General features: G+C 42.3%; 101 protein-coding genes, 1 tRNA gene and 2 pseudogenes (1 of these 104 cut by a window edge). 12 read left to right on the forward strand and 92 right to left on the reverse strand.

What is annotated here, in order from left to right; all coding sequences use genetic code 11:
- Positions 1–86 precede the first annotated feature (86 nt).
- From BXY41_RS11450 to BXY41_RS11560, 24 genes and pseudogenes are all read right to left on the reverse strand, one after another.
- On the reverse strand, positions 87–1,868 hold the full coding sequence (locus BXY41_RS11450) for a BglG family transcription antiterminator (RefSeq protein WP_104436973.1): 1,782 nt from the start codon (positions 1,866–1,868) through the stop codon (positions 87–89).
- A 217-nt stretch (positions 1,869–2,085) separates the two neighbouring features.
- Positions 2,086–2,484 (reverse strand): ribosomal maturation YjgA family protein, encoded by a 399-nt coding sequence (locus tag BXY41_RS11455; protein WP_104436974.1) that lies wholly within the window; start codon positions 2,482–2,484, stop codon positions 2,086–2,088.
- Complete coding sequence (locus BXY41_RS11460; RefSeq protein WP_104436975.1) at positions 2,444–2,794, reverse strand: MmcQ/YjbR family DNA-binding protein; 351 nt, start codon at positions 2,792–2,794, stop codon at positions 2,444–2,446. The genes BXY41_RS11455 and BXY41_RS11460 overlap by 41 nt, the downstream gene beginning before the upstream one ends.
- A 38-nt stretch (positions 2,795–2,832) precedes the next feature.
- Positions 2,833–3,234 (reverse strand): (deoxy)nucleoside triphosphate pyrophosphohydrolase, encoded by a 402-nt coding sequence (locus tag BXY41_RS11465; RefSeq protein ID WP_104436976.1) that lies wholly within the window; start codon positions 3,232–3,234, stop codon positions 2,833–2,835.
- The gene (locus BXY41_RS11470) at positions 3,231–6,242 is read right to left on the reverse strand and encodes a DEAD/DEAH box helicase (RefSeq protein ID WP_104436977.1); all 3,012 of its coding nucleotides are present in this window, start codon (positions 6,240–6,242) and stop codon (positions 3,231–3,233) included. Before BXY41_RS11470 ends, BXY41_RS11465 begins: the two co-directional genes overlap by 4 nt.
- 15 nt (positions 6,243–6,257) lie before the next feature.
- Entirely contained in the window at positions 6,258–7,427 is a 1,170-nt protein-coding gene (locus BXY41_RS26955; protein ID WP_185140356.1) for an HNH endonuclease domain-containing protein, read from the reverse strand.
- A 52-nt stretch (positions 7,428–7,479) separates the two neighbouring features.
- Positions 7,480–7,821, reverse strand: coding sequence for a nucleotide pyrophosphohydrolase (locus tag BXY41_RS11480; protein ID WP_104436978.1), 342 nt, complete (start codon positions 7,819–7,821; stop codon positions 7,480–7,482).
- A gap of 29 nt (positions 7,822–7,850) precedes the next feature.
- The gene (locus tag BXY41_RS11485; RefSeq protein ID WP_104436979.1) at positions 7,851–8,561 is read right to left on the reverse strand and encodes an MBL fold metallo-hydrolase; all 711 of its coding nucleotides are present in this window, start codon (positions 8,559–8,561) and stop codon (positions 7,851–7,853) included.
- Positions 8,562–8,571: 10 nt separating this feature from the next.
- Positions 8,572–8,844: an HPr family phosphocarrier protein gene (locus tag BXY41_RS11490; RefSeq protein ID WP_104436980.1), complete on the reverse strand. Its 273-nt coding sequence runs from the start codon at positions 8,842–8,844 to the stop codon at positions 8,572–8,574.
- A gap of 244 nt (positions 8,845–9,088) precedes the next feature.
- A complete protein-coding gene (locus tag BXY41_RS11495; protein WP_104436981.1) occupies positions 9,089–9,502 on the reverse strand; it encodes a PD-(D/E)XK nuclease domain-containing protein in 414 nt (137 codons plus the stop codon).
- A 4-nt stretch (positions 9,503–9,506) separates the two neighbouring features.
- Positions 9,507–10,721: an AAA family ATPase gene (locus tag BXY41_RS11500; protein ID WP_104436982.1), complete on the reverse strand. Its 1,215-nt coding sequence runs from the start codon at positions 10,719–10,721 to the stop codon at positions 9,507–9,509.
- 281 nt (positions 10,722–11,002) lie between these two features.
- Positions 11,003–11,407: an SMI1/KNR4 family protein gene (locus BXY41_RS11505; protein WP_104436983.1), complete on the reverse strand. Its 405-nt coding sequence runs from the start codon at positions 11,405–11,407 to the stop codon at positions 11,003–11,005.
- Complete coding sequence (locus tag BXY41_RS11510) at positions 11,404–12,189, reverse strand: HNH/ENDO VII family nuclease (protein WP_207657068.1); 786 nt, start codon at positions 12,187–12,189, stop codon at positions 11,404–11,406. The genes BXY41_RS11505 and BXY41_RS11510 overlap by 4 nt, the downstream gene beginning before the upstream one ends.
- On the reverse strand, positions 12,180–15,431 hold the full coding sequence (locus tag BXY41_RS11515) for an ATP-binding protein (RefSeq protein ID WP_104436984.1): 3,252 nt from the start codon (positions 15,429–15,431) through the stop codon (positions 12,180–12,182). Before BXY41_RS11515 ends, BXY41_RS11510 begins: the two co-directional genes overlap by 10 nt.
- Positions 15,432–16,046: a hypothetical protein gene (locus BXY41_RS11520; RefSeq protein ID WP_104436985.1), complete on the reverse strand. Its 615-nt coding sequence runs from the start codon at positions 16,044–16,046 to the stop codon at positions 15,432–15,434. It abuts the gene before it with no gap.
- Positions 16,033–18,084: a dynamin family protein gene (locus BXY41_RS11525; protein ID WP_104436986.1), complete on the reverse strand. Its 2,052-nt coding sequence runs from the start codon at positions 18,082–18,084 to the stop codon at positions 16,033–16,035. The genes BXY41_RS11520 and BXY41_RS11525 overlap by 14 nt, the downstream gene beginning before the upstream one ends.
- Before the next feature lie 16 nt (positions 18,085–18,100).
- Entirely contained in the window at positions 18,101–19,048 is a 948-nt protein-coding gene (locus tag BXY41_RS11530) for a helix-turn-helix transcriptional regulator (protein WP_104436987.1), read from the reverse strand.
- A 57-nt stretch (positions 19,049–19,105) separates the two neighbouring features.
- A complete protein-coding gene (locus BXY41_RS11535) occupies positions 19,106–19,297 on the reverse strand; it encodes a MerR family transcriptional regulator (protein WP_104436988.1) in 192 nt (63 codons plus the stop codon).
- A gap of 417 nt (positions 19,298–19,714) precedes the next feature.
- The gene (locus BXY41_RS27490) at positions 19,715–19,861 is read right to left on the reverse strand and encodes a DUF6462 family protein (protein WP_432765512.1); all 147 of its coding nucleotides are present in this window, start codon (positions 19,859–19,861) and stop codon (positions 19,715–19,717) included.
- A gap of 249 nt (positions 19,862–20,110) precedes the next feature.
- A pseudogene (gene lysS / locus BXY41_RS11540) lies at positions 20,111–21,607 on the reverse strand (lysine--tRNA ligase); the annotation flags it as partial.
- A gap of 40 nt (positions 21,608–21,647) precedes the next feature.
- Complete coding sequence (greA, locus tag BXY41_RS11545) at positions 21,648–22,130, reverse strand: transcription elongation factor GreA (RefSeq protein ID WP_104436990.1); 483 nt, start codon at positions 22,128–22,130, stop codon at positions 21,648–21,650.
- A gap of 99 nt (positions 22,131–22,229) precedes the next feature.
- Positions 22,230–23,198, reverse strand: coding sequence for a tRNA dihydrouridine synthase DusB (gene dusB, locus BXY41_RS11550; RefSeq protein ID WP_104436991.1), 969 nt, complete (start codon positions 23,196–23,198; stop codon positions 22,230–22,232).
- Complete coding sequence (locus BXY41_RS11555; RefSeq protein WP_242980170.1) at positions 23,195–23,584, reverse strand: DUF6145 family protein; 390 nt, start codon at positions 23,582–23,584, stop codon at positions 23,195–23,197. Before BXY41_RS11555 ends, dusB begins: the two co-directional genes overlap by 4 nt.
- A gap of 102 nt (positions 23,585–23,686) precedes the next feature.
- Positions 23,687–24,694: a LacI family DNA-binding transcriptional regulator gene (locus BXY41_RS11560; RefSeq protein WP_104436992.1), complete on the reverse strand. Its 1,008-nt coding sequence runs from the start codon at positions 24,692–24,694 to the stop codon at positions 23,687–23,689.
- Between the two features lie 358 nt (positions 24,695–25,052).
- Here BXY41_RS11560 and BXY41_RS11565 point away from each other — a divergent pair, with 358 nt between their 5' ends.
- Complete coding sequence (locus BXY41_RS11565; protein WP_104436993.1) at positions 25,053–26,534, forward strand: UxaA family hydrolase; 1,482 nt, start codon at positions 25,053–25,055, stop codon at positions 26,532–26,534.
- Positions 26,535–26,568: 34 nt separating this feature from the next.
- Entirely contained in the window at positions 26,569–28,056 is a 1,488-nt protein-coding gene (locus BXY41_RS11570) for a tagaturonate reductase (protein WP_104436994.1), read from the forward strand.
- Positions 28,057–28,126: 70 nt separating this feature from the next.
- Here BXY41_RS11570 and BXY41_RS11575 read toward each other — a convergent pair whose 3' ends face one another.
- The 6 genes from BXY41_RS11575 to BXY41_RS11600 form a co-directional block, all read right to left on the reverse strand.
- A complete protein-coding gene (locus tag BXY41_RS11575) occupies positions 28,127–28,960 on the reverse strand; it encodes a sugar phosphate isomerase/epimerase family protein (protein WP_104436995.1) in 834 nt (277 codons plus the stop codon).
- 14 nt (positions 28,961–28,974) lie between these two features.
- Positions 28,975–30,528 (reverse strand): glycoside hydrolase family 28 protein, encoded by a 1,554-nt coding sequence (locus tag BXY41_RS11580; RefSeq protein WP_104436996.1) that lies wholly within the window; start codon positions 30,526–30,528, stop codon positions 28,975–28,977.
- Positions 30,529–30,621: 93 nt separating this feature from the next.
- Positions 30,622–31,473: a carbohydrate ABC transporter permease gene (locus tag BXY41_RS11585; protein ID WP_104436997.1), complete on the reverse strand. Its 852-nt coding sequence runs from the start codon at positions 31,471–31,473 to the stop codon at positions 30,622–30,624.
- 5 nt (positions 31,474–31,478) lie between these two features.
- Positions 31,479–32,378 carry a carbohydrate ABC transporter permease gene (locus BXY41_RS11590; protein WP_104436998.1) on the reverse strand — a complete coding sequence of 300 codons (900 nt, stop codon included), beginning with the start codon at positions 32,376–32,378 and terminating at the stop codon, positions 31,479–31,481.
- Between the two features lie 5 nt (positions 32,379–32,383).
- The gene (locus BXY41_RS11595; protein ID WP_104436999.1) at positions 32,384–33,052 is read right to left on the reverse strand and encodes a hypothetical protein; all 669 of its coding nucleotides are present in this window, start codon (positions 33,050–33,052) and stop codon (positions 32,384–32,386) included.
- A 91-nt stretch (positions 33,053–33,143) separates the two neighbouring features.
- Entirely contained in the window at positions 33,144–34,523 is a 1,380-nt protein-coding gene (locus BXY41_RS11600; protein WP_104437000.1) for an ABC transporter substrate-binding protein, read from the reverse strand.
- Between the two features lie 235 nt (positions 34,524–34,758).
- On the opposite strand from BXY41_RS11600, the gene BXY41_RS11605 reads away from it, so the two are divergent.
- The gene (locus tag BXY41_RS11605; RefSeq protein ID WP_104437001.1) at positions 34,759–35,625 is read left to right on the forward strand and encodes a helix-turn-helix domain-containing protein; all 867 of its coding nucleotides are present in this window, start codon (positions 34,759–34,761) and stop codon (positions 35,623–35,625) included.
- 38 nt (positions 35,626–35,663) lie between these two features.
- Here the strand turns inward: BXY41_RS11605 and BXY41_RS11610 are convergent, their stop codons facing one another.
- Complete coding sequence (locus BXY41_RS11610; RefSeq protein ID WP_104437002.1) at positions 35,664–36,800, reverse strand: glycoside hydrolase family 88/105 protein; 1,137 nt, start codon at positions 36,798–36,800, stop codon at positions 35,664–35,666.
- Positions 36,801–37,034: 234 nt separating this feature from the next.
- On the opposite strand from BXY41_RS11610, the gene BXY41_RS11615 reads away from it, so the two are divergent.
- Positions 37,035–37,871, forward strand: coding sequence for an alpha/beta hydrolase (locus tag BXY41_RS11615; RefSeq protein WP_104437003.1), 837 nt, complete (start codon positions 37,035–37,037; stop codon positions 37,869–37,871).
- A gap of 75 nt (positions 37,872–37,946) precedes the next feature.
- Here the strand turns inward: BXY41_RS11615 and pfkA are convergent, their stop codons facing one another.
- The 13 genes from pfkA to BXY41_RS11685 form a co-directional block, all read right to left on the reverse strand.
- Complete coding sequence (gene pfkA, locus BXY41_RS11620; protein WP_104437004.1) at positions 37,947–38,921, reverse strand: 6-phosphofructokinase; 975 nt, start codon at positions 38,919–38,921, stop codon at positions 37,947–37,949.
- Between the two features lie 65 nt (positions 38,922–38,986).
- Positions 38,987–42,469: a DNA polymerase III subunit alpha gene (locus BXY41_RS11625; protein ID WP_104437005.1), complete on the reverse strand. Its 3,483-nt coding sequence runs from the start codon at positions 42,467–42,469 to the stop codon at positions 38,987–38,989.
- Positions 42,470–42,992: 523 nt separating this feature from the next.
- Complete coding sequence (locus BXY41_RS11635) at positions 42,993–43,250, reverse strand: HPr family phosphocarrier protein (protein WP_104437007.1); 258 nt, start codon at positions 43,248–43,250, stop codon at positions 42,993–42,995.
- An 11-nt stretch (positions 43,251–43,261) separates the two neighbouring features.
- Complete coding sequence (whiA, locus tag BXY41_RS11640; protein WP_104437008.1) at positions 43,262–44,248, reverse strand: DNA-binding protein WhiA; 987 nt, start codon at positions 44,246–44,248, stop codon at positions 43,262–43,264.
- A gap of 2 nt (positions 44,249–44,250) precedes the next feature.
- Positions 44,251–45,132: an RNase adapter RapZ gene (gene rapZ, locus BXY41_RS11645; protein WP_104437009.1), complete on the reverse strand. Its 882-nt coding sequence runs from the start codon at positions 45,130–45,132 to the stop codon at positions 44,251–44,253.
- Positions 45,133–45,151: 19 nt separating this feature from the next.
- Positions 45,152–46,063, reverse strand: coding sequence for a UDP-N-acetylmuramate dehydrogenase (murB, locus tag BXY41_RS11650; RefSeq protein WP_104437010.1), 912 nt, complete (start codon positions 46,061–46,063; stop codon positions 45,152–45,154).
- An 8-nt stretch (positions 46,064–46,071) separates the two neighbouring features.
- Positions 46,072–47,004 (reverse strand): HPr(Ser) kinase/phosphatase, encoded by a 933-nt coding sequence (hprK, locus tag BXY41_RS11655; RefSeq protein ID WP_104437011.1) that lies wholly within the window; start codon positions 47,002–47,004, stop codon positions 46,072–46,074.
- A 70-nt stretch (positions 47,005–47,074) separates the two neighbouring features.
- Positions 47,075–48,946 carry an excinuclease ABC subunit UvrC gene (gene uvrC / locus BXY41_RS11660; protein ID WP_104437012.1) on the reverse strand — a complete coding sequence of 624 codons (1,872 nt, stop codon included), beginning with the start codon at positions 48,944–48,946 and terminating at the stop codon, positions 47,075–47,077.
- A 10-nt stretch (positions 48,947–48,956) separates the two neighbouring features.
- A complete protein-coding gene (locus BXY41_RS11665) occupies positions 48,957–49,478 on the reverse strand; it encodes a DUF1653 domain-containing protein (protein WP_104437013.1) in 522 nt (173 codons plus the stop codon).
- A gap of 8 nt (positions 49,479–49,486) precedes the next feature.
- Positions 49,487–50,935 carry a putative glycoside hydrolase gene (locus tag BXY41_RS11670; protein WP_104437110.1) on the reverse strand — a complete coding sequence of 483 codons (1,449 nt, stop codon included), beginning with the start codon at positions 50,933–50,935 and terminating at the stop codon, positions 49,487–49,489.
- A gap of 126 nt (positions 50,936–51,061) precedes the next feature.
- Entirely contained in the window at positions 51,062–51,832 is a 771-nt protein-coding gene (locus tag BXY41_RS11675; RefSeq protein ID WP_104437014.1) for a GNAT family N-acetyltransferase, read from the reverse strand.
- A gap of 14 nt (positions 51,833–51,846) precedes the next feature.
- Positions 51,847–52,404, reverse strand: a complete 558-nt coding sequence (locus tag BXY41_RS11680) for a DNA-3-methyladenine glycosylase I (RefSeq protein WP_104437015.1) — start codon at positions 52,402–52,404, stop codon at positions 51,847–51,849.
- Positions 52,404–53,276 carry a methionyl aminopeptidase gene (locus BXY41_RS11685; RefSeq protein WP_104437016.1) on the reverse strand — a complete coding sequence of 291 codons (873 nt, stop codon included), beginning with the start codon at positions 53,274–53,276 and terminating at the stop codon, positions 52,404–52,406. Before BXY41_RS11685 ends, BXY41_RS11680 begins: the two co-directional genes overlap by 1 nt.
- Positions 53,277–53,430: 154 nt before the next feature.
- On the opposite strand from BXY41_RS11685, the gene BXY41_RS11690 reads away from it, so the two are divergent.
- From BXY41_RS11690 to BXY41_RS11700, 3 genes are all read left to right on the forward strand, one after another.
- Positions 53,431–54,909, forward strand: coding sequence for a DUF1846 domain-containing protein (locus BXY41_RS11690; protein WP_104437017.1), 1,479 nt, complete (start codon positions 53,431–53,433; stop codon positions 54,907–54,909).
- Positions 54,910–55,043: 134 nt separating this feature from the next.
- Positions 55,044–55,532: a C-GCAxxG-C-C family protein gene (locus tag BXY41_RS11695; protein ID WP_104437018.1), complete on the forward strand. Its 489-nt coding sequence runs from the start codon at positions 55,044–55,046 to the stop codon at positions 55,530–55,532.
- A gap of 5 nt (positions 55,533–55,537) precedes the next feature.
- Complete coding sequence (locus tag BXY41_RS11700) at positions 55,538–56,485, forward strand: TDT family transporter (RefSeq protein ID WP_104437111.1); 948 nt, start codon at positions 55,538–55,540, stop codon at positions 56,483–56,485.
- A gap of 82 nt (positions 56,486–56,567) precedes the next feature.
- Here the strand turns inward: BXY41_RS11700 and BXY41_RS11705 are convergent, their stop codons facing one another.
- The 8 genes from BXY41_RS11705 to BXY41_RS11740 form a co-directional block, all read right to left on the reverse strand.
- A complete protein-coding gene (locus BXY41_RS11705) occupies positions 56,568–65,840 on the reverse strand; it encodes a doubled motif LPXTG anchor domain-containing protein (protein ID WP_104437019.1) in 9,273 nt (3,090 codons plus the stop codon).
- A 421-nt stretch (positions 65,841–66,261) separates the two neighbouring features.
- Entirely contained in the window at positions 66,262–66,780 is a 519-nt protein-coding gene (locus BXY41_RS11710) for a CarD family transcriptional regulator (RefSeq protein WP_242980172.1), read from the reverse strand.
- A gap of 248 nt (positions 66,781–67,028) precedes the next feature.
- Positions 67,029–67,679, reverse strand: coding sequence for a deoxyribose-phosphate aldolase (gene deoC, locus BXY41_RS11715; RefSeq protein ID WP_104437021.1), 651 nt, complete (start codon positions 67,677–67,679; stop codon positions 67,029–67,031).
- A 13-nt stretch (positions 67,680–67,692) separates the two neighbouring features.
- On the reverse strand, positions 67,693–69,021 hold the full coding sequence (locus tag BXY41_RS11720) for a pyrimidine-nucleoside phosphorylase (RefSeq protein ID WP_104437022.1): 1,329 nt from the start codon (positions 69,019–69,021) through the stop codon (positions 67,693–67,695).
- Between the two features lie 25 nt (positions 69,022–69,046).
- Positions 69,047–69,475 (reverse strand): cytidine deaminase, encoded by a 429-nt coding sequence (locus BXY41_RS11725; RefSeq protein ID WP_104437023.1) that lies wholly within the window; start codon positions 69,473–69,475, stop codon positions 69,047–69,049.
- 14 nt (positions 69,476–69,489) lie between these two features.
- Positions 69,490–70,665, reverse strand: coding sequence for a phosphopentomutase (locus tag BXY41_RS11730; protein ID WP_104437024.1), 1,176 nt, complete (start codon positions 70,663–70,665; stop codon positions 69,490–69,492).
- Positions 70,666–70,719: 54 nt separating this feature from the next.
- Complete coding sequence (locus BXY41_RS11735; RefSeq protein ID WP_104437025.1) at positions 70,720–71,055, reverse strand: cyclic-di-AMP receptor; 336 nt, start codon at positions 71,053–71,055, stop codon at positions 70,720–70,722.
- A gap of 114 nt (positions 71,056–71,169) precedes the next feature.
- Positions 71,170–71,748 carry an NUDIX hydrolase gene (locus BXY41_RS11740; protein WP_104437026.1) on the reverse strand — a complete coding sequence of 193 codons (579 nt, stop codon included), beginning with the start codon at positions 71,746–71,748 and terminating at the stop codon, positions 71,170–71,172.
- A gap of 95 nt (positions 71,749–71,843) precedes the next feature.
- On the opposite strand from BXY41_RS11740, the gene BXY41_RS11745 reads away from it, so the two are divergent.
- Entirely contained in the window at positions 71,844–72,437 is a 594-nt protein-coding gene (locus BXY41_RS11745) for a ferritin-like domain-containing protein (protein ID WP_104437027.1), read from the forward strand.
- Between the two features lie 2 nt (positions 72,438–72,439).
- Here BXY41_RS11745 and BXY41_RS11750 read toward each other — a convergent pair whose 3' ends face one another.
- From BXY41_RS11750 to BXY41_RS11880, 29 genes and pseudogenes are all read right to left on the reverse strand, one after another.
- Positions 72,440–74,368 (reverse strand): endonuclease MutS2, encoded by a 1,929-nt coding sequence (locus BXY41_RS11750; protein WP_104437028.1) that lies wholly within the window; start codon positions 74,366–74,368, stop codon positions 72,440–72,442.
- 294 nt (positions 74,369–74,662) lie between these two features.
- Positions 74,663–75,709, reverse strand: coding sequence for an NUDIX domain-containing protein (locus BXY41_RS11755; RefSeq protein ID WP_104437029.1), 1,047 nt, complete (start codon positions 75,707–75,709; stop codon positions 74,663–74,665).
- A 13-nt stretch (positions 75,710–75,722) separates the two neighbouring features.
- Entirely contained in the window at positions 75,723–76,118 is a 396-nt protein-coding gene (locus BXY41_RS11760; RefSeq protein WP_104437030.1) for a ty transcription activator TEC1, read from the reverse strand.
- Positions 76,119–76,379: 261 nt separating this feature from the next.
- Positions 76,380–77,129: a MerR family transcriptional regulator gene (locus BXY41_RS11765; RefSeq protein ID WP_104437031.1), complete on the reverse strand. Its 750-nt coding sequence runs from the start codon at positions 77,127–77,129 to the stop codon at positions 76,380–76,382.
- 161 nt (positions 77,130–77,290) lie between these two features.
- Positions 77,291–77,989: a GntR family transcriptional regulator gene (locus tag BXY41_RS11770; protein WP_104437032.1), complete on the reverse strand. Its 699-nt coding sequence runs from the start codon at positions 77,987–77,989 to the stop codon at positions 77,291–77,293.
- A gap of 76 nt (positions 77,990–78,065) precedes the next feature.
- Positions 78,066–78,971 (reverse strand): selenium metabolism-associated LysR family transcriptional regulator, encoded by a 906-nt coding sequence (locus BXY41_RS11775; RefSeq protein ID WP_104437033.1) that lies wholly within the window; start codon positions 78,969–78,971, stop codon positions 78,066–78,068.
- Positions 78,972–79,064: 93 nt separating this feature from the next.
- Positions 79,065–80,525: a glycine betaine uptake BCCT transporter gene (locus tag BXY41_RS11780; protein WP_104437034.1), complete on the reverse strand. Its 1,461-nt coding sequence runs from the start codon at positions 80,523–80,525 to the stop codon at positions 79,065–79,067.
- A gap of 104 nt (positions 80,526–80,629) precedes the next feature.
- The gene (gene grdH, locus BXY41_RS11785) at positions 80,630–81,949 is read right to left on the reverse strand and encodes a betaine reductase selenoprotein B (protein ID WP_104437035.1); all 1,320 of its coding nucleotides are present in this window, start codon (positions 81,947–81,949) and stop codon (positions 80,630–80,632) included.
- A gap of 13 nt (positions 81,950–81,962) precedes the next feature.
- Positions 81,963–83,288 (reverse strand): glycine/sarcosine/betaine reductase component B subunit, encoded by a 1,326-nt coding sequence (locus BXY41_RS11790; RefSeq protein ID WP_104437036.1) that lies wholly within the window; start codon positions 83,286–83,288, stop codon positions 81,963–81,965.
- Positions 83,285–84,688: an L-seryl-tRNA(Sec) selenium transferase gene (gene selA / locus BXY41_RS11795; protein ID WP_104437037.1), complete on the reverse strand. Its 1,404-nt coding sequence runs from the start codon at positions 84,686–84,688 to the stop codon at positions 83,285–83,287. The genes BXY41_RS11790 and selA overlap by 4 nt, the downstream gene beginning before the upstream one ends.
- A 54-nt stretch (positions 84,689–84,742) precedes the next feature.
- On the reverse strand, positions 84,743–85,903 hold the full coding sequence (gene grdD / locus BXY41_RS11800; RefSeq protein WP_104437038.1) for a glycine/sarcosine/betaine reductase complex component C subunit alpha: 1,161 nt from the start codon (positions 85,901–85,903) through the stop codon (positions 84,743–84,745).
- A 4-nt stretch (positions 85,904–85,907) separates the two neighbouring features.
- Positions 85,908–87,446, reverse strand: coding sequence for a glycine/sarcosine/betaine reductase complex component C subunit beta (grdC, locus tag BXY41_RS11805; RefSeq protein ID WP_104437039.1), 1,539 nt, complete (start codon positions 87,444–87,446; stop codon positions 85,908–85,910).
- 92 nt (positions 87,447–87,538) lie between these two features.
- A complete protein-coding gene (grdA, locus tag BXY41_RS11810; RefSeq protein WP_104437112.1) occupies positions 87,539–88,009 on the reverse strand; it encodes a glycine/sarcosine/betaine reductase complex selenoprotein A in 471 nt (156 codons plus the stop codon).
- 97 nt (positions 88,010–88,106) lie between these two features.
- Complete coding sequence (trxA, locus tag BXY41_RS11815; RefSeq protein ID WP_104437040.1) at positions 88,107–88,430, reverse strand: thioredoxin TrxA; 324 nt, start codon at positions 88,428–88,430, stop codon at positions 88,107–88,109.
- A 1-nt stretch (position 88,431) separates the two neighbouring features.
- A complete protein-coding gene (gene trxB / locus BXY41_RS11820; protein WP_104437041.1) occupies positions 88,432–89,373 on the reverse strand; it encodes a thioredoxin-disulfide reductase in 942 nt (313 codons plus the stop codon).
- Between the two features lie 13 nt (positions 89,374–89,386).
- Positions 89,387–91,261 (reverse strand): selenocysteine-specific translation elongation factor, encoded by a 1,875-nt coding sequence (gene selB, locus BXY41_RS11825; protein WP_104437042.1) that lies wholly within the window; start codon positions 91,259–91,261, stop codon positions 89,387–89,389.
- A gap of 73 nt (positions 91,262–91,334) precedes the next feature.
- Positions 91,335–91,428 (reverse strand) — tRNA-Sec (locus BXY41_RS26750).
- Between the two features lie 192 nt (positions 91,429–91,620).
- Entirely contained in the window at positions 91,621–92,097 is a 477-nt protein-coding gene (locus BXY41_RS11830) for an LURP-one-related/scramblase family protein (RefSeq protein ID WP_104437043.1), read from the reverse strand.
- Positions 92,098–92,128: 31 nt separating this feature from the next.
- On the reverse strand, positions 92,129–92,941 hold the full coding sequence (locus BXY41_RS11835) for an aminoglycoside phosphotransferase family protein (protein WP_170072322.1): 813 nt from the start codon (positions 92,939–92,941) through the stop codon (positions 92,129–92,131).
- Positions 92,925–93,281 (reverse strand): endonuclease III domain-containing protein, encoded by a 357-nt coding sequence (locus BXY41_RS27195; RefSeq protein ID WP_242980173.1) that lies wholly within the window; start codon positions 93,279–93,281, stop codon positions 92,925–92,927. Before BXY41_RS27195 ends, BXY41_RS11835 begins: the two co-directional genes overlap by 17 nt.
- Complete coding sequence (locus tag BXY41_RS27200) at positions 93,278–93,547, reverse strand: endonuclease III domain-containing protein (RefSeq protein WP_242980174.1); 270 nt, start codon at positions 93,545–93,547, stop codon at positions 93,278–93,280. Before BXY41_RS27200 ends, BXY41_RS27195 begins: the two co-directional genes overlap by 4 nt.
- 35 nt (positions 93,548–93,582) lie before the next feature.
- Positions 93,583–94,818, reverse strand: a pseudogene (locus BXY41_RS11845) (endonuclease Q family protein); the annotation flags it as partial.
- 101 nt (positions 94,819–94,919) lie between these two features.
- Entirely contained in the window at positions 94,920–95,336 is a 417-nt protein-coding gene (locus tag BXY41_RS11850; RefSeq protein ID WP_104437045.1) for a YjdF family protein, read from the reverse strand.
- Between the two features lie 153 nt (positions 95,337–95,489).
- Positions 95,490–95,885, reverse strand: a complete 396-nt coding sequence (gene lpdD, locus BXY41_RS11855; protein WP_104437046.1) for a prenylated flavin chaperone LpdD — start codon at positions 95,883–95,885, stop codon at positions 95,490–95,492.
- Positions 95,872–96,453 carry a UbiX family flavin prenyltransferase gene (locus tag BXY41_RS11860; protein ID WP_104437047.1) on the reverse strand — a complete coding sequence of 194 codons (582 nt, stop codon included), beginning with the start codon at positions 96,451–96,453 and terminating at the stop codon, positions 95,872–95,874. The genes lpdD and BXY41_RS11860 overlap by 14 nt, the downstream gene beginning before the upstream one ends.
- A 4-nt stretch (positions 96,454–96,457) precedes the next feature.
- A complete protein-coding gene (locus tag BXY41_RS11865; protein ID WP_104437048.1) occupies positions 96,458–97,186 on the reverse strand; it encodes a DUF554 domain-containing protein in 729 nt (242 codons plus the stop codon).
- Positions 97,187–97,226: 40 nt separating this feature from the next.
- Positions 97,227–98,705: a UbiD family decarboxylase gene (locus BXY41_RS11870; protein ID WP_104437049.1), complete on the reverse strand. Its 1,479-nt coding sequence runs from the start codon at positions 98,703–98,705 to the stop codon at positions 97,227–97,229.
- A 96-nt stretch (positions 98,706–98,801) separates the two neighbouring features.
- Positions 98,802–99,629: a MerR family transcriptional regulator gene (locus BXY41_RS11875; RefSeq protein ID WP_170072324.1), complete on the reverse strand. Its 828-nt coding sequence runs from the start codon at positions 99,627–99,629 to the stop codon at positions 98,802–98,804.
- Between the two features lie 17 nt (positions 99,630–99,646).
- Positions 99,647–100,402 carry a hypothetical protein gene (locus BXY41_RS11880; RefSeq protein ID WP_104437051.1) on the reverse strand — a complete coding sequence of 252 codons (756 nt, stop codon included), beginning with the start codon at positions 100,400–100,402 and terminating at the stop codon, positions 99,647–99,649.
- A 326-nt stretch (positions 100,403–100,728) separates the two neighbouring features.
- On the opposite strand from BXY41_RS11880, the gene BXY41_RS11885 reads away from it, so the two are divergent.
- Together BXY41_RS11885 and BXY41_RS11890 are read left to right on the forward strand one after the other, a co-directional pair.
- Positions 100,729–100,956: a hypothetical protein gene (locus BXY41_RS11885; protein WP_104437052.1), complete on the forward strand. Its 228-nt coding sequence runs from the start codon at positions 100,729–100,731 to the stop codon at positions 100,954–100,956.
- 89 nt (positions 100,957–101,045) lie between these two features.
- A complete protein-coding gene (locus BXY41_RS11890; protein WP_104437053.1) occupies positions 101,046–102,056 on the forward strand; it encodes a hypothetical protein in 1,011 nt (336 codons plus the stop codon).
- Positions 102,057–102,101: 45 nt separating this feature from the next.
- Here the strand turns inward: BXY41_RS11890 and BXY41_RS11895 are convergent, their stop codons facing one another.
- The gene (locus BXY41_RS11895; protein WP_104437054.1) at positions 102,102–102,554 is read right to left on the reverse strand and encodes a GyrI-like domain-containing protein; all 453 of its coding nucleotides are present in this window, start codon (positions 102,552–102,554) and stop codon (positions 102,102–102,104) included.
- A 69-nt stretch (positions 102,555–102,623) separates the two neighbouring features.
- Positions 102,624–103,802, reverse strand: coding sequence for an MFS transporter (locus tag BXY41_RS11900; RefSeq protein ID WP_104437055.1), 1,179 nt, complete (start codon positions 103,800–103,802; stop codon positions 102,624–102,626).
- 116 nt (positions 103,803–103,918) lie between these two features.
- Between BXY41_RS11900 and BXY41_RS11905 the strand changes: the two genes are divergently transcribed.
- Entirely contained in the window at positions 103,919–104,929 is a 1,011-nt protein-coding gene (locus BXY41_RS11905; RefSeq protein WP_170072325.1) for an AraC family transcriptional regulator, read from the forward strand.
- A 171-nt stretch (positions 104,930–105,100) separates the two neighbouring features.
- On the opposite strand, the gene BXY41_RS11910 is transcribed toward BXY41_RS11905, so the two are convergent.
- Genes BXY41_RS11910 through BXY41_RS11920 form a run of 3 tightly spaced genes read right to left on the reverse strand, consistent with a single transcriptional unit; the run spans position 105,101 to position 106,976 of the window.
- Positions 105,101–105,754, reverse strand: a complete 654-nt coding sequence (locus BXY41_RS11910; protein ID WP_104437057.1) for an ABC-2 transporter permease — start codon at positions 105,752–105,754, stop codon at positions 105,101–105,103.
- A complete protein-coding gene (locus BXY41_RS11915; RefSeq protein ID WP_104437114.1) occupies positions 105,751–106,599 on the reverse strand; it encodes an ABC transporter ATP-binding protein in 849 nt (282 codons plus the stop codon). Before BXY41_RS11915 ends, BXY41_RS11910 begins: the two co-directional genes overlap by 4 nt.
- Positions 106,600–106,604: 5 nt before the next feature.
- Positions 106,605–106,976 (reverse strand): GntR family transcriptional regulator, encoded by a 372-nt coding sequence (locus BXY41_RS11920; RefSeq protein WP_104437058.1) that lies wholly within the window; start codon positions 106,974–106,976, stop codon positions 106,605–106,607.
- A 184-nt stretch (positions 106,977–107,160) separates the two neighbouring features.
- Between BXY41_RS11920 and BXY41_RS11925 the strand changes: the two genes are divergently transcribed.
- Positions 107,161–107,670: a GNAT family N-acetyltransferase gene (locus BXY41_RS11925; protein WP_104437059.1), complete on the forward strand. Its 510-nt coding sequence runs from the start codon at positions 107,161–107,163 to the stop codon at positions 107,668–107,670.
- An 85-nt stretch (positions 107,671–107,755) separates the two neighbouring features.
- Here BXY41_RS11925 and BXY41_RS11930 read toward each other — a convergent pair whose 3' ends face one another.
- The 6 genes from BXY41_RS11930 to BXY41_RS11955 all read right to left on the reverse strand — a co-directional run.
- Positions 107,756–109,432, reverse strand: a complete 1,677-nt coding sequence (locus BXY41_RS11930; RefSeq protein WP_104437060.1) for a methyl-accepting chemotaxis protein — start codon at positions 109,430–109,432, stop codon at positions 107,756–107,758.
- A gap of 134 nt (positions 109,433–109,566) precedes the next feature.
- Entirely contained in the window at positions 109,567–110,460 is an 894-nt protein-coding gene (locus BXY41_RS11935; protein WP_104437061.1) for a tocopherol cyclase family protein, read from the reverse strand.
- A 73-nt stretch (positions 110,461–110,533) separates the two neighbouring features.
- The gene (locus BXY41_RS11940) at positions 110,534–111,571 is read right to left on the reverse strand and encodes a TRAP transporter substrate-binding protein (RefSeq protein WP_104437062.1); all 1,038 of its coding nucleotides are present in this window, start codon (positions 111,569–111,571) and stop codon (positions 110,534–110,536) included.
- A 69-nt stretch (positions 111,572–111,640) separates the two neighbouring features.
- Positions 111,641–112,726: an ABC transporter substrate-binding protein gene (locus tag BXY41_RS11945; RefSeq protein WP_104437063.1), complete on the reverse strand. Its 1,086-nt coding sequence runs from the start codon at positions 112,724–112,726 to the stop codon at positions 111,641–111,643.
- Between the two features lie 34 nt (positions 112,727–112,760).
- Positions 112,761–113,810 carry an ABC transporter permease gene (locus tag BXY41_RS11950; RefSeq protein WP_104437064.1) on the reverse strand — a complete coding sequence of 350 codons (1,050 nt, stop codon included), beginning with the start codon at positions 113,808–113,810 and terminating at the stop codon, positions 112,761–112,763.
- A gap of 2 nt (positions 113,811–113,812) precedes the next feature.
- On the reverse strand, positions 113,813–115,343 hold the 3' portion of the coding sequence (locus BXY41_RS11955) for a sugar ABC transporter ATP-binding protein (protein WP_104437065.1). Its footprint extends 11 nt past the window's final position; 1,531 of the gene's 1,542 nt are visible here — the last part of the coding sequence; its start codon lies off the right edge, out of view; the stop codon is at positions 113,813–113,815.

Genomic DNA, 115,343 nt, shown 5'->3' on the forward strand with positions numbered 1-115,343 from the left:
GCGTTTCCCTGATAATGTTATTATAATGTACAAAAAAATAATTGGAAATTCAAACTTTTTCGTCATTAATAGCGAAAAAGAATGTATTATGGCATACTTGCAATCTGGGCAGCGACGAAATCAAAAAATTCCACGATATCCCCATCTCCTCCAAAATGGATCAGCCAGATGGTTGTAATCTGTTTTCCACCAAACTGGAATGGCTGTTCCAGCTCGATTTTGTGAAATAGATTTTTCCCACTTCTGTCATGTGAAATGATATAAAGTACTTTACTCCCAATACTTTCAATGGTTGTAACTTTCTCTTCAAATGGAATATCCAGATTCTCAAGCATTTCTTTTATGCTGTTACATTCACCAGATACCTTTATTTTATATCCTGGTTTCAAATATTTTTCGATCTGGAGCTTCATTCTGCCTATCTTCCATTCCGCCAACATCTCCTCCGTCTTTTTCTTTAACTGACTGAGCTGATGATTGTTAAAGAACAGATCGACATAAAAAAATCTCTTATCGACCAGAGCCAGTTCCCTTTCTGTTGTCAGCAAAAGTTGTGTTTCTCCTTTGTACCTGCTTCTCTTATTTTCGAATAAATACATTGGAATTGCAGTGATGATCCCGATCTGTTCTCCATTGCTTTTCTTTAACTTATTTTCCAGATTATATATACTGCTTGCACTATTATCACTGACAAGCAGCACATCTATTTTTTTACGTTCTGATTCAACGGCAGTTGCAAGATAGAGGATTAGATATCCCAATTCTGCATCTGGGATGTCAATATTCAGTGACTGGCAAAGGCATGTTTTTAACAGGTGCAATTCCATGGGATAATGGGATAACAGGTCCTTGGTGTAATTGCCGACATTGGTTCTGCCGCTTCGGATTCTTCTGATCATTCGTTCCACGTGATCCGTCATGGCAGCTTTTAAATCTTTACTGATTTTCATTTTATATCCGGTTTCTACAGCCACCTGGTGTATAAATTCGTCAAGGTTTCTCCCAATATCAGCATTAGCCATGGGACTTTTGCAGACGATATTAAGTTCCTGAATCCGTCCTTCCATGGACTGCTTTTCCGCTTCACTGAACAAATAGTCGAATTCTGCTTTCACCTGATCAACGATTTCATTGGTAATGTCAGAAAGAAGGAGTCTGTCACATGGCATATCTTCTTCAAAACCCATTCTTGTCCTTGCAATGGAAATGAGAAGATAGAAAACAAAGTCAGAATAGGCCTCTCCGCTTACGATAAAATCAAATTTAGTAAAAATTCTTCCTATTATTGATTCCATCTTTTTCTGATCCTCAAAAATCATTTTCATCACTTCAGTGGTTTGAAAGTATTCACAGCTTCCAGTAATAGTTTTCATACAAAGAATTCGTTTCGTATTTTCCGGCGCGTCCAGACGGATCCCTTTATTGCTTGATACTTTCAGAACAGCTCCTGCATTTCTTGCAACAATGCGCTTAACCTGCGGGATATCGGCACTTACGGATGATTTGGAATAGAACAGCCGATCTGCTATGGTACCGATACTAATGTAATCTTTTTCAAACAACAAGAGCATCAGGATATGCTTGGAATGTATATACTTGTCTTTACTGGCTTTCTTACGCATGGCTTCGTTAAGAATGTATTGCAGTGTGCTCTGATCATCTTTCAGCCGATAGCCAAGTCTGTTATTGGATATAATTCCAGGCTCCCCAGACAGATTGTTTTGAGAAATAACGCTGTTGATATTTTTGATCTCATTTTGTAATGTACGGTTGCTGGCACCAATCATTTCTGCAAGAACCGATCCTTGTACCCAGGAATCTACGCCGGATAGAAAAGCCAGGATCTGACACTGTCGTTCTGTGAACATGGATTTCACCTCTTTTCGGTAAGATGCTTGATGGCTATCATTATAAATGAAAAGCGGAGGCTTTCATACCTCCGTGATTTCATGATTCTTGATAATTGATTTATTTTATACTAATTTAAATACTTCCTATTTAGAAATAATCTTATACGCGATACTGAGATGTTGACATCGTTTTTTGGTATGCTGCCTTTATTATTCTTGCCAATTTAGGTCTCATTTAAAGCATACTTCTGCCTTTTATCCTCTCGAATGCTTCAAGCAAAAGACACCCAACACCATAACAGGCAATATCTTTTATATCAAACACCGAACCTAATACGATTCTTAAAAACCTGTTATCTTCCAGCCCAAGTATGTGTACTAATTTGAAATATTGCAACACCTCGACTCCTGCTGCAAACAAGAATACATACAATGGAAGTAATCTGCATTTTTCTGGTATAAAGATTCTTGTAAAGCTATACACCAAAATTACTACCAACATATCTCCTACATATGGCCGTATAAAAGAATCATGTACATATAACGCAATTATCACTTCTATAAGCAGGAGCAATGCAAATGCAATCCCATACTTAATTCTTAACTGTTTTCTTTTTGTCTTTTGTAAGTTCATAACTCTCTCCAATCATTCTGATAATGTCTTTATCTGGAATCGTGCCATCGAGAATTATGGAATTCCAATGTTCTTTATTTTGATGATATGCCGGCATTACAGAAGTAAATGTGCTCCTCCAGAAATCTCTCCACTCCGGGTCACATTTAACGTTTATCCAGATATTGCCTTCCCTCTCATAGATCCAGGCAAATGCTTTCTTATTGGTCTTATGGCGAATTAAGGTCCAGTTACTATCGTGAAAGGGATAATCCTCATAGACTTCTTTTAATTTCATGCATAAAGCTATTACTTCTGAGCGTTCTTTCAAAATCATCACCTTCTTTAAACAATTATGGAAATAGCAATCTATATAGACATACGAATTTTATCTACTAAAGTTATATCCGCAGGTAACCAGCCCACTGAATTCATTTCTTCCTTCGTCAGCCATTTTGCATCCTCATGCTCTTTTAAAACAAGATCTCCGGCAACAATTTCTGACCAGAAACAATCCATAGACAGATGGAATGTAGGATAATCATATTCAATGGTATGGATCAACTCTCCTACTGAAATCTCTGTATCTAATTCTTCCTTTATCTCTCTCACTAGTGCCTCTTGCGGAGTCTCACCATCTTCAATTTTACCACCAGGAAATTCCCAACCACCTTTTAAATCGCCATAACCACGTTGGGTAGCAAAAATAATTGGTTCTCCCTTTTCATTTAAACCCTTAATCACTGCAGCTACTACTCTAACTATTTTCATCCTGCCTTCACTTCCTCTTTTTTAATATTACTTTGTAGATAACGCAAAAGATCCTCTCTAACAGCATGATGCATCTTCATTTGAAACTTAGCGATATCACGTTCTTTTCCATAATTATCGTTCTTACGAGCTGGTATAGCCTCTATTATTTCAAACTGACCTACATAATAGAAATCAGTTTCTGCATCACTTTTCTTAACTAAAAGATGTTTTCTCTGTGCTGTCATTACATCCGCAACATAAGAGCTCTTAATTCCTCTTCCTATCTGAGAATCCCATCGAAAGATCATATTATCTTCAAAGGCATCTGCATAATCCGGTTTTCCATCAACATAATTTTTATCATCAGAACTTTCCTCTTTATGATATGTTACAAATATAAACAAATCTTCATCTATTCGCTTCATACCATACATAATTGAGGATAAATCCTTACCACAATTCATTAGTAGACTCACATCACGCCTTGAATATTTTTCATACAAAACAAATGGCGTGCCATTTTCCTGATTAATTAGATACCTCTCCTTATATCTTCTAAGTCCAACTTCAATAATATCATTGACTTGTTTGTAGAATTCCATATGGAGAAGACGGTCGGCAAAACTCTTAAGCCTTTGTAGTGTTCTCTTTGCATCGTAATTTACAATATTAATATGACAGTATTTTTTGTACTCTTCCTCTTTACTTACAAATTTTCCTTGTAGAACTTCTATCGCATTATTAAAAGAGGTTAAGTCAAGCTTATACCCGTATGTATCCTGAAACTCCTGTTTAATCTCATCCACATAAATTACTTCATGGTTTAGAAAGCGCTTTAATATCTCAAGTTCGTATGGTCTTGTTCCACTCAATATCGTTTTCGACAAATACTCTAATGTAATCATTTCCTGTTCTGTTATCTTTTCTGTATAAAGCTCCTTCTCTACAGACACTAAGAAATTCTGATAGGTCTTATATTCTCTGATAATTAAAAGTGGATCTGTTTCTCCATTTTCGTAGAAATCCAAAAGATACGGGACTCTACCCAAGCGATTTTTCAGAGAAATATAGCTTTCTCTGATAATCGATTTCATTCCTTTAATCTTATCAATTGACGAAAAAATCTTTTCTTTTGCAATCTCATCAAAATGAACCGTAGAAGCACCCGGTATGGTACTGTTTCCACTAATAATATATTTTCGAATCGTGTCTGGATTATAAGAACGATCTCCTGATAATGCGACTGGAATCATGAAGTTATTATTATAATTACCAATAAAATCTAGAATTACAACATATTCTTTTCCTTCCGCTTTCCTTAGACCTCTTCCCAACTGCTGAATAAATACAATCGGTGACTGCGTAGGTCGAAGCATAATTACCTGATTAACTTCAACAATATCTACACCTTCATTTAAGATTTCTACTGAAAATATGTAATCCAAGGATTGTCTGTTTTCAAGATCAACATCTTCATCCATTGCCAACCTCTCAAATGCTTCCTGCCGTTCCTCCTCAGAGGCATTGCCATTCAAGGCGATTGTTCTATATAATTTACCATTTGACGGATTAATGATCTGATTAAATTTTGCTGATAGTTCTTCAGACTCGTCTATTCGGCTGCAAAATATTAATCCCTTTACTCTATCGCCACTATATCCATAATAATTAGCTTGCTCAATAATATGTCGTACTCGTTCATCCCCAGTTAACTGATTAAAATCCCTTTCAGAAATATTTTTGGCTTTAATCTTCTTATCATCCATCATTGAAATATCACTGATTCCAAAATAATGAAATGGGCAGAGCATATTTTCTTCCATAGCTTGCTGAAGACGTATCTCATAAGCTATTTGGTAATTAAAAATCTCGTAAATATTCTTCTCCGCAACATTATCATTTCGCGTATCAGGGGTTGCCGTCATGCCAAGCCAAAGCCTGGGTTTGAAATAATTCATTACTTTTTGATAAGTATCTGCAGAGATATGATGAGCTTCATCCAGTATAATACAATCAAACTCATCATAATTATATTTAAATAAATGTTCATCTCTGTTCAAGGTCTGAACTGTTGCAAATACAAAATCACAATCATATTCATGATACCCAGCTCCGACTAACCCCATTGAGACTGACTTATCAAATACCTTTTGATAAGATTTCCTGGACTGACGCGCAAGCTGCCCTCTATGAACTAGAAATAATACTCTTTTAAACGCAAGCTCACGCATTGCAAATGCTGAAGCATAAGTTTTTCCAGTTCCTGTCGCTGAAATCAGAAGTGCTCTTTCTTTACCAGCATTTAATATTTTTCTAAGATTTGTAATGAACCCAACCTGCATATTATTTGGCTGTAATCTGTATTTTTCAATAGATGGAATCTCGTCTTGCTTGGCAATCTTACGTTGGCGCTTAATGAAATTATATCGTTCTTCATAATTTTGATAAAATTCATCAAACTCAAGTGAATATCTGGAATCCCAAAGTTCATAGAATTCTTCAACAATTTCCTGGGCCATCTCTCCCTGCTCAGTCGATATAACTCTTGTATTCCATTCTCGATTAATTGTTAATGCTGCGCTTGTAATATTGGAACTACCAATTATAATTCGATAGATTTCTTCCTTTTTAAATATATACCCCTTCGTATGAAATCCTTTATCAGCCGCTTCTACATCAAACATTTTAAGCGTAATATTTTTAAGTTCATTTAACTTTTTTAGTGCCTTAGGTTCACTAAAATTCAAATAATTGGTTGTTAGAATCTCTCCATGAATGTTTTTCTTCTCAAGTTCCTTCAACGTCTGAAGAAGGGGAGTAATTCCCCCCATTGTTATAAAAGCAACACTTATTTGAAACTGATCACATGTTAAAAGCTCATTCTCTATAGTCGATAATACTTTTTTACCTTCTTTATGATTATTCGAAACAAACTGAGGTTTGTAAGCCAAATTAGATGAAAACGTTCCATCAACATATGCTGTTTCAAAGCCATTCCTAATTTCAGCCAATTTTTCTTTTGTCATGTACCCATTCCCCTTTTACCAAATTTGGTACCCTTGTCTTCTTGCCGAATCATAAACCGGCTGCATGTTTTTCTCAAGAATATGATAAAATTCCTCTTTAGAATTTCCCTTTCTATATAGCTCCTGATTTGCCCATATGGAATGCAAATTATCCCGAAAGCAAGACTCGTACTTTTTTCTAATATCTGGCTTTCTTTCATCATGAATTATACCATACAAAATATACTGATTACTTGCAAATCGTCCAAAAAACGGATCCCACTTTGGAAGCTTATTACTTTTCGATGAATTTAGCGCGGAATCCATAGGCATTAAATTCCACAATTCATCGTTCATTACGAAGGACCAAGGAATAAAATGATCCACATCGTAACTTCCCTTTACTATCGGTGAATTTTTAAAGACATCCACGATAGGTTTCTCATCCAAAACTGCTTCCCAAAGTTTCCTAACGCTATTAAGCCTGCGCATTTTTTCATCCATTGGTGCTAGCTTATATATAAGTCCTGGGACTTCATGATTATTATTCTGAAGCCACTTTACCTTTTCATACTGAATCCAGCCAAGAATCGATACGGTATTGTCCTGAATCATCTTGATCCATGATTCATTAAAATAGACTTCTTTCTTAAGTTTACTTCCTGTTCCAAGTGTATAGGGCAGTAATGATATCTGATTGACACGTTCGATATAAGAAACCATTCTTTGAGTGCTGCCCCAATCCGCTCTTTCATTACACTTATCGAAAAATCCTGAAAGCGCTCGATACGGAACCATATGAGTTAACTGATCTTTATAAAGTGCTAATTCTTTATCATGCTGTTTTATTTTATTCTTAATTTCTATCTTGGAAGCATTTCCTGGAAGCTGGCTTAACTCCTGAAGCGTAAGAACAGCTCTTTCCAACCCATCTTTTATCTGGCCTTCAATCACACCGCTTAGATGAATATGAAATTCTAAAACCGTATACCATGCATTTGCAATCATCTCATCAATAATATCATTAAAGCTGGTCTCTTTTAAGCCTTCTGAAATTAAATGAACGATTGCCTCAAGCCAATAGAACTTATAGCAGTATGACGGATTCTTCATCATAAGAGAGAATGCCTCTATATCAAGACTGTTATAATACCTGCCATTAATATTTAATTGATATCCGATTTTTCCATAATCAAATTGAGGCATTTATCCTCATCCCCCTTGTCTTACGTGAACTGGTACTTATCGTTTTTCTGAATCATCTCAGTTTCAGTTGATCATATTTTTCCTTGCTGTCCTTCGCTAATTCTACTGGATACTTTTCATTGTTTCTTTTAATCTTCGCCTGTACGATCTCATCTAAATCAAGATCGCATGCATCTGCCATAAGCACACAGTAATTTATAACATCAGCAAGTTCTTCTCTTATCTTATCCATCTTCTCGGTGCATTTCACATCCTCAGCACTCCACTGAAAAACTTCCAACAGTTCAGCCGCTTCCAGAGAAATTGATATGGCTAAATCTTTCGGATTATGAAATTGTCTCCAGTTACGATCATCACGAAATTGCAATATCTTATTTATTGTATCTTGTGTCATCCATATTCCCTCTTACTTTATGCTGATTTTTAAAAGAATCGGTGCAAAAAGTTCAAAATATTATCTTTTCTAACCGGCTCACTATGACCAACCACTGCTAACTCAAAGTCAATCATACTTAATTCCTGATATAATTGTTTTGTTTTTTCCAGATCTCTGTAATGATTCTGATAAAAGCCATCGTTATAAATATCTCCTAAAAATATCACTCTTTCCTCTGGAACGAAAACAGCTACGGAATCATCACTATGTGCGGATGGAAGGTGCATACACTCGCACGTAATGCTGCCGCAGTCCAATACAATTTTTTGCTCAAAAGTTATCAGTGCCGGAACCACCTTTATTTCTTTTAACTTTGGATACTCTGCCCGGATGTGCTCATCTGCAAACGCAATTTCTTCGCCGGATATCAACCGCTCCTTCATTCTGGAATCAGTAAATTCCCAGGAAGACATTCTGACCAATTCCTGGTTGGTCTTTGTATGTGCAATTGTTTCTGCATCAACGGCATGCAGACCATATGTATGATCCCAATGCCAGTGTGTTATAATACAATATTTCGGCTTTTTTAAGCCTTGCTGCGTCAGAAAAAAATTATAATCTTTCACATGATTCCCGGAATTGCCTGCATCAACCATTACCGAACATCGATCCCCATTGATATAACCTAAAACAGGGCGATCGCTGTTGGAATCGCATTCCGTATAGTATATATTTTCTGTTAACCGATTTAATCTCATAGTATGTCTCCTATTCTCCAAATCCGCTTTCTGCAAAGGTTGCTATGGATAAAATCGCTTCTTTTTCATCTTCGCCCTGGGCTTCAAACTTCAGCTTGTCCCCCTTTATTGCGTTCATATCCATTAAGGAAAGTACATTCTTCGCATTATATTTCCTGGTGAGGTCTTCATTTTTATAGACTATAATTTCACTTATAAATCCCATAGCAAGCTTTGACAGCAAACTGGCCGGTCTTGCATGTAATCCATATGGGTTTGGTACGGTCACTATAACGATTTCCATGGTATTCCTCCCCTTTTAATACAGTAATAGCGGCATTTAAATGATCATTAGTCTCTTTAAGGAAAGTATAGTTTGTAATGGTAGTTCTGTAAAGGAAAAAGCAAACGAATATGATCATTATCTCTATTTTTAGGCTTCAATTGTAAATGGTTGCATTTTAATCAGTTAGTCATTTTATCAAGTTACGATCATAAGTTTCACTAAATAGAGCCATGCGTCTGGCACGGCCCTGTTCATATAACATTTATATCTGTATGATCTTATGCACCATACTGCATCGTTTCTTGTCATGGGCTAAACCGACACACAGAACCTCTCCTGATAATCCTGTATAATATTGATTATCAATTATCTGTTGTAATGCCTCTTCCCTAAGCCGTTCCAAATCTTCTCCCTGTTTAAATTCAATAATTACATGACTATGAGCAGGCATCAATGCTTCCAGAGTGATATCACTTCTTCCGAATCCGGCTTCTATGTTACTTGTTACCTTATAAGTGCCTCTTAGCGTAATGCACATTCCTAAAAACAGCATGTGATATGCATTTTCCTTGGCATCCATGTAACTGGTGCAAGATATGACAATATCCTGATATAACTCAAAAAACCGTTTCATATCTTTATTAATCAGGCAAGAAAGCATTTGCTGCAAGTCCATTCCGTCAACACCTGATATCTATCAATACTTGAAATTCCGACATCACTTCATCATTAGGAATTTTTACCACTGCCGTATTGGAATCAATCCGTTTCAGGGCGGTCAGATAGCCCGAGTTCACCAGTAGTCCCCACAAACTATAATTACTATCTCGTTCTATATATGAAGTTTCTAACGTAAGCCATACAGATATTTCTTTTCCTGAAGCCAATTGATCAAAGTCTTCCCAAAATCGCTTGTCTGCTGTCCGAAGTGCTTGTTTCACTAAAAAGTTAAAGGATGTATTAATCCAATAGTTATCCAATGAACCTATATCAGCATAATTTAAAACAGACCATGGATTGTATATTTCTACTCCTCCAAATCGGTAACCATCATACTTCATACGTACATTTTCGTCCAAAATCAAACCATAATCAGTTAAAAGTTTTTCTGTCTCCCCAACAGTAAGGCCAAAATAAGATGCATATTGTTTGTGCATAACCGTATACACTCTGGCATTGTTAAATTGAGAAAATATACTTTCCTTAGCAACTCTCTGTACTCCCGTGATAAGAGCCTGACCAAGTGATGAATTTCCCTTCATTGCACTCCCATAAAGATTGGCAAAAAACGGGCCCAGCTGGTTATGGTATCCGTATTCGTAACTGCTCATAATTGGCTGGTCATATTCATCAATTAAAAGAATCGGACGTATATGATAGAATTCATAAACAACTCTGGTTAAATCCAGTAACACACCAGACAGATAGATATGAGTGGATTTCTGATCCATCAACAAATCGTAGGATTCATAAAATTTCTTCGTACTAAAAGAATTTTTGTTTAGTTTATCTCTGAATTTTTCTTCATAGTAACCATATTGTTCTTGCATCGCCAATTTTAATTGGGCAGTCAGCTCCTCTACCGTGGTTCCTTTAGAATTTTTAAATGTAAAATAAATGACAGGTCTTGAATTAATCTGATCCGCGTATTCCGTATCCATAATTGCCAGACCATTAAAAATATCTCTGCTATCCTTTTCGATATCAAAAAATTCCTTAAGCATCGTCACATTTAATGTCTTTCCAAACCTCCTTGGACGGGCAATCAGTGTAACTTCATCCTTCATTTCTATAAAATCCTTTATCATTAATGTTTTATCTACGTAATAGGATCCATTTTCACGTAATTTACGAAAATCATCATTTCCGATTGGTAAGATTCTTTTTACACCCATGCCTTCTATCCTTTCTAAAACATTTTCAGAACGTGCTATCTTTATAATAACATATTACTTCCAGTCTTACCAGTCCAGGCCAATGTATTCTATTCATAATATATTACACAAGAAGCTTAAAGAAATTAGAAAATTGAAAAGGAGACCGCAATCTGCAATCTCCTTATTCTCTCTGTTGGAACAACAGAATTCTATTTATTCCTACCAATCCTCCATCCAGTTTAAACATGCCCTAATTTATCTCTTTTTTCTTTTTATATTTTTTCAATTTAATTTAGAAACTATTTTGCTCTACTTAAGCATTCAGTCAGATAATCGGATATAGAATCGTGAATCTTTTCCAATTTATCATACTGCAAACTAAATACCTGACCCTCCTCGTTGCAAATTACTATCAATCCATCAATTCCCTGATTTTCAAGTACAAAGCAATTTACTGGAAACGATGAATTCAGTTCTTTCTCCTGTTTTGTCACTTGGACAACATTAAGATATCCTTCAACGTTTAGTCCAGTCCATTCAGTTCCATAGAAGCTAATCGCTCCATATGCTTTTACGTAGTCAACAAATTCTTCTGGAAAAGATAATCCAAGCTCATTCTGTGCGTCCTTCAGTTGCTTAAAAGAACAACCCTTTGCCTGGTATAGCTTTTCAATTGATTTAATCTTATTTACTATATCACTCATACGCTCGCCTCACTTTCATTTGCTCTTGATTCCCAATGTGAACTTCTCTCATTTCCAAATGCCTGCCTATCAATTTCTGATTCCTTGGTCTTATCATGTAATATTGAATCATTGCCTTTGCCTCTGTGTTCTTCCTGCGTAAGTTCCGCCAAAGGACTATCGGTATGCTGCCCGATATGATGTAATTCGATAACTTTACCATCTTTACTAATTGGTGATAAGCCCTGTTCAGCTCTTTCTTTATTAGTCCTGCCCATTGCATCCTTCTGATTCCAATCAATGTCATCTCTTATTAAGCACTTCTTGCCACCAATCTCTGCTTCTATGAGACCTGCATTTTTATAAATCTCATATTCTTTCATTGAGCCTATAGCATCAATAATTTCATCAGACCAACCTGTTTCTTCCTTAATCTTTACTTTTTCCTCTTGGGTCAGTCCTTCGTGAGTATTTTCATTAGCATCCGTATCGCCTTCAGATGTTTCGCCCTTATTCTCAGAGATCTTGTCCCTTACATTTTCAATGTTCTGTTCCATTTTTTCTCTTAGTTGCTCAGGTGTCAAGTACTTTATATCTTCCAGCTTAGTCATTACTCCATCGCCTGTAGCCTTTATATCCTCAACCGATTTAGAAGCAATCTCATCAATATTACCTTCTGTCATTTGCTTTGCTTTTTCTCCAAGCTGCTTACCTTTATCAACAGCAGCTTCACCGGTCTTCTCAAAAACGTCCTTTGCAACTTTTCCAGCTTCTTTTAATGCAGCAGCAATTTCTATAGCCATCCTCTCATCTCCTGATACAGTTTTGATTTCACATTTGTAATAAATGATTTATCTTCAAATAAAAGAAAATCATTTGTAAGATTAGAAATATCATAACCAGCTGCATATTCAGCCGAGACTAAACATGCAACAATCTCTACAACTCGTGCTTCCGGTTTCTTTTTATAAAATTTCTGCATTATCTTTTCTATATCTACAAGCTTCTCAACGGTTGGAACCCTAATTGTGCTCTCCAACAATTTTATCATCTCATCAGATGGCATTTGGTGATTACTAAACGCACCTGAAATCAGTAAAGAAATAACTTCATCAGTGATACTACTAATTATACAATCTTTTTTATTTACGCCAGGTATCATAGTCATTGACTTGAGCATAATTTTTTTATCCAGATCCTCATTAGCTTTTTCAAGTCCGTTAAATATTTTATCTTTATCAGGCTTATACATCAAACTTATCAGTGTTTTCACAGCCCATACTGACACTTCTTTTGGAAGTTGATTTGATATGATGCTCTTATTGATGTTAAATAGTTTTCCCTCTATATCGCGTTCATAAAGATTGGTATCTGTAATGTTGTTTTTCTTAACCTCATTAATCTTGACAATAACTGGCTGAACCATTCCTTCTTTATGGCAAAGAGCATAGCCCACTTTTTGGTTACCAAGATATATTGCATTTTCTACTTCCACACCTATAGTATTTGCCACTGCCTCTTGATCATCCATAGCTACTATTCTATGTATAATCTTATTTGAAGAATTCTTAATAACATCAGGAGCTAACTTGCTCGGTATCTGTTCTGCGACAATAACTCCCTGACCATATGAGCGCATCTCTGCAAGCATATTAGAGAAGTGCTCTACTGCTTTTCCCTTTGGATTTCCTAAGTCTTCATTATTCTCTGTAGACACATTCTTAAGCAATCTATGTGCTTCTTCAATTACTAATAAATGCTCTAGCCCTTTGACTTCTCCAATTTCCTTCTTAACCTGCCTATATTCATTTACATACAAGATGAGTAGTCCTAATGCAAAAGCCTTATCCGCATCATCGGCTAAGCCTTCCAACTCAAGAACAGTATTTTTTCCAAGCAGGTCGTCGAAATTCATTATATCGTAGGTATTAAACATAAATCCTTTTGCACCAACGCATAAACTATCAATTCTTGCCTTAATAGCGCTTCGGATATTTCCCTTTACCTCTCCCTCATATGACATTTCGTTTTCGATGTAATAATCAACTTCATTTTTCAAATCCTGCATCATTGGAAAGAGATACTTATGGGCTTTTACCGCATACTTATCTTTTACTTCGTTTTCATTGAAAATACTAAGTCCACCATTTCCACCTGTCAAACATGGGTGAAACCCTAATGTTAAATTCCATCCTTTCTTGGTATAAATGTTATATAAACACTTTTCCAATATATAAGGCATTGGACCATAGAATGCAAATGAAGCGCAAAATAGGTCTTTCAGCAAATCTATATGCTGCTGAGGACTAATTCCAGGTAATATGTAAAATGGATTTAACTTCAAACAGTTAATCTCCGGACGTCCCAATGTAAACACTTCGACCTCTTTCGTTAAATTACGATATTCCTTCTTTGCTGGTTCTATTACCAAAAAAGGCTTATCCACTGCTTCAAGAATTCCTTTTACAGTATTAGTCTTACCGCTACCAGTAATTCCACAAACAAATGTATGTTTATTAAGATCCTCCTCACTAAGACCAAACTGAACATTTGGCAAAGGTCTCTCATACTCACATACTTTTCCAATAGATATATCTGAGTTATCAATCTTACTATTGATCGAATACCCCTTTGCTTTCTTTATCTCAAATCCTACGGTATTATCTACTGGAATTGTACATATTCCGCACAATTCTTCTGAAGTAACCAAGCTACACAAAGGACTATTACTTGTGTTTTCAAAGAAACCCTCAGGGATAAGAAGTTGCTGATTATGTATGTTTTTCACTTCGCCCTTATCGCCAAAGCAACTATCCTTATAAGAGAAAACAACTGGCGGCAAGATTTCAGGAACCCCAGATGCCACCTCGCTGTATAAACTTCCTTGTATGATTTTACTAGCGATTTCACTATCAGATGAATAAGTAACTACAGATTCCCACATACCAATACTGCGACCAATCTTCAATCTATCGGTCATTGACTCAGCCATCTTCATAAGTTCCAATGCAAAACCATTCTGAATATCACCTGATATTGATTCACTACTATTTATTGTTTTTGTTACAGCATCACTATACCCATCAGTCACACTATGGGAAGTACCTTTAGTCTTACTTCTGTTAAAGTTGAATTGCTTTCCAACAATTAATCCAATAAGTCCACCGCCTACAGCTCCAACTACCGTTCCCACTCCTGGAATGATAGAACCAATAGCAGCGCCTGCAGCTGCCGTAGGTAAAGCACCTGACATGCTTCCCCCTTTTGTTTTACTTTCTTGTGTTCCATTGCTTTCGTTATGCGTGGCTGTGTGTGTATTGCTCTCCGAATCACCTTTTTGTAAAGAAACTGTTCGTTTTGAGATAGCAAAGCAATCATCCTGTATCTTTATTGCCTGGTTAATTTTATTTTGAATTTCATACTCATCGACAGGCTTACAAAGAACCATAATTGTATAATTTTCGCCATTCAAACTACGCATCAAGGCTGATAAATCCTTATTTTGTAATTCCCCATCAATTTTTAATGCCGGTACACCAGAAATGCAACCAACATATCTATCTTGGTCGTAACCATTTTTATCATCTTTTGATACTATTTTACTATTTGCAAAACTCTCCTGAAATTCGTCGATTTTCATTCCCGGAAGAAGTCCTTCAATAATCTTTTTTACTGTCGTATTACTTGATGTAGGAGCAATTCCAATCACTAAAGACGTTTTTCCTGCATTGCTTACAATTCCATAGCACACTTCCTGCTTAATGGAATATGCCATTGTGTAGAGTTTCTGCATTTTTGCAGCAAAAAAAGGAAACAACTCATCCACTTTGTCAACTGTGCACTCACTTAATCTATAAAATGTAAATGAATTTAATAACTCCAGCGAATTTTCTTTTTCTAGATTGATAGCTGTTTCTTGGCTAATGCTATATGCAGGATAAAAATTTGAAACAAAATCCGCAGTGCATCTTGCGAGCAGCTCTGTATCTTTTTTAAATATGGAGAGCCTTTTATCCTCGTCCATAACGGTTATTTCATTTGCCATCTAAGCCTTCATTCCCTTCTCTAATATAGCGATTTTCTCGTCATAGTATTTTTCTACTGATTCAATCCACAAAAATACAGATTTCTTTATGTCACTAAGATAATTATCTATGATAGCACTAATATCAGTTTTACCAACTTTATTATCATCTTTTAATACAATTGCCATGATTACTGCTATAATTACTGCTATTCCAATTGGAGTCAAACTCTTAAGTGGAATGCTAACAATTCCACCCACCACCACAACTGCTCCACATTTTACCCACTTATCGAATTCTTTTTTGCTTTCTTGGTAGTCAATCTTATCTGGAATATCAAAAACGAATTTACTATTAAGATCCTTCAATATATCTAGCTGGTAAAATGCTGCCTTATTCTCCGCGTTCAAATAAAGTGAACCTGCAAGGGTCTTCTCCATAAGCATATTGTATGTACTGGACAAAATCATTTTACTTTCCGGAGTAAACTTATTAACCGTTGTTATCGTGATTTTGTTAATCACTTGCTTATCAGACATTCCAGAAGATATGCTCTTTCTTGCATCTTTTCTTAAACTTTCTATAATCTTGTCAATATAGTTCTCAATTTTCTTTTTATCATTACTCTGCAACATAATTTTTAAGTTCTCCTTTCAGCTCTCCTAGTGTTCCTAATCCATGCTGAATACCTTTGATTTTGCCTTCCAAATCTTCAATGTTTACTCGAATATTATCATTGTTTTTCTGATCCTCTAACAACTTTTGATATTCATCCTCCAGTTCCTGTTTATGCATTGTAAGTTGCGCTTTGTATATTTCCGTACACTTATTCACATAATTCACAACGTTATCTGTCATCTTAGGAATTATTTCATCGTTCAATCTGTCACTAATGCTGTTTGACACAAGTTTTACGTGCTCTTTCAAATGATGATATGGTACTCTTTCAACCGATTTGAATGTCAATCCACTTTCAACATCTTTATACCCTGAGGTTTGTTCTTTTGCTTCTTCATCGATATTCTCAAAATCCGCCTCTGTAAAATTAGGATTGTATGCTTCAGCAGGAATTTTAGAAGGATCATCAGTGTACTGAATCAACTTCTTGTTACACTCTTCAATAACTCTGTCGGCAATCTCCCTGCGGAACGCTTTAGTCTCATCAATGGCATCAAATGTCATTTTCTTCATTGAGCTAAAAGTTGAATCATTAATTTCGTACTCAGGGAGTTTATTAAAATTTACTAATTTTTCCTCATATACTTCCTTTTTCTTTTCTGCCTCATTCATTATGACACCTTCACCATTGATGTTATCGGTGTATTTTTTATATATCTCATTGATACCTTCATTTATTTTTGAATAAACTTCAGAAATCTCTTTCTTTTTGGTCTTTATCCGATCTTCAAGAGCTTCTGGATCATCAACGCTTTCCTTTGCCTCGTTCAACACTGATGAGTAAACACCCAAATATCTCTGGTATTCTTTTTCCAGGTTTTCTAAGAAATCAATTAACTGAATATAGTTAGCCACGCGAGCAAACTTCTCTAATGCAGCATAGACACTGTAGAAATTTGACATTTCTCCCATTTTTTCTTCAAATACAGACATTCCACCCTTCTTTGCTGCTCTTAACCAGCAGTTACTAGCTGGTGGAAAATTTTCGTCGGACTCATCGAGTTGCTCAAAGAATTCATCAATTGATTCTTCCGTTCCAAGCTCTTTACACATATTCAAGAACAACTGCACCTTACTATCTACACCAATAATTTTTTCAGCTCGGATATCATTTTTATACATAGCTTCTGCCTGTTCTTTTAGGCTCGCATAGTCAGATCCTGAAAGATTTGATTTTCCGGTCAGTACTAAAAATAAAGATTCCTTCTTTCTATCAGTACAATTATTTCTAAGAAAATTCATGAACGATGATGATTCCAATGCCTGTCCATTTAAGGACTTAACAAAAATTATAGCATTTGCATTTTTGATATACTCTTCTGCAATCTTTCCAACATTTCCGCCTGCACCTACACCTGGGCTGTCAATCAATGTAATTCCTTGCATTTCTTCTGGAAGCGGATATGTTATCTCTATCTCTGTGATAATCTTTCCCCATGCATCTCTGTTCTCTCTTATATATGAGATGATTAAGTTATTGTACTCATCCAGGTTCATATTAAAAAGATTATCCTTTGCTTCTGCCTCAAGGAAGGTATCCATAATATGCTTTGGAATTTTACCGCCTTTATACTTAATTAATATCTCATTATTAATTGTTGTTATGGGAATGTTTCTGTATTTATCAGAAATTGCAGCATGATATTTCAGAAAATCGCGTATCTTTTCATAGCCAGTAACAGTTGTTCTTCCGCCTGCAGCCGTCTTAGCAACCAGCTTAAATTCGTCACCACGTTTAATTTTAATTATGGCGCTCGTACACTGTCTGACATCCATAGGAACAACTTCTCTACCAAGATATGCGTTAATAAATGTGGACTTTCCACTTTTTGCCTCTCCTACAATCATCAGATTAAAAACTTCATCCATGATTTTTTTAGCCTGATCAATAATGTTGTCACTTACCTTCTTACCTGAACTTGCACAGGATTTTTTGTATTCCTCATACAAGTTCAATACTTGCTTTTTGTTTTGCTTATAATCTTTAGTTATCATGTTGTGTTTCCTCCACCTATAATAATTTTACTTTTTCACCTTGACTTCTCAGCCACATATCAATTCCCTTTCCAAACACTTCAGCACATACAATATAATTGCCATCCAACTTATCTATTATTTTTGCTGTAGGTAGTCTATCTAGAATAGCATCTATATCTGGACCTGAATATTCAAATTTTATTTTTTGTAGTTTACCTCCATACATAAACTGAATTCTCTTTCTAAATTCACCTTCCTCAAACCGATCCTTATATGGGATTCGATATCGCTCGTTTGTAATTTTTAATTGTTTTATTCTATCAACCCTGTAAATAGTAGGAAAAGCATCATTTATCACATCAAAGTTTTCTCTTACTTTTTCATCCTCAATAAAAGCAGTAAGATAGAAATAATACTCTGAAAATATAATTGCCAATGGTTTCAATTTTCTTGTTTTTACTGTGGTTCCCAGTACTCCCTGGTACTTAATTTCTATATATCTACTCTCTTGTATCGCAGTTCCTATATCCCACAATGTATCTAAGAAAACTGTATGATGCCTTGGCTCAATATAGTGAAATTCTTCATTTTTTATTAATTGTTCGATTAATTTCTGATTGCTCTGTGGAACACAACAATCAATCAGCCTTTGCAATACATCCGTCATTTCATTCTTTGTAAGAGCACGACTATCTAATAAAATTTTACAAATTGCTAACACCTCACTATTTGTAAGTCGCATTTTATATATCTGTTCCAGTCTATATCCTTGACGCCCTCGATCATATATTACAGAATTAATGAAACCATGACTCTCAGCATCCAATTCCAAATAGTTGCGAATATCATCAATATCTCTTTGGATACTTCTTTCATTTACCCCATAACGATTTGCTTCTTCAGCTTTATTCACTATATATCCATTCATCAGACGTGTATATATTCCAAGAGTTCTCTCAACCTTTCCATTCTTTTCATCCATCACTTATCCACCTCCTGTACATAATTATAGTTGCCAGCAAGGACAGTTTCTGTCATTCTAGTTCTTTTTTATATACTTTCTCGATTTAATTCTTTCATCATTAGGTTTCTCAGCGCCTTCTGGTATCGCCCAAGTAGTTCCAAATTTCACTGCACCTTCAATTCTCCCATCGTTGCACAATGTATTGATTCTTCTTTCGCTTATTCCCCACTTCTTTGATACTTCTGAAATTTTCAAATATCCAATCATCTGTTCCACCTCAATAAAAAAAGACACCACAGAAAAACATTCCTGTAATGTCACATTGATAAGTAACTGGTTGACATTTTACAGTCCCTATAGTTATACATTATATGCTTTCACATATTTTACTTTGTAATTCTGATAAAAATATTATATACCGTTGCTCGAACAATATCAATTTTATGTTTTAGCTTTTTTCCAAAATAGTAATTTATTTTGTCGAAAACTTATATATGTACATATACTTCTTATAAAACATCAGATATCATACTGATAGGTGCCTAATCCTTATCATTCAGAAGTATAACTATATCAACTGCTCCGTATCTGTCACAATACCTGCTTTTCTCGGACTTAGTTTTTTGTGTCTGCCTAACTTCCAATTGCTTTACTTTTTGTTCCCTGGTAGCTGTAATCATTGCCCTATTTGTTGCAATGCGTGGTAGTTTTACAAGCGTAATGGATACTGCTTGACTGACTCATGCTATATAAATCAGCACCTTCTTTATATCGTACGAACTTCTTATTTATTTCTTTTCCTCTTACAACTCTAAAATTAGAATCTGCCATAACGCTGTTCTCTTTTCAAACTAAAATACGATTGATATTGTTCGACTACAACGCAAAAAAGGACACCTTTCAAAAAGTCTATTTTTGAAAAGTGTCCTTTAAGTGCAAAAATCTTAAATTGAATTTTATAAGGATGTTTGAAATTATCACTAACTATTTCAAACTATGGACTGTCAATTTACTGTCAATTAACTGTCCTCTAGTAGTTCGACATGCTTCAAACCCTTGATTTTACTGACTTTATTTATCCAAACTTTTCATCGTCGGGAACAACAACACGTCCCTGATCGCATAACTATCCGTAAGCAACATCACAAACCGGTCAATACCAATTCCAATACCGCCAGTCGGTGGCATACCGATCATCAGCGCATTCACGAAGTCTTCATCCATAGAATTCGCTTCATCATCCCCCGCTGCCAGAAGTGCCTCCTGAGCCTTAAATCTCTCAATCTGATCCAGCGGATCATTTAACTCAGAATAAGCATTTGCCATCTCACGTCTTGTAATAAACAGCTCGAACCGCTCTGTATATTCCGGATCGCTTGGCTTTTTCTTTGTAAGAGGTGAAATCTCAACCGGATGATCAATAATGAACGTAGGCTGAATCAGATGCTCCTCTACAAACTCTTCAAACAGAAGGCTTAAAATATCGCCCTTTTTATGTCTTGCTTCGTAAGCTACGTGATACTGATCTGCAAGAGCTTTGGCTTCTTCATCTGTATGAATGGCGGTAAAATCAATATCCTTATATTTCTTCAGAGCGTCAACCATGGAAATACGCTCGAATGGTTTAGACAAATCAATCTCTACTCCGTCATAGGTTACAACCGCTGTGCCAAGCACTTTTAATGCAACCTCACGGAATAAATTCTCCACCAGATCCATCATGCCGTGGTAATCGGTATATGCCTGATAGAGCTCCATCAGTGTAAATTCAGGATTATGTCTGGTATCTACGCCTTCGTTACGGAAAACACGTCCAATTTCATAAACCCGCTCTAAACCGCCTACGATCAGTCTCTTTAAATAAAGTTCCAGAGAGATACGCAGCTTCACGTCCTCATCAAGGGCGTTGTAGTGGGTATCAAAAGGTCTTGCTGCTGCTCCGCCTGCATTGGCCACCAGCATAGGAGTCTCAACCTCCATAAAGCCCTGGGCATCCAGATGATTACGGATCTCCTTAATAATCTGGGAACGCTTCACAAAAGTATCGCGTACTTCCGGATTCATAATTAAATCAACATATCTCTGTCTGTAACGAAGATCGGTATTAGTAAGGCCATGGAACTTCTCAGGCAGAATCTGCAGACTCTTGGTCAGCAGTTCCACGCTTTCCGCATGGATGGAAACCTCTCCTGTCTTAGTGGTAAATGCGGTTCCCTTGATTCCAACGATATCACCGATATCAAGTTTTTTAAATTCTTTATAGGATTCTTCACCAATGCTGTCTCTTGCTACATAGGACTGAATATTACCCTTTAAATCCTGGACATTACAAAAAGAGGCCTTTCCCATAACCCGCTTGGACATCAGACGTCCTGCGATGGAGACTTCTTTGCCTTCCCAGACTTCATAATTTTCTTTGATCTCACTGCTGTGTACGGTAACATCGTACTTTGTAACTTTAAACGGATCTTTTCCTGATTCCTGAAGCTCAGCCAGCTTCTCCCGGCGAACCTTAAGTAAATGGTTTAAATCCTCTTCTACAACCTGATTCTGGTTTTGATTCTGCTGTTCTGCCACTTGTTTTCACTCCTTTGTGAACTATGTTAAGGAAGTACTTTTAAGACACTCTCTGAATCTCAAGTACTTTGTACTGAATGACTCCTGACTGAGTCTCAACGTCAACAACGTCTCCTACTTTTTTACCAATCAGCGCCTGACCTACCGGAGATTCATTGGAAATCTTATTCTGAAGGCTGTTTGCTTCGGTGGATCCAACAATCTTGAATTCCATCTCTTCGTCTTCATCCACATCGTAGACTTTTACTTTACAGCCAATATTAATCTTATCTAAGTCTATTTCATCTTCTACGACTACTTCTGCATTCTTAAGCAGCTTCTCCAGCTCTTCGATACGCAGCTCGATGTCCCTCTGCTCATCTTTGGCAGCATCATACTCTGCATTCTCGGATAAATCACCCTGTTCTCTGGCTTCCTTGATTTTCTGGGCAACTTCTTTTCTTTTGACTACTTTTAAGTTCTGAAGCTCATCTTCGTATCTCTTAAGACCTTCATAGGTTAAAATATTTTTCTTGTCTACCATGGTTTTTTACTTCCTCCTGGTTACTTACTCGCTAAATCACATTCCAGATATTATAGCTTAAACATCTGTAATTGTCAAGATTCGCGTCCCTTTTTCTGGTTACAATGCTCCAATTCTTTCTCGTACAAAACGTCTTAATTCTTCCATTGTTTCGACCTGATTGATATCGTTTCTCAATTTGGCCGAATGGGGAAGTCCGGCAGTATACCACGCCATGTGCTTCCTCATCTCCCGCATGGCAACCGTCTCTCCTTTGTGCTCTGCCTGCATGGTTCCATGACGCAGAATCATCTCGCTGATCTCAGCCGGAGTCGGCGTCTGCAACAGCTCTCCTGTCTCTAAATAATGCAGTGTCCTGGAAAAGATCCAGGGATTTCCTTTTGCACCTCTGGCGATCATGACTCCGTCACAGCCGGTCTGATCGATTAAGGCCCTGGCATCTTCCGGCTTAAAGACATCGCCGTTGCCGATGACAGGAATGGAGACAGCTTCCTTCACCTGCCTGATGATATCCCAGTCCGCAGTTCCGGAATAATACTGCTCCCTGGTTCTGCCGTGGACCGCAATGGCTGCCACGCCGCTGCTTTCTGCCATACGGGCAAATTCCACTGCATTACAGTCTTCCTCTGTAAAGCCTTTTCGAAACTTTACAGTGACCGGCTTTTTCACTGCCTTTACCATGGCAGTCAGGATCTTCTCCGCCAGCTTTATATCTTTCATCAGCGCGGAGCCTTCGCCGTTATTTACAATCTTTGGTACCGGGCAGCCCATGTTCACATCGATTAAGGCAAATGGCCGGGATTCTATGGCAGCTGCCATATTCGCCATGATGTCCGGGTCGGAACCGAAGAGCTGGACACTCACTGGTCCTTCCTGATCGGATACACTTAACAGCTCATTGGTGTTCTTGTTCTTATATAAAATGGCTTTGGCACTGACCATCTCTGTGACCGACAGTCCGCAGCCCTGCTCCCTGCAAAGAAAACGAAATGGCAGGTCCGTAACCCCTGCCATCGGCGCCAGTATCACATTATTGTCAAACGTTACATTTCCTATTCTAAGTTTCAACTGTCTTTTTCTCCGTCTTCTAATTCTTCTCCCAGATAAAAAACACGGTAGTACATCTCAAGGGACTGCAAAAGCTCCCGTTTTTCCCGCTGGTACTGCTTAATCTTTAATACACTTCCAATTTCATCGAACAGATAGTCCTCTTCCGGTGCGGTTACTTTAAATTCCAACGTTCCATCTTCGTTAAACTCCAGAACCAGAACTCCGCCTATATCTTCGGTATAGAGCACACACATGATCTGAAGCTCCTGCCGGATGCTTTCCGGGAGACTTTTAAACTGTTCATTAAAATAATATTTCTGTTCATAAGAATTGGCACCGCACAGCACCACTTTATCTTCAGCCTGCTCCATATCTGTCACCGTTCTTTCTGCCCGACCACGCATTCAAGCATGTTTTGTCCCCCTTCGGATACAAAGCATGCTTTCTGGTGTCGTTATGTTTACCGGTTTATAATTGTACCATACAAAAAAAGAAAAAACAATAGCCTAAAAATCCGTTGTACAGCGTTTTACCAGCCTGCAGGGTACCTTGCAGTTCCGGCTGATATCCGGATCTTTCTCCTGAAGAATCTTCATCATGTTGCTGATTGTTATATTACACAGTTCCTCTACCCGGTTATCAACGCTTGACAGCTCCGGATCACTGCAGATGGAAAGTGCGGAATTGTTAAAGCCTGTAATGCAGATATCCTCCGGTATCTTTAACAGCTTGGCATTTGCATACTTAATTGCTCCCACTGCAAGACCGTCGTCTGTACCGATTACACTGTCAAACCGCAGATCCCTTCGTTCCAGCAGAATATCACGTACGGTGTGGATCCGGTTTTTTACGTACAGCTTTAAGTCTCCTAACACCGGCAGACCATGGCTTTTTAAGGCTAACTCATAGCCGGCAAGCTTCCTTACGGCACTGTAGGAATGAGAATCGCACAGAAAGAGAATTCTGCGGCGGCCTGATTCAATCATCTGACTGGTCACATCATAGGTGATCTGATAATCATCTCCATAGGCGCAGTAAATATTCTCACCATCTAAATATCCATTAATTAAAAAGACCGGAACCTGTCTGGCTGCATCAAGCACATACTGTACACGGCTTTCTTCCCCCTCAGCACCTGCATAGGTGGAACCCACCATAATTAACGCGTCAATGCGTTTGGCTAAGAGAAGACTTACATACTTCTCCTTAATTGACTGCTCAAATCCACTGCAACACAGGATACAGTCATAACCGTGTTCATGCATACGGCTTTCTAAATGGGCAACTGCTGTTGCCATATAGGCATCAGATACATCCGGACATAAAATTCCGATGGTCTTCATAGAATCAAGGCCCAGACCCCTGGCGAATACGTTGGGCGTATAGCCGTTTTCCTCCATGATTGCCCTGACTTTTTGTTTTGTTTTTTCACTTACGCGGGGGCTGTCGTTTACCACCCTGGAAACGGTAGCAATGGAAACTCCTGCAAGCTCTGCAATATCATATATGTTCATCCTGGTGTCCCTCTAAACGTCTTCATTATTCACCGCCTGAATGGGAATTCAGACAGACGTTTCCCCTTTTACTGTGTCTGCGTTATTCGTCGCTCTGTTTAGCCAATTCATGGGGGAGCGTAAGCGCTTACACTTATCTCGATTCATTATACATAATATTTCTGTATTACGCAACTGTTATTACCAGGGAAACATGAAAAATGGTGTATGTTTTATCTATATTGTTCCCATAATTAAAAGAAATATGTTTCTTTTATGTTTGCCTATTGACTAAGAGAAAAAAATGGTGTATGTTTTATGTAAGTACTTACATTGCAACTAGATATCGAAACTGGTACTAAGAAAGGAAAGGAAGCTTATGCAGGACTTTATCAAAATTAATTCCGAAGACAACGTGGCAGTCGCATTAAAGCCGCTTGCTTCCGGCAGTGCTGTCGAGGTAGACGGCACAGCGGTTATTCTTCTGGAAGACATCCCACAGGGTCATAAATTTGCCCTGACAGATATACCTGCCGGCTCATCCGTCATCAAATACGGCTGTGCCATCGGCATAGCAAAGGAGAATATTGGGACTGGGGCCTGGATTCACACACACAATTTAAAAACAGGATTAGGGGATTTACTGACTTACACGTACAACAAACAGGAGATCGAAGTTACTCCAACAGAAGAACGCTTTTTTAACGGTTACCGCAGACCCGACGGACGTGTGGGCGTGCGTAACGAAATCTGGATTATTCCAACCGTAGGCTGCGTGAATAAAATCGCGACAGCCATTGAACGTGCCTCTTTAAAACACGTAAAAGGAAGCATCGATGCGGTTGCTGCTTTCCCTCACCCATACGGATGTTCCCAGATGGGCGATGATCAGGAATTTACCAGAACGATTCTGGCAGATTTAATCAATCATCCAAACGCTGGCGGCGTACTGGTACTTGGACTTGGCTGTGAGAACAGCAACATTACCGAATTAAAACGCTATATCGGCGAATACGATGAGCGCAGAGTCAAATTCCTGGTGGCTCAGGAGTCAGAAGACGAGATCTCCGATTCTCTTGAACTCATCGATCAGCTGGCAGAGTATGCAGGAACGTTTCACAGAGAGCCCATCAGCTGCAGCGAGCTGGTAATCGGAATGAAATGCGGCGGTTCCGACGGATTATCCGGAATCACAGCCAATCCTACCGTTGGAGAATTTTCAGATATGCTGGTTTCAAAGGGAGGAACTACGATTCTTACCGAAGTTCCTGAGATGTTTGGTGCAGAAACTCTTCTTATGAACCGCTGCCAGAACGAAGAAACCTTTGAAAAAACTGTTGATTTAATAAATGACTTTAAGAATTATTTTACAAGCCACAATCAGACTATTTATGAGAATCCTTCTCCAGGCAATAAAAAAGGCGGTATTTCCACACTTGAGGACAAGTCCCTGGGATGTGTTCAGAAATCCGGCAGAATGCCTGTGGTTGATGTATTAAAATACGGTGAACCGGTACGCAATAAAGGACTGAACCTTTTAAGCGCTCCAGGCAACGATCTGGTGGCTTCCACAGCTCTTGCTGCATCAGGCGCCCACATCGTTTTATTTACAACCGGACGTGGCACTCCATTTGCATGCCCCGTACCAACCATGAAGATTTCCACCAACTCTGCTCTCAGCCAGAAGAAGAATAACTGGATTGATTTTAACTGCGGAGTGCTTGTGGAAGGAACCGATATGGAGACTCTTAAAAATCAGTTTTTTGACTTTGTAATTGAAGTTGCCTCCGGCAAGATGGTGAAATCGGAAGAAGCAGGTTTCCACGATATGGCCATCTTCAAGCAGGGCGTAACATTATAAAATATTTCTGACAACTTATAAGGAGACAAACGAAATGGAAAAGTTAAGCTACCAGACACTGGAAAAGCTGGATTATGACGGATATTTATTAAAAGATGCACCAGAGCGTGTGCTGCAGTTCGGAGAAGGAAATTTCTTAAGAGCTTTTGTTGATTATTTTATCGATGTTCTCAATGAAAAGACCGGATTTAATTCAAAGGTTGTTTTATGTCAGCCAATCGCTCCTGGTCTGGCTGATATGATCAATGAGCAGGAAGGCCTCTATACCCTCTTCCTCCGCGGCTTTGAAAATGGCCAGAAGGTAAATGACAAGCGTGTCATTTCCTGCGTAAGCAGATGTTTAAATCCCTACAGCGAGTATGAAACCGTTCTTGCCTGTGCAGAAAACCCGGACCTTCGGTTTATTGCCTGCAACACCACTGAGGCTGGAATTACTTATGACCCTTCCTGCCAGTTTACCGATGTACCGGCTGACAGCTATCCTGGAAAGCTGACACAGTTCTTATACAGACGTTTTGAGAAGTTCGGCAAGGAAGCTGGAAAAGGATTTGTAATTCTTTCCTGCGAGCTCATTGATAACAACGGAAAAGAACTGGAAAAATGCGTATTAAGCTATGCAAAACAGTGGAATTTAGGCGATGAGTTCTTAAACTGGATTAAAGCAGAGAATATCTTCTGCTCCACACTGGTTGACCGTATTGTAACCGGCTATCCAAGAAGCGAGGCAGCTGAGATCTGTGAAGAATTAGGCTATATTGACAACATCATCGATACCGGCGAAGTATTTGGCTTCTGGGTAATCGAAGGACCAGACAGCTTAAAGAAAGAACTTCCATTTGAAGAGGCAGGTCTTCCTGTTGTTATCTGCGGAGATCATAAGCCATACAAGCAGAGAAAGGTTCGTATCTTAAACGGTGCTCATACCTCTTTTGTTTTAGGTGCTTATCTGGCTGGTCAGGACATCGTGCGCAACTGTATGGATGATGAAGTGATCTGCGGTTTCATGAACAAGACCATTTACGATGAAATCATTCCTACCTTAACTCTTCCGGAGGAAGAATTAAAGAGCTTTGCAGCTTCTGTAACAGAGCGTTTTAAAAACCCATTTATTGACCATGCGCTGCTGGCTATTTCCTTAAACTCCACTTCCAAATGGAAAGCCCGCGTAATGCCGTCTTTAAAGGGATTTGTAGAGAAGAATCATGGGCTTCCAAGCTGCATCACTGCTTCCTTTGCATTCTACATTGCATTCTATCATGGTACAACACTGACAGAAGACGGACTGACTGCGGTACGTCCTGCTGGTGATACCTATACAGTAAAGGATGATAAGCAGATTCTCCAGTTCTTCTATGACCACAAAGACGAGGATGCAGCTGCTCTTACCCACTCTGTCTGCACAAATACAGAGTTCTGGGGTGAGGATTTAACTGCCATTGAAGGCTTTGAAGCGGCTGTCAGCGGATATTTAAAAGATATCGAAGAAAAGGGCGCTTACGCAGTTATGAAGGAATGTTTATAATCAGGATATAAAAAAGAGCTTTGATTGGTGTAAAACCAGTCAAAGCTCTTTTTTTATCAGGAACTACTGCTTAATTGCAGCTGTAATTTTCAAGAAACTTTCTTGACCACTCTGCATTATCCGGAGTACTGTCCTCGATTGTCATCTGAATGTATGGTTTTTCTTTCTTTGCAAAATTCAGAATTGTATCATATTTCATGACTCCGGTTCCAGGTGCTCCGGAAACCACTTTATCGCCTTCAATGACGAAATCCTTCATATGAAGAACGTCGGTATACTCTCCCAGATCCTCGATGGCTTCCTGAATCACCTTGTCATATTCACTGCTGTTTTCTACAGACAGTAAATTAACCGGATCAAGGATGATTCTTAAATTCGGGGAATTGATTGCTTTTAATACTTTAAGAGCCTGCTTGGAATTGTATACGATATGGCTCCATACCGGTTCGATTGCCATGATTACACCGAATTTTTCTGCACATTCCACAACAGGACGAAAGTTGGTAATAAATGTCTGAAGAGCTTCTTCTGTATGGGATGCCGGCTCAAAACGGTATTCTGGATTGGGGTTTCCTGTCTCGGTTCCCACCACGCTGCAGCCTAAGATGGAAGCAAAACGAAGATGGGCAAAATAACGCTCCTGAATCTTTTTAATCTCTTCCGGATCGGGATGAGCCAGGTTTAAATAGCAGCCTAAAACAGCGATATCCATATGATACTCTCCGAATTTATTCCGAAGATAGGAAGCAAATCCCGGTGTTAAGGCGGAATTCTCCACTGAATGATCATTGATTGTCTTTGTCAGCGCCAGGTGTACACAGGAAAATCCCTGTTCGCTGGCTATTTTTAAACGTTCCTCTATGGTACCTGGTGCCACATCGTGTAATCGAATTCCAATCTGCATTGTACTCTTCTCCTTTAGATCGTTTCGTAATGATTAATATTGCTTAATTCAAATGCTTCCCCTTCCTGTCCGGAAATTTGAACATTTTCACAGATCAGGGTGTCCACATTGCTGATACAAAAGCCTTTTTTGGTGCACTCTCCCACTCCGCTTAACATAGCCGGAGCACCTGACTTCGCCTCTTTCGCAAAGGAAATGGCAACATTCTTAAATTTAATTCGTTCAATCTTCTTTTCTGGAAGACCATAGAGAAAGGAAGCTGCCACATGACAATTAGCCGCTTTTATATTGGTAAAGCTGAATCTGCCGATCTCAGGCGTTCTGTCATCAACCGGAAGGGGTTCCCTGCACTGAACGTATTCTGATTTTCCATCCGGATCACAGAAATAGAAGCCATTGACTACAAACGGGGTCATAACATGATCCATATCAATGTGGTCAAAGGCAATATCCGTAAGTACGGAATCCTTTCCTCGTCCTCTTCTGGTCTTGATCCGCAGGCCTCTGTCTGTATGGCGGAACAGACAGCGTTCTACCAGGATGTTTTTCACACCTGCACCTACTTCACTTCCAATGGTAACGGCTCCGTGACCGTTTTCCATCAGGCACTGGCGAATGGTGATGTTCTCAGAAGGCTTCTTATATCTGCGTCCCATATAGATCTTGCCTGACTTGATGGCAATGCAGTCATCACCCAGGGAAAAATGAAGTCCCAGTATCTCCACATCCTTACAGGATTCCGGATCCAGTCCGTCTGTATTGGGGGAATCTGCCGGATTGCTGATGCTTAAATTTAAAAACTTTAAGTCTTCACTGAAATAAGGATGAAGAACCCAGGTCGGACTGTTTTTTAAAGAAAATCCCTGAAGAGTAATCTTCCTGCATCGTTCCAAAAATACCATACGCGGCCGGAACGCTCCCTTCATCACTCTTACATTGTCCCACCAGTTGTCAAAGGAGGCCTGACCGTTTATGATTCCTCTGCCATAGATTACAACATCTTCCACATCAATACCGGTGATGATGCCTGCAAACATGGGAAGGGGGTTGCCCTCCCAGGTCCCCAGATTATAATCATCTTTTTCATCGTAACTCTCGATCATTCCGGGGAACTTTGGATACTGATACCGGTCAGTCTCTGCAAGGAGCTCCGCTCCCTCAGAAAGTTCAATCTTAATATGGCTCTTTAAAAACAGACTGGTAACCTTGTATTTTCCTGCAGGAATCAGCACTCTTCCGTCTTTGGGACATGCCATAATCGCAGCCTGAATGAAAGGAGTGTCGTTTTGGATTCCGTCTCCAAGAGCGCCGACTTCCCTGACATTGATGGTAACAAATTCATAATCCGTATGGAAATTTACCTCTGCCTTTTCTCCATTTCTTTCCAGAGAAATATTATAGTCCATATCCGGCTTTAAGTCAAACAATGTAAATACAACCTGCTTTGTCTCTCCCCGGTTTTCTCCGTTTACCAGAATCTGGCCCGGAGTATCAAATTCATAGATAGTTTCTGTGATTGTCTCTATGGTTACAGAACGTGCTGTCTGAAATACAACTCTTAATTCCATACTGTTAAACCTCACCTGTAAGTTTTCCTGTGTTATTGTTTTTTCTATTGAAAAAGAGCGCAGCAATTACATACCACGCCCTCTTTTTGATCTTTAACCTTTTACTCCGCCTGCAGCAATACCATCAATGAAGGAATCCTGCGCACAGAAGAATACAATCAGAGAAGGAATAATGGAGATGAGTGACATCGCCAGAATTCTGTTCCACTGAAATCCTACATCACCGTCCATTGACATACGTAAGTAAATGGAGTTTGTATATTTCGGCATGTCGGAAACGTAGATCAGGGGTCCCATAAAGTCATTGGAAGTCCACATAAACTGGAACAATGCAACAGATACCAGTGATGGCTTTAACATGGGAACAATGACATACCATAATGTTTTAATTGAATTACAGCCATCAATCTTAGCTGCCTCTTCCAGCTCTTTTGGCACACCTCTTAAAAACTGAACCAGCATGAATAAGAAGTATGTGTCACCTGCAAATAAAGAAGGGATCACAAGAGGAAGATAGGAATTTGTCCAGCCCCAGTTATTAAACATAATGTACTGAGGTGCATTTAAAACTACCTGAGGAAGGAACAGGGTAGAAATCATAAGAGAAAAGAGAATTGCTTTTCCTTTGAATTCAAACCGTCCAAAACCGTAAGCAGTAATGGTAGCTGATATTACTGTGAAAATAACCTTTGGCACTACGATTTTATAAGTGTTTAAAAGTGATTTAATCAGGTTAATTTTACCGCCGTAATCTACGAAGGCATTGGCATAGCCGTCTGTAACCGGGTTCTTAGGCCAGAACCATGCGCTGGTAAAAATCTCTGAGTTGGTCTTAAAGGTCGCACCTACCATCCAGATCAGGGGATAAACCATAATGAATCCAATTATTACGAGAAGAGTATAACGGACCACTGTACTTATTTTTCTTTTTGTCTCTTTCGTCATGTCATCTACCTCCCGTCTTCATCTGAGTAATATACCCATTTCTTCTGGCTAACAAATGCAACTGCCGTAAATGTCATGACAATCAGGAACAGAATCCAAGCCTGGGCACTTGCGATACCCATCTTATGGCGAAGGAACGCATTGTTGTAAATAAGAATGGAAATCAGTGTGGTTGCACCGTTTGGTCCTCCCTTTGTTACAAGGAAAGGTCCGTTGAATTCCTGGAATGCCTGACATAACTGAGTGATCAGGTTGTAGAAAATAACCGGTGTGATTAACGGAACTGTAATTTTAAAGAACTGGGTCCATTTTCCTGCTCCGTCAATGGATGCAGCCTCGTATAAATCTTCCGATACACCTTTTAATGCTGCAAGGAAAATTACCATGGCTGAACCGAACTGCCATACTCGTAACATAATGATAACGAATAAAGCACCGTTGGCAGATGCCATCCAGTTGATTTTTTCTCCGCCAAATGCAACGACTACCGCATTGATCAGACCATCTGTATTAAATACAGCTCTCCATAAGATGGCAATGGCGATGGAACCACCAAGAATAGAGGGAATATAATAAGCCGTTCTGAAAAAATTAACTCCCTTTAATTTAAAGTTCAGTATATAAGCGATAAATAATGCGAAGGTCAGCTTTAAAGGAACGTCAAAAATCGCATATTTAAAAGTTACCATAAATGCTCTTGTAATATCAGAATCCGTAAAAATCTTATTATAGTTCATCATACCTGTTTTCGTTACGCCATTAAACAGATCGTAATTTGTAAAGCTATAGTACAATGAAGAAGCGAATGGATAAACTTTAAAAAGTATAAATCCAATCAGCCACGGCAGGACAAAGAAGAATCCCGCATTATCAGCCAGGAACTTACGTATACCCTTTGACTTCATACTGCTTATACCTCCTGTTTGTTAAAAATTATATGCTGCGCACAGATCATATCCTTTAAACCTGTACATGTATTATTATCAATCCCCGCAATATTTCTCCATACAAGTTCCCCGAAATTACTGTATTTCTCTTTTTGAAGCACGCCAATATTACATGCTTTCAGAATGGAATAACCAATTTCCATAATTTCAGAAGAATTGGGGAGGTCTTTCATCTTCTCCTTGATTATAACCTTAAACAAATCCCTTAATTCCCTATAATATTCATAGATCTCTTCCGACATCTGAGCAATCGTATCGATCAGTGACACCAGATCATATCCCGTAAACTGCTGTTTATCCCGAAACATGGCCACAATCTCATTATAATGCTCTTTTCTTTTATATCTTGTGTCATACGCTGTTATAAACGGCATAAGCTCCAAAGTCCACTCCGGGGTTTTCATGACATCTTCTATCTTTTGACTGTAACACTCATTACCGGTTTGTTCCAAAGCGAAAAAATAAGCGGAATAATCCTGTGCCGGCAGACTTCCTGCCGTCCCTTCCGGGGCTTCCATACAGCTTAACTGATCTATAACAAATTCTTTGAATGCATCGTCTTTCGTTGCTTCAAACATTTGCACTGCCCCTGTGAGCTGGTATGGTTTTAATGTCTCATTTCTGCATTCCATGACGTTTTGTCTGCCCTTTTCTTTATGGGAGCCGCCATAGGACTATGGCGGCTCGTATGAAATATGAATATCTTATCGTTTTAAAAGACAATTAGTTCTCAAGTGTATCAGTAACACCCTTGATCAGTTCTTTTGCAGCTGCAGCAGAATCCAGCTCTTTGGAGCTTAATTTGCCGAATACTTTGTAGTAAACGCCGTCTGGGTTAGCCTTTAAGTCATTGTGCTCGAATTTAGCATCCAGAGTGAACTTGCTGTAATTCATAACTTTTGTATTTGCTTCAATGGTAAGAGGATCGCCAAGCTTGTTATCCTGAAGGATCTTTAAGCCTGCTGCAGAACAAGGAATACCTCTTTCTGTAGAACCAATCTTAACGCCTTCCGGATCATTTAACAGGAAGTTGATCAGCATAGCTGCTTCTTTTGGATGTTTGGAGTTTGCACCAATTGCAAATGCCATAGAGATCTTTGTAAATCCACCGTTGTTGTCGCCCATCTTAATGAACTCACCAACTACGAATTCCTGACCAGGTTTGTTTACGCTGCCTTCAAGAGCTTTTTTGAACTTGGAAGCTGAGGAATCCCACTCAAAGATACCAGCATACTTTCCATCGATCCATTTTGCATTCTTGTCAAGAGAGTCAGCCATATCGCCGCTGATGGTAGCAAGAGTAGGAATTACATGCTTGTCTTCCAGTCCTGTGATAAAGTCCATACCATCTTTTACTTCTTCTTCTGTGTAGTTGATTGCACCATCTTCTACCCAGTTTTTGCCATACTTGGATTCCAGATAGTAAACCATAAGGATCATACGGTCATATTCGCCAAGTGCCAGTGGATACATATCAGGATCTTTTGCCTTGAAAGCTTCACCAGCTTTGTATAAGGAATCAAGATCTGTAGGAAGTGCAGCACCAACCTCATCAAATGCTGTCTTATTCCAGTAGAACAGACGGCCTGTTAAGGAAATCGGAACTGCCATTAATTTATTATCTACCTTGCAAAGATCAAGGCTCTCTGGTGTAAACTGTTTTAAATCAAGAACATCGGAGTAATCCTCCAGGTTTGCGAAAGACTTTCCGCCCTGGCTGTAGGATTCAATCCAGTTCCAGTTGATCTGCATAACATCAGCAGCATTGCCGCCTAAGATGTTTAAGGACTGTTTCTCTTCCCAGCCGTTCCATGCACCGTATTCAGGAGTTACAGTGATGTTCGGATATTTTGCCTGGAAAGCTTTGATTGCTTCCTCGGTTGCAGCATGTCTTGTGTCGCCGCCCCACCATGAAAATTTCAGTTCTACTGGTTCTGTAGAAGTTGTAGCTCCTGCAGTTGTTGTTTCAGCAGCAGCTGCTTTCGTAGTTTCTGCAGGTGCAGCAGTGGTTGTTTCAGCAGTTTTGCCTGACCCGCATGCAGATAGAGACATTGCCATAACAGTCGCTAACCCCATTGCTGTCCACTGTTTGATTTTTCTCATCTTTTTCTCTCTCCTTTTTCTCTCCCTCATAAATGAGTTCTTTAAAAGTTCCATGTAAATGTTTTCGCATTTTCAATATAGAAATATGTACTTTTGCGTAAGCGCTTACACAACACTTTTTTATTATTATAACACCTATGTCCTTATAATTCATTTCAAATTCGGCACAAAACATTGCATATTTTGACATCCTATGATATTATTTTAGTAGTATTAGCCAAGGAGAATGCAAATAATGAAAGTACTTACTTCATATTCGGAAGGAATTGACCGGTGTTTTGAAAGCCATTACTTTTCCATCGCACATCTGCACAAGGAAAGCAGTGTTTTAAGCATGCACAGCCACCGGTGCTGTGAGTTCTACTTTTCAATCAGCGGCGGACGGACCTTTTTGATTGAAGATAACAATTACCGCATAGAACCTGGCGATTTATTTATGATTAATCCCCGGGAGAAGCATCAGATTCTTCAGATGGATTCGTCCATCCCCCATGAACGGTATGCTGTTTTTATTGATCCGGAGTATTTAAAGACTATTTCCACTGATTATACGGATTTAACCTACTGTTTCACCCACCGGCCGGATAACTTTTCCCACCGGATCCACTTAAACCAGGGTCAGCAGCGGCGGTTTACCTACTATTTTAATAAGCTGGCAGTAGAGGAGGGGTTCGGACACGATGTGGAAGAACGCTCTGCTTTTGCGGAGTTTATGGTGTTTTTAACAAAATGTGCAACAGAAGCAGATATGGGAGAACAGTCAGAAGAACAGAGACAGTATTTTAACAGTAAGGTGGCAGATATTATTACCTATATCCACCATAACATTGATTCTTCCCTGAGCATTGGGGAGATCGCCGCCCATTTTTATTTAAGCACCTCATACCTTTGCAGACTCTTTAAGAAGGGGACAGGTACTACCATCAACTCTTATATTACCACCAGAAGAATTGAACTGGCGCAGACGCTGTTAGCTGGCGGATACAGTGTCAACGAAGTTTACAGCATGTGCGGCTTTAATGATTACAGCAATTTCTTTAAAGCCTTTACAAAGAAAACAGGAATATCACCGAAGAAATTCGCACAAAACAGCTTAAGTTAAAAGGGAATGAGGCGGCCTGCCTCATTCCCTTTTATTTTCTATGACTGATATTCCCATCCGCACCGCTTCATCTCTGTATATGCAAGAAGGAACGGTCCTACACCCTTTGCATCATCTTTTACCACTGGTTCAGACATATAGTACTGGAAGGTTCCGTCTCTTCTGTCTTTCCCGCCCAGACCTGCCACCAGACAGATTCCGCCTAAGCTCATATTTCCTTCTTCCATGTGAAGATATGTTTTACAGATCCCTTCAAATGCTTTTTTTCCGTATTCTGCATAGGACTCAGGCAGATAACCAAGGCGCACGCCTTTTAAGATGGCATAGGAAAAGATTGCGCTTCCGCTGGTTTCCAGATAGTTTTTATCCATTCCTCCCAGATTGACCACCTGATACCACATGCCGCTTGGATCCTGATATTTTAACATGGCATCAATCAGGGACTGGAATGCTTCTTTCATCTGATGCAGCTCGGCCTGCTCCTTGTGATTGTCTTTATCCATGGTATCAAGAAGCGCCATGGAGTACCAGCCCAGTGCTCTCAGCCAGAAATTCTGGGAAAGTCCTGTGACTTTATCACACCAGAACATCTCTCTGGATGAATCATAGGCATGATAATAAAGTCCTGTCTCACTATCCCGCATATGCTTTGTTATATTGGCAAACTGGCTGTAAATATCTTCGCATTTTTTTCTGTCATTGAAGCGGGCCTCGTATTCCATATAAAATGGCTGACACATATAAAGACCGTCGAGCCACACCTGATTGGGATATATATTTTTATGCCAGAAATTACCCTCTTTTGTTCTGGGCATCTTCTCAATCTGGCTGTAAACCAGATCAATTGCCTTTCTGTACTTTTCCTTTCCGGTCAGATCGTAAAGTTCAAACAGGGTTTTTCCTGCATTTACATTATCAATGTTCAGCTCTTCTACATCATATCCCTCAATGGATCCGTCTTCCTTTACACGGTAATCAATAAACGTATCTGCAAATTCCAGATATTTGGAATCCTTTGTAATGGAATACATCTCCAGGATTGCCTTAATCATGCAGCCGTCAATGTAATTCCAGCCGGCTTTCTCTCCCTGAAGAATCTTTTCAATGTTCCAGACCGGACGGTCCGGAGTACTTTTTTCCATTAGTTCATTGATATATCGCTCAATTACATCCATGTTTCGTTTCCTCTCTTTGTTCATGATCAATTATGGTTTTTATCATAGCATGGTTTTTCTGACTTGTCACGGATGAGATTGGCAGGGAATCAATGACTGTACAATATCCATAATTTCACCTGCCATTTTTTATGTACTTTTCATCTTACTTCTATTAAAACTTATGATAAGATAATCTGGATTACATCCGCTTCTGACAAAGAGAAGCAGTTTAGAAAAGGGAGCATGGAAAGCATGAAGTACTTTACAGAACCGATTATCATCACCAAAAAGCAGACCGGTAAAGAGAAATTAATCGCCGGTGCATCTCTAAACGCCTACCTCTTAGACCCTGTCTCCGTTGCTCCAAATCGTCTGCGTCCGGCAGTGATCATCTGTCCGGGAGGCGGTTATGAGCACTTATCGGACCGGGAAGGAGAACCCATTGCCATGCAGTTTTTATCCATGGGCTGCCACGCATTTGTTCTTAATTACAGCATAGCTCCGGAGGAATTTCCTTATCCCCAGATGGAGCTGGCAGCATCCGTCTCCCTGGTTCGTTCCCATGCACAGGAATGGCTGATCGATCCGGAAAAGATTATCGTCTGCGGTTTCTCAGCTGGAGGCCATCTTGCCTGCAGCCTGGGGGCATTCTGGAATCAGGAGTTCTTATACGGACCCTTGGAACTTACTCCGGAAGAAATTAAACCAAATGGCATGATACTGGCATATCCGGTGATTTCTTCCGGGCCTTACTGCCATCAGGGTTCTTTCCTTAATTTATTAGGAGCCGATGGAACAAATGAAGCAGCGCGCCGCCTGGTTTCTCTTGAACATCAGGTAGGTTCCCACACTCCGCCTGTATTCTTATGGCATACCTCTACTGACGATGCCGTACCAGTAAAAAACAGTTACTTACTGGCTGATGCACTTACGGAGCATGGTGTCAGTGTGGAAATGCATATCTACCCTGCAGGCTGCCACGGACTGTCTTTGGCGAACAGGGAAGTTTCCGGGGAGGACGGCCGCTTCATCGTTCCCCAGTGCCAGAACTGGATTTCTCTTGCTAAAACCTGGCTGGAACATCTGTAGGCATGAAAAAGGCGGGGCACTGGGAGTATTACTACTTCCGGTTGTCCCGCCTGTTCTATCAATTTCCTGTTCTTATTAACGAACCAGCATCTTACTGATCTGATACTGATCTTCCGGAATATCCTTGGTCATAGCCAGTGCTTCCTGAATATCGAAATCAACGAATTCTCCGTGCTTATAGCCTACAACACGGTTACTCTTTCCTTCACAAAGCAGTTCTACCGCTCTTGCTCCCATTATGGAGGCATACACACGGTCTTTACAGGTAGGTGCTCCGCCTCTTTGCATATGGCCCAGAATGGTGGCTCTGGTCTCAATACCGGTAGCAGCCTCAATTCTCTTTGCCATGGAGGAGGAATGACCGATTCCTTCAGCATTGATAATAATATGATGCTTCTTTCCCCGCTTTCTGTTCTCGATAATGCGGTTAATCAATGCCTGCTCGTCTCCGTCATAACGCTCTGGCAAAAGGATGTCCTCAGCTCCGTTTGCAAAGCCGCACCAAAGTGCAATGTATCCGGCATTTCTTCCCATTACTTCAATAATACTGCAGCGCTCATGGGAAGTGGATGTATCACGAACCTTATCAATGGCTTCCATGGCAGTGTTCACTGCAGTATCAAAGCCAATGGTATAATCGGTACATGCGATATCTAAATCAATGGTTCCAGGAAGTCCGATGGTGTTAATTCCAAGTGCAGAAAGCTTACCGGCACCGCGGAACGAACCGTCTCCACCGATGACTACCATTCCGTCAATGTTGTGTTTTTTGCAGATCTCAGCACCCTTTTGCTGACCTGCAGCTGTGGTAAATTCCTGGCATCTGGCTGTATAAAGAATCGTTCCGCCCCTATGAATGATGTCTGATACACTGGTGCTGTTCATATCAACAATCTCTTCCTGCAGAAGGCCCGCGTATCCCCTCATAATTCCCTTTACTACCAATCCTTTATGGATTGCAGTTCTGACAACGGCACGGATCGCAGCATTCATACCTGGTGCGTCGCCGCCGCTGGTTAATACGCCAATGGTTTTCACTTGTTTTGCCATAGTAACTTCCTCCTGATTCACGGATATCTGTTTTTGTAAGTTTTACATTTCATACACGTTGTATTCTAATTCATTTTGCCAATCTTTTCAAGTTTTTTTTCTACAAGTCTGACATTTATTTCACCAAGTTTTTTGGTTAAAATATCAAGAAGTCCATCGGAAGCATTCACATTCCAGTTAGCTGGGAGCACTTTCTTTGCCCGTTCACGCTCCAGATAGATGATTACGGAATCACTGCCCTCGGATTCCCGAAGCAGTTCAAGAATCTCCCGCTCCAATTCCACATAGGTATCCTTGTCAGGGAATTTCAGCCACAGTTCTTTGGGAACTGCTGAAAATGGAATGACTCTCTCACAGATCAGCTTTCCAACCGGATCATCTCCAACGGAAGCTCTGCCCTGGATAAACACTTTAGAATCCTCCACAAACAGCTCTCTCTTGCTTTCATAATCCTTTGGAAATACAATGACCTCCACAGAGCCCACCAGATCTTCCAGGGTCAGGAATGCCATCATCTTGTTGTTTCTGGTAGTTTTTACGTTTTTGCCTGTAATCATACCACCAATGGTGACGTAAGCACCGTCCTGCACATTGGTCTTCTGGGTTTCCTCGTCTACGATAAAATCCACAGTCACTGCTGTAATGTGGTTTCTCCAGGTCTCCTCATATGCTTCCAGCGGATGGCCGCTTACATAGATGCCAAGAGTCTCCTTTTCAAATGCCAGAAGATCTTCCTTCCCAAACTCACCCACATCAGGAAATGTAATCTGATAGTTGCTTTTCTCTTCCTCTCCAGCAAGATCAAACAGGGTAATCTGTCCTTCCATGGTATTCTTTCGTTCCTTGCTCCTCTGGTCAAGAAGCTCCGGCGCGATTAAAAGCTTCTGCTTTCTGGTACCGGGAAGAGTGTCAAGAGCTCCTGACTTGATGAAATTCTCAAGGGTCCGCTTATTGACTTCTTTGTTGCTCATTCGGTCGATAAAGTCTTCCATATCGTGATAGAGTCCGTTTGTTATCCTCTCTGCCACTATCTGCTCCACCACGGATTTGCCCACGCTTTTAATGGCAGAAAGGCCATAGCGAATGGACTTGCCTGAAACGGAAAATCCGCTTTCTCCCTCATTGATATCCGGCGGAAGTATGGAAATCCCCATCTGCCTGCAGCTCAGGATATACTCTGAAACCTTAGACACGTTGTCCATAACAGAGGTTAAAAGTGCTGCCATAAACTCCTGTGGATAATAGTATTTTAAGAATGCAGTCTGATAGGATACGACTGCATAAGCAGCTGCATGGGATTTATTAAATGCATATTTAGCGAAATCAATCATCTCATCATAGATCTGATTGGCAGTCTTTTCATCCACGCCATTGGCGATACAGCCGGCTACCCCTTCTTCCGCATTGCCATATACGAAATTCTGGCGTTCCTTCTCCATAACATAAGTTTTCTTCTTAGACATGGCTCGGCGCACCAGATCGCTTCGGCCCATGGTATATCCGGCCAGGTCGCGGACGATCTGCATAACCTGTTCCTGGTAAACGATACAGCCATGGGTGGGCCCCAGGATGTGCTCCAGCTGAGGACAGTCATAGGTAATGGAATTCCGGTCATTCTTACCCTTTAAATACTTGGGAATAAAATCCATGGGGCCGGGACGGTAAAGAGAAATTCCTGCGATAATATCTTCCAGACTCTCCGGCTTTAACTCCTTCATGAAACTCTTCATGCCGGAACTTTCCAGCTGGAATACCCCGTCGTCCTTTCCGGATCCGATGGAATCAAGCACTGCCTTGTCATTATAATCAATCTGATCCATATCAAGGACAAGATCCCGGTTCTTCTTGATTGCTTCCACTGCATTCTGAATCACCGTAAGGGTTCTAAGCCCCAGGAAATCCATCTTTAAAAGTCCCAGCTCTTCCAGTGTGGTCATGGTAAACTGGGTGGTTATGGTTCCGTCCGCTGCTTTTGACAAAGGAACGTATTCATCCACCGAAGTACGGCTGATTACCACTCCCGCCGCATGCATGGAGGTATGTCTGGGCAGACCTTCCAGACGCATGGACATATCAATTAAGTATTTTACTTCGGGGTCATCGTTATAGGCACTACGCAGGTCAGGGCTTTGTTTCAGCGCCTTTTCCAGTGTCATGCCAAGGTCACCCGGTATCATCTTGGCAATGGCGTCACAGCGGGCGTAAGGCATATCCAGCACCCTTCCTACGTCTCTCACCACACCCTTCGCTGCCAGGGTACCGAAGGTAACGATCTGAACCACCTGATCCTTGCCATACTTTTCCACTACATAGTCAATGACTTCCTGGCGCCGTTCAAAGCAGAAATCCACGTCAATATCAGGCATGGAGACTCGTTCCGGATTTAAGAAACGCTCAAAAAGAAGGTTATACCGAATGGGATCAATGTCCGTGATCCCCAGACAGTAGGAGACGATACTTCCGGCGGCAGATCCTCTTCCCGGACCAACCATGATATTCTGGGATCTGGCATAATGAATAAAATCCCATACAATCAGGAAGTAGTCCACATATCCCATGCTATGGATAACATCCAGCTCATAGGCAAGACGTTCCTTTAAAGTCCCGTCATCATCGGGATAATGGCGTAAAAAGCCCTCGGTACATAGTTTATTTAAATAACTCCAGGAGTCATAGCCTTCCGGTACATCATACTTTGGCAGCTTGGTAACTCCGAATTCAATCTCAACATCACACCGCTGGGCGATCTTATGGGTATTCTCCACTGCCTGGGTTGCATAGGAGAAAAGCTTCTTCATCTCTTCTTCCGATTTGCAGTAATACTGACCGCCCTCGTAGCGCATCCGGTTTTCGTCTGTCACCTTCTTACCGGTCTGAATGCACAGTAAAATATCGTGGGGTGTGGCATCCTCTGCATAGGTATAATGAATATCATTGGTTGCCACCAGCTCGATACCGGTCTCCTCGCTCATACGCACCAGCCCCTGATTCACGGTCTTCTGCATGGGAATGCCATGATCCTGAAGCTCAAGGAAGAAATTGCCCTCTCCGAAGATCTGCTGATAATGAAGAGCCGCTTCCTTTCCCTTTTCATACTGGCCTCTGCCAATATAGCGCTGCACCTCACCTGCCAGACAGGCACTGAGAGCGATTACGCCCTCATGATATTCTTTTAATATCTCATAATCCACTCTTGGTTTATAATAAAATCCATCTACAAATCCTTTGGAAACAATCTTCATTAAATTCTGATAGCCCTGATTGTTCTCAGCAAGAAGTACCAGATGGTAGTACCGGTCTTCCCCGCCTGCAAGCTCTCTGTCAAATCTGGAACCGGATGTCACATACACCTCACAGCCGATTATTGGCTTGATGCCGGCTTCCCTGGCGGCTCTGTAAAAATCAATTACCCCATACATGACGCCATGGTCCGTAATTGCCATACTGTCCATTCCCAGTTCTTTTGCTCTGGCGGTCAGTTCCTTAATTTTGCAGGACCCATCAAGCAGGCTGTATTCTGTATGGACATGCAAATGTGTAAATGCCATCTGTCGTTTCTCCTTCTATCCTCATTTCTTCTATTATAACATAAAAAGACAGCCCCTGAAAATATTTTGCTTTAAAATAAAAGGAATGAAAATGATACATGGTATCTTTAAAACTCTTTCTGACAGCAGTGGAAGGACAGGGCATAGATTACTCTTCTTCCTCCCTCTACCTCACTTCTTCTATTTTTTGACCTTCTCTATCCTAATTTGAGGCATTTCAGAGGCCGATTCTTTGTTTGTGCCCCGCCGTTTCTTCACTTGCGGGGCAATGGTAAAATCTTATTCCTAAAAATTCCCTATTCCTTCTATTCCATTTGGGGCATAGCAACAGATAGGTCTCAGCCTATGCCTCTAAATAAGAATACTCAAAACCAAAGCAGTCAAGCCCTGGCTTAACCATAGCAGAAATCTTATATTTGTGCGCAAAAGCCTCAGCAGCTAAAAAGGGGGATATATAAGAGGCGGAGCTTCCATTGTCAGGCAATGGCAGTCTCCGCCTCAAAAACACGTTATATTCCAGTTATTATTCCTGATTGCTTAAGTATTTCTCGATCTCACTGACCGCGTGCTCTTCATCAGTTCCATCTGCTGTAATTGTAATCTGCTCTCCTGCAGCAAGGCCGAGAGTCATCATACCCATAATACTTTTGGCATTCACTCTTTTTGATTCGATTTCAACATAAATGTTGCTTTCATACTGGCTGGCAACCTGAACCAGCATAGCAACTGGTCTCGCCTCCAAACCTGATGCAAGTTCCACGGTGACTGTTTTTCTTACCATAATTATCCTCCTCATTCCTCTGAACGGGTCTGTTCCGTTCCGCTGCCCACGCCTGTCCCGCGCAGCCGCCCTGCCAAATCACAAAGCTTTCTAAGTCGGTGGTTCACTCCTGATTTACCAACAGGAGGGTCCAGAGCTTCTCCAAGCTCCTTTAATGTTGCGTCCGGCCTCTCCAGTCTCTCTCTGGCAATCTCCACTAAATTGTCAGGAAGATTATCAAGTCCGATTGTATCTCTGATATATTCTATATCTTCTATCTGCTTTACCGCAGCTGATACCGTTTTATTAATATTTGCAGTCTCACAGTTGACCTGTCTGTTCACGCTGTTGCGCATATCCTTTAAGATCCTGATGTTCTCAAGCTCCATTAAAGCAACCGGGGCCTCCATGACATTTAAAATATCAACAATCTGGCTTCCCTCTTTGATATAGACAACAAAATAACGCTTTCTCTTAACTATCTTTGCATCAAGTTCAAACGTTGCAATAATCGATTTCAACTGCTCTGCTTTTTCTTCTGTGGCACATACGATTTCATAATGGTAAAACTTCTCCGGATCACTTAAGGATCCTGACGAGAGAAATGCGCCCCGTATAAATGCTCTCCTGCAGCATGACTGCTGGATCACCACGTTCTTTACTACACTAAGATTCTCTCCTACTTCTCCGTTTTCGTCAAGGAGTTTGGTTGCATGAAGTACCCGAATGGCATCTTCATGTTCTCTTATCGTTACCGTATAGGTACGATTTTTATTCAAGTAGGCATTTCTTCTAATAGAGACATCAGTACTTATATTAAATGTTTTTTTCAATAATGTAAAGTACTTTCTTGCAACTGCTACATTTTCTGTATGGATTTTAATCGTATAGCGGTCATCTTCCGATATGATTATCTTGCCGCAAAGGCTGATGATCGCAGCCATTTCTGCGATCTGACAGTGTCTTGCCGGGCTGATCTGCCTGGAAAGCTCTTCTTTTAATTTGGAAGAAAATGACATATCTAGACCACCCTTTTCCCTGTATTATCCTTTTCTATATCCCGGTGTTCGATCTTAATTCCGAACTCAGCCCTGGACTTAAACTTTTCGTAAACCGCCTTGGCAACGGTTACGGAACGGTGCTTTCCGCCGGTACAGCCAATGGCTATTACCAGCTGATTCTTTCCTTCCAGAACATAGTTTGGAAGCAGGAACTCCAGCATATCATAAAGCTTGTTCAAAAACAGATCAGCGGTTCCATGCTGCATCACATAGTCCCGCACTTCTTTTTCTTCCCCTGTCCTGTTTCGCAGTTCTTCCACATAATAGGGATTGGGCAGAAACCTTACATCAAATACCAGATCTGCATCCGATGGAATTCCATATTTAAATCCGAAGGAGAGGATGGTAATGTATAAATTCCGGTAAGATTCATGTTTCATGAAAATCTTTTCCAGCTCCTGCCTCAGTTCTTTGGTGAGAAGCTTGCTGGTATCGATGATATAATCAGCCTCTTCCTTCAGAAAAGCAAGCTTCCCACGCTCTTTTTCAATTCCGCTGTCGATTCTTCCGCCTGCTGCCAGTGGATGGGCTCTTCTGGTTTCTTTATACCGTTTAATCAGTATTTCATCTCCGGCATCCAGGAAAAGAATCTCAAAAGGAACCCGGTTTCTGGACCATTCATCAAAAATCCTGTTTAAAACCGATAAATCCTCCCCGCTCCTGATATCAATACCCAAAGCAGCGTTCTGGATTCCTTCCGGATTTTTCGAGGTCAGCTCCGCAAACGTCTCAATCAGGGGGATAGGTAAGTTATCCACACAGTAGAATCCCATATCCTCCAGCATCTTGAGCGCCTGGGTCTTCCCTGCGCCTGACATGCCTGTCACAATTACAAGCCTCACTGTATACTCCTTTGCACCGTTAAAACTTTCCCAGTGTCTTTACTTCCATCTCAAGCATTACTCCGGTTTTTTCGTATACCCTGTTCTTTATCTCTTCACATAAGGCTATAATGTCCGCCGCAGTTGCCTGATTCTTATTAATCACGAATCCGCAGTGCTTTTCTGAAACCTGGGCACCTCCTACGGAAAATCCCCGAAGTCCTGCGTCTTCGATCAGCTTCCCGGCAAAATGTCCTTCCGGGCGTTTAAAGGTGCTTCCTGCACTTGGAAATTCCAAGGGCTGTTTTTCTTTTCTTCTGCGTGCCAGCTCATCCATTCGTTCTTTAATCGAAACCGGATCGCCTTCTTTTAAGCGAATGTTTGCTTCCACCACCACATACTGCTTTGGTATAATGCAGCTGGTCCGGTACCCCAGAGAAAGCTCGCTGGCGGGAATCTCTAAAATATCCCCATCCCCTGTTACTACTTTTACGCTGCGAAGCACCTCTTTCATTTCCGAACCATATGCACCGGCATTCATGACTACAGCTCCCCCCAGTGTTCCCGGTATTCCGGCAGCGAACTCAAAGCCTGTCAGTGATGCCTTATATGCTTCCTGTGCGATTCTCGCCAGAGAAAGTCCTGCTCCGGCTTTTATCATCCCCGTCTCCTGATTTACCTGACAGCTGTTAAAGCTGTCCATAGAGATAACCACCCCGTCAAAACCCTGATCCCCCACCAGAAGATTACTCCCGTTGCCTAAAATGAAGTATGTTTCATTCTCCTGCTTACAAGTCTTAATGACTGCAGCAAGTTCCTTTTCATCTCCCGGAGTTACAAAGCAGGCTGCTGGTCCCCCAACCCGGAAAGATGTATGTCTTTTCATCTCTTCCCCTGCTTTTATATGGTTTTTATCGGCTGCACCAAGAAGTTTTTCATAAATTCCAGTCATCAGACACCTCAATCATCCTGTTTTCTTGATAAGTTTGCCTGGACGCGGTTGTATAATTCCTGTGCCGCGTTGTACCCCATCTTCTTCTGTCTGTAATTGACGGCAGCTGATTCAACGATAATGGCCAGATTACGGCCCGGACGAACGGGAATGGAATGGCATACTACCTGATTGCCTAAGAACTCCGTGTAATTGTCCTCGATTCCCAGTCTGTCGTACTCTTTATCCTTATCCCAGTCTTCCAGCTTAATCACCATATCAATGGCCTGTGTATCCTTTACACTCTCTACACCGAACAAAGTCTTCACATCGATAATTCCGATTCCTCGTAATTCGATAAAATGTCTTGTGATCTCCGGTGCGCTTCCGATTAAGGTATCATCACTCACCTTGCGGATCTCAACCACGTCATCGGTTACAAGACGGTGGCCTCTCTTAATCAGTTCCAGAGCTGCCTCGCTTTTACCGATGCCGCTCTCTCCCATAATCAGCACTCCCTCACCGAAAACGTCAACTAAAACGCCGTGAATGCTGATACATGGCGCCAGCTTTACCTTCAGCCAGCGGATTACCTCTGCCATTAAATCAGACGTGGTTTTATCTGAAACCAGGCAGGGGATTCCGTAATGATTGCAAAGTGCCAGCATATCCTCATCGGGATTCTGGCTGCGGCTGTATACCAGACACGGAATCTGATAGGAAAGCAGCTTATCGTACATCTCCATCTTTCTTTCATGATTCATCTGGTTTATATATTCCTGCTCTACGTATCCGATAATCTGAACCCGTTCATTGTCAAAGTGATCAAAAAAACCGGTCAGCTGGAGAGCCGGACGGTTTACATCCGGATGGCTGAGCACAATTTTCTCCGCATCGATCTCCGGCGTCATATTCCGGAGATTCATTTTTTCAATCAGATCTGTGATTGCTACTCCATGCATGGTGAAATGCTCCTTTTCATCTGTTTTTTTCATACTAACACAGATTTCGTGTTTTGAAAAGCTGTGGGTACTAATTATGAAAGAATTCATACACGCTTTTAGCTGAACGGGAATTCATGCCTTCCGTAGCTTCCAGCTCTTCCAGTGTGGCTTCTTTCACGGCTTCCAGCCCCTTAAACCGGCGCATCAAAGCCTTTCTCCGCCCCGGGCCGATATTTGGAATGTCATCAAGAATTGATTTTACCTGCCCTTTGCTTCTTAAACTTCTGTGATACTCAATGGCAAACCGGTGGGCTTCATCCTGAATTCTTGTGATCAGCTTAAACCCTTCCGAATGCCGGTCAATGGGAATTTCCACATTGTTATAGTACAGTCCCCTGGTCCGGTGATTGTCATCTTTTACCATTCCGCATACAGGAATGGCAAGCCCCAGCTGCTCTATGACTTCCAGAGCGATGTTCACCTGGCCTTTTCCTCCATCCATCATGATTAAATCAGGGAAACGGGTAAAGCTTCCAAGTTCTTCCTCCACCCCCTTCTCCCTTAAGCTTTCCGCTTCCTGTAACCCATGGGAAAATCTTCTGGTCAGAACCTCATTCATGGAAGCATAGTCATTGGCTCCCTTTACCCATTTTATCTTGAATTTCCTGTAATCATTCCGCTTGGGTCTGCCGTTTTCGTAAACGATCATGGACCCTACCGACTCAAAACCGCTTATATTGGAAATATCAAATGCCTCAATCCGTTTTACACCGGTAAGACCCAGCAGGCTTCCCACCTCATTCATGGCACCGACGGTTCGAAGCTCCTCCCGCTTGATCTTTTCTTTATCCTGGGAAAGCACCAAAGCCGCATTTCTTTCCGCCAGCTCCACAAGACGTTCCTTCTGTCCCTTTTTCGGTATAATGAGTTTTACTTTCTGTCCCCGTTTGGCAGACAGCCACTCTCCAATTACCTCTTCCTCCTCAAGCTGGGTCTGAACCCATATCTCTCTTGGAATAAAGGGAGTTCCGGAATAGAACTGTTTTACAAAGCTGGTTAAAATCTGGCCGTTGTCTTCTGCAGTCGCCACATTCACATGGAAATGTTCTCTTCCGATTAACTTTCCCTCACGCACAAAAAAGACCTGGACCACAGCATCTTTTTCATCTTTTGCCATGGCGATAATATCCCGGTCTTCCATACCGCTGTCTGTGATCTTCTGTTTTTGGGCAATCTGCTTTACACTGGTTAATAAATCTCTGTATTCAATGGCTTTTTCAAAATCCATCTCATCGGATGCAGCCTGCATCTTTTCTTCCAGCATGGCAATGACAGGCGCGTATTTGCCTCCAAGAAAATCAATAACCTGACCGATGGATTTCCCATAGTCTTCCTGGCTGATATATCCCTGGCAGGGTGCCTGACACTGTTTGATATGATAGTTTAAGCAGGGTCTTTCTTTCCCGATATCTCTGGGCAGATTCCGGTTGCAGGTCCTGATCTGATACAGCTTGTGAATCAGTTCAATGGTATCCTTTACCGCTCCTGCACTGGTATAGGGGCCAAAATATCTGCTCTTATCCTTCTTCATATCTCTGGAAAACAGGACTCTTGGAAATTCCTCGTACATGGTAACCTTAATATAAGGATACGTTTTATCATCCTTTAACATGGTGTTATAACGGGGGCGGTGCTCCTTGATTAAATTGCATTCCAATACAAGTGCTTCCAGTTCCGAGTCTGTTATAATGTATTCAAAACGGGCGATTCTCGATACCATCTGTTCGATCTTTGCCGTTTTATTTCTGCTGCTTTGAAAATACTGCCTGACTCTGTTTTTTAAGCTGATGGCTTTTCCAACATAGATAATTTCGTCCCGCCTGTCGTGCATGATATACACACCAGGCTGGGACGGCAGTTTTTTTAATTCTTCTTCTATATTAAATTCGATGTGGTCCACCTGGTACGAATCACCTCAATCTTGTTCCGTCGTATTTGATCTGCAGTTCCAGATAACGCTCTACTGCGTAGTATTTTTCTTCCGGCTCCGAATCCGCTCTTCCAATCTCCATGATTTCACAGATTGCAAGCAGCTCTTCTGCCGTAAATTTGTCTTTATAGGTTCTTAAGACCTCCAGCTTCTCATGATACGTCTCTGCGTCAAGAAATGCAAGCAGATTTTTATTGGGACCGTGGTGTTCTTCTTTCTTTCCCTCTTCTTTTTGTTCCCCTTCCGGCTGGTCTTTAGAATCGGAATCCTTTAAATCCACCCGCTCAAACCGGTACTTTTGAAGAACATCCGGATATTTTTCATGATCCACCTCGCTGATAAACATGGAGAGAGGACGTACATAAACATCAAAGGTTCCGTACAGAGCCTGATAAACAACCATCTTTTCTCTGGTCTCGGAATGAATCGCAACTGCTACCACCTGATACATCTTATCCTTAAAATGTCTGTAAAATTCTCCTGGTCTTGGTGTTCTCTCCATGGCTTTCCTCACTTTTCATTTCTTAAACCGCCTGTGGTCACGATCACAACAGGTGGCTTATTCCTTTTTTCTTTTTTTTCTGAAGCTTCCCCGGAACTGGACTGCTGCCTGGTTGTCTCTTCTTCCACCGCGCCTTCCAGACTCTTCTCCGCCTCACTCTGTACTTTGACAGGAGCCTGTGTGGTTTTAACAGCCGCAGTTGTTGATTCTGCCTCTTTCGTTGCTCGCTGCTGGGCAATCCTGGCCCCTTCCTTTTTCGCCTCTTCCTCAGATAACAGGGCATCCCAGGTATAACGGTTGGAGGCACTCCAAAGAATCCATTCGTCGTACCCTGCATCGTAAACCGCCTGGATCTGTTCTCTGACTTCTTTCTTTCCATATGAAATATGGTGATCCAGATAAGAAGCGGTAAAGTCCTGAAGCCAGGGACGTACCTCTGCCTGTTTTACTGCCTCTCCACGGGTCTTTTCCAAATCTGATTTAGAAAGCTTTAAGGCTGCACGAATGGTCTTGTAAGGTTCTGTATCCGGATGATCAATACCGAAATTACCGTCGCCGTAGTGGGATGGATAGATCATCGGGCAGATATAGTCTAAATGGTTTGCCATATCACTGTAAACCTGTCCCACTGCCTGAGCATCCACGTTGCTGCCGATTATGGTTCCGAACACATCGGCGGAAACCGTGATATTCCTGGCAGAAAGTTTCCCATAGGCATACTGAATGAACTCTGTTATAATATCGGTTTTCGAGCGTCCTTTGGTCTCATCTCCATCAAATACCACCTGCTTCATGGAGCTGTCTGTAGCAAACCTGATGTAGTCAAACTGGACTTCGTCAAAGCCTGCTCTGGAAGCGGCTTCTCCCACTTCCACAAGGTAATCCCAGACTTCCGTGCGGTATGGATTCACCCACGCAAGTCCCTTATTATCTCTGTGCAGACTTCCATCCTTGTTTTTTAAGCTCCATTCCGGTTTCTGCTCCGCCAGATAGGGATCTCGAAATGCCACCACTCTTGCAATGGTATAAATGCCTCTTGCTTTTAACTGTGCCATCATGGCAGGCATGTCCTGAATATACTTTTTCTCCGCTCCGATTTCCTTCACCGTGGGAGCACCGTCCATTGCAAACGTAATTCTGCCGTCGTCATTCTTAACGTCGATTACCACTGCATTGATTTCAGTCCCCTCAATCTTGTCAAGAATAGCCTGAAATCCCTCAGATCCAGCCATATATCCGGAAATATAGATTCCCTTCACTTTCACCGGAGTTTTCTTCGGAAGCGCCGACACCGGAAGAGTCTCCTCCTGCTTGTCTGTCTCACTGCTCTCACTGGAATCGTCAGTTGTCTCGTCACTGGAAGGACTGTTCTTCTCAGTCTCAGGGATACCTTTATATCTGCTGCATCCGGACGCTACTAATGAGCATACAATTACTGCCAAAAGCCATCGTTTCATCATTTCACTTTCACTTTCTTTATGGTCTTCAGTGTTTTATTGTAATAATTATTTAACATTTTACCACATTTTGTAAAATTTTCCAAATAAATTTAATATTCCGGATGCAGCCCTTTGCTGCATGATTTAAAAACCAGTGATTTCATAAACCGGATACTCCCGGTCAAAATGATATCCAAGTTTTTGGGAAAGTGCCACAGAACCAGGGTTTTGGGCATCCCAGCTTGGATAAAGTCCTCTTTTTAAGCATTCCAGGATCAGCTTTGCTCCACAGGCCAATGCCAAGCCCTGACGCCTGAAATCGTTTCTGGTATCAATCTCAATTTCAATACCGCCCTGGTAAACCGTGTAGGAGGAAGCACCGGAAACCACCTGATCTCCTAAAAGAGCTGCCACTCCGATTCCCCTATTTTTATAATCTTCATAGTCTGCAAACTGGGAGCACAGATCTTTGGACCAGCTGTGCTCCATTACCTGATGGTAAATCTCTTCATCAATCAGGCGAAGGGTGAAGCGTGGCGAAAGACTTTCCACAGCTCCTGTTAATACCTCTTTATCAAAAACATCCGGCTCTTTCTTAATCGCATAACGGATCCGTCTTGTGGCAGATGATTTCCATACTGCCTCAATGGCTTGGGACCATGCCTCATCCTTCGGAACCATAATGATAAAATCAGATTTTCTTCCTGATGGTTTATTTCTAATTAATTCTTCGTCTGGCTTCCCGGAAAAAAAGCAAAAATCCCCAATTACAAGCTGGGCTGACTGGGGGTCTTTTTCCTGGTCAGCGAAGGCCCTTCCCATGACATTTTGCAGGCAGGACCAGATCAGTGTTTCCTCCCAACCGGTAAACAGAGGTTCCAGAATGGATTTGTCCTCAATTTCTATCACTCCCATAGTATCTCCTCGTCTTATGAATGCTGTCTGCAGATACACCCCAGTTCGTGGTCGTTGACCACCCCTACTGCCTGCAGATAGGAATAGATGGTTACAGATCCTACAAAGGACATCCCTCTTTTTTTCAGATCTTTGGAGATCTGATCGGACAGGTCTGTTTTTACCTGGAAATTATCATCCTGATTTACAATGATTGTTCCCCCTGTAAATCCCCACAGATAGTTTGAAAAGGAACCGAATTCTTTTTGTATCTCCATGAAAATGCGGGTGTTTTTTACTGCAGCCTCAACTTTTTTTCTGTTTCTGATAATGCCGGGGTTGTTCATAAGCTCGTTTAGCTTTTCTTCCTTATATGCTGCAACCTTCTCCGGATCAAATCCGTCAAATGCTTCCCGAAACGCTTCCCGCTTATTTAACACGGTAATCCAGGAGAGCCCTGCCTGAAAGGTCTCTAACAGAAACATCTCATATAATTTCTCATCGTTATAAACAGGAACTCCCCATTCCTCATCATGATATTTTACGTAGATGGGCAATGATTCATTTACCCAAAAGCAGCGTTTTTTATCCATTATCTGGCAAGCACCTCCGGTCCATCTTCTGTAATTAATACGGTATATTCCCATTGGGCAGACAGGCTTCCATCCTTCGTGTAGATGGTCCAGCCATCTGAATCATCCTGTACTACATCAGCCTTTCCTGCATTGACCATAGGCTCAATGGTAAAAATCATTCCAGGAACTAAAAGCATATCCGTTCCCCTGGTTCCGATGTGGCTGACCCATGGCTCTTCATGAAATTCCACACCTACTCCATGACCGCCGATTTCTCTTACCACGGTAAACCCATTGGCATAAATGTATTCTGAGATTACGGCACCGATATCCCCTAAATGTCCCCAGGCTCTTGCTTCCTTTAATGCCAGATCCACACTTTCCTTTGTTACACGGACCAGCTTTTCGGCTTCCGCAGATACCTTTCCCATGCAGTACATTCTGGAAGCATCTGCGTAATAGCCACCCACAATGGTGGTTACATCCACGTTAATGATGTCACCTTCTTTTAAAATTCTTTTGGGATCAGGAATTCCATGGCAGACTACCTCGTTGATTGAGGTACAGACACTTTTGGGATAGCCTTCAAAATTAAGGGGTGCCGGGATTCCGCCCAGACGGAGGGTGGTCTCGTGAACCAGGGTATTTAAATCCTCTGTACTGATTCCAGGACGGATCTTCTCACCAACCAGATCAAGAATCTGATTGTTAATAACACCAGCGTGGCGTATGCCTTCTATCTGGGCAGGTGTCTTAATCATGGAGTGATCCGGCACTTCATCTCCCATGATTTCATAATTCTCAAGCTTTCTGTCAAATTCCAGATGACAGGTCTTATATTTCTTTCCGCTGCCGCACCAGCAGGGGTCGTTTCTTCCTATTTTAAACATATTTCTCCTCCTTCTTACTACAACGTTTTAACACGTTTAGAGCCTGTTGTAAAGTGTTTCAGCCAAATATGGACAGATAAAAGCCATGGTATTTTCCGTTCTTCTATGTTACAATCTTAAGTATTGTAAAAATGAACGCGTTACGGAGGGACAAATGAAACCAGGATTTGATAACAACAAGTATTTAACCATGCAGTCAGAGCACATTAAAGAGCGGATCAGCCAGTTCGGGGACAAGCTCTATCTGGAATTCGGAGGAAAGTTATTTGATGACTACCACGCTTCCAGAGTGCTTCCGGGATTTGAGCCGGACAGCAAGCTTCGTATGCTGATGCAGCTCTCTGATCAGGCAGAAATTGTAATTGCCATCAGCGCTGCTGACATTGAAAAGAACAAGATCCGCCATGATCTTGGCATTACATACGATGTGGATGTATTCCGTCTCATTCAGTCCTTTACGGACAAGGGACTTTATGTGGGAAGTGTTGTTATTACCCAGTACTCCGGTCAGAAAGCTGCAGACGTATTTAAGGGAAAGCTGGAATCAATGGGAATTAAAGTGTACCGCCATTATATCATTGACGGCTATCCTGCCAACATTTCTTTAATTGTAAGTGATGAGGGTTATGGCAGAAATGACTATATTGAAACCTCCAAACCCTTGGTGATCATCACTGCACCGGGACCTGGCAGCGGAAAGATGGCCACCTGTTTATCTCAGCTTTATCACGAAAACAAAAGAGGCGTAAAGGCTGGTTATGCCAAGTTTGAAACCTTCCCTATCTGGAATATTCCGTTAAAGCATCCGGTGAATCTTGCTTATGAAGCAGCTACTGCTGATTTAAATGATGTGAATATGATCGATCCCTTCCATTTGGAAGCTTATGGGTTAACTACTGTAAATTATAACCGGGATGTGGAAATTTTTCCGGTTTTAAGTGCAATCTTTGAGGGAATTTATGGAGAATGTCCTTACAAATCCCCTACGGACATGGGTGTGAATATGGCCGGACATTGTATCGTGGATGATGAAATCTGCAAGGAAGCATCACGCCAGGAAATTATCAGACGTTATTATCAGGCATTATCCCGTCTGGCAAAAGACATGGGATCCAAGGATGAGGTATATAAAATTGAACTGTTGATGAAGCAGGCCAAGATCAATACGGAGATGCGAAAAACCGTAGGCGCTGCCAATGAGCTGGCCCAGAAAAACAGTTCTCCTGCTGCTGCTCTTTTGCTGGGTGACGAAACCATAGTAACGGGGAAGACCACCAATCTGCTGGGAGCCTCTGCTGCTCTTTTGCTGAATGCAGTCAAGGTTCTGGGAAATATCCCTCACGATGTCCATTTGATTTCTCCTTCCGCCATAGAACCGATTCAGAAATTAAAGGTTAAATATCTGGGAAGCAAAAACCCCAGACTTCATACCGATGAAGTACTGATCGCCCTGTCCGCTTCTGCTGCCACAGATGTGAATGCGCAGATTGCCTTAGAGCAGCTTCCCCGGTTAAAAGGGACGGATGCCCATACGTCTGTCCTGCTCTCTGATGTAGATGTAAAAACCTTTAAAAGATTAGGAATCCATCTTACCTGTGAGCCGATCTATGAACAGAAGAAAATATATCATTAAGAACCTGGATATAAGTAAACTCTTTATTGATAAAAACAATCACTGCCGCTGTACCGATAGAGAAACACAATTGGAAGTTCTATGTATTCAATGTTAAAATTAATGTATTAAATTTTACGAAGGGGTGTTTCATAATGGAAATGAAAAAAGAAGTCAGTGTACAGAAAATCAAAAAAGATGCAGAGGAATTATTCCGGGGGGGATTCTTCTGTTCGGAAGCCGTCGTATCTTCCATACGGGACAACTTTGAACTTGATGTTCCAGATATGGTAATCGCCATGGCCTCCGGATTTCCCGTAGGTATCGGACGTTCCAAGTGCGTATGCGGAGCCGTGTCCGGCGGCGTTATGTCACTTGGCCTTTTCTTTGGACGTACCAGACAGGGGGATCCAAAGGTGGAAAAGAACCTTTTATTGGCCAATGAGCTCCACGACTATTTTAAAACAGCCAATGGAAAGAACTCTCTTTGCTGCCGTGTCCTCACAAAAGAATTCGATATGGCAAGCGGGGAACATAAGGAGCAATGCATTGCGTTTACCGGGCTGGTTGCAGAAAAGGTGGCACAGATCATTGTCCGGGAATTTGAGCTTGTGAATATTGATGAACTTGTAACAGCGGGGTGATGGGTATGAGGGACTTAATAAAACGTGTGCCAGTACCTATGTCAGGAGTTATGCTTGGGTGTGCTGCTCTGGGTAATTTACTTCAGAGTTACTCCGAGAGTATCCGCTATGTGTTTGGAGCCATCTCCTTTTTACTTTTTATCCTTCTTCTGCTTAAAGCAGGATTGTATCCCATTGCGGTTAAGGAGGATTTGAAAAATCCAATCATGATGAGTGTATCTGCCACATTTCCCATGGGGACTATGTTGTTATCTGTTTACATAAAGCCTATTTTCTATACAGTGGCTTTTACCATCTGGATTTTGGCGATTGCTCTTCATCTTCTGCTGATTCTTATGTTTACTTACCGGTTTATGAGAAACGTGAATATGAAGAACGTATATGCCAGTTATTTTATCGTGTATGTGGGCATAGCCGCTGCAGGAATCACCGCTCCGGCTTATCAGATGCAATTTATTGGAACAGCCGCTTTCTGGTTTGGGTTTATCAGTTTGATTGCTTTACTTTTGCTGGTTGGGTACCGGCATATCAGATACTCTGAAATACCGGAGCCGGCACAGGCACTGTTTTGTATATTCACAGCGCCAGGGAGCCTGTGTCTGGCCGCTTATCTGCAATCAGTGGATGAAAAAAACCTGGTTCTTGTGTCAGTACTGGCTGTAGTATCCTTTGCATTGTATGTATTGGTACTGGCCGGGTTAATTCCGCTTTTGCAATTGCCATTTTATCCAAGTTATTCTGCCTTTACGTTTCCATTTGTCATTAGCGCCATTGCATCGAAGCAGACTGCTGGCTTTCTTATGAAAAATGGAATCCAGGCATCATACCTGCAGCCAATTATATGGATTCAGACAATCCTTGCTGTGCTGCTTGTCTGCTACACGCTTTTGCGATACGGTATGTTTTTATTGCAGATCAGGGTTTCACCTGTAAAAGCCAATGCAGCTAATTAATATAAAGTTTTGACCTTAGAATGGGAGCTGTTGCTATTACGCAACAGCTCCGTTTATTCTTATTTCAATTCAGATTCAATTCCTATCTTTCGTCTCTGCGCCTATGGCTGATTGCCAGATAGGCTGCCAATAAGATTCCTGATACAATTGCTGCAACGCCCTGAACAGGCGCCCTGTCACCAGTCTTTGGAAGTCCGGCTAATGGGATGTTTCCGTCGTCAATGGATACAAGGTTTGTATTTTCCGGCAGGTTCGCCAGAGGAACTGGTACTGGCTCAATGGTAACAGTTGTGTCACCAGGGCCTCCTGCCTGGCGGGTACCGGTTGCTCTTGGACCGCCGCCGGAGCTGCCTCCGCTGCTTCCCCCACTGCTTCCTCCGCCGTTGTAACTCCATAATGCGGTATATACTGCATTTTCTGATACGGTCTTCGCAATTTCTTTATTCCAGCCAATAAAACTGTAGTTACCGTTTGCTGTAGTCTGCCCTTCAAAAGCAGGAACCGCATCGCCATAGCTGAGACCTGTGTTAGTTTGTGCATTGAATGAGCCATGCTCTCCTGGATTATAGGTTATAGCAAACTGCTGCTTAAAGTAAACCCGGAGCACCATGCCGCCATCGCCTGCCACTGCTGCCTCAAATACATTGGCTGCATTTGAATCAAGTATATATCCGCTCAATGCTGCCTTATCAGAATCGGTTACGGCTGCCAGCGCATCCGTTGTTCCTGCTCTCAATGAGGAATTATTAGCCTTCTCCGGATACTTTCCTTTACTCTCGTAATAGAATTCCACTGTATATTTTGTGCTGGTTGAAGAGATCCATTGTGCTACATACGTGTTGTCTGTTGTAACAACCGGCTCAGGTTTGGGACTCCAGCCTGCGAATACATATCCTGGCTTACCCATGGGCGTCCCGTCATATTCCGGAGTTGCTGTGTTATAATCCAGACCTTCCGCTTTCTGAATCGCAAAGGTTCCCTGGGTACCAGGCGCATAAGTTACTGTGAACTGCTGTTTGAAGTAAACCTTAAGAACCAGACTTCCATCTCCGGCAATTGTTCCACCCAATACATTTTCTTTTGCCTCGTCAAACACGTAACCTGGTTTCTTTGTTTGCCTGTCATCAGCCGTCACCTCAGCCTTAGATTCCGTATAACCATTTCTGGTATACGAATAGGTTGGCTGCTCTGCATATTCTCCATTTACCTGATAATACAGGTCTACAATATAATTAACCTGCACCGGATCATAATAAACATTTATTACATTGTTTTCTCCGGTTATAACCGTAGGCAGTTCTGGATTGTATGGCGTATCTGATAATTTGTATCCAGCCTTTTCCTTTAACGTTACCTCATTAACAGTTGGGTCAGCTACCAATACTTTCTGGTTTTCTTCTGCCCCTGCATCCTCACTGTTATTATAGAAATATTTGATTTTGTAATTCAGAGTCTGATTCTCATCTATTTCATAATATACAGTTTTTTCGTTAGGGCCTGCTGAGGTGATTGTCATGCTTTCCGGCTGCTCAGCCATCAGCTTATACCCGGTTGTGGTTGTTAGCGGATTGATCCAGGTTACTTCTCCTACGGGTGCACTTGCTGTCAGAGCCTCAAGACCGGGCACCGCAGTTGTAGTATCTTTGATATAGTAATTGACCCTATAATCAAACTTCTGGGTATCATCAATCTCATAATAAACCGTCTTTTCGTTGGAACCTGCTGAGGTGATTGTCATGCTTTCCGGCTGTTCCGCCATCAGTTTATAACCAGTTTTGGTCTTTGGCACATTAGTCCAGGTAAATTCCCCTACCGGTTTCTTTCCTGTCAGAGCTTCAAGTCCGGGTACCCCAGTTGTGGTATCTTTGATATAGTAATTCACACTATAATCAAAATTCTGGGTTTCATCAATCTCATAATATACTGTCTTCTCGTTGGGGCCTTCTGAGGTGATTGTCATGCTGGCTGGCTGATCGGCCATCAGCTTGTAACCGGTTGTCGTCTTTGAAGCATTGCTCCAGGTAAATTCCCCTACCGGTTCACTTCCTGTCCGAGCATCAAGACCTGGTACCGCAGTTGTGGTGTCTTTGATATAGTAATTGACTCTATAATCAAATTTCTGAGTTTCATCAATCTCATAATACACCGTCTTTTCGTTGGGACCTGCTGCTGTGATTGTCATGCTTTCCGGCTGTTTTGCCATCAGTTTATAGCCAGTTGTAGTCTTTGGCTCATTCCTCCAGGTTATTTCCCCTACCGGTTCACTTCCTGTGATGGACTTAAGACCTGGCACTGCTGTTGTGGTATCTTTAATAAAGTAATTCACCGTATAGCCAAACTTCTGGGTATCATCGATCTCATAATACACCGTCTTCTCGTTAGGACCAGCTGACGTGATTGTCATGCTGGTTGGCTGGTCGGCCATCAGCCTGTAGCCGGTTGGGGTCTTTGACATATTAGACCAGGTAAATTCCCCTACCGGTTTCTTTCCTGCCAGGGCTTCAAGACCAGGTACCGCGGTTGTGGTATCTTTGATATAGTAATTCACCCTATAATCAAAATTCTGGGTTTCATCGATCTCATAATATACGGTCTTCTCGTTGGGGCCTTCTGAGGTGATTGTCATGCTGGTTGGCTGATCGGCTGCCAGCTTATAGCCGGTTACAGTCTTGGGGTCATTTTTCCAGGTAAATGTTCCTACTGGTTTACTTCCTGTCAGTGGTGTAAGACCTGGTACTCCAATTGTAGTATCTTTGATATAGTAATTTACCGTATAACCAAACTTCTGCGCTTCATCAATCTCATAGTATACTGTTTTCTCGTTAGGACCAGTGGAGGTGATTGTCATGCTTTCCGGCTGACCATCCACCAGCTTATAGCCGGTTGCGGTCTTAGATTCATTTTTCCAGTTAAATGTTCCTACCGGTTCACTTCCTGTCAGTGGCGTAAGACCTGGTACAACAGTTGTAGTATCTTTGATATAGTAGTTTACTGTATAGCCAAACTTCTGGGTCTCATCAATCTCATAGTAAACCGTTTTCACATTGGGACCATCTGCCGTGATTGTCATGCTCGTCGGCTGCTCAGCTACCAGCTTATAGCCGGTTGCGGTCTTTGGCTCATTTTTCCAGGTGAATGTTCCTACCGGTTCACTTCCTGTCAGTGGCGGAAGACCTGGCACTCCAGTTTCAGTATCTTTGATATAGTAGTTTACTGTATAGCCAAACTTCTGCATTTCATCAATCTCGTAGTATACCGTCTTCTCGTTGGGACCAGCGGCTGTGATTATCATGCTTTCCGGTTGTTCCTCCACCAGTTTATAGCCGGTTTTGGTCTTTGGCTCATTTTTCCAGGTGAATTCACCTACCGGCGCTTTTCCTGTCAGAGGCGGAAGACCCGGGACTGCAGCTGTTGTTCCTTTAATAAAATAACTCACTGTATAGTCGAACTTCTGGGTTTCATCAATTTCATAATATACCGTTTTCACGTTGGGACCGGCTGCCGTAATTGTCATGCTATTTGGCTGCCCGGCCATCAGCTTGTAGCCGGTTTCTGTTTTTGGTATATTCGTCCAGCTGAATTCCCCAACCGATGCTCTTTCTTTCAGAGCCTTAAGACCGGGTACTGCTGTTGTGGTATTTTTGATATAGAAATTCACTGTATAGTCGAATTTCTGAGTATCATCAATCTCATAATATACCGCTTTTACATTGGGACCGGCTGACGTGATTGTCATGCTTTCCGGCTGACCAATCATCAGCCTGTAGCCAGTTTCTGTCTTCGGCTCATTCCTCCAGCTGAATTCCCCTGCCGGTGCTTTTCCTGCCAGAGCAGTAAGACCTGGTACTGCTGTTGTGGTTCCCTTAATATAGTAATTCACCGTGTAGTCAAACTTCTGGGTTTCATCAATCTCATAATACACTGTCCTTACGTTAGAACCAGCTGCCGTGATTATCATGCTGGTCGGCTGTCCTGCCATCAGCTTATAGCCAGTTTCTGTCTTTGGAGCATTCACCCAGCTGTATACCCCAACTGGTGCTTTTCCTGACAGAGCTGTAAGACCTGGTACCGGGACTGTGGACCCCTTAATCAGGTAATTCACAGTATAGCCAAACTTCTGGGTTTCATCGATCTCATAATATACTGTCCTGACGTTAGGACCAGCTGCCGTAATTGTCATGCTATTCGGCTGCCCAGCCATCAGCTTATAACCGGTTTCTGTCTTCGGCTCATTCCTCCAGCTGAATTCCCCCACTGTTGCACTTCCCGTCAGTGGCGTAAGGCCTGGGACTGCTGTGGTAGTATTTTTGATATAGTAGTTTACTGTATAACCAAAGGTTTGGGCTTTATCAACCTCATAGTACACCACTTTTACGTTTGGTCCAGCTGCAGTGATTGTCATGCTTTCCGGCTGTCCGGCCATCAGCTTGTAGCCAGTTACTGTCTTCGGCTCATTCCTCCAGCTGAATTCCCCTACTGGTGCACTTCCTGTCAGTGGCGTAAGACCTGGGACTGCTGTTGAGGTTCCCTTAATATAGTAATTCACAGTGTAGTCAAACTTCTGGGTTTCATCAATCTCATAGTACACCGTCTTCTCGTTTAATCCATCTGCCGTAATTGTCATGCTGGTCGGCTGCTGTGAGCTGGTCACCAGCCTGTAGCCAGTTGTCGTCTTAGTTGCATTACTCCAGGTAAACGTTCCTACCGGCGCACTTCCTGACAGTGGTGCAAGCCCTGGTACTGCTGTTGTGGTTCCATTAATATAGTAATTTACCGTATAACTAAACTTTTGGGTTTCATCCGTCTCATAGTACACCGTTTGCACGTTGGGACCAGCTGACGTGATTGTCATGCTTATGGGCTGTTCGGCCATCAGCTTATAGCCGGTTGCTGTCTTTGGCTCATTTTTCCATGTGAAGGTTCCTACTGGTGCACTTCCTGTCAGTGTTTTAAGACCTGGCACCGCAGCCGTGGTTCCCTTGATATAGTAATTCACCGTGTAGTCAAACTTTTGGGTCTCATCAACCTCATAGTACACCGTTTGCACGTTGGGACCAGCTGCTGTAATTGTCATGCTGGTTGGCTGAGGCAAGCTGGTCACCAGCTTGTAGCCGGTCGCTGTCTTCGTAACATTACTCCAGGTAAATGTTCCTATCGGCGCTTTTCCATTCAGAGATATTAGCCCTGGTACTGGTGTTGTGGTTCCCTTGATATAGTAATTCACTGTATAGCCAAACTTCTGGGTTTCATCAATCTCATAGTACACCGTCTGCACGTTGGGGCCAGCTGCTGTGATTGTCATGCTCGCCGGCTGTTGCGAACTGGTTACCAGTTTGTAACCGGTTGTGGTTACCGGCTCATTCTTCCAGGTAAATGTTCCAACCGGTGCACTTCCTGTCAGAGCCGCAAGCCCTGGTACTGGTGTTGTGGTTCCCTTGACAAAGTAATTCACCGTATAACCAAATTTCTGGGTTTCATCAATCTCATAATACACCGTTTGCTCGTTGGAACCAGCCGCTGTGATTGTCATGCTGGTCGGCTGGGACGGACTGGTCACCAGCTTGTAGCCGGTTGCCGTCTTTGGCTCATTTTTCCAGGTAAATGTTCCTACCGGTGCACTTCCCGACAGAGCCACAAGACCGGGCACTGCTGCTGTAGTCCCCTTAATATAGTAATTTACCGTATAACCAAACTTCTGCGTGTTATCTACTACAAACCTGGCATAGAAAGTAGTACCGTCTCCCCAGCCGGCGGCCGGACGTTCCGGTGTGTACCTGGCTAAATCAGATACCAGAACCGTACACGCTGCATCACTATACCAGCCACTAAGTTTATACCCCTTATCCGGAGTTGCCACAGCACCTTTGGAGACCCCAATGTCCGGATTTAAATATTCATTGGCTGGAGAAACGTTTCCTTCTCCCACTGCCTGAAACTTAATCTGAACACTGTTTTTTAACCTCCATTGTGCATACAACGTGACTGTGTTGTCCGCACCGGAATGATTGGCAGATATAAAATCCTTTGTAAGACTGAATGAGTCTCCTTCATTAAAAGCTACTCCTTTTCCATCAGGACTTGTATTCCAACCATTGAATACATATCCATCTTTCTTTAATGGAAGCCAGGTTCCGCCTTCATACCCGCCTGCTTTCGCTACAGTAACATTGGCATTCAGATCATATCCCTGACCATCTGGAGTTAAGCCGCCAGTATTGCCATTTCCAGCATAATCAACATAATAGCTCTCTTTATTTCGAATGATGCCATCTACATGCCAGCCTTCCGTTCCACAAGCTGCTGACTCGTATTTTATAACATACCATTCAATATACTCATTTTTCTTAAGATTTTTATCTTCCCAGCTGGCAGTAACCTGATAAAACTTATCATTTAAATTCGCCTGTACATTGTCTTTTCCTGTTACTGTTATTAAGGGGTTGATATAATTTAATAGATTATCACCCGAGCCTATGGTTTTAAAATATTGACCGTAATCCTTATAAATAAATTCATAGCTGCGACTGGTCTGGTTTCTTGGCTCTGCCGGCAAATCTCCGCCATCATTTAAAACCGCCACCCACAACCGGCCTGACGCGCTGCCACTGGTTTGTGCCCAAACCGCATATAAAGTCTTCGCTTTCGCGGTTTCATTGGAATCTATTGTGAAGGTGTCTGTATAAACTTCATTATATCCTGCATTCCCCTTAGAAGTTATTTTACCTCCATCCGGAGAATCGCTCCAACCCATAAATTTGTAATTGGCTCTGGTTAAGCTGCTGCCATCTGGTAATTCAATGGAATCCCCTGGTTTTGCAATTTTTGAAGATACGGATCCCTGACCGCCATTGGCATCAAACTGGACTGTTATACCATTCTCCGAATACCATAAATAAATGCTGTTCTTACCCAGATCTATCCAGTTAGATGATGAAGTTTTATAATAAAAAGTATAATCCAATAAACCAACCTCACATCGGAGAGATTGGATCACGGAACCGCTTTGGAAATTGCTTCCGACAGTGGCCTTATCAAAGGTATATCCACTTACATCAGGTGCAATATCTTTTATTGGTACAGATTTTCCAAAGGATAGACTATCATAACGTGTAGCATCTGTTCCAATAGGAACCGCCGCCCCATTATCATATTTTACTAAATTTAAAGGTAGACGTTTACTTCCCCAAAAATTACTAAATACGATGGTATAGGTTGAAAAATGTTCCGCCTCAAACGTAATTTCATGAATTCCTTTATTTTCCTGAACATTTAATTCCTCTGAAACGGGCTCTACAGAAGCCACATCTGCCGCTGTCACTTTTGCCTGCGGTTCATCTTCCTTCGTTGTGGCAACATAAACTACCTCAACCGTATTCGCTTCCTTGCTGTGATTCTCCATGGGAGTTCCGGAAAACGTCACCTGCACAGAACCATTCCAGATCTGGTTATCCAGTTTGTTGCCGCTGCGGTCAAGAAGGTCAATATTATAAGATAAAGAGCTGATTACCTCTTTAGCCTCTCCATCCTCTTTTGACTGAGCCTCAACCTTCTCTTTCACTGCATCCCCAATGCCGGTAACAACGAATGCTGTTGCTTTTACGCCTGCGGGTAATACCCCTTCCGGTGCATGCAAACGAATAACGGTACCATCTTCCATAACAAGCTGGGAAGAAAATTCCGGATGTTCTCCAGTTTCCGACATATGAACTTCTATTTCCTGATCCTCATAAATCTCTGGAACAGAATACCAGGCGGTCTTTGAACCATCTGTATTATCTGTTTCCGATTCAGATTTCAATGATTGTCCATTTGCCGTTACACTCTCAATCCCATATCCAATCTGATTCTTAACGCCAAAGGTCAGCTCCTGACCTTCCTCAACTCCCCTTGGTCCTTCAATAATACGGGCACTGGCTTCCGGATTGATTGTATATGAAATCTTATATCCATCATAGTCTTCCAGCGCTTTTAGCTGATTAATTGTGACCGTATATGCTTTGGCAGTGGAACAATATCCAATACCAACCAAATCCGCTGTTCCGGCTGGAGAAGCCTTTGTATCTGGGTTTGGCGTCTCTGGTTCCGGCTTACTTTCCGAAGGAGAAGCCGTTCCGGCAGCTGTATTGGCCGTACTCCCTGCCGTGTTCTTGCCTGCTGACGAAGACTGGGTTTCTGCAGGAGCCTGGGTGGTTTCAGGCTGGGTTTCAGGCTGGGCGGTTTCCATCTGGGTTGATTCAGCCTTTTGAGTCTCAGTCTGTGTTGACTCAGCCTTTGAGGGCTCAACCTGTGTTGTCTCTGCCTGTTTTGTCTCGACCTGTTCTATTTCGGCTTTGGTCGACTCCTCTGTCTCCTCCGATTCTCTCACATTCTCAGGATCAACAGCAGCTGTCTCTTCAATGACTTCTGCGGCTTGCGTTACCTCACCATTTTCTTTGGCAGCAACTACCGGTGCATTGTGGCGAATAATAGAAGCCACTGGCTCAGAGACTTTGCTCTCAGGAACCGGAATCTCTTCCAAATCAGCTGCTTCTCTCACTGTTTCCTCTGCCGGAGCCTCTGTCTGACTTTCTTCTGGAGCAGATATTGTCTCCTCTGGCAGTTTTGACGTCGTCTCTGGTACTGATGTGGTCTCCTCCGGTGCTATTGTGGTTTCAACCGGTGCTGATGTGGTCTCCTCTGCTGCTGTAGTTTCCTTCACAGGTACAGTCTCAACTGCTTTCCCAGCCTCTGCAGGAGTTGCTGTTTCCGGCACCTTTGTTTCTCCGGTTACAGCTGGTTGTTCTGGCTTTGTAACAACATTTACTTCCTCTTTACCAAATGCTGATTCATAACTCCTTACCGTTATGCGGTTGGTCTTTTTCACCTTTTCTACGCCGTTATCCATCCTGGTAATTTCTGTGGAACAGCTAATGGTATTTTCCCCGTTATTAACGTACAGGAAAACAATTTCTTCATCGCCGGTTACCATATACATGTCATCAGCATTTTCCGGTATGCGGACAAACACACGAAGCTGTGCATCTACACCTTCGCCCTCAAGTTCAGGAAAGGCTTCGTAAATCTTACCTTTTCCAAAAAACAGTTCCTTAAATTCCGCAATTTTACCATTGGTGAAATCCAGATCCTCTGCTGTCACCTCATCCCCATTAACAATCGCATCTTCAATGGCTTTGATAAGCTGCGATCCCCCCACTGAGAATGTAACGGACTCCGATGAACTGGCTGCATACACCTGATTAGTGTCTGCACCTACATTGGCCAGTATCATGGCCGCAGCAAGCAAAAATGCCAGTAATCGTTTTTGAAAACAGTATAATGTCCGCGACGGTATCCTAGATCTTTTTCTTTTTTTCATACATAAACATTTCTCCTCTCATAATATTTTTCCATAATAAGGATAAAATGCCAAATTACTGCATAAGTATATGAAACGGCATTTTTCCATTCTGGTACGTTCTAAAAAACATATTTTGTAATATTATATGATAGGAATGTCAAATTTAATCCAACTTTGTACAAGGAATGCTAAATAATGCTATATTTTCCAGGTACTTTTTATTTGTCTGCATTGTTAAGGGAAAAGATTGATAAAGTAGGACAACCCATATCCCCAACCCCTCCCCTGGAATCTTTCAGATTTAACAATCGTCGCCATGTTTTATATAATAAAAAATACCTTGATTGCAAAGCACAAACTCATATTTGTGCTTTGCAATCAAGGTATAAAACAACTACAAATTGTAAAACGTCCTCCCAGTGATACGGGAGGACGTCTCTTAATTTGTTACATCTGAAAAGACACGGCTCATTACCATATCTTTTATTCCATCTTTATCCACTTCCAAAGCTGCTGCCAGCTCACCATATAACAGATCCTCTGCCTTATTAAAATAGAAATCATCCTTTGCAGTGTTCTTTTTGCCTTCTGCAAGCCTCTTTCTTTTTTTCAAATACAGAGTCTTTACAATCTGCATCCATCCGGCACATTCACTTTTTAACATGATTGCCTTAAAAATGCATTCCCGTTCTCTTTCATCCAATACCCAGATTGCTTCGATGCTGGGGATCTGATCGATGAGATCCATTGCTTCCTCCCTGGTAGCAGCGGCTCTGATAGCTGTTTTTCGGTTATCAACAGGTGTGTAAACGGCACTTTGGTGCTCCTCGTAAAGAGGCTTCAGGGTATAATAGGTCCTCTCCTCATCTGCCTCATACATGCGCAGATTCCCTATTTCCTTTACCTCACAGATCCCATGGTTGCCGAATACTACTAAATCATTTACCTGAAACATCATTCATTCCTCCTGTCAGAATACCAACACACTGTTACAATAAAAAATTAAACGCTATACTACTAGTGTAACACTTTTTCAGGTATTTTGTCAGTGTTTTTTAGATTTACTCCTATTTTTGTGAAATATAACCAAGGGTACCCCCTGCGTTATTTGTGCATTTTACTAATTTATCAGAAAATAAACACCCAAAACTGTCTGTATTTTTTTACTGTCAGATAGTTTTGGGTGTTCCTCTTATTCACTATTCTTTATTTCTTCTGAGCTGCCAGCTTTACAGCTGCACTTGCTCCAACGCGATGACATCCTGCCTCAATAAAGGCTCTTAAATCTTCCAGCGTCCGGACACCGCCAGCTGCTTTAATCTTTACATCTGGTCCAATGTGCTTTTTAAATAACTCGATATCTTCCAGAGTCGCTCCGCCTGTTCCAAATCCGGTGGAGGTCTTGATATAATCGGCTCCTGCTGCAGTTACAGCCTTGCACATGGCGATTTTTTCTTCTTCTGTTAAATAGCATGCTTCAATGATAACTTTTAAAACCTGATCGCCAGCGGCCTTCTTCAGTTCTGCTATTTCTTCTTCTACCTTCTTATATTCACCATTTTTCACATCACTGATATTGACTACCATGTCAACTTCCACAGCTCCGTCTTCAATGGCCTTTTTCGTCTCCAACACCTTGGATTCTGTCACGGAATATCCAAGAGGAAAACCTACTACAGTACAAATCGCAAGAGTCGGAAATTCCTTGTGTACGCGGCTGATATAGCAGGGGGGAATGCAGACAGTCGCTGTTTTATATTCCACCGCCTCCCTGCACAGTTCTTCAATATCTTCCCATGTGGCAAACGCCTTTAACTGGGTATGGTCTACATAACTTAACATCTCTAAATCGGTCATTGTTTTATCCTTTCTATCCTATCAGGTTTTTCACGCCTTCTCTGGTAACTCTGGCATAAATCAGAGGCTCCTCCTCCGGTTTTTCATCGGCAATGGTAACCGCTTTTAAGAATTCCTCTTCTGCGGCATCAAACAGTTCCTGCCTCGAGGTGTAGAGCACGGCAATGGTTTCACCTTCTTCCACTTCCTGACCTACCTTTTTCTTCAGAGCGATACCAGCTGTATAATCGATGAGACTTTCCTTGGTGACTCTTCCTGCTCCCAGCATGGAAGAAGCAATTCCGCACTGCTCCGTGTTCATATGAACCAGATATCCCTTCTTCACTGCATTAATTTCTCTTTCATAAGGCGCTTTTGCAAAGAGAGAGGGATCTAAGATCACAGATGGATCTCCGCCCTGTGCCTTTACCATGGCTGCCAGCCGGTTTAAGGCACTGCCGTCCGCTATGGTTTTCTCTGCCATGGCAAAACACTCCTCCGGGGTTCCCTTACCAGCCAGCCACAGCATTCCGGATGCCAGATTTAAACATACCTCTGTCAAATCCTTTGGTCCTCTGCCCTTTAAGGTCTCTACTGCTTCTATCACCTCCAGGCTGTTGCCGATTAAATTGCCCAGGGGAATATCCATATTGGTAATGAGAGCCATGGTCTTCTTTCCCGCATGCTCTCCGATCGCCACCATCTTCTCTGCCAGAGTGACAGAGTCCTGAAGCGTCTTCATAAATGCACCGCTTCCGGTTTTCACATCAAGAAGAATACAGTCGCTTCCTGCTGCCAGCTTCTTACTCATAATGGATGCCGCAATCAGGGGAATGCTTTCCACCGTAGCAGTTACATCTCTGAGCGCGTACAGCTTTTTATCTCCAGGTGCCAGATTACCGGACTGTCCGATAACTGATAAACCTGTGGTGTTGACAACCTCAAAGAATTCTTCCTCAGTCAGTGTGGTTCTCATGCCTGGAATGGATTCCAGCTTATCCACAGTCCCGCCTGTATGGCCAAGTCCTCTGCCGGACATCTTTGCAACCTTAACGCCGCAGGACGCTACAATGGGAGCCACCACCAGAGTGGTTTTATCACCAACACCTCCAGTGGAGTGCTTATCCACCTTGATTCCCTGAATGGGAGTTAAGTCCACCATATCGCCGGAATGAGCCACTGCATCCGTAAGGATTGCTGTTTCCGTATCACTCATCCCTTTAAAATAGATTGCCATCAGCATGGCAGACATCTGATAGTCCGGGATTTCTCCCAGTACATAGCCATCTATCATGGAACGGATCTCTTCCTCTGTCAGAGTTTCTCCATTACGCTTTTTTGCAATTAAATCATACATCCTCATATTACTTAAAACCTCCCTCATTTTTTCAGTCGGAATTTAAATCCTTCTTTGTAAATCCCAGGGGAAGCAGTTCCTTTAATGTATAAATAACAGTCTCTTCTTCTGCTGCCAGGATTACCTGAAATTCATCCGGGTCACAGAATTCTGCCATAACCTGACGGCAGACTCCGCAGGGAGCGCAGATGCCTCCCTTTGCCCCTTTTTTATTTCCTACAATGGCAATGGCATCAAATTCCGTCACGCCCTCAGATACTGCTTTGAAAAATGCAGTGCGTTCCGCACAGTTGGTAGGCGAAAAGGATGCATTCTCAATGTTGCACCCAAGATACACAGTTCCGTTCTTTGCAAGAAGTGCAGCACCTACCATAAAACCAGAGTAAGGAACATAAGCCCTTTTCTGTGCACGATAGGCTTCCTCTTTCAGCAGCCTGATCGTCGTATCATTCAGCTTCAATCAAACACCTCCTGTTATTTTGCTACTTCACCTAAAAAGCTGGTTCCGGCAATCTCACCCTTTAATCCAAACAAATCCAGTACCGTCGCCGCGATATCAGCAAAGGTATCTCTTGTTCCAATGGAAACTCCGGCTTTAATTCCCTGTCCGTAAATTAACATGGGGGTATATTCTCTGGAATGATCGGTGCTTGGAGTTCCGGGATCACAGCCATGATCTGCTGTAATGATTAAAACGTCATCCGGTCTCATGGCTTCCATAAACTGCCCAAGCTGAACGTCAAATTCCGTGGCTGCTCTTGCATAACCCTTTACGTCGTTACGATGGCCGTAAACCATATCAAAATCCACCAGATTGACAAAGCAAAGACCATGGAACTCATCCTGCTGTGCTTTTAAGGTCTGAATCATACCATCATTATTGTTAACGATGGTTGTGGTTTTCTGAATGCTTTTCCCTGCAAAAATATCGTAGATTTTTCCCACTCCGATGGTATCAAGGCCCGCTTCATCCAGGCAGTCAAGCATGGTCTTTGCTGGCGGAAGAAGGGAAAAGTCATGGCGGTGGGGCGTTCTTTTATAATCAGGATATTCGCCGGCAAACGGTCTGGCAATCACTCTGCCTACGCTGTGTTTTCCTGTTAAAATTTCTCTGGCGATCCTGCAGTAACGGTACAATTCTTCCAACGGCACCACTTCCTCATGGGCAGCGATCTGAAACACACTGTCTGCAGAAGTATAAACAATTAAATCCCCTGTCTCCACATGCTGTTTTCCAAAATCCCGGATTACATCTGTGCCGGAATAAGGTTTATTGCAGAGAATTCCTCTTCCTGTCTGCTTCTTAAATTCATCAAGAATCTCATCAGGAAAGCCTTCCGGATAGGTTGGAAGAGGCTCCTGGGAAATAATTCCTGCAATCTCCCAGTGGCCGATGGTGGTATCCTTACCCTGGGACCGCTCGGTCATTCTGCCATAGGAGCCCGCTGGTTCTTTCTCTTTCTCACCGGCTGTTACACCGTCAATATTAAACATACCAAGTTTTTTTAAGTTCGGCGTATCAAATTCCTCTGCTTTTGCAATTGATCCAAGGGTGTTGCTTCCCTCATCGTGGAACTTTGCCGCATCTGGAGCTTCGCCGATACCGAAACTGTCCAGTACAATGATAAATACTCGTTTGGTTTCTGACATATTCATTCCTCCTGTTACGAAAAGGGATTGCTTTGCAATCCCTTTGTCACTACATCAAATTTTCTCAAAACGCTCTACATCTGTAACAAATATGGTAGCCCCGCCAAGTTCGACTGTCATGGGCATCATCATATATCCCGCCGAAACGGACGCGATATTCGGTGCAGGAACGTTGCATGTAATTTTCTGGCGCTTTCCGCAGGTATCCTTGATCAGTGTGATGACTTCTTCTACCTGTCCGTCTTCAGTACCGATCATCAATGTTGAGTTGCCTTTTTTTAAGAAACCGCCTGTTGTGGCAAGTTTTGTGACACTGAACTGGTGCTCATTCAGAACGTCGGTCACCCGGTTTCCATCATCGGAACTGACGATTGCATAAACAATTTTCATATCTAACACCTCGCTGTCTTATTTGGCAAAACTTCATCCATTCAGATACCATTATTATAAATCATAATCTCCAAAATAGAAACAGCTAATCATAAAATAAATGCCAATTTTCTGTTAAATTTTCAGATTTTCCATCTTTTCTATCAGCTTTTTGTAAATTCGTTCTTTCATCCAGGGCTCATTTACCGCTTCCAGACAATCTTTTAATGAGAACCAGCCCACTTTACTGTTCTCGTCTTCCTTCGTTCTGATCTCCTCCCTGTCATCACCTTTCAGTAAATAAGTCACGTTTAAATGCAGATGGGAAGGGACGTATAACCCCTTCTTTTCGTGACCGTCTACGGTTAAGACTTCAAGAGAAAATATCTGGTCCATTACCGGTGTCACTGTTTTAATTCCCGTTTCTTCCCTGGCTTCTCTTATGGCAACAGACAAAAGATCCTTTTCCCCGTCTGCGTGGCCACCGGTCCACGCCCAGGAATGATAAATATTATGATATGCCATTAAAACACGGTCCATGGCCTGGTTTACCACCCAGCCGGAAGCAGAAAGATGAGCTTCCTCATTTTCCCGGAAGAAAATACGGTCTCCTTCAGATAAGCATTTAAGAATCAGCTTTTTGTCCGCTTCCTCCTGTTTATTTATGGGCACAAATTCTTCCAGTTCTTTTTTTAACGTTCTTTCGTCCTTCATCCAATCACAGCCTTTCCTTTTCCTTTGATTATTTCAGTCATACTCCCTCTGTCTGTTGATATATTTAAATAGAACGACTCTATGGGAGGTAAGAAATGGATCTTTCCGCACTTGTTTTTTCTGACAAATCCCCCTGGCCTGATGTTGAAATCGTAACGGTCAATGAACTTTATGCCACAGCCATGCTTTCCAACATCGGTGCCTGTAATTCGGAAATGTCCGCAATCAGCTTATACGTTTACAACAGCATGATCACGAAACGGTATTTTTACGATATCGCAGAATGTTTTCACAGAATCAGTGTGGTAGAAATGCACCATCTCAATGTTTTCGGTGAGCTTTGTATCATGCTGGGAGCAGATCCACGGCTTTGGAGCTGGCAAAACGGCCGCATGAGATACTGGACTCCTGCCTGCAACCGTTATCCCACCAATATCAGCGCTCTTGTTGCCAATTCCTTAAACGGCGAGCTGGAGGCAATCAGAAAATACCAGCAGCAGTGCCTTTGGATTAACGACTTCCGCATCAAAGCCATCTTAAACCGGATTATAGCAGATGAATTATGCCATGTACAGATTTTCCGCCTGATGCTTGCCGAACTAAACGATGATCCTTTTGAACTGCCATACGAATACAGAGCCTGTGAGGAGGACCGCAAAAAACCCTGCGATCCCCCAAAACCATGCTGAAATCATAACTTAGGGAGGGTCTCATCCGCAGCTTTTCGGATCTCCAGACCTTCCTGATATCCCTTTTCCATCTTGTGTCTTGCTTTCCTGTTTTCCACGGTATCAAAGAGAATGGAAAAATCATAATCTTCCGGATACAGCTGTTCTGCCGAAACCAGAAGTTTCAGTCGTTTATGGTTAATCCAGATTTTTTTATCCGGCATCTGAACCCGTACTACGCCTTTCTCATTGACCGTGGTGCAGACAATCCCTATTTTCTTGTCTGGCAGAATCATCACACTGTCTCCAAGGGTGAATTTTGTCTGCATTGCAATCTGATTCTCTGTTACTTTCTTTATTTTTTCAATTCTGGGACCACCCGGTCTTTTCTCTGCTTCCCTGTATTTGCCGGACTCCGGTTCTGTCTCCGGTAACCCGTAGGCGTACTGCTCAGCCCGTCTGATCATTCGCTCCGGCATTCCCAGTCTGCCTGCAATATAAAGTGCACAGCTCTCTCCTGCTTCTCCGATTTCCAGTCTGTAGAGCGGTCTTAAGGATTCCCGGTCAAATGCCATGCGTGCATTGGTGATTCCCTCCGCTTCTTTTGCGTAGGTTTTTACTTCCGGATAATGGGTGGTTGCTAAAAACAGACAGCCGCATCTTCTTAATTCCTCCAGTATGGAGATGGCAATTCCCATACCTTCTGCCGGATCGGTTCCGGAGCCCAGCTCATCCAGTATGACAAGACTTTCCCTGTCTGCCTTACTAAGAATGTCCAGTACATTTACAATGTGAGAGGAAAATGTGGATAAGTTTTCCGTAATATTCTGTCCGTCTCCAATGTCACAGAGCACCTGGTTAAACAGGCTGATCTGTCCTTCTTTGCATGGGATATGAAGTCCGCACTGAGCCATGAGGGAGAACAGGCCTACGGTCTTAATGGAGACAGTCTTGCCTCCTGTATTTGGTCCGGTTATAACAATTCCTCTTCCGTTTTTCCCCAGTTCAAAGTTTAAAGGAACTACCTGCTCCGGGTTCATAAACGGGTGGCGTCCCTCAGTGATCCGTATGATCCGCTCTGTGAAAATCTCCGGTTCCACTCCCTTCATATCTGCACTGAGCTTTCCCTTTGCAAAAAGGAAATCCAGTTTTTCCAAAACCTTCCTGTTCTCTGTAAGGACCGGCAGCTGCTCTTCTACCTGAGCAGTAAGGGTATAAAGAATTCTTCTGGTTTCATTCTCCTCTTCAATTTTCAGACTCTCCAGCTCTCCATTTAGTGCCGCGATGGCTGAGGGCTCTATAAATAGTGTGGAACCAGTGGAGGACTGATCGATCACACTGCCAGGTACTGCCAGCTTATACTCCTTTTTCACCGGGAGGCATACTTTGCCGTTTCTGATGGTGATATACGAATCTGAAAAGAACTTTTTATTGGTTCTTAGCATGGATTCCGCCTTTGTTCTCAGCTTCTCTTCCATTCGTACAATCTCCTGGCGGACGTTTTTTAAATACTTGCTGGCAGAATCGTCCACCCGTTTGTTTCTGATGCTTTCAAACAATTCCCTTGCCAGACTCTCCAGGGGATCTAAGTTTTCTTCATAATAGGCAAGGCTCAGTTCTAAATATTTGCATCGGTTTAAGAAATCCTTATACCGTTTTACGCCTGTGAGCATAGTTCCCACTGATTCCAGATCCTCTGGCATCAGAATACCTTCCTGCATCACTGATCTAAAAATAGCCGTCATACCATTCATCGCTACTGCAGGAGGCTGACCCATACGGTCCAGGATCATTCTTGCCTGGGTGGTATCCCGGAGATTTTTCCTTACTTCTGCTTCTTTTAACTCAGGTGTTAAATTCCTGATCTGCTCTTTTGCGCCTTCTGTAAGCGCCAGTTCTTCCAGTTTCTCTATAATCCGGTTAAATTCTAATATTTGAAATGTGTGATTCATGTTATTCTCCTGTCTTATCTTTTTTTAACGATAAAAGATTCATGGAGCAATCAGCCAGGCCGGTTTTGATACACAAAAAAGACCTGCAAGACTACAAATCCCAGTCTTACAGGTCTAAAATCCTGTCAGTCAGTTTTGTATCTTCATGGGCTAAACAGGTACACAAAACAAAGGAATGCATAATCCGCCTTCCTGTCCGGGTTTCCTGTTCACATTATGATTCTGATTTACGCTCCATGATTTGACACAATTAACATAAACACACTTCCTACTTTCTTTAATGCTTCTACTATATCATAAATGCTGTTGTCCGGTCAATCCCTTTTTCTGGTACCAGCGGGCAAGCATATGAAGTTCCTTTTCATTTAAACAATTGATTAAAGTTCCATCTTTCATCCGATTCAGACATTCCTCATAATCCATCCAGAGTACTGATTCCACCTCTTCCTTCTGAAGTACAAGCTGACGTTCATCCACCATTTTTTCATAAACATAGACGTGGCTGATTTCATGATTGCGAAACATCCGTCCGTAAAATACAGCGTCTTCCTGTTCCTCATGAAGCCCTACAAAGGTAAGTTCTTCTGGCGCTGCATTAATCCCAAGTTCTTCTGACAGTTCTCTGACCGCCGATATAAGGAAATCATCACCTGCCGGAATATGTCCGGCTGAAGAAATATCATAACAGCCCGGATAAGCATCCTTGCCTGCACTGCGTTTTTGCAAAAGCAGGTCAAATCCGCTTTTCTCATTGGGTCTTACTACCCATACGTGGGATGTTCCATGAAGCATACCGTCTCGGTGCATCATGAAGCGGGCACGAACGTTTCCGGTTGTGCAGCCATTCAAATCCCGTTCTTCTAAAAGCTCTAACGGTGATCCGTTTAATACTGCCGCCTCTAAACTGTCTTTGCAATACTGCAGTTTCAGGGAGAAAAATGGAATCTCATCCTTTAGCAGTTCAAAAAAGATCCGGTCTCCTTCCCATATGGGAAGGCTGTCAATTTTTTCAACCGGCACCCATTCAAGAACACCCTCCTGACAATCCATAAGTGAACCTTCATAGCTGTCAGCTGTATATAAAAACATATATTCATCAGGATACTGATCTGATACAAAGGTGATAAACCCTCTGAGTCGATAGGACAGTAACGTCAGGCCGGTTTCTTCCTTTACCTCTCTTAAAAGACAATCTTCCGGGCTTTCCCCTTCCTCCAGATGGCCTCCGACTCCCAGCCATTTATCCTGATTGATATCATTCTTCTTTTTAATGCGGTGAAGCATGAGATATTGATCCTCTTTTTCGATGTAGCAAAGGGTTGTTAAGCTATGACGCTCCATGTGGGTTTTCTCCTTACTTCTTCTCTGTTAAAACTGCATTCTCATTGATGGAAGCGGCCGTCTCCGGTATCTCTTCCAAGGTGTTGCGAACCTCCACCTGCACCACACAGTTGGTTTTCCTTCCATCGTAAATTACCGGAACCCGGTATGTACCTGCTTTATTCCAGTCGCACTGGCTGACATCAAAGGTGAAGCCGGAAAGTTGGTAGTTATCCTTATTAAAATACCGTTCTGCCTGCAAATCAGGCGCTGTTCCAAGAACGGTTTTTGCGTAATATGTAGTCATGGTATTGTCATCGAAGATCGGCTCTGCTCTACCCTTTAAGGTCTGGAACAATAAGACAAGAACCAGTACTAAAACGATAGTCCCGAACAATGTTAAGTGTAAGTGAAATTTCCTTTGCTTCATCTAGGCCTCCAAACTCATATCCAATTTTACCCTGCGACAGCCTTCAGGAAACCTTTGCTTCATGAAAAAAGCTGCGTTTAAGGCAGCGCAGTCCTATATTATCTTACCATATAATTTCCATCCTGACATCTATTGAATTATTACAATTTCATAAAATTATCGTAAAGAAGTTCCTTTTGTGTCACTGTGTTGTGGTAACGTAAAAAACTCCCCGCCGCTGTACCGGTGAGGAGTTATCATTCATTCTGTATTCTTACTATTTTAGCTGTTCTTCTGGCTGTCTGCATAATAGCCCATCGCTTTACTTAAAAAAGCGGATAATCCCTCAGCATACTGATCTATATTCTGAGTAAAGCGTGAGTCTGATATATAAAGCTGACCCAGGCCTGCAAATGCTTCCAGAGTATAGGTAACCCCAAAGCTCTCATTGAAAAAACGGAACATGCTATTGATTGCATTTTGTACCACTTCTGATTCAGGTGCTTTCCTGCAAAGCTTTGCCAGCTCACGAAACATCTGATCCATATTTTCAAATACCTGATTCTGTTCCTCTTCGGTCATGGAATCCATCTTTTCATTGCTTTGGTCCACGGCCTCGTTTCCCCACAGGCGTCTGGCTTCTTCTTCATATGGGTTGTGTTTTTTCCCAAACCCATAAAATTTTTCCGACTGCATCATTTTTTTATCTCCCTTCCATGATTTCATTGTCTTATCAAGAGTTTTCAGCATGGCATTAATACGCTTTTGTTCCTGCAGCAGACAATCCCTTTGCAGTACAAATGCTTTTTCCCGGTCAAAATTTGGATTGGCAAGAAATCCCTTGATTTCAGTAAGGGAAAATCCGCATTCCTTGAAAAATAAAATCTGCTGCAGCAGATCTAAGTCCTCATCGGAATAGTTCCTGTAACCATTATCCGGATCACGGTCTGGACACAGCAGACCAATCTTGTCATAGTGATGCAAAGTACGCACACTGATACCGGTAATACCGGCTGCTTCCCTGGTGTTCATAGAAAATACCTCCTGACATTTACAATCATAGAGTATGACGCAGCGTTGTAGTCAATCCTTTTTTTATATTATTTTTCTAACTCCTATTATGCACAAAAAAACGAACCTCCCACCCAATAAATACGATCGGGCTGAGCGGTTCATTTCATTTTGCTAATAATTTATAAATCTTTTACTGCCTTTAAATATGAGTCCATATGGTTCTGAAAAGCATGTAATGTTTTGTCAAGAGATCCTGAACGGCAGGCATCAATAATCAACTTATGTTCGTCAAATTTTTCTTTCTTAATACCTAATGTGGAAATATCCTTATTCATTGCGATCAGCAATTGAAAATATTGATTTTCTAAAATTTCAGCCCGCCGGAAGCTCTTTGACTTTTTCCAGAAAAATTCATGAAAAGCCAGGTCGTTGGAATTAAAAATAAAATTCTTTTCCTTATCATCAATGACATTGTCACGATCGGACTTTATCATATCATTATTTAAAGTCTCCAGATAATCTAAATCCTGCTCCTGCAGCAGGGATTTTTCAAAAATTATGGTAAGAATCTGCATTTCAAGTGGAATCCGAATGGAAAAGACCTCTGCAATATCTTCATAATCCATCTCCAGAATCTGGCTGCCCTTCTTAGGAGAAAAAGTCAGGATCCCCCTCATATTAAGTTCTCTTAAAGCCTCTCTGATAGGCGCCCTGCTGATCTGTAGTTCTTCCGATACGTCGGTTTCCACCAATCTGTCACCGCTTTTTAATTCTCCAGTCAAAATCTTGTTTTTTATATAGGAAACGACTATTTCACTTAGATTTGCCTTTGAATATGTAATCATATGGCTTATTTTATCGTATGAATTACTTATCATAATATCCACCTCTCAATATAGATTCTATCACTAACAGAATATTATACTATAGATGTAAGACAAATCATATGAATAATTAAATATTCTGACAATGCTTTTTAGCAAAATTAATAAACAGTTCCTGAGCAGGAGTTAAAATCATATCTTTCTTTTGCACACAAAAAATATTTCTGCTTAACAATTCCGATTCGATTTCCACAACGTTAATCAGATTCAAATGATTGTAGATCTGTACTGCTGTTTTTGAAACAAAAGAAATTCCCATTCCCTGTGCTACAGCTTCGATAATTCCCTGAGTATTACTAAAATAAGCAATGGTTTTTAAATCTTTTGCTGAAAGTCCATGCTTACCAAAGAATGCTTCCATCTCTGATCTGGTGCCAGATCCCCCTTCTCTCATAATAAAATTTTTTTCAGCAATAAATTTTATTATCTCCTCTGCCTTCCGGCTGCCGTCGTACTTCATTGCTAAGGGTAATATCAAAACCAATTGATCCTTATATAATGGCGTCTGGGTATAACGACCGTTTTCACTTTCCATTCCTACAAATCCGATATCATACTGGTATTTAATCAGTTCCTCAAAGACTTCCCCGCTGTCTTTCTGATATAAATGGAACACGATATTGGGATATTCCTTATTGAAATCTGCTATCACCTGAGGCAAAATATACTGAGCCGGAACGCTGGAGGCCAAAATGTTGACTTCACCCGTACATTCTCTTGAAAATTTACTCATTTCATATAAAGACTGATCCCTGATTGCCAGCATTTTTTGAGCATACTCATAGAAATGAATCCCTGCTTTGGTGGGATATACCTTCTTTGTGGAACGGATAAACAGTTGAGTTCCAATATCTTTTTCCAGTGCATTAATCTGGCTGCTCAGTGCCGGCTGAGTTAAGAATAAGGATTCAGAGGCCTTTGAAAAACTTTGAAGCTTTGAAATCTGCACGAATGCTTCTAATTGTTTAAATTCCATATGCCCCTCTTCTTTCTAAAAACACAGCCCGATTGTGCCTGCACTTTACCAGAAACAAGAATGCAGGCACCTCAGGCGTTTAACGTTTCAATTTTATTTCTTTTTTGGGGGTTCCTTTCTCAGTTCCTTTACCAGGCACACACAGCATAAAAGCATGATAATGGCCAGTGGAAAAGCGGCTACTATGGAACAGGTCTGAAGTGCACTAAGTCCGCCTGTCATTAACAGAACCAGTGCCAGCAAGGCCTGAATCACTCCCCAGAATATTTTTTTACTATTGGCTGGTTCCATGTCCCCATCAGAAGAAAACATGGATAATACAAAAATACCTGAGTTGGCTGATGTAATAAAAAATGTTCCCAAAAGACAAATTGCTATAATTGAAAAGATACCGCCAAGTGGATACTGTTGTAAAACCACAAACAATGCGGTTTCTGTTGTTTCAATTGCTTTTGAAATAATGTTGGTATCCAGATTTAAACCAAGGCTTCCAAAAACGGAAAACCAGATAAAGGATACTAAGGATGGAGCCAGAATAACCCCGATAACAAACTCCCGAATGGTCCTTCCTTTTGAAATTCTTGCAATAAATGTGCCTACAAAGGGTCCCCATGCAATCCACCATGCCCAATAGAATATGGTCCATGAACCAAGCCAGGACTTATCTCCGAATGGATTTATGGCAAAACTGTCTTTTACAAAATCATTCACATAATTGCCAATGGAATTTGTAAAAACATTCAGGGTCAGAAGCTTGGGACCAACGAGAAACGCGCCGGCCAGAATTGCAATTGCCAGGATCAGATTGATATCAGACAGAAGTTTGATTCCTTTATCAATTCCGCTCACAGCTGTCCAGGTGTAAATAACCATCAGAACAATGATGATAATGATCTGGATCAATCGGGTCGTGGGCACATGGAACAGGAAATTCAACCCGGAATTGATCTGCATGGTCCCCTGTCCCAGAGAAGTTGCAATTCCGGCTACCGTCGCAAATACCGCAAAAATATCAATCATTTTTCCCACAGGTCCTTTGATTCCTTTTTCACCAAGAATGGGTAAAAAGATACTGCTGATCAGACCAGGAGCATTTTTTCTGAACTGAAAATACCCAAGTGCCATTCCAATAATAGCATACGCTGCCCATGGATGAAAACCCCAATGCATAAAAGATTTTTTCATTGCAAAATCTGCTGCCGTTTCCGTTGCTCCAAATGTCATAAAGTGATTGAGTGGCTCCGCAACGCCCCAGAAAACCAGCCCAATCCCCATTCCAGCACCAAAAAGCATGGCAAACCATGATCGGTTGCTGAATTCCGGAACGGAATCATCCGGTCCCAGTTTAATACTTCCATATTTGCTAAATGCTATTCCTAATGAAAATGCAACAAACACGAACATGGAAATTAAATAAAACCACCCAAAATTATTAACAAGAAAATCATTTGCTGCCGATGTAGCCTTTGCAAATGGCTGGGGCGCAACCAGACCAAATGCAACAATTATCATAGTAATAAGAAACGAAATGTAAAAAACCTGATTCTTTTTCAATTTTACCCTCCTCTTTAAAATAACCGTATGCCGTTTACCTGCAATCCGATTTTATGTGACAGGAAACCTGCCTGGCAAAGGCAGAATTCCCGCCACATAAAAAATTAAATTTTAACTTTAAAGAGTTGAGGTTCTTTTATATCCGTCGTAATCGCATCAAGAGCTACCCCCACTCTGTGATAGCGAAGCTTAAACTGCTCTTCTTTCGAAGTAGCAGGATCTCCCAGCGGATATGGGATGGAAATGGTTGGGACCAGTCTGTTTACTCCAACCGTTTTAGCTACTGGAATCAGGTTTGCCATTTGAACAATGGTGATTCCTTCTCTTTCAATTTCTCTTGTCATCGTTGCACCGCAACGTGTACAGGTCCCTCATGTGGAGGTCAGAATTGCAGCTCTGATTCCATCCTTTTTCAATTCTCTTGCAATTTCTTTTCCCATTCTCGCAGCTTCCGCCTGAGTTGTACCGGTACCAACGGTTGAAAAGAAATACTTATAGACTCCGCCTATTTTTCCTTCTTTCTGGTACCGTCTCATTGCATCCAGAGGAACAATAACATCAGAATCATTATTTGCTGCAGCCGGATCAAATCCGGCATGAATGGTCATATATTCCCCTTTTACAAGGTCATCCGTTTCGGAAATATCATATTTCCCCCACTTAGTCGCCGAAGCTGACTGAATGCGGTCGGGATTTCCTACGGGAACAATTCCTCCGGAGGTGATAAGAGCAACCTCCATATGGCTAAGATCTTCCGGGGTGATAGACGGAGCAATGGCAACTCTGTCTGACTTGGGTATGGGAAGCTCCGTATTAAATGGCTCTCCCTTGATTTTCTTTAAAAGCATATCAATTACCCGGTCTGCTGCTGTTACTGGAGGATCCAGCCAGATCTGATCCCGCATTCCTCTTCCAAAATAACCTTCTTCTGCTGCAGGAAGCAGCTTTTCTCCCTTTAACAGCTTAAGGGCAAACTTTGACATGGCTTTTATGTCTTTTTTCATGGCCGCCGCACTGGCACCGCCTTTAAATATGTACATTTCCTTTTTAAACATTTCAACCCCGGGGTTTTCATCGTTCATGGAAGTGAGTACCGGAACTTTGAACTCCTTTTTTACAGCTTTGCAGATGTGACCGCAGGCTGCTCCGTAACGTCCCGCACGGAACGCTGGTCCGGCAAAAAAGACATCCATTTCTTTCCCCTTTAACATGGAAATAATGGTTTCTACCGCTTCTTCCGTGTTTGAGCCTATAAAGTTATCGCCGCAGATGATGGTATGTGTAATCTGAACTTCATCGCCCAGTTCCTGCTGAAGCGCCATCGCCGGACCTACAAGACCCTCTCTGATTTCCGGTTTAAAATCAGCCAGTTCTTCCCCGCCGATCTGACCAAAAAACTGATTCAAGTATAAAATACCTTTCATATCGTCCCTCCTTCTAGAATTCTACCATTCTCTTAACTGACCATCCTACCACCTGGTCGCCGCAGAACATGGCGTTGTTTTCCATGATGATTGAGCCATCCTCTTTTACGGAAGCTCCCAGAATTTCGTCATTGGACCAGCCTCCGGAAAGCCCGTCTCTTGCAAGTGCCTCCAGTTCTCCAAGAACTGTTTCCATCTTAGGAAGCCGGATCAGCGTTGATACGTTTCCGCAGGATACGATGGCATCTTCTTTCTCATCCAGGGAAACCAGGGGCTGGCTGGCACCGTCTCTTCCCGTACATTCATTTGTAAGCCCTACCGTCTTAATACCGGCATTTTCCAGGGCAACAATACAGCCTGTGAAGTCCGCATCCGGATTCCCATAGCCTTCTTCGGCAACAACAGCAGAGTCCGCTCCCAGGCTTTTGGCCATCTGTGCCACAAATAACGCAGCTCTCTCTTTCTGCTCCAGAGCAACATTTAAGTTGGACATAATAACACCAAGGAAATTAATGGTCTTTCCATGTTCTTTGTAAAGCCTGCGGATCATAGGAAGATTCTGAAAATCATAAGTGGACCATTTGGAAGAACATGGCATGAAGGATCCGCTGATCATTGCCCCGTCCAGTACCTCATTGGGATGCATAAAGGTTGGGAGCATCCGGTTTGTATCCCAGCCATAATTTAAATCATTATAGCCTCCTTCTTCCATCTGGGACTGAGGCTGAAGCACCAGTACCACACTTGGAAGCTCATTTATTTCCTTACTTCTTTTTGTAACTGGTTCCAGCTCAAAGGTTTCCACCTCATCCGGTATTAAGTCCTTGACTGCTGTACCGATGTACTCAGCCAGGCGCATGCCCGCCCATCTTAATGCCCTGTTTTTCTTCTGCTGTTCCTTCTGCTCAAAAATCTCATCTGTATCAGCAACCAATACAAGGTTTTTTAACTGTGAGTAGTAGGTGTATTTTGCACCCTCCCCGCTCATGTCAATCAGTCCATCCTGGAAACCGCCGTAGTGTCTGCCTACAACCAGAACACTCATATCCTTCAGTGCATAGGTGGTTCCGTTCCCTGCCTGCATTAATTCTCCCGTCACTCCGGGAAATACAGGGCCTCCCCCTACGCGGTAACGGGGCTCTATTGCTTCCTTAACAGGAACCAGCCTGACACGATCCCCAGGCGACACAATATATAGTTCTGCTTCTGTGATATGTTCGTCTTCTTTTACGACTGCAAGAGCTTCTTCCTTATTCACGGTGAGAAGCCCGTCTTTTAAAGAAGTCTTATCGCCAAAGCAAATTTCTTTTACATAAAAATTTCCCAATTCCAGCTTCATTCCATATCTCCTTTCAGATTAATTATTTTATTTAAAAATTCTGCTGCTTCGAAAAGGTCTTCCTCGCTCATGGTTCTGACATCTAGCAATACTTTATTTTTGCAGATTCTAGATATAATGGGCACGGAATTATTTCTCAGCATTCGCTCCAGCATATCTGCTGAAAGATGTTCCATGGTGATACTTACCGCATAAGAAGAAAGATTTACTCCCGGCATGGACCCTCCGCCGATCTGTCCGGTGGTTTCTGTTACTTCATAGTGTGCTTCCGGCCTTTTTACCAGCAGACCATGTAATAACTCAGCTTTTTTCTTCAGGTTTTCCAACGGTTCCGTGATCATTTTCAGAGTAGGGATCTGCACAACTGCCGTCTCAGGAGTCAGATATTGCCTGAGGGTTAATTCAAGTGCCGTTAAGGTCAGTTTGTCAATCCGCAGCGCCCGGAGCAGATGATTTTTCTTCATCCTGTTTATGTACTCCGCTTTGCCCACAATGATACCCGCCTGAGGTCCGCCAAGCAGCTTATCTCCGCTGAAGCATACAATATCCGCACTTTGTTCCAGACAGCTTCTGACTGTGGGCTCATCTCCGATTCCATATGCTTTAAGATCCACCAGTAGCCCTGATCCCAGATCATATATTAAGGGCAGACCATGCTTTTTTCCAACCTCTTTCATACGTTCCAGAGAAACCTCATCCGTAAAGCCGATAATCTTATAATTGCTGGTGTGGACTTTTAATAAGGCTCCGGTGTTCTCATTGATGTTCTCTTCATAATCTGATTCATGGGTTTTGTTTGTGGTTCCCACTTCTACCAGCCGGCAGCCGCTTGCCGTCATGATTTCCGGAACGCGGAATGCGCCTCCAATTTCCACCAGCTCTCCCCTTGAAACGATAACCTCTTTGCCGCTGGCCACCGAGTTTAACACCAGATATACGGCTGCCGCATTGTTATTGACTACCAGAGCCGCTTCTGAACCGGTTAAAAAGGTAAGCAGCTGTTCTACATGTTCGTACCTGGTTCCTCTTTCCCCCGTCTCCAGATCATACTCTAAATTAGAATAGGATCCGCAGATTTCCTTCATGTTTTCCGAGACCATTTGAGAGAGTCTTGCCCTCCCAAGGTTGGTGTGCAGAACAACGCCGGTTCCATTGATTACTTTTCTCAAATGGGGCTGGTTTTGCTTTTCAATTTCCGCTTTGATACGCCTGATTAAATCTTCCCTGGAGTACTGATATGGACTGCCGGATAAAATTTTCTGTCTTTCCAGTTCAATTTCTTTTTGGCAGGCAAGCTTTACCAGAACCGCGGGTACATTAGTTATACCTTCTGATGCAATGCATCGTATCATCTCATCCACTTTTGGCAGCTGCCTCATAGAACTGTTTTTATCTGTCATCTTATCATTCCTCGCTATGTAGTTTCAATGGTTCAAAGCAGTCTTATAACCGTGTCAGCCAATGAACTTCTTATCAGTAAGAATTTCCCTGGCCTTTTTTAAATTATGTTCCGCTATGAGGACTACCGGACCTGTACAGCCCATTCCGCTCTCGGCATAAATACCCGCCCCCCATAAGCAGGATACCGCTTCCTCCAGATCCATGATTTCAATCCCAAGGATTTCTTCCGTCACCACTTCCTTTGGGGGAGCTTTTACTTCCTCTGCTGACTCTGAATTTTTACTTTGCCTGCATTCATTCAGAATCTGCTCCAGACCTGCCTTCTTTGCCCTTGCAAATTCTTCAGCAAGAACCTTCTGATAATCACCGTCAAGCAGTTCCTTTGCAAATTCCAGTGCTCCTGTGATGAGAGGAATTCCGGACGCCCTTGAAACGATCAGGATCAGCTTTTCAAACCCTTCTCCGATTCCAGGACCATACCCAAAACCAACCGACTCATAATTGCCTCCAGTGGTATAAGCAGAAAACATCTTGGTCAGAACATTGCCGGTCAGGGAATCCATTACCATCACATCCGCGGAGGCTGTCAGAAGATCGTTTCCCCTCATGACAATTCCTCCATCCGCCCTGTTGGACGAAGCAAATTGAATGTCATAACCATTTTTCTTCAGCTTTTGAAGCGCGATCTCTGTCTGCCGTGCTCCGTCTACATTCAAAATGCCAACTGTGGGGTTTGCCACTCCGCTGGCTTTTGCAGTAATGATTCCGTAAATGGCGTTCTTTATCATGCTTTCAATCCTGTTTACGGATGAGGTTCCTGTTGTAGAAGCAAGATACATCTTTTTCCCGGCTGCCGGAGTTATGACACGTCCCACTGTAGAAACTCCGATAGGAAAAGGATAGTGCATGGTCACTGCCGCACAGGCTTCTTTTTTCTGGAGCATATCATCCATCTTTTTATGCCCCTCTTCTTCCGAGGCGACCGGTATGACCGTAAGATTCTCCGCTTCCAGCTGCCGGCTTCCGATCACCTTTACAGATATCCCTTTTTTTGCTGCCTCATAAGCTGCCTGATAAATGGTCTCTTCTCCATGCTCACTTCCCATTGCAGTTATGGCGATGGGCATTTCCCTGCCAGACTGACCAGTCTCAAGCATATGAGCCATTTCAAAAAAGGTCTCTGCAATTAACTGTTTCACCTTACCTTCAGACATATGATCACCCCTCGTCTTCCTGAAGATGCTTTGCAAAATCCTTTAAAGATGCGGCAATCAGTTTCCTGATTTTGTCCTCAGACACCGTTTCCTCCTGTCCTGCACCGCTGTTCTGCTGAAGAATAAAGGATACTCCATCAAACAGATTGGTCATTCTTCCAAGAAACAGACTTCCTTTTCCAATAACCATAACTCTGTTAATTTTTTTATCCATCAATTCCTGTCTGGCAAAGCCAAGATAAGGAACTCCGGAAGGGATATGTCCCTGGGTAGGAGCCCAGCCCACCATGCCATGTTCCGATACAAAATCAGCCAGCTGGGATTTCTCTATTTCTTTGCGCATGGCGGCAAGGGCCCCTATCATCTTATAATTAGCCTCAGGTACATTGCCGGCGCCTGCTGTCTTCGTTATATCCGGATTCTGCATTTCTACCGTATACTTATCAATATCGGTCATCTTCAGCCCTGCTTTTTCAAGAGCTGATGCAGTCAGCGAAGAAATCACGTTCTGAGGAGAAGATCCGGTTCCCACCGTATGCCTGCCCACAATATCGGTGTTGATCTCCGGGCTGACCCCATCATTTGCACTGACGAGAATGGCAAAACCGGCTACACAATCCTCCAGTATGGGAATCCCTTTGCCTGCATGATCCTTTCCGTTCATACCAAGCTTTGCGGTAGATCCTCCGGCAGCAACGATAACATGCTTAAATGTTCCCGCCTTTACCATGGCAGCTGCATGAATCAGGGCATGGGTCGGACCGGCGCAGAAGCCTCTTACATCGCTCCCTGTGGCGTTGACCAGACCTGCGATTTCTGCTGCTGCTTTCGCAAAGTTTCCTCCCCCTCTCTGATTCATATCGCCGCAGGCCTCTTCCGAACACTCGATCACATATTCAATTTCTTCTTTCCTGATATGGTTCTTATCAATTAAATGTAACAATGAAAGAACACAGGAAGCCTTTGAAACAAGGTTCTCAAAAATGACATGGGCGGAAAGAGAATGGTCAATATCATGGGCCGCTTTGATGCAGCCGACAATCATTCCTCCATAATACAAAGGCTCTGCGTGTTCGTCTGCGATGAAACCGTTAATTTCTGACAACTCAAAGTTTTTATCAAAGACACTTAAAAACTTTGGATCTATAAGACTGTGAGTTTCTAATTTTTTCTTCACGGAAACGGCAAATTGTGATTCTAATTTTACAAGATCAAATACATCACAAATTGCAATCAACCCGATAAATTCATCTTCCGGCATGATTTCTCCAAATCTGCCTTCTCTTTGTATGTAATCGGATTTCTGCTGATACCATGGCTGTGCATAGCCAGCCAGCTCATCAGGTGTAATGTTTCCAATGTAAGTCTGATTTGGCAGATATGCTTTACATTCATCATAAGACCGCAGACTCTTATCCAGATTTTTTAAATATTCAGAATCAGGATCAATGGTTCGCTGAGTTGTCTGTGTTGTACCATTATGAATTACCATATCTGGCGTATGAGCGAGTATGTAACTTGCTCCTTTTAAGACGCTGTACATAGTTTGCCTCCTAATAATAAATCAATTCCTGCAAAATGTGATGCCATATACCATTCGCATTTCACAAGAATTGATTTGTGAAGGGATGATTATTAAAATTTACAATATTCGTCCCTTATTGTTGACATCTCTTTTCGGATATCATCGACATCCAATACCATCTCCATCATACTGATCTGCTCGTCATAGACAGCGCTATCCACTTCATCTTTGATTTCCGGCTCACAGGCATGGTATACTTTTAGTCCCAACTGGACTCCTGCCAAAGGTCCTGCAAAAGTAGGGTCTCCTGCCGTAACAGTTTCAGCAGCAAGGCCGGCAGCCTCGCCTTCTGCGGCTCCTAAAATAACAATAATATTTTCAGGGCCGTACTGTTCCGCCAATGCTTTTACCCTCTTCTGATTTTCCAGGTCCATGGCACCCGCAGCCGTTCAGACAAAGCATTCTGTTGACGAGAATACTACTTCTGCACCGGCCGTTTTAACACACTGCTCAATTGCAGGTCCCGGTATGCCGTCTCTGTCACCAATAATGATTGCTTTTTTGTCTTTAAGCATATTAATCTCCTCCTTATTCATATATTTATAACGTGCGCCAGCTGGATAAAGGATTTACACTGCTGGCTGAAATATAACTTTCCACGTTATGTACCTGGTTGTTTTACTCCAATGCATATTTCTTAATCATTTCTTCAATTTTTTCAGGTGTTGCATCATCTTTTACTAATTCTTCTATTTTTTCCCCGTTTTTATAGATTGCCATAACGGGTAATCCAAGAATCTTCTGAGAAATGGCAAGCCTTCTGGCCTTTGTGGTATTCAGTTTTGTAAACTTGATTTTATTGCTGTATTTTTCAGCAAAGTTCTCAACATGAGGGAGCAGAGCCTGGCAGGGCACACACCCATCCCCAAAAAAGTCCACAAATACAATTCCTTCTGCCTTCAGCACTTCTGGTTCAAACGTATCTTTATCCACAACTAACATTCTAATTCCCTCCTTCATTTTCTATATATTTCTCTGCCATGACAGCCGCGATCGCTCCATCTGCACAGGCAGTGACCACCTGTCTTAAACTCTTAATTCTGATATCCCCGGCAGCAAAAACACCCGGTACATTTGTTTCCATATTTTCATTTGTTCTGATATAACCGTATTCCATATCCAGACTGCCCTCAAAACATTTTGACTGGGGCAGATATCCGATAAAGCCAAAGATTCCAAATGTTCCATCTTCTTCATCGGCGACAATTTCCCTTACTTCCCCTGTCTTCACGTTTTCCACCGACATACTCTGGACCATTCCATCTCCCTTAATTTCTTTCACCACAGAGTCCCACATAAATTCTACTTTAGGATTATTAAATGCCTTTTCCTGAATGGATTTTGCGGCTCGAAGCTCATCTCTTCTATGGATAATGGTCACCTTCCGGCCAAACTTTGTCAGATAAAGAGCCTCTTCAACAGCAGTATCTCCGCCTCCGACTACAAAAATCTCAAAATCCTCAAAGAAGTTTCCATCACAGGTTGCACAATATGACACTCCTTTTCCGATTAATTCCCTTTCCCCCGGACATCCGATCGGCTTAGGATATGCGCCGGTGGCAATGATCACCGTTTTCGCGTGGTACTCGTTCCTCTTTCCTTTCAATACCTTGATATCTCCGGAGAAATCCACCGATTCGATATAATCAGCCGTCCTTTCAATCCCAAACTTCTCTACCTGGTCTGTCATTCTTTGTACCAGAGTACTGCCTGACTCTTCCGGAAGACATCCCGGATAATTTTCAATCTCGGAAGTAATAACGATCTGTCCCCCATCCTTATCTTTTTCAATCAGCAGCGCATTCAGTCTGGCTCTCCCTGCATAAAGACCGGCAGACAGGCCGGCAGGTCCTCCACCAACAATTACAACATCATAAACGTTCAAAGCGCACCTCCATTTATTTTTTAGTATTTAATACCCTGTCCTCTCCCTCACGTCTGGTAAATCGTTCCTGATCAAACCGTTCCAGAAGCATTAATGCAAACTTTCTGCTGGTTTCGATGGAATCCCTGAAATCCGGAAGCTTTATTATGCCCTTTTCAAAAAACAGACTTTCTGCCAAATCTTTGGCCTTTTTATACTGTGCTTCCATCAGAATAAATTGTCCGGGTAATACCAGGAAATCACTCTGGAGCATAAATTCAAGTACCTGCTGTCTTTCTTTCCTATTCTCCGTAAGCTCCGCTGCCGTTAACAGTGTATATCCGTTTTCCATAACCCGTTTTTTCAATTCATCTCTGATTTTCTTCTGACCTTCTGTAAGGACCGGTTCAAAATCACAGCACGAAACCAGATTCTGTTCCAGCTTTACCTGGTTTTTTGCAGCCAGATATTTTAACATGGTCTCACACTGCTTCTTATTGGATATATCAAGCTTTTCCAGTAATTCTGCCTTGGGAATTCCTTTTCGCAATCTGTTATTTTTATGGTAATCCCTTAAAACTGCCTCCAGCATGTACCTGTAATGGGCCAGATATTCCATATGGATATACTGCTTTTCTATTGATAAAATAATTTCTTCCTCTTCCAGCTCTTTCAGTTCTTCTTCTTTTATGTCTTTATTTAAAAAAGCAGAGATCTTGGAAAAATCAGAAAATGGATTGTTTTTAATATATTCTTCTACAATTTCCTTGTCAGAGGCTGAGTCCTTTATCTGAAGCGACCGCAGCCGTTCCCCGGGATCATTTTTATATTTCAGCGCTTTCGGATCTATGATGACTCCGCCGCCGATGGTTGTGACCGGAGAAATCGTTCTTAATACAAACCGGTCACCCTTTAAAACAGCGATTTCATGATCCAGCAGAATCTGAGCATAGCCTTCATCTCCAGCCTTCACTTTTTTATGGGTGATGGGTACAAATCTCGCCACTTCCTCTGACGCTCCGGTATATAACTTCAGCTTATAAAATTTACCGATTTCAAGCTTTGTGGATTTAACGATGGAAAATCTCACATCAATCCTGTCGGTTATGTATACACCGTCCTTTGCAGCAACTGTATTTCCTCTCCTTAATTCATTCACCGTTATATTGGATAAGTTGATTGCCGTTCTCTGTCCGGCGTATGCTAAATCCACGTTATGCTCATGAACCTGAAGATTCCGGACTTTCGTAAGAATTCCCTGAGGATAAACCATCAGTTCATCTTCTGTTCTTAAGATACCTTCCATCAAAGTACCGGTAACTACGGTTCCGTATCCTTTAACAGAAAAAACCCGGTCTATATTCATTCGGGGTTTTTTCGTGAAACTGCGTTCCCGGATATCTGAAGTCAGGGTCTCAAGCTCGGATATTAACATATCAAAACCTGTCCTGCTGACAGAATCAACTTCCACGATCTTAGTTCCTTCTAAAAAGGTACCCTTTATAAACGACCGGATATCTTCTATTACCAGCTCCTTAAAATCCTCCTCAACCAGATCAATCTTCGTCAGAACAATCAGAAATTTTTGTATTCCCAGGTAGCTGAGGATGTCGATATGCTCTCTTGTCTGTGGCATAATTCCTTCATTTGCCGCAATAATGATCATAGCAGCATCAATGCCCGTGGCGCCGGCCAGCATGTTCTTAATAAACTTTTCGTGCCCTGGAACATCAACAATTCCAAGCGTACGTCCGTTAGGAAGCTGAAAGCCGGTAAATCCAAGATTAATTGAAATTCCTCTTTTCTTTTCTTCCGCAAGGGTATCCGTATCATGGCCTGTCAGCGCTTTAACCAATGCTGTTTTGCCATGATCGATATGCCCCGCCGTCCCTACAACTATGCTGTCCATTTATTCCTCCCAAAAAGAATATTGTTATTTTTTTAACCTTCCAGGCGCAATTTATGTAAATGTAAATTATTTTTGGCGGAAGCATATGGGAATCGAACCCACCCACGACTACAAGCCGCAACACGGTTTTGAAGACCGGTAGGCACACCAGTTACCTCTCTGCTTCCATTCATGAATTGTAGATTGTCTACAATCTTCTTTTACATTATAACTATATTTTTGTACTATATCAACAAGGTATTTTTTATATTTCAGGCTCACTTTATTTATTTTTTTTATATTTTCTAAAAACTCGTCAAAAAAACATACATATAAAACAAAAAACACAAGCCATAAATCACTTGTGTTTTTTGCATTTTCTAGTTTTTATTCTGACTGCATTTAACTGCATCAATGGCCAGAACCACCATCAATGCCAAAAGAGCATCCCCTTCTTCTACTACATCAATAATATAAGTATCCGTAAAACGGAACAGCTGTTTTTCTATCTGTGCCACAACACGCCCTTCTCTGGAATATATGGAATAATCCCATTGAAAAAAATCACCTTTTACCTCCCAGCCATTGCAGTCGATGTTAAATGAGGGGGTGAAAAAAGTAAATTCTTTTGTAATTGTTCCAACGGTTTCCCCGTTTATAATGATATAAAACCGGGGAAGAAATGTGAATATCTGCTCTTTCAAAGTAGCCAGATGACTGCCGTTTCTGTCATAGATTTCCAGCTTGTGCCCCCAGGCAGGTTTTCCGCTGACTGTGAAAACGCAGCCACCTTCTTCATTATAAATATCATAACTGTCAAACCAGGAAAAAAAGCGTTGTTTAAACATTAACTTCATTGTTTATTCTCCTTTCATATTCTTTCAATCCCTATATCCAATCAGCCATATTCTCTTTTATAAACGTAATCTCACGGATATAAAACTGTTGATGTCCTGATTCTTTCATTTTAATAAACGGTTCACTTCCCTTTTTGCATTCCTCATCAAAAAGCGTTACAAGATCCTGCAGCCGATGAATCAGAGTCTGCAGAACCTCTAAAGCATTCCTCATGCCATAGCTGTCAAGAAATTCATAAAGCAGAAGTTTCCTCTCCAGACTGTCTGTTGATTTGCTGTATCTGCGATATTGTCTGGTATTTATATCATATACTTCTTCACTAAGAGGCACAAATCGGTAAACTGCATAGGCAACATCCCAGATCCTTGGTGCGGGACATGCCGTATCAAAATCAATTAACCCTATGGGCTTTAAATCTTGAAATGTAACATTATACGGTGCAAAATCGTTATGGCAGATCACTTCTTTCTGTAATCCGCCTTTATATTCTAAAAACCAGATATCATCCGGATTCTGTATAAAATCAACAGTACCATCGTGGAATTTTCTAAGCATTTCCGCTGCCATCCGAACCGTTGCGATTTTCTTACTGATCTCGTTTTGTATGGGATAATCATCAATTGTTTCACCCTCTACAAAACTTAACATCTCCATATTATCCTCATTCATTCCAAGAAAACGAGGTGTAAACCCGATCCCTTTTTCTTCCAGATGCAATAACAGTCTGTGAACGGATTTACTTTGTGGCTTTAAGTCTCTGTAAACCACCTTGCCATCACTGAATACTTCTGATACATTCCCTTTTTTCAAAGCGATCTTTTCATGATTAAATTCTTCTCTCACACCAATCCCCCAAAATACATTCTTCGCACTTGGCCTTTCTGGCTGTGCAGACCTCTCTTCCATGATAAATCAACTGAAAATTAATCCGGTTCCAGTGTTCCTCCGGTAATACCTTTTGAAGTTCCTGTTCCACAATTACCGGATTCTTTCCCTCTGCCCAGCCTAACCGTCTTGATATCCGGAAAACATGGGTATCTACCGTTACTCCCGGAATTTCATACGCATCGGCAAGAAACAGAGTGGCTGTTTTCCGTCCTACTCCCGCCAGTTTTAACAGATCCTCTATTTCTGACGGAACCTCACCGCCATATTCATTTACAATCTGAGTACAGCATTTCATAAATTCTTCGCTTTATTCTTATAAAGGCCAATGGAACGGATGGAAGCCTCAATCTCTTCCAGAGGAGCGTCTGCCAGCTGGGCAGCAGTCTGAAACCGCCTGCAAAAGTCAGGCAGCACTTCTTCTACCTGCTTATCTGTACTCTGAGCACTAAGCATAATCGCTGCAAGCAGCTGCCAGGGCTGTTCATGATAAAACCCTTCTTTGGTAACTCCGTATACGTCATCCAGCTTTTTAAGAATTGCATCAATGTTATCTTCTGTCATCTGTTTTAGCCCTTTCCTCTCTTTTTTCCAGTGGAAATTTCATCAGGATCAAACAGCTTTATGATTCCGTATTCCCCGTCATAGCCTGGTATTCGTTCCACTTTTCCTTTCCGAAGCCGGCTCACCCCTTCTGCAATCATGGGATCTGAACACTTTCTGATGTCTTCCAGGGGAACCTCCCTTAATATATTAAATTCTGATCCCAGCCCACGCAGCAGTTCAAAGTACTGATTCTGGACCTTTTTACTTGCTGCAGAATATCCCAGGCAGGCAGCGATCACCTCCGGCAGCGGAACCAGACTCTCAAATGGCTTACCCTGGGGTAATACAAAGCCCTCACTCCGGTCAGACAGCTGCTTAATCCGGTTGGATACTCCCATGGTCAGTTTTCCACCGCACACCGGGCACCTTCCGGAATGCTGTTCTGCCTCAGAAGGTGAAAAGCAGATCCCGCATTTTCTGTGACCGTCGTGGTGGTATTTTCCTTCTTCGGGGAAGAATTCAATGGTTCCCATTAATCCACTGCCGCTGGTTAAAGCATGAGAAAGTCCGTCAAAGGACAGTTCTATATCCAAAAGGCTGGCTTCCCTGCCAAGCTTTGCAGGAGAATGGGCATCGGAGTTGGAGATCAGCTGAAAACGGTCCAGCGCCGATATACTCCAGATCATGGAGGGATCAGAAGAAAGTCCGGTTTCCAATGTATGTATATGAAGAGTCAGATCTTCGAAACACTCTTCTATGGTATCAAAGCCGGAACATGCTCCGAACAGGGAGAAATGGGGCGTCCAGATATGCGCGGGGATGTAAACCGCCCTGGGATCTGATTCCAGCATCATTTCCAGAAGATCGTGGCAGTCAAGTCCTAAGATGGGTCTGCCATCCGAACGGATATTGCCCACAGCCTCAAGCTTTCTGGAGAGCTCCTCTGCGGCTTTCAGTCCAGACATGAGAAGAAGGCTGTGTACCTTTCTGGTCTTTCCGTTCTTTTTATAAATGGAACTGATTTCTCCGGAAATAACAAAGCGGGGGATCAGGGAACCGAAGGAGTTTTCTCCCTCCAGACGGTACTCTTCCTTTAACACATAAAGCCCTTCCTCCGCCGGAATCAGTTTCTCTTTTAACTCTGCCCGCCATGCCGGATGAGTAAAATCACCAGTACCGATAATCCCGATTCCTTTTCGTCTGGCCCAAAGATCCAGCTGCTCCGGTGTACAGTCCCTGCTGGTTGCCATGGAATATCTGGAGTGGATATGTAAATCTGCTATGTACATTCTTTCACCTGCTTTTGTCAATATAGAATCGATTATACCCTGCTTCCCATCCTCACGCAATAAGCAATCTCTTCCTGTTTTTTTCCATAGAGAAAGGGGCATTATCTGCCCCTGTGCTTCTCCTTTTTCTTTTGCTGTTTCTGATCAAACTTTTGCTGTGCTTTTGCCTCCCTTGCTTCCCGGGATAAAAGCTTCCGCTCCAGTTTTCCTTCTTCCTGCTGCAATTTCAGCGCCTGCTGGGATTTCGTACTGATTCCTGTGTTTTGGATCTGCCTGCGGACTTCCCGCAAAATCCGTTTTGGATTCTTACTACTTTCTTTTACAGCAGCTTCAACAGCCGGACTAAACCTCAGCCTGTAGTAATTCTTAAGAAGGAACTCATTTACCTCATAATCCCTGGGCTCCGGGCCGAATGTGACTTTGCTTACAAACAGTTTTCCATCCACTTCCCGCTCCAGAATGCCCACCCAAAAGGGCTCCTCAAAAAATACTGAAAATCCAACCGAAACCTTGTCCATAACAATTCCTCCTATTCTTGTTTCCACAAAGAACGGACGACCAGGAGGAGGGCTACTTAGAAACGATGAAAAACCGTTTCCGTCCGGACTACCAACCGGATCTCCATGGCAGATGCCATGGGCTGTGTTTTTATCTTTGCTTTCTTAATTATATCATTTCTGTGAAGAGAATAAAAGATTTTCATTTCCAATAACGGTCAGCACTTCATCCAGCAGAAGAAGACAGCCATCATAAATTGCTTTTATCCCATCGCTGCTTAGTCCGTCCACATGAATTCCGCAGATACAGACTGTGGTATGATTGGATCTGACCGCGATTTTTTCCGCGAAGAGCCTTGCCAGTACATCGTCTTTATGACCCAGACAGTTTAAGACGGATGAAGTCGTGCTTAATCCGTCTCCTGTCAGGCTGGCTCTTGGAATTGACAGAACGGTACTGCCAATATGAGGGAGATCTCCGCCGTACAGCAATACCGTCAGATCCTCTCCCATTGGTATGACGTCACATTGGATGCTGATTTGATCCACTACTTTTTTAAGCGTTATCATTGGATTCCCACCTCTTGAATCCGGGAATAAAAATCCCTGCAGCATCTAGAATTTTACATGCAAGATGAAAGTTTACGTCCTCCAGAGACTTTGGTCTGCTGTAATAAGAAATAACCGGAGGCAGTATGGTAACATTCTGCACGCCGGATAAATACTCCATATTTCTTAAATGAATCTGGCTGAGTGGAGTTTCTCTTGTCACTAATATGAGACGGCGTTTTTCTTTTATTGTCACATCTGCAGCCCGAAGCAGCAGATTATCAGAGTAACCGTTTGCGATTCCTGCCACTGTCTTCATACTGCAGGGAACCACGATCATCCCTTCGGTCCGAAAGGTACCACTGGCTATGGAAGCACCAATATTTTTGCAGTCATAACACACATCTGCCAGTCCTGTAAATTCTTCCATCGACAGATCCGTCTCATGTAAGATCGTCTCCTCGCCGCCTCTGCTGATCACCAGATGAGTCTCATATTCCGGTATCTTTTTAAGTTCCTTTAAGCAAACCTCTGCCAGTGGGGCGCCACTGGCCCCACTGACAGCAAGTATGATCCGTTTCTTCTCCATAGGCTTATAACAGTCTCAAAATTACATGAGACCAGAAATAGGAAAACGGCATGACAAGTACCATGGCAGGCAGCATATTTGCTATGGGAAATGATTTAATCCCTGAAATACGAAGGCCGGTAGCCAGCATTAAAATGCCGCCGCATGCGGTAAAATCGTTGAGCATTTCCTTTGTTGTCATGGGCATGATAAAAGAAGCGCTGAGAAACAGCGTTAAAAGTACAATAAACTGGGGAACGCATACGGTGCACGTAATAAATCCAAGGCTTGCTGCAAAAATACCAGCTGTAAAAAAATCAAGAATTGACTTGGAGAACAGAATCGTATGATCTCCAGTCATTCCCGCCTGCAACGCGCCAAATATGCCGGTTCCGCTTGCGCAAAACAGGACGACGATGCTGACAAGCCTCTGCATGAACTCCTCCTGGCTTAACCCGGTTCCTTTTCCGGAAAACATCTTTGAAATAGGCGCCTGTACCTTCTGGGCTGCAGCTGTGATGCCCCATTCCAAATGAATCAGTTCACCGATTGCAGTTCCAATGATTACCGCAAACACAACGGCAGGAAGGTAGGTCAGTTTTACGATTGAAGCGATTCCCATGGACATGGAAGCGACTCCGAAGATCAACGTGAGGTTATCACGAAGATGACCAGGTATTTTATTTCCTAATAAAGCTCCGGCAGCGCCGCCTGTCAGCACTGCCAGACTGTTAACAATTACTCCGATTGGCATATGTATTCCTCTTATGTTTTAGTAAAAATCCAGTAACAATCTAGTTAATATCCGGCACCCAGTGGGAAGGATCTACATCCATAAACTTCGCCCGGCTAAAACGGCTTTTCTGATCAAATGGAACGGTACAGTCAAAGATGGTCTTGCAGGCGATTCCATGATCTCTTATGGAAGGTGAGATAGAGGGATCATTGGAGGGATCCAGCGGATGACAGCGTACTCCCGGAATACATATAATACCGGAATCTCCCTGCATACGGGTATTCATCGCCCAGATAACATCGTTGATATCAAAAGGATCAACATCCTCATCAACAAGAAATACATGCTTTAACTCACTGAATGCGGAGAACGCAAGCAGTGCAGCCTGGCGTTGTCTTCCCTCATCACTGGGAATCTTTTTACAGAACTGAAGAACAGCCATATATTTTCCGCCGCCGCTTGACGCACAGTATACATTTAACAGCTTTCCAGGCATGGCCTTTTCCACCATCTGAATAATGCTGGCTTCGGTTGGAATTCCCGCCATGCTTACATGCTCCTCGCTTGGTCCGATACAGGTCTGCATGATGGGATTGATTCTGTGGGTCACTGCTTTTACCTTAATAACAGGAAGCTCCGGGTTGGCAGGGCCTGTATAACCTGGAAATTCCGGCATGGCTTTTCCCGTGTTGGTATTCTGGTCCTCTCTTACCCGCACTCCGGGAAGGAGTTCCCCTTCTATTACATATTCTGCATTGGCAATGCAATTTTCATCTATGGTAATACAGGGAGTAAGTTCCACCGGCTCCTTGCGGATCGCCCCGGCAATCTCCAGCTCATTAAAACCCAGAGGAGTTGTAGGCGGTTCAAAGCAGGAAGCGATTTCAATGGCAGGATCCACGCCGATGCTGATGGAGATGGGGAGGGGTTTCCCAGCTGCCTCTGCTTTTTCACGGAAAACGCTTAAATGCCTGGCACCTGGTACAAAGTACATGGAGATTTCATCCTTACTCTGAATGCACAGGCGGTGAATGGTAACATCAGAAATCTTTGTTTCCGGATCTGAGGCGTAACACATTCCCAATGTTATATAAGGTCCTGCGTCTTCTTCTGTATTGGTTGGCGCTGGAACCAATTTACGTAAATCAAAATCAGAATCGGTGGCGTAATGAACCACTTCCTGGCATTTTGCTTCTTTCTGATCAATAACCACTGGCTTTATGGGGTGATTCACCGCTTCGTTTAGCATGTGCCCTAAACGCTCCGGTGCCTCATTCAGCAAATACCCTACTCGTTTCCGGCTTGCCAGTAATCCAATTGCCACTCTTGCCCCCTCATGACCGGTTACCTGATTAAATACCATAGCAGGGCCTTCTTTTGTGGGGCGCATAACGGTACCGCCGGCACCCACATGGCGGTAAACGCCGGAGAGTTCCGCATGAGGATGAACTTCGACATCAGTTTCAATGAGCTGCCCCGGAATTGACGCCAAAAGCTCCAGGGATGAACGCAAATCATTCACTTTAATTTTTGACATAAAAAAATCCTCCTTTCATCGTTGATCGGCCGATAAGTATACTATGCACTATATTGCGGCTATACAGTCAAGAGGATTTTTATGAAACTTGTTATATTATGTAGTTTTTTTCACCGGAATCTGCAGGCAGCAGTAATCCACCTCATGTTCGGAGTTGTAAAATGTAGTATCCAAAAGACATAAATCAAGAGCATCTCCGGTAATCTCATAGTTGCCGGACTCTGTCCATTTTTTTAGTGTATAAAAATCTTCCTTAAAATAAGGAAATGAATATTTGTACATACAGGCAAATGTTCCGCCTGGAATCTCCTCAACCCCTGGAATGTCATATTCTGCAGCAGGAAGTACTACAAAAATTCCTGCGCCTTTGTATAAATTCTCCGATTGAAACTGATTGCACCGGATGAGCGTGCCGAATCCGCTGGAAGGCATCGTCCCCCAGTCAAAAAGCAGATTCCAGGCTTTCATCAATGTGAGGTGAAGAACATCTTTACATGGTTCGGAAGGGAACGGGACAAACAGTACCTTTCTGGGTCCGATCTCCCTGATATGGGGAGTATTAATGGGATGCTCTTCATGAAGACTTTCATAAAACCGAATTCTCTGTTCTAAATGCATCCTGGTTCTGTTCAGTTCCTCAATCTGCTTATCAACCGAATCCTGCTGCAATTCCAGTAGATGGATCACGGAATCAGGGCTGCGGTTTTCAAAGCTTTTCTTAATATCCTCCAGCTTCACCCCAAATTTTTTTAACAGACAGATTTCCCTTAAAACAGGGATCTGAAAAACACTGTAAAACCGGTAACCGTGTTCGTTGATGGAAACAGGCTTTAATAGCCCGATATGATCATAATAAATAAGCGTCTGGCGGGTAAGGTGATGCAGCTTCGCCATCTCACTGATTGTGACAATTTCATCTCCCATAATGCGCTCCCCCTCCATTACAATGATTCAATTATTAAAGAATCCAGATTGTCCACACCATCCTTCCATGCCATGGAAATATCCTTATGTAAGGATAACGAAGGACCTGACTTGGAGTAAAAATTCAGAGTACAGGTAAAATGTGTTCTGCAATTATGCATGACCCATCTGCATTTATGGCTGTTTCCCAGCACTCTGCCATAAAACGCGGATAATTCCAGAATCGTATTCCGGCAATGTTCAAAGGACTCCCCCTGCTTTTCCAGAATAATTTTCTTTATTATCTGAATCGCATCTTCTGCTTTCATTTGTGATATATCCAGTTGATGCTCTGTTAAAAATTTTTGAGCCAGCAAATCGTGTTCTTTAAACAGCCTGAAATCATCTTCTTCCCTGAAATAATCATTTTCCAAAGGCGGTTTGGAAATTTTCTTAAAAAAATCCCGTCCATATTGTTTCAATATATCGGCATATGCTTCAATAGCTAGCTTATATTCTTTTAAAGTGGCACATGGAAAGCCATTCTCACTGCTGTCCGGCACAATATCCTCAATCCCATAACTGCTGCATCTGCCTGAATAAGAGTTAATAACCATAAACAGCCTCTTATCCCATCCCCTGGTGTAAAACTCAACCACCACTCTTGCTGTCTCTCCCTTACTGTTTTTAAATTTTCTTATGAACCAGCAGCTATTTATATTTTCACCAGAGACAAAACCCATGGGTATTAAAACATTTCCGATAATCTCTCTTGTTAATTCCTTTTTAGTCATAAATATATTCTCCTTTGAAATAAGCAAAACAGCGCAAGTATACGTTTAGAGAATGTTACTTTGGCTTTATTATATAATACTTATCATGGCAAACACAAGGGAATGCCGTTGAAAAAGTTACAAATATTAATAATTATATCCTTTAAGCTTATACCATGTTTCCTGCAAATACTCAACCAATAGGACGAAATTATACAAGTTAGGTTCCAAAATTAGCATGATAGTACGAAAAATGAGCCGGTGATATGCTCTCTTCCTGATTTGACTCGCCGCCCATTTTATGCTAGGATGTGCTTATCAATTTAGAATCAGAAAGGATTTACCATATGAACCTCATGAACCTTATGCAGCTGAAAGAGGCCTGGAGTATCTTTAAGGACAATCACCCGAAATTCCCCTTATTCTTAAAAGCAGCTTCGGAAAGTGCTTTAAAGGAAGGATCCATGATAGAAATCCGTGTCACATCTCCAGAAGGGAAAACACTGACTACCAACATGAAGCTGAAAGCCTCAGATCTTGAGCTGATAGAACAATTGAAATCATCTTTAAAATAGCAGGTTGTTGTTACTGGAAAGTTATGGTAGAATACTTTCAGGCCATGAAACAGTTATCGTTTCAATGGCAAAACAGGAGGAGTAAAGGCATGAAAAAACTAATCAAAGTATTTGTTGCTGCCTCACTTCTGTCAATCTCTGTTGCATCTACCGCAATGGCTGGAACCTGGAAACAGGGTTCCGATGGCTGGCGGTGGAAGGAAGACGATCATACCTATACAGCATCTGCCTGGAAGTGGATCGATTCTGATAAAGACGGAATGGCAGAGTGCTACTATTTTAATGAAGACGGAATCCTGGTAACCAATACCATGACTCCTGATGGCCGTACTGTGAATGAAGACGGCGCATGGACTGAGGATGGCATCGTACGCTTAAGAGCGGCCAACCCTTCCGTAGCCGTTCAGATGAAGAAAAAGGGAGCGCTTCTTTACCAGGATGCGGATAAGAAAAGTTCTTCTTTACCAGGGCAGGATATCAACGCTGATATTGCCATGAATTTATATTACGACTGGCTGCAGATTCCGGTTATTATGAATATGCAGATGAAATACCACGATATTAACACACCCAGCATGGAGTTTTTATCCAACAGCACGGTGAAGACTCTGGGTATGGAAAAGGTTGAGAGCTCCTTTTATACCGGGGGCTGTTATTACTCCAATTCCAAAGACAGCGGAAAGTTTAAGATGAAAATCGGATATGAAGATATGACAAAACATCTCACTCTTGGAGGTCTTACCGGACAGTTTTGGGGATTTTTAGACAACGTACAGATCGCACAGGATCAGGACGGAAACAGTGTCATGTTTTATACCACTGAGGCAGACGGTCTGGAACAGTATTTAACCAAATTTTACGATAAAGTATGGCCTACACTTTCCGATTCGGATTACAAAATCACTGGCGTGACCGGAAAAGCAATTATCAATCCGGATGGATATTTTTCCAAAGAACAGATCCTGATCTCCATGACTATTAACGAGGATGGAGAGACCATGGGACTGGATATGAGTGTGGATCTGGATTATAAAAATCCGGGACAAACGGTGGCAATTGCCTTTCCTTCCACGGAGGGGTTTGAGGAAGTGGTATATTAAAAAAGCGGAGGAAGTGGTTCATAAACGAACTGCTTCCTCCGCTTTTTAATTTTTTAAGCCAATATAAATATGTATCCGGCAACGCCCCTCTTCTGTCTTTTCGTACTCCTCAAAGTCACATACAAATGATCTTGACAGATCCATATTCCACAAATTCTGCCACACTTTTGCGACTGCCTCCTTACCCTCTCCCTCTGCAGTAAATTTTGCATACGTTCCGGCCGGTATGGTTTTGATTGTTATCCCGTCTGGCTGTCCTTCCGTTTTCTTAACCTCACATGCAGCCAGTACGCTGTAATCTTCAGTTTCTCTTCCCTCATACTCCGTATAAATCCCCAATGTCTTTTCATTAGCCTTATACAATACCGAAGAATAAGCACCCATAAACTGCGCCCACAAACCGCCGATTACATTTCCCATATCCGGCGCATAATTATTAGTTCTTGCTGACAGACCAGCCACCATCATATCTTTTAACTCTACTAACTCATACGTCATTTAATTTTCCTCTTTTCGATTTTATGAAGAAAATTATAACAAAGATAACATGACAGCTGACTGTCACTATTACTCCCTTTTTACCGCAAAAAACCTCATAAGAACGATTACCAGAATAAGCGGAAAGATAATGGCAGAAAAAATTCCGATTTTTAAATTGCTGCCAAATAATCCCGATACAATTCCAACGAGGGTTGGTCCTCCCGAGCATCCAAGATCACCCCCCAGAGCCAGGAATGCGAACATGGCAGTGCCTCCGCCCCGAATGGAAGCAGCGGCCAGGCTAAACGTCCCAGGCCACATAATTCCCACTGAAAAGCCGCAAAGTCCGCATCCAATCAGTCCCAGTACCGGATTAGGAGCACAGGTAATCAAAAGATAAGATGCCATACAAAGAACACCGCTGGCAGCCATGACTTTTTTCAGTTCCCATCTTTCCCCATACTGTCCATAGACAGCTCTTGATATCCCCATCATAAGTGCAAACAGCATGGGACCTGCCAGATCTCCAATGGTCTTCGTTACCCCCAGCCCCTCTTCCGCAAAGGCAGATGCCCACTGGCTGACTGCCTGTTCACTTGCTCCCGAGCAGACCATAAGAAGCAAAAAGACCCAGAACAGCTTGTTTCCAATTAATGCGGCAAAGGACATTCCTTCCTCCCCTTTTGAAAGAGAAGCAATGGGCACACGGAAAAATAAAACCATGCATACAGCCGGCACAATTGCCCAGAAAACCGCCAGTATCTTCCAGTTTCCGATTCCGAATAACCGGAAAAATAAGGTTGAAATCAGAACAACTCCCACATGCCCCCAGCAATAGAAGGAATGGAGCATACTCATGGCTTTTTCTTTATTATCTGTGGGACATGCTTCCACAATGGGACTGACAAGTACCTCCAAAAGCCCGCCGCCGATGGCATAGATAATAACTGCCAGCAGCAGCCCAACCCAGGAAGCAGAAACAATTCCCGGCAAAACGGTAAGAAGAATCAGTCCTGCTGCAGCCATAAGGTGTGCGGTAATCATGGAAATCCGGTATCCCACCCGATCTATCACCGCAGCCGATAAAAGATCCACCAGCAGCTGAACACCAAAATTTACGGTAACAAGAAGCGTAATTCTGGATAGTGATATTCCATACTCCCATTGAAAATGCAGAAACAAAAGCGGCACAAAATTATTGACAATCGCCTGGACAATATAGCTTAGAAAGCAGGCATAAACAGTACTTTTATAATTTTCCTTCACGTATTCGGCCCTCCCCTGTAATATGATTGTATTATACTGCAGTTGACAATTCAAATCTTGCAATTTACCGCCAGCTTATGGTACAATTTAGCCGATCACAAAAAGGAGAACGCTCTATGCAAAGCACAAAAATACTGACCGACGAATCCATGATGGAGCTGGTCTCCCATGGTTTTGCAGACTTTCCGTTTCAATACTACTACGAAGATGTTGGAAAGTTTGACAACCGCTGCATTGACTGGCACTGGCACCGGGAATTTGAACTGGTATCTGTGAACGAAGGAATGGTACATTGTTCCATCGGAAACATTCATTACATACTGGAACCCGGCGACGGTGTCTTTATTAATTCCGGTGTTATGCACCGCTTTTTATCAACCGGAACCGCAATTATACCAAACGTACTGTTTGCTCCGGAATTTATAGCCCGGGAAGGAAGCACTATTTATGAAAAATTCATTGCTCCCTTTTTATTTTCCGGCATATCCCACTTTGTTTTAAGAGGGAGAAATCCATGGCAAAGCCATTTACTTTCCATTTTGACAGATCTGTACAAGCTATGCGAAGATCAGACAGCAACCTGGGAGCTTCATGCACATGCACTGGTCTGCCAAATCTGGTCCATCCTGTATTTACACAGGGACGAATTTGCCACCATGGAAAACGCAGGGGTCAACCGCCTTTCCCAGGCCCGTTTCAAACGAATGACCCATTTTATTGAGCAGAACTATGAAAAGAGACTGACTCTGGAAGACATCGCCCAATCGGTGGGAGTCAGCAAAAGAGAGGCACTCCGCTGTTTCCAGTGTTCCGTACCTCTCTCTCCAATTGAATATTTAAATAAATACCGGTTAACTCAAGCCAAAACCCTGCTTCTTCACACAGACCGTTCCATCACTGATATCGCAGAAAGCACCGGTTTTGAAAGCACCAGCTATTTCGACCGGCTATACAAACGGGAATATCACATGACCCCCGGCCGCCACAGATCCGCTTTTGTGCAGGCAAATACAAAAAAAAATGATACCGGTCAGGCTTCTTCCAAAAAGAACACTGATAAAAAAGAGCAGGAAATACAACAGAACCAGGATAAAACAGATTTCACCTGCCAACCGGTATCTGACTAATCGGATCCCTTTTGCCCATTTATAAAAATAATAGGATATTAAGCCAATTCCCATGGATCCGACCAAAATCGGCATCCATGCCATGAAAAGAAGAATAAGATTCATTGTACTACGCTCCGGCACTTTCTCCTCTTATCTTCCCCTTTTTATGCCTTAATAATCCAGTTTCTGTCAGAATTGCTTTTTCTTCATGATATTGACAGAAATAAGATAAGATCCATAAACTGCTGCCAGACTGATCAAAAGCAGAACTGTTATGACTGGCCCTGCTGCAAACGACGTTAAAGCTGCAATCACGGTTGATAAATCCAATTGAAAAGTCTTTGCCGCCTTCACCACAATGAATCCTGCGGCAAAGATTAATCCGATTATAAAAATCAAAACAATTCTACCTTTTTCTGTTCCGAATTTCAGCTGGACCGGAACTACTACAGCCATGAACAAGAGGGACATAAAAAGATACAAAAGCGCCGTAATCAAAAGTTCCAGCGTGCCTGCTCCTCCTCTCACAAAATTCATGATAAGTGCAATTACGGTCACAATAATACAGGCGGAACCTCCCGTCACAAATCCGAATACATATTTCTCCGCTGCATATTGATTCCTTGTAATTGGAAGGGTGAATAAAAAAGCATATCCATTGTCAAATTCATCGTAGCTGATGGAACTTAGTGTGAACATGGTAAAAATTAAAGTCACATAATTAATCACAAAAACAGAATTAACACCTACCAGCAGCATTCCTGCTGACATAAAGAAGATGAGCAGAAAAAAACGCTGCTGGTTTTTCAACAAAAGTAAATCTTTTATCAACAACCCTTTCATAACCGTTCCCCCCTTATCATCATGGTAATCACTTCATCAACACTTCCCTTTTCCATTACAATCTCCGGCTGGCTTTCCCGGTAAAATCCAATTTTATCCGTAAGAAGACGATATCCGTAAGCTTCTTTTTTCCTTCGAAGAATATATCTTTTATCCAACTTCTGTTCTTGTTCTTCGGTTACTTTCAAAAGACCATAACTTCCTAAAAGTACATCCGTCTCTTCATGCAAAACAATATTTCCATGATCAATCAGATAAAGATCATCACAAAGCTGCTCTAAATCCGTTGAAATATGGGAACTGATCAAAATAGACCGGTCTCCCGGCTCCATATACTCCCGAATAGAATCAAGCAGCTCCTCTCTGGCAAGGACATCAAGTCCCGCGGTAGGTTCATCCAGTATAAGCAGTCTGGCCTCATGAGACATGGCAGCCAACACTTTCACTCTGGCCTTCATTCCTGCAGAAAGATCCTTTCCCCTCTTATTCAGGGGCAGACCAGATTCTCTGCATTTTTTAAAAAACCGGTCCTGATCAAACAACTGATACATATTTTTCATAATTCTGGCAATATCCTGAATTGTTAAATACCCGCTGAATCCAGAGTCTGCCAGAACCACTCCCATATCCTGTCTTTCCTTCAGGGACAGCTGACTGAACGGCTTATCAAATATCTTCACTTCACCCCGATCTAAGGTAAGTAGTCCCAGAGCCGATTTAAACAACGTGGTTTTTCCTGCACCATTGGTTCCAATCAGTCCGGTTATATATCCTGACTGCAGTTTAAGAGAACAGTTCAGTGTAAAATCTCCATACGTTTTCTGAATATTATCCATTTCTAACAACATGTTTAATCCTCCAAAATCAAATAAAACAAATCCGTCAGTTCCTCATCCTTCATTCCGCAGCTTCTGCCCTTACGGATTGCCGACTCCAGTTCGGCCTCAACCTCTTTTTTCTTTTCTTCCAGCATGAATTCCTGGCTGGCATAAGCGATAAAGCTTCCTTTTCCATGAACAGTGACAATAAAACCCTCCTGTTCCAGAATGTCATATGACTTTTTAACTGTTAAAGCACTGATGCGCAGTTCTTTTGCCAGAGTACGCACCGATGGCAGATTTTCTCCTTCTTTTAACGTTCCCTGCATAACACCGCTCTTAATCTGCTCCGTAATCTGGTCATACAGGGGCTGCATGGATGAATTATTTATTATTATTTTCATTTCACCCCTCCTTGATAAACAGTATATAACAGTACATTACTGTTGTCAACTGTTATATACTGTTTATTACACTTGAAATATATTTATAAAATAGATTATTTATCCAGCAGATACTAAAGATGTGTGTAGTTTTGTAAATTATGCTATAATAAGTTTCGTTAAACCCAGGAAGGAGAAAATATAAATGAATCTATGTATCAGTAAAATTGCAGAAGAAGAAATTGAAGTATTACTTGAGCTATTGCGTGAAAAAGCAAATTGGCTTATTAAAATCGGAAAGCCTATGTGGAATCCTGAATACTTATCTAAGGAGGAATTTTTAAAGAAATATATTAACTGTGAAATGTTTATTGCACAGGAAAATAAAGAGGTAACAGGCGGATTTGTATTAGTAGAGAGTGACCGCTCATTTTGGAATAATGATGAAAATAAGGATTCTGCTTATTATATACATAAACTTGTAATCAAAGATGACTATACAGGAAAAGGATATGCGAAAGAGATAATAGAATTGATTAAGAAACACTCAATATCCCAGTGTAAAAATTACCTTAGACTTGATTGTTATGGAGACAGAGAATATTTAAATAAGTTATATCGTGAATGTGGATTTACTTTAAAACGGGAAATTCACGTAGAAGACGGTTTAAGTGCCTGTTTATATGAATTATCACTTGAAAAACAGGATGAATAGCCAAAATAAAAAAGGATACACAGGCTTTGAGGTATGATGTAACCCCTTCCTGTGTATCCTTTTTTCTAAACTGACTTCAGGTATTTCAGATTTTTAGCTGAAACTGGCCGATTAAGTCCTTCAGGTTCTGCGCCTGCCCTGCAAGTTCCTCGCTGGAGGCGGAATTTTCTTCTGCAGACGCCGCATTGTTATCTACTTCCATGGAGATTTTTCCAATTCCATGTTCAATCATTTTTACAGAATCCGCCTGATCTAAGGAAGCTTGTGCAATGCTGCGTACCTTATCCATGATCTGGCTGCTTTCGTTTGCTACGCCATTTAAATTACCGGCCGCCCGGTCCGCTATAACGGTTCCTTCTTCCACCGCATTTAACGATGCCTCGATTAAGTCGGAGGAATTCTTTGCGGCCTCTTTACTCTGACTTGCCAGAAGACTGACCTGACCTGCTACCACTGCAAACCCTTTTCCTGCTTCTCCGGCTCTTGCTGCTTCGATAGAGGCGTTTAATGCCAGAAGATTAGTCTGCATGGCAATATCATCAATGGTTACTATCATCTTGCTGATTTCCTGAGATGTTTTCTTAATGGTGCTCATGGCAGAAACCATTTCCTGCATATTCTGATTTTCCGTTGAAATATCCCGGGCAATCCGTTCCATCTCCAACTGAATTTCATTGGTCAGCTTGGCATTTTCACCAATCTGCTCGGTAATATGAGTCACTGACTCGGATAATCTTCCGGCAATCCCTGCCTGGTTTTCAGCCCCAACTGCCAGAAAACGGGCTGATTCGGATATCTGGCTGGAACCATCTGATACCTGATTGGCTGCCTCGTTAATTTCTTCAAAACTTCTTGAAATCTTTTCCGTGAAACAATGAAGCGACGATTCAATATTTTTAAAATCCCCGATGAATTCACTGTTGAAATCCACATTGAAATTTCCGCCCGCCATCTGTTCCATGGCGCAATCAATTTCCATAATATAGCTGCGAATCTTCTCCATGGATTCCCGTAAGCTCATGGCCGCCTGACCGATTTCGTCTTCTGATTCGTAAGCAATCGCCGTATGTAAATTACCTTTGGCAAACTCTCCTGCTGCATCCTGTATCTCTTTTAATGGAACGGCAATGGACTTGGTCAGACGTTTTCCCATGAGAAGTGCAATCATCAGAGAGATCAGGGAGAAAAACGCCAGACATGCTGTGGCAGCATTCTCAACTCTCTGACTGTCAGTATACTTTAAAAGAGCTGCTTCATCCGCCTGGGAACCGGTCTTATCCAGTGCATCCGCCAGTACTTCTGAAACATCATTGAAGGTAGTCTGGTAATATTCCACGGCTCCTTTTGTATCTCCCTTTTCCAGCATGGAAAGCAGAACACCGGTATCTTTCTGGAAATCGTCAAATGCCTGGTCCAATGTTTCTCCTGTCTGTTTATCCTTCAGATTCGCTTTGATGACAGCAATATATTTTACAATTTTCTCAAATCTTCCTTCTATTTCTTTCTTTTGCTCTGCAGTGACAGAAGCATCTTCCCGAATGGCAGCCCAAAGAATTCGTTTATTAATGGTCTGTACATCCTTACGGATCTCCATCTGTTTTTTCGTTGTTTCATATTGAATTCTGTAAAATGTTGACATGTTGTTCCCAATGCTGCGAAAACTGATCAGCGAAAATACTGAAGAAAGAAAAATAATAAAAACCAGAATTGCAAATACCCGTTTCAGCCTTGTTGAAATACTTAATTTTCCTGATTTTTTCATCTCTAGTCCCCACTTTCGATTTGTTATTTTGTTTCTAATTCCATTATAACAATCCGTCTTCTCAATGCCAACTTAATATTTATTCAGAAAAATAGCTGTAATCTTAACAAATTGTAAGATTACAGCTATCACCACTATAAATCGTATTCAAAACTAACCGAATTACTGGAAAGATCGAATATCATGTTCTCTCCTTTATACAGTAAAAACCTTCCACGAAGCAGATGCTCTTCCTTAATAAAGCGGCTCATTTCTCCCTGAACTGGCGCCCGCAGTTTATGAGCAAACCGCTTCTCATCCTTTCTGCTTTGATTGGAAAGAAATACTTTCAAAACAAAGGCTCCCTGTTTTATAATGACAGCCGTCTCCCGTTTGCTGACCACTCTGGCTCCCAGGTAAGTGGCAAACCGGTATTCTTTTCCCTGATACATGACGACACAGATACAGCCCTGAAACCGAAGTCCCAGCCATGGGATTTTGGCAATGGAGACCATGACGGAGGCATTTTCAGAAAATAAATTGCACTGAATCCAGAGGTAGCTTTCAGGAAACGATGTCCCTCTGTCTCCTTCTATATATCCCATTCCCCCGGCAAAGTCCACCACATCCCCGTTTAGTTTCACCTTTCCGGCCAGCCTGTGGGACATACTGATGATCTCATGTTTGCATTCCATAAAAGGCATGTACTGAAATGGGCCCATAATGGGATACCGGATTGGGGTAGTGGGTCCAAAACGAACTGCTCCTTTTAAGGAAAGGTCCTCTGTCTTTATATCCAGCCTGACGCCCCTGCGGGAAAAGATATTATTACCCAGTATAATCCTTTTCTGATTCCAGTCAATAAAAAAATCCTCTTCTTTAAAATCCAGCCAGCAGGCTTTTTCGTTCCATATGACCTGTAGAAATGGCAGGCGTTTACCTGTTCCATCTCTTATAAGCCCTGGAATCAGCGCCAGAACGGTGTTTCCACACTGCATTTTAAAATACCAGCCAATAAAGAATTTCCCTTTGGTTTTCCCTTCTGCCATTACCAGAACCCTCCTGTCTCCATGCTTTAATCATATGGTTGCCAGGAATGGGAAAACGTAGTCAGGAAATATATTACTGTACCTGTGCTATCCGGTTTACCACATCGATATAATCCTTGCAGTAAGTCTGATAAACAGTCATCACGGCACTGCGGAAACGGATCTGCTCCGCCGGGCTTAACTCTGTAACGATACAACCGGCTTTGATCAGACGATCCCTTACATTCTGCTCCCTTTCGGTAAAGATCTGGCGCTCATACGTTGCAGATTCTTCCCCGCATTGTTTGATTATTTCCCGGTCTTTCTCGCTTAACCTGTCCCAGGTTGCCTGGGAAGCAAGCTGCAGTTCCGGTATGCGGCTGTGGGCGTCAAGGGTAATGTATTTTGCCACCTCGTAGTGATTCATGGTTTCATAGGAAGGCCAGTTATTTTCTGCGCCGTCGATATAACCGGTTTCTAACGCTGCATACACATCGGAATATGCCAGCGGAACGGCTTTCGCTCCCAATGCCTCTACTACGGCTGCCATCATATCCGACTTTGCAACCCGGATTCTCATCTTTCGGATGTCCTCCACCCGTTCAATGGGACGTTTGGTATTATAAAAATGTCTTGCACCGGCATCATACCAGGATAAGGCAACTGCCCCGCTGCCTTTTAAATCATTCATAAACTCGTCTCCGATTTCACCGTCAAGAACCTTCCACATATGAGTTTCATCCCGGTAAAGATAAGGCAGCTGCAATACGTTGAATTTGGGATTTACATCAGTCAGAGTCATAATGGATACGCGGGCAAAATCAATTCCCCCATACTGAACCTGCTCCGCGATCTCATTTTCGTTACCCATTTCCCCTCCGGAAAAGACTTTTATCTTAATTCGTCCTTCCGTCCTTTCCCATACCAGCTCCGCAAACTTTTTTGCCCCCTGTGTTGTGGGATAATCATCCGGCTGGTTATCGGCATAGGTAAATACATATTCCGGAGCTTGTTCTCCGGAAGAGAAAAGAGAGTCTGACGGATTTTCTTTATGAAAAAAACTAAAAGAAGCCGTAATAACCGCTCCTGCCAAAAGGACTGCTCCCCCAATTTTTATACTACGTTTGTTCATTCCTGTACCCCCAAAACGCCTCCCCTGATTCCAGGGGAAGCGTCTGATATTTTATATAGTATGAACTGATTAAGGATTAATGATACTCTGAATTTCCTTATCATCCACATTTGTTTTATCCACCAGAATAACTCCGGTATCAACAGTTTTATCTTTAATTTCACCGCCATCAGCAATCTGAAGAGCAGTTTTAACACCGTCATAGCCCATGTAGAACTGGCGCTGAACAACAGAAGCTACATCGAACTTTCCGCTGCGGATCATGGTCTCGATCTCTGCAGAGAAATCGAATCCAACCATGGAGATATCGTCGCGTCCGGATTCTGTTAAACCAGTTACAAAGCCTACAGTAGAACCATTGTTAGGACCAAATACTGCCTTTAAGTTTGGATAAGTTGTAATGAAATCCTGGCAGAAACCAACTGCCTTGCTGATGTCACCGTCATTTACCTTGATGTCGTTGTTTAAAACCTTCCAGGACTTAGGTGCATTTGCATCCCAATACTCATTGAAACCTTTTACACGGTCATTGATTGTCTGGGAACCAGTGGAACCAACCTGAATTGCAATCTGTGCTTCTTCTGTCTCAGAAATTCCTCTGTTCTTTAAGCGGGCGATCAGTTCGTCTGCTGCTGTTTTTCCAGCTTCCACGTTATTTGTTAACAGAGCGGCGCTGTAGTTATCGCTTTTAATTACGGTATCTACCAGTACAACCGGAGTTCCTGATTTGTATGCTTCTGTAATTGGTGCATCTAAGGAAACGCTGTCAAGTGGAGCGATTACAATTCCGTCCGCCTGAGCAGATACTGCATTCTGAAGAAGGGTAAGCTGTCCTTCAATATCGGATTCCAGAGCGGTTCCGACTACAACTACATTACAGCCTAAGTCCTTGCCTGCCTTCTCCGCTCCAGCCTGAAGAACGCTCCAGTACTGGTTTCCAAGTACCTTTACAATTACGTAAATGGTCTTTTCACCGGATTTTTTATCTGTCTTTGCTGCCTCTGTGGTCTTATCTCCAGCTGCTGCAGTGGTTGTTTCACCTGCTGCTGCAGTGGTTGCTGCTGTTCCGCTTGAAGATGTACTGCCACAGCCTGCAAGGCCAGTTACTGCCATAGCTGCCGCTAATACAACTGCTGCTAATTTACTCTTTCTCATTTTTTTCTTCCTCCTGAATTATATAGTTTTTTTTTTATTTTTTCAAGCCAAAAAACCGCTTGAGTGCCCCTAAATCACCGCTCTTCTTTGCTGTCTGGGAAGCAACTGCAATCAATAGGATAATTCCTACGATAACCTGCTGCCAGAAGGAGTTGACACCGTTTAAGTTCAGTCCGTTCCGGATTACACCCATCATCAGCGCTCCGATTACTGTATTTAAAATGGTTCCTTCTCCTCCTAAGATGGAGATTCCACCAAGTACGGAAGCTGCAATTGCCTCCATCTCATATCCGTTTCCGGCTGTCGGCTGTGCACTGGAAAGTCTTGAAGCTACCAGGATACCACAGATTGCAGCGGATAAACCGGAGATGCAGTATGCAAACATACGTGTTTTTACTGCATTGATGCCGGAAAGCTTAGCTGCCTCAAGGTTGGAACCGCAGGCATAAATCTGACGTCCAATGCGCATCTTTGCAAGTACTACTCCAAGAATTAATGCATAAACCAGAGTGATAATAACGCTGTATGGAAGACCGGTTCCGCCGATTCTTCCGCCTCCCAGAACATAGAACTGTTTCTGAACCTGCTCGGAAGGAATATTGGTTGTATAAAGAGGTGCTCCGTTCACCAGTACGTTGGCCATACCACGGTATACCCACTGGGTTGCAAGAGTTGCAACGAACGGTACAACACCAAGTATCTCGATAAAAAATCCATTCATAATACCGGTCATAATACCCATGGTCAGACAGAGTATAATGCACAGCCACAGAGGCAGTCCCTGCATTAAAAGCGCTACCATAATAATACCGGACAACGCCATGGAAGCACCTGCTGATAAATCGTTTCCGCCGCATACAAGGCAGAAAGTCAGACCGCAGCCGATAATCGTATAGGTTACAATCTGCTGCAGAAGGTTCTGTAAATTAGCCGGAGCCAGAAACTTTGCCGGCTGAAGAAGTGAAAACAGAACAAACAGTCCGATCAGGATTCCGATAGAAAAGATCGCCCGGCGTGTTGCTGCATCAAGTTTTCCAAATGAGCCGGCTTTCTTCTCCTGTCCCTTTGCTTTTAAGTTCATCATTCTTAATCTCCCTTTCTATTTCCCACACCTAACGTAGGCGCCGGTTTTCCTTCAAGTTTGTTATAGCCAGCCGCCAGATACAAGATCTCTTCCTGGGTGGTTTCTTTCGCATTCAGTTCTCCGTTTATTTCTCCCTGATGAATGACTAAAATACGGTCACTCATTCCAAGAATCTCAGGAAGCTCGGAAGATATCATGATAATGGATACACCCTGGTCGCTTAGCTGGTTAAACAGTTCGTACACCTCATATTTGGCACCAACGTCAATTCCTCTGGTCGGTTCATCTACAATTAAAACTTTAACATCGTTGCACAGCCATTTTGCAAGAACTACCTTCTGCTGGTTACCACCAGATAAGTTCCCGCAAAGCTGATGGACGCTTGGCGTTTTTGTGCGAAGACGTTTTACGTATTTCTCAGCATTGATCAGTCCTGCCTTGTCATCGATGAATCCAAAACGGGTGATGTTTGGAAGATGAGCCATGTTGGTATTGTATTTGATGTCCAGTCCAAGAGCCAGTCCGTCTCTCTTTCTGTCCTCTGTTGCGTATCCGATTCCATGCTTGATTGCCTGAATAACGGAATTAACCTTAATCGGCTTTCCTTCCATTATCAGTTCCATGGAATCCGGCTGGTCCGCTCCGAAGATGCAGCGCATCAGCTCTGTTCTTCCTGCTCCTACCAGACCTGAGATTCCAAGAATCTCGCCTTTTCTTACACATAAATAATCGGCATTGACTTTCGTTCCTCTTCTGACATTTTTTGCCTCCAGAACAATATCGCCGATTTTTCTTGTATGCTTGGGATATTTATCATCCAGGGAACGACCAACGATCATATTAACCAGTTCGTCCATGGTGATTTCGTTTAAGTTCCTGGTTCCGATATACTGACCGTCACGGATAATGGTAACCCGTTCACAAATCTGATTTAACTCCGCCATACGGTGGGAGATATACACCATTCCAACTCCCTTTTCCTTCAGACGTCTGATAATACCAAACAGCTGGTCGATCTCTTTTTCAGTCAACGTTGCTGTCGGCTCATCAAGAACCAGTATTTTTGAATTGAAGCTGATCGCCTTCGCAATTTCCACCATCTGCTGTTTGGCGATGCTTAAGCTGCCTACCATTGCATAGGTGTTTATATCAATCCCAAGATCGTCGAGAATTCTCTGAGCCTCCTCGTGCATCTTTTTGTCATCGATAAAGATTCCTTTTTTGTGAGCTCTGCCAATGAAAATATTATCTGCAACGCTTAAATGACCGCACATATTTAATTCCTGCATGATAATACTTACTCCAAGATCATGGGCTTTGGCCACAGAATCAATTACTACTTTCTCTCCTTCGATAAAGATTTCTCCTTCATCCGCCCGGTGAACACCGGACAAAATCTTCATCAGGGTGGATTTTCCAGCACCGTTTTCACCTACCAGTCCCAGAACTTCTCCTTTATTTACAGACAGACTTACTTTATCGAGAGCTTTGACTCCAGGAAAGCTTTTGCTGATTCCGTCCATTCGAAACAAT

It is taken from the genome of Lacrimispora xylanisolvens, assembly GCF_002934545.1.
In the GTDB taxonomy this organism is placed as follows: Bacteria; Bacillota; Clostridia; order Lachnospirales; family Lachnospiraceae; genus Lacrimispora; species Lacrimispora xylanisolvens.

Excerpts from the sequence above, each read along its gene's own strand:
- BXY41_RS11450 (WP_104436973.1), bottom strand. The coding sequence starts at position 1,868 with ATGTTCACAGAACGACAGTGTCAGATCCTGGCTTTTCTATCCGGCGTA.
- BXY41_RS11455 (WP_104436974.1), bottom strand. The coding sequence starts at position 2,484 with ATGAACTTACAAAAGACAAAAAGAAAACAGTTAAGAATTAAGTATGGG.
- BXY41_RS11465 (WP_104436976.1), bottom strand. The coding sequence starts at position 3,234 with ATGAAAATAGTTAGAGTAGTAGCTGCAGTGATTAAGGGTTTAAATGAA.
- BXY41_RS11470 (WP_104436977.1), bottom strand. The coding sequence starts at position 6,242 with ATGACAAAAGAAAAATTGGCTGAAATTAGGAATGGCTTTGAAACAGCA.
- BXY41_RS26955 (WP_185140356.1), bottom strand. The coding sequence starts at position 7,427 with ATGCCTCAATTTGATTATGGAAAAATCGGATATCAATTAAATATTAAT.
- BXY41_RS11480 (WP_104436978.1), bottom strand. The coding sequence starts at position 7,821 with ATGACACAAGATACAATAAATAAGATATTGCAATTTCGTGATGATCGT.
- BXY41_RS11485 (WP_104436979.1), bottom strand. The coding sequence starts at position 8,561 with ATGAGATTAAATCGGTTAACAGAAAATATATACTATACGGAATGCGAT.
- BXY41_RS11490 (WP_104436980.1), bottom strand. The coding sequence starts at position 8,844 with ATGGAAATCGTTATAGTGACCGTACCAAACCCATATGGATTACATGCA.
- BXY41_RS11495 (WP_104436981.1), bottom strand. The coding sequence starts at position 9,502 with ATGGACTTGCAGCAAATGCTTTCTTGCCTGATTAATAAAGATATGAAA.
- BXY41_RS11500 (WP_104436982.1), bottom strand. The coding sequence starts at position 10,721 with ATGGGTGTAAAAAGAATCTTACCAATCGGAAATGATGATTTTCGTAAA.
- BXY41_RS11505 (WP_104436983.1), bottom strand. The coding sequence starts at position 11,407 with ATGAGTGATATAGTAAATAAGATTAAATCAATTGAAAAGCTATACCAG.
- BXY41_RS11510 (WP_207657068.1), bottom strand. The coding sequence starts at position 12,189 with ATGGCTATAGAAATTGCTGCTGCATTAAAAGAAGCTGGAAAAGTTGCA.
- BXY41_RS11515 (WP_104436984.1), bottom strand. The coding sequence starts at position 15,431 with ATGGCAAATGAAATAACCGTTATGGACGAGGATAAAAGGCTCTCCATA.
- BXY41_RS11520 (WP_104436985.1), bottom strand. The coding sequence starts at position 16,046 with ATGTTGCAGAGTAATGATAAAAAGAAAATTGAGAACTATATTGACAAG.
- BXY41_RS11525 (WP_104436986.1), bottom strand. The coding sequence starts at position 18,084 with ATGATAACTAAAGATTATAAGCAAAACAAAAAGCAAGTATTGAACTTG.
- BXY41_RS11530 (WP_104436987.1), bottom strand. The coding sequence starts at position 19,048 with ATGGATGAAAAGAATGGAAAGGTTGAGAGAACTCTTGGAATATATACA.
- BXY41_RS11535 (WP_104436988.1), bottom strand. The coding sequence starts at position 19,297 with ATGATTGGATATTTGAAAATTTCAGAAGTATCAAAGAAGTGGGGAATA.
- BXY41_RS27490 (WP_432765512.1), bottom strand. The coding sequence starts at position 19,861 with ATGGCAGATTCTAATTTTAGAGTTGTAAGAGGAAAAGAAATAAATAAG.
- greA (WP_104436990.1), bottom strand. The coding sequence starts at position 22,130 with ATGGTAGACAAGAAAAATATTTTAACCTATGAAGGTCTTAAGAGATAC.
- BXY41_RS11555 (WP_242980170.1), bottom strand. The coding sequence starts at position 23,584 with ATGCGTGGTCGGGCAGAAAGAACGGTGACAGATATGGAGCAGGCTGAA.
- BXY41_RS11560 (WP_104436992.1), bottom strand. The coding sequence starts at position 24,694 with ATGAACATATATGATATTGCAGAGCTTGCAGGAGTTTCCATTGCTACC.
- BXY41_RS11565 (WP_104436993.1), top strand. The coding sequence starts at position 25,053 with ATGCAGGACTTTATCAAAATTAATTCCGAAGACAACGTGGCAGTCGCA.
- BXY41_RS11570 (WP_104436994.1), top strand. The coding sequence starts at position 26,569 with ATGGAAAAGTTAAGCTACCAGACACTGGAAAAGCTGGATTATGACGGA.
- BXY41_RS11575 (WP_104436995.1), bottom strand. The coding sequence starts at position 28,960 with ATGCAGATTGGAATTCGATTACACGATGTGGCACCAGGTACCATAGAG.
- BXY41_RS11580 (WP_104436996.1), bottom strand. The coding sequence starts at position 30,528 with ATGGAATTAAGAGTTGTATTTCAGACAGCACGTTCTGTAACCATAGAG.
- BXY41_RS11585 (WP_104436997.1), bottom strand. The coding sequence starts at position 31,473 with ATGACGAAAGAGACAAAAAGAAAAATAAGTACAGTGGTCCGTTATACT.
- BXY41_RS11590 (WP_104436998.1), bottom strand. The coding sequence starts at position 32,378 with ATGAAGTCAAAGGGTATACGTAAGTTCCTGGCTGATAATGCGGGATTC.
- BXY41_RS11595 (WP_104436999.1), bottom strand. The coding sequence starts at position 33,052 with ATGGAATGCAGAAATGAGACATTAAAACCATACCAGCTCACAGGGGCA.
- BXY41_RS11600 (WP_104437000.1), bottom strand. The coding sequence starts at position 34,523 with ATGAGAAAAATCAAACAGTGGACAGCAATGGGGTTAGCGACTGTTATG.
- BXY41_RS11605 (WP_104437001.1), top strand. The coding sequence starts at position 34,759 with ATGAAAGTACTTACTTCATATTCGGAAGGAATTGACCGGTGTTTTGAA.
- BXY41_RS11610 (WP_104437002.1), bottom strand. The coding sequence starts at position 36,800 with ATGGATGTAATTGAGCGATATATCAATGAACTAATGGAAAAAAGTACT.
- BXY41_RS11615 (WP_104437003.1), top strand. The coding sequence starts at position 37,035 with ATGAAGTACTTTACAGAACCGATTATCATCACCAAAAAGCAGACCGGT.
- pfkA (WP_104437004.1), bottom strand. The coding sequence starts at position 38,921 with ATGGCAAAACAAGTGAAAACCATTGGCGTATTAACCAGCGGCGGCGAC.
- BXY41_RS11625 (WP_104437005.1), bottom strand. The coding sequence starts at position 42,469 with ATGGCATTTACACATTTGCATGTCCATACAGAATACAGCCTGCTTGAT.
- BXY41_RS11635 (WP_104437007.1), bottom strand. The coding sequence starts at position 43,250 with ATGGTAAGAAAAACAGTCACCGTGGAACTTGCATCAGGTTTGGAGGCG.
- whiA (WP_104437008.1), bottom strand. The coding sequence starts at position 44,248 with ATGTCATTTTCTTCCAAATTAAAAGAAGAGCTTTCCAGGCAGATCAGC.
- murB (WP_104437010.1), bottom strand. The coding sequence starts at position 46,063 with ATGACTGGAATTTATGAAAAACTTCTTGGTGCAGCCGATAAAAACCAT.
- hprK (WP_104437011.1), bottom strand. The coding sequence starts at position 47,004 with ATGCATGGAGTAGCAATCACAGATCTGATTGAAAAAATGAATCTCCGG.
- BXY41_RS11665 (WP_104437013.1), bottom strand. The coding sequence starts at position 49,478 with ATGGAGAGAACACCAAGACCAGGAGAATTTTACAGACATTTTAAGGAT.
- BXY41_RS11670 (WP_104437110.1), bottom strand. The coding sequence starts at position 50,935 with ATGAAACGATGGCTTTTGGCAGTAATTGTATGCTCATTAGTAGCGTCC.
- BXY41_RS11675 (WP_104437014.1), bottom strand. The coding sequence starts at position 51,832 with ATGGGAGTGATAGAAATTGAGGACAAATCCATTCTGGAACCTCTGTTT.
- BXY41_RS11680 (WP_104437015.1), bottom strand. The coding sequence starts at position 52,404 with ATGGATAAAAAACGCTGCTTTTGGGTAAATGAATCATTGCCCATCTAC.
- BXY41_RS11685 (WP_104437016.1), bottom strand. The coding sequence starts at position 53,276 with ATGTTTAAAATAGGAAGAAACGACCCCTGCTGGTGCGGCAGCGGAAAG.
- BXY41_RS11690 (WP_104437017.1), top strand. The coding sequence starts at position 53,431 with ATGAAACCAGGATTTGATAACAACAAGTATTTAACCATGCAGTCAGAG.
- BXY41_RS11695 (WP_104437018.1), top strand. The coding sequence starts at position 55,044 with ATGGAAATGAAAAAAGAAGTCAGTGTACAGAAAATCAAAAAAGATGCA.
- BXY41_RS11700 (WP_104437111.1), top strand. The coding sequence starts at position 55,538 with ATGAGGGACTTAATAAAACGTGTGCCAGTACCTATGTCAGGAGTTATG.
- BXY41_RS11705 (WP_104437019.1), bottom strand. The coding sequence starts at position 65,840 with ATGAAAAAAAGAAAAAGATCTAGGATACCGTCGCGGACATTATACTGT.
- BXY41_RS11710 (WP_242980172.1), bottom strand. The coding sequence starts at position 66,780 with ATGATGTTTCAGGTAAATGATTTAGTAGTATTCGGCAACCATGGGATC.
- deoC (WP_104437021.1), bottom strand. The coding sequence starts at position 67,679 with ATGACCGATTTAGAGATGTTAAGTTATGTAGACCATACCCAGTTAAAG.
- BXY41_RS11720 (WP_104437022.1), bottom strand. The coding sequence starts at position 69,021 with ATGAGGATGTATGATTTAATTGCAAAAAAGCGTAATGGAGAAACTCTG.
- BXY41_RS11730 (WP_104437024.1), bottom strand. The coding sequence starts at position 70,665 with ATGTCAGAAACCAAACGAGTATTTATCATTGTACTGGACAGTTTCGGT.
- BXY41_RS11735 (WP_104437025.1), bottom strand. The coding sequence starts at position 71,055 with ATGAAAATTGTTTATGCAATCGTCAGTTCCGATGATGGAAACCGGGTG.
- BXY41_RS11740 (WP_104437026.1), bottom strand. The coding sequence starts at position 71,748 with ATGAAGGACGAAAGAACGTTAAAAAAAGAACTGGAAGAATTTGTGCCC.
- BXY41_RS11745 (WP_104437027.1), top strand. The coding sequence starts at position 71,844 with ATGGATCTTTCCGCACTTGTTTTTTCTGACAAATCCCCCTGGCCTGAT.
- BXY41_RS11750 (WP_104437028.1), bottom strand. The coding sequence starts at position 74,368 with ATGAATCACACATTTCAAATATTAGAATTTAACCGGATTATAGAGAAA.
- BXY41_RS11755 (WP_104437029.1), bottom strand. The coding sequence starts at position 75,709 with ATGGAGCGTCATAGCTTAACAACCCTTTGCTACATCGAAAAAGAGGAT.
- BXY41_RS11760 (WP_104437030.1), bottom strand. The coding sequence starts at position 76,118 with ATGAAGCAAAGGAAATTTCACTTACACTTAACATTGTTCGGGACTATC.
- BXY41_RS11765 (WP_104437031.1), bottom strand. The coding sequence starts at position 77,129 with ATGAACACCAGGGAAGCAGCCGGTATTACCGGTATCAGTGTGCGTACT.
- BXY41_RS11770 (WP_104437032.1), bottom strand. The coding sequence starts at position 77,989 with ATGATAAGTAATTCATACGATAAAATAAGCCATATGATTACATATTCA.
- BXY41_RS11775 (WP_104437033.1), bottom strand. The coding sequence starts at position 78,971 with ATGGAATTTAAACAATTAGAAGCATTCGTGCAGATTTCAAAGCTTCAA.
- BXY41_RS11790 (WP_104437036.1), bottom strand. The coding sequence starts at position 83,288 with ATGAAGCTGGAATTGGGAAATTTTTATGTAAAAGAAATTTGCTTTGGC.
- selA (WP_104437037.1), bottom strand. The coding sequence starts at position 84,688 with ATGACAGATAAAAACAGTTCTATGAGGCAGCTGCCAAAAGTGGATGAG.
- grdD (WP_104437038.1), bottom strand. The coding sequence starts at position 85,903 with ATGTCTGAAGGTAAGGTGAAACAGTTAATTGCAGAGACCTTTTTTGAA.
- grdC (WP_104437039.1), bottom strand. The coding sequence starts at position 87,446 with ATGTACAGCGTCTTAAAAGGAGCAAGTTACATACTCGCTCATACGCCA.
- trxA (WP_104437040.1), bottom strand. The coding sequence starts at position 88,430 with ATGTTAGTTGTGGATAAAGATACGTTTGAACCAGAAGTGCTGAAGGCA.
- selB (WP_104437042.1), bottom strand. The coding sequence starts at position 91,261 with ATGGACAGCATAGTTGTAGGGACGGCGGGGCATATCGATCATGGCAAA.
- BXY41_RS11830 (WP_104437043.1), bottom strand. The coding sequence starts at position 92,097 with ATGAAGTTAATGTTTAAACAACGCTTTTTTTCCTGGTTTGACAGTTAT.
- BXY41_RS27195 (WP_242980173.1), bottom strand. The coding sequence starts at position 93,281 with ATGAAATGCTGTACTCAGATTGTAAATGAATATGGCGGTGAGGTTCCG.
- BXY41_RS27200 (WP_242980174.1), bottom strand. The coding sequence starts at position 93,547 with ATGACAGAAGATAACATTGATGCAATTCTTAAAAAGCTGGATGACGTA.
- BXY41_RS11850 (WP_104437045.1), bottom strand. The coding sequence starts at position 95,336 with ATGGACAAGGTTTCGGTTGGATTTTCAGTATTTTTTGAGGAGCCCTTT.
- lpdD (WP_104437046.1), bottom strand. The coding sequence starts at position 95,885 with ATGATAACGCTTAAAAAAGTAGTGGATCAAATCAGCATCCAATGTGAC.
- BXY41_RS11860 (WP_104437047.1), bottom strand. The coding sequence starts at position 96,453 with ATGGAGAAGAAACGGATCATACTTGCTGTCAGTGGGGCCAGTGGCGCC.
- BXY41_RS11865 (WP_104437048.1), bottom strand. The coding sequence starts at position 97,186 with ATGCCAATCGGAGTAATTGTTAACAGTCTGGCAGTGCTGACAGGCGGC.
- BXY41_RS11870 (WP_104437049.1), bottom strand. The coding sequence starts at position 98,705 with ATGTCAAAAATTAAAGTGAATGATTTGCGTTCATCCCTGGAGCTTTTG.
- BXY41_RS11875 (WP_170072324.1), bottom strand. The coding sequence starts at position 99,629 with ATGGGAGATGAAATTGTCACAATCAGTGAGATGGCGAAGCTGCATCAC.
- BXY41_RS11880 (WP_104437051.1), bottom strand. The coding sequence starts at position 100,402 with ATGACTAAAAAGGAATTAACAAGAGAGATTATCGGAAATGTTTTAATA.
- BXY41_RS11885 (WP_104437052.1), top strand. The coding sequence starts at position 100,729 with ATGAACCTCATGAACCTTATGCAGCTGAAAGAGGCCTGGAGTATCTTT.
- BXY41_RS11890 (WP_104437053.1), top strand. The coding sequence starts at position 101,046 with ATGAAAAAACTAATCAAAGTATTTGTTGCTGCCTCACTTCTGTCAATC.
- BXY41_RS11895 (WP_104437054.1), bottom strand. The coding sequence starts at position 102,554 with ATGACGTATGAGTTAGTAGAGTTAAAAGATATGATGGTGGCTGGTCTG.
- BXY41_RS11905 (WP_170072325.1), top strand. The coding sequence starts at position 103,919 with ATGCAAAGCACAAAAATACTGACCGACGAATCCATGATGGAGCTGGTC.
- BXY41_RS11910 (WP_104437057.1), bottom strand. The coding sequence starts at position 105,754 with ATGAAAGGGTTGTTGATAAAAGATTTACTTTTGTTGAAAAACCAGCAG.
- BXY41_RS11920 (WP_104437058.1), bottom strand. The coding sequence starts at position 106,976 with ATGAAAATAATAATAAATAATTCATCCATGCAGCCCCTGTATGACCAG.
- BXY41_RS11925 (WP_104437059.1), top strand. The coding sequence starts at position 107,161 with ATGAATCTATGTATCAGTAAAATTGCAGAAGAAGAAATTGAAGTATTA.
- BXY41_RS11930 (WP_104437060.1), bottom strand. The coding sequence starts at position 109,432 with ATGAAAAAATCAGGAAAATTAAGTATTTCAACAAGGCTGAAACGGGTA.
- BXY41_RS11935 (WP_104437061.1), bottom strand. The coding sequence starts at position 110,460 with ATGGCAGAAGGGAAAACCAAAGGGAAATTCTTTATTGGCTGGTATTTT.
- BXY41_RS11940 (WP_104437062.1), bottom strand. The coding sequence starts at position 111,571 with ATGAACAAACGTAGTATAAAAATTGGGGGAGCAGTCCTTTTGGCAGGA.
- BXY41_RS11945 (WP_104437063.1), bottom strand. The coding sequence starts at position 112,726 with ATGAGAAAGAGTAAATTAGCAGCAGTTGTATTAGCGGCAGCTATGGCA.
- BXY41_RS11950 (WP_104437064.1), bottom strand. The coding sequence starts at position 113,810 with ATGATGAACTTAAAAGCAAAGGGACAGGAGAAGAAAGCCGGCTCATTT.